At 70.5% G+C, this 103,969-nt stretch carries 89 protein-coding genes and 15 pseudogenes; 61 read left to right on the top strand and 43 right to left on the bottom strand.

Annotation, left to right across the window (positions count from 1 at the left end; translation table 11 throughout):
- Positions 1 to 95: 95 nt before the first annotated feature.
- On the bottom strand, positions 96 to 1,256 hold the full coding sequence (locus K4B79_RS44765) for a recombinase family protein (protein ID WP_232033209.1): 1,161 nt from the start codon (positions 1,254 to 1,256) through the stop codon (positions 96 to 98).
- A 465-nt stretch (positions 1,257 to 1,721) separates the two neighbouring features.
- Between K4B79_RS44765 and K4B79_RS44760 the strand changes: the two genes are divergently transcribed.
- Entirely contained in the window at positions 1,722 to 2,411 is a 690-nt protein-coding gene (locus tag K4B79_RS44760; RefSeq protein WP_232033208.1) for a hypothetical protein, read from the top strand.
- Positions 2,412 to 2,870: 459 nt separating this feature from the next.
- Here K4B79_RS44760 and K4B79_RS44755 read toward each other — a convergent pair whose 3' ends face one another.
- Positions 2,871 to 3,338 (bottom strand): peptidoglycan-binding domain-containing protein, encoded by a 468-nt coding sequence (locus K4B79_RS44755; RefSeq protein ID WP_232033207.1) that lies wholly within the window; start codon positions 3,336 to 3,338, stop codon positions 2,871 to 2,873.
- On the opposite strand from K4B79_RS44755, the gene K4B79_RS44750 reads away from it, so the two are divergent.
- The 4 genes from K4B79_RS44750 (at position 3,326) to K4B79_RS44735 (ending at position 6,062) form a co-directional block, all read left to right on the top strand.
- The gene (locus K4B79_RS44750; protein ID WP_232033206.1) at positions 3,326 to 3,565 is read left to right on the top strand and encodes an SDR family NAD(P)-dependent oxidoreductase; all 240 of its coding nucleotides are present in this window, start codon (positions 3,326 to 3,328) and stop codon (positions 3,563 to 3,565) included. The two genes, K4B79_RS44755 and K4B79_RS44750, sit on opposite strands and share 13 nt — an antisense overlap.
- A 340-nt stretch (positions 3,566 to 3,905) precedes the next feature.
- The gene (locus tag K4B79_RS44745) at positions 3,906 to 5,021 is read left to right on the top strand and encodes an MFS transporter (protein WP_232033205.1); all 1,116 of its coding nucleotides are present in this window, start codon (positions 3,906 to 3,908) and stop codon (positions 5,019 to 5,021) included.
- A 43-nt stretch (positions 5,022 to 5,064) separates the two neighbouring features.
- Positions 5,065 to 5,841, top strand: coding sequence for an aldo/keto reductase (locus K4B79_RS44740; RefSeq protein ID WP_232033204.1), 777 nt, complete (start codon positions 5,065 to 5,067; stop codon positions 5,839 to 5,841).
- 2 nt (positions 5,842 to 5,843) lie between these two features.
- Positions 5,844 to 6,062, top strand: a complete 219-nt coding sequence (locus K4B79_RS44735; RefSeq protein ID WP_232033203.1) for an aldo/keto reductase — start codon at positions 5,844 to 5,846, stop codon at positions 6,060 to 6,062.
- 48 nt (positions 6,063 to 6,110) lie between these two features.
- Here the strand turns inward: K4B79_RS44735 and K4B79_RS44730 are convergent.
- From K4B79_RS44730 to K4B79_RS48460, 3 genes and pseudogenes are all read right to left on the bottom strand, one after another.
- Positions 6,111 to 6,271, bottom strand: a pseudogene (locus tag K4B79_RS44730) (transposase); the annotation flags it as partial.
- Positions 6,272 to 6,322: 51 nt separating this feature from the next.
- The gene (locus tag K4B79_RS48465; protein WP_232033202.1) at positions 6,323 to 7,834 is read right to left on the bottom strand and encodes a WD40 repeat domain-containing protein; all 1,512 of its coding nucleotides are present in this window, start codon (positions 7,832 to 7,834) and stop codon (positions 6,323 to 6,325) included.
- A gap of 121 nt (positions 7,835 to 7,955) precedes the next feature.
- Positions 7,956 to 8,138 (bottom strand): annotated as a pseudogene (locus tag K4B79_RS48460) (hypothetical protein); the annotation flags it as partial.
- On the opposite strand from K4B79_RS48460, the gene K4B79_RS44715 reads away from it, so the two are divergent.
- On the top strand, positions 8,094 to 8,474 hold the full coding sequence (locus K4B79_RS44715; protein ID WP_232033211.1) for an NAD(P)-dependent oxidoreductase: 381 nt from the start codon (positions 8,094 to 8,096) through the stop codon (positions 8,472 to 8,474). The pseudogene K4B79_RS48460 and the gene K4B79_RS44715 overlap by 45 nt on opposite strands.
- Positions 8,475 to 9,395: 921 nt before the next feature.
- On the opposite strand, the gene K4B79_RS44710 is transcribed toward K4B79_RS44715, so the two are convergent.
- Positions 9,396 to 10,001, bottom strand: coding sequence for a TIGR04222 domain-containing membrane protein (locus K4B79_RS44710; RefSeq protein ID WP_232033201.1), 606 nt, complete (start codon positions 9,999 to 10,001; stop codon positions 9,396 to 9,398).
- A gap of 308 nt (positions 10,002 to 10,309) precedes the next feature.
- Here K4B79_RS44710 and K4B79_RS44705 point away from each other — a divergent pair, with 308 nt between their 5' ends.
- Complete coding sequence (locus K4B79_RS44705; protein WP_232033200.1) at positions 10,310 to 10,942, top strand: DUF2461 family protein; 633 nt, start codon at positions 10,310 to 10,312, stop codon at positions 10,940 to 10,942.
- Positions 10,943 to 11,615: 673 nt separating this feature from the next.
- Here the strand turns inward: K4B79_RS44705 and K4B79_RS48900 are convergent.
- A pseudogene (locus tag K4B79_RS48900) lies at positions 11,616 to 11,856 on the bottom strand (IS1380 family transposase); the annotation flags it as partial.
- A 212-nt stretch (positions 11,857 to 12,068) separates the two neighbouring features.
- Here K4B79_RS48900 and K4B79_RS48455 point away from each other — a divergent pair.
- Complete coding sequence (locus tag K4B79_RS48455) at positions 12,069 to 13,361, top strand: vanadium-dependent haloperoxidase (protein WP_232033199.1); 1,293 nt, start codon at positions 12,069 to 12,071, stop codon at positions 13,359 to 13,361.
- 36 nt (positions 13,362 to 13,397) lie between these two features.
- Here the strand turns inward: K4B79_RS48455 and K4B79_RS48895 are convergent.
- From K4B79_RS48895 to K4B79_RS44670, 5 genes and pseudogenes are all read right to left on the bottom strand, one after another.
- A pseudogene (locus K4B79_RS48895) lies at positions 13,398 to 13,601 on the bottom strand (hypothetical protein); the annotation flags it as partial.
- 17 nt (positions 13,602 to 13,618) lie between these two features.
- Positions 13,619 to 14,359: an SDR family NAD(P)-dependent oxidoreductase gene (locus tag K4B79_RS44685; protein WP_232033198.1), complete on the bottom strand. Its 741-nt coding sequence runs from the start codon at positions 14,357 to 14,359 to the stop codon at positions 13,619 to 13,621.
- A 126-nt stretch (positions 14,360 to 14,485) separates the two neighbouring features.
- Entirely contained in the window at positions 14,486 to 16,027 is a 1,542-nt protein-coding gene (locus K4B79_RS44680; protein WP_232033197.1) for an AfsR/SARP family transcriptional regulator, read from the bottom strand.
- 878 nt (positions 16,028 to 16,905) lie between these two features.
- Positions 16,906 to 18,030, bottom strand: a complete 1,125-nt coding sequence (locus tag K4B79_RS44675) for a 4-hydroxy-3-methylbut-2-enyl diphosphate reductase (protein ID WP_232033196.1) — start codon at positions 18,028 to 18,030, stop codon at positions 16,906 to 16,908.
- Between the two features lie 86 nt (positions 18,031 to 18,116).
- Positions 18,117 to 19,484 (bottom strand): hypothetical protein, encoded by a 1,368-nt coding sequence (locus K4B79_RS44670; RefSeq protein WP_232033195.1) that lies wholly within the window; start codon positions 19,482 to 19,484, stop codon positions 18,117 to 18,119.
- A 270-nt stretch (positions 19,485 to 19,754) separates the two neighbouring features.
- On the opposite strand from K4B79_RS44670, the gene K4B79_RS44665 reads away from it, so the two are divergent.
- Genes K4B79_RS44665 through K4B79_RS44635 form a run of 7 tightly spaced genes read left to right on the top strand, consistent with a single transcriptional unit; the run spans position 19,755 to position 27,014 of the window.
- The gene (locus K4B79_RS44665) at positions 19,755 to 20,684 is read left to right on the top strand and encodes an ACP S-malonyltransferase (protein WP_232033194.1); all 930 of its coding nucleotides are present in this window, start codon (positions 19,755 to 19,757) and stop codon (positions 20,682 to 20,684) included.
- 29 nt (positions 20,685 to 20,713) lie between these two features.
- Entirely contained in the window at positions 20,714 to 22,534 is a 1,821-nt protein-coding gene (locus tag K4B79_RS44660; RefSeq protein WP_232033193.1) for an acyl-CoA dehydrogenase family protein, read from the top strand.
- Complete coding sequence (locus K4B79_RS44655; protein ID WP_232033192.1) at positions 22,531 to 23,589, top strand: 3-oxoacyl-ACP synthase III family protein; 1,059 nt, start codon at positions 22,531 to 22,533, stop codon at positions 23,587 to 23,589. Before K4B79_RS44660 ends, K4B79_RS44655 begins: the two co-directional genes overlap by 4 nt.
- Complete coding sequence (locus tag K4B79_RS44650; protein ID WP_232033191.1) at positions 23,586 to 24,428, top strand: SDR family NAD(P)-dependent oxidoreductase; 843 nt, start codon at positions 23,586 to 23,588, stop codon at positions 24,426 to 24,428. The genes K4B79_RS44655 and K4B79_RS44650 overlap by 4 nt, the downstream gene beginning before the upstream one ends.
- An 8-nt stretch (positions 24,429 to 24,436) precedes the next feature.
- Entirely contained in the window at positions 24,437 to 25,561 is a 1,125-nt protein-coding gene (locus K4B79_RS44645) for a beta-ketoacyl-ACP synthase III (RefSeq protein WP_232033190.1), read from the top strand.
- Positions 25,534 to 25,803 (top strand): acyl carrier protein, encoded by a 270-nt coding sequence (locus K4B79_RS44640; protein WP_232033189.1) that lies wholly within the window; start codon positions 25,534 to 25,536, stop codon positions 25,801 to 25,803. Before K4B79_RS44645 ends, K4B79_RS44640 begins: the two co-directional genes overlap by 28 nt.
- A complete protein-coding gene (locus tag K4B79_RS44635) occupies positions 25,800 to 27,014 on the top strand; it encodes a beta-ketoacyl-[acyl-carrier-protein] synthase family protein (RefSeq protein WP_232033188.1) in 1,215 nt (404 codons plus the stop codon). Before K4B79_RS44640 ends, K4B79_RS44635 begins: the two co-directional genes overlap by 4 nt.
- A gap of 148 nt (positions 27,015 to 27,162) precedes the next feature.
- Here the strand turns inward: K4B79_RS44635 and K4B79_RS44630 are convergent.
- Positions 27,163 to 27,799, bottom strand: a pseudogene (locus K4B79_RS44630) (transposase family protein); the annotation flags it as partial.
- Between the two features lie 8 nt (positions 27,800 to 27,807).
- Here K4B79_RS44630 and K4B79_RS44625 point away from each other — a divergent pair.
- Positions 27,808 to 28,294 (top strand): annotated as a pseudogene (locus K4B79_RS44625) (IS5 family transposase); the annotation flags it as partial.
- Between the two features lie 23 nt (positions 28,295 to 28,317).
- On the opposite strand, the pseudogene K4B79_RS48890 reads toward K4B79_RS44625, so the two are convergent.
- The 6 genes and pseudogenes from K4B79_RS48890 to K4B79_RS44595 all read right to left on the bottom strand — a co-directional run.
- Positions 28,318 to 28,516, bottom strand: a pseudogene (locus tag K4B79_RS48890) (transposase); the annotation flags it as partial.
- A 191-nt stretch (positions 28,517 to 28,707) separates the two neighbouring features.
- Positions 28,708 to 29,817, bottom strand: coding sequence for a PDR/VanB family oxidoreductase (locus K4B79_RS44615; protein ID WP_232033187.1), 1,110 nt, complete (start codon positions 29,815 to 29,817; stop codon positions 28,708 to 28,710).
- A 23-nt stretch (positions 29,818 to 29,840) separates the two neighbouring features.
- Entirely contained in the window at positions 29,841 to 30,752 is a 912-nt protein-coding gene (locus K4B79_RS44610) for a metal-dependent hydrolase (RefSeq protein WP_232033186.1), read from the bottom strand.
- A gap of 90 nt (positions 30,753 to 30,842) precedes the next feature.
- A complete protein-coding gene (locus K4B79_RS44605) occupies positions 30,843 to 31,766 on the bottom strand; it encodes an alpha/beta fold hydrolase (RefSeq protein WP_232033185.1) in 924 nt (307 codons plus the stop codon).
- Positions 31,763 to 32,899: a hypothetical protein gene (locus tag K4B79_RS44600; protein ID WP_232033184.1), complete on the bottom strand. Its 1,137-nt coding sequence runs from the start codon at positions 32,897 to 32,899 to the stop codon at positions 31,763 to 31,765. The genes K4B79_RS44605 and K4B79_RS44600 overlap by 4 nt, the downstream gene beginning before the upstream one ends.
- A gap of 4 nt (positions 32,900 to 32,903) precedes the next feature.
- Positions 32,904 to 33,815, bottom strand: a complete 912-nt coding sequence (locus tag K4B79_RS44595; protein WP_232033183.1) for an SDR family oxidoreductase — start codon at positions 33,813 to 33,815, stop codon at positions 32,904 to 32,906.
- Positions 33,816 to 33,962: 147 nt separating this feature from the next.
- Between K4B79_RS44595 and K4B79_RS44590 the strand changes: the two genes are divergently transcribed.
- The 5 genes and pseudogenes from K4B79_RS44590 (at position 33,963) to K4B79_RS48800 (ending at position 40,101) form a co-directional block, all read left to right on the top strand.
- Complete coding sequence (locus tag K4B79_RS44590; RefSeq protein WP_232033182.1) at positions 33,963 to 34,604, top strand: TetR/AcrR family transcriptional regulator; 642 nt, start codon at positions 33,963 to 33,965, stop codon at positions 34,602 to 34,604.
- Positions 34,605 to 35,590: 986 nt separating this feature from the next.
- Positions 35,591 to 36,403: an oxidoreductase gene (locus K4B79_RS44585; protein WP_232033181.1), complete on the top strand. Its 813-nt coding sequence runs from the start codon at positions 35,591 to 35,593 to the stop codon at positions 36,401 to 36,403.
- 65 nt (positions 36,404 to 36,468) lie between these two features.
- The gene (locus K4B79_RS44580) at positions 36,469 to 36,984 is read left to right on the top strand and encodes a nuclear transport factor 2 family protein (protein ID WP_232033180.1); all 516 of its coding nucleotides are present in this window, start codon (positions 36,469 to 36,471) and stop codon (positions 36,982 to 36,984) included.
- Between the two features lie 207 nt (positions 36,985 to 37,191).
- Positions 37,192 to 38,349: a major royal jelly family protein gene (locus K4B79_RS44575; RefSeq protein ID WP_232033179.1), complete on the top strand. Its 1,158-nt coding sequence runs from the start codon at positions 37,192 to 37,194 to the stop codon at positions 38,347 to 38,349.
- Between the two features lie 454 nt (positions 38,350 to 38,803).
- Positions 38,804 to 40,101 (top strand): annotated as a pseudogene (locus tag K4B79_RS48800) (SNG1 family protein).
- Positions 40,102 to 40,626: 525 nt separating this feature from the next.
- Here the strand turns inward: K4B79_RS48800 and K4B79_RS44555 are convergent.
- Positions 40,627 to 41,226: a TetR/AcrR family transcriptional regulator gene (locus K4B79_RS44555; protein WP_232033176.1), complete on the bottom strand. Its 600-nt coding sequence runs from the start codon at positions 41,224 to 41,226 to the stop codon at positions 40,627 to 40,629.
- A 305-nt stretch (positions 41,227 to 41,531) separates the two neighbouring features.
- On the opposite strand from K4B79_RS44555, the gene K4B79_RS44550 reads away from it, so the two are divergent.
- Both K4B79_RS44550 and K4B79_RS44545 read left to right on the top strand, forming a co-directional pair.
- Complete coding sequence (locus K4B79_RS44550) at positions 41,532 to 41,810, top strand: hypothetical protein (RefSeq protein WP_232033175.1); 279 nt, start codon at positions 41,532 to 41,534, stop codon at positions 41,808 to 41,810.
- A gap of 151 nt (positions 41,811 to 41,961) precedes the next feature.
- The gene (locus tag K4B79_RS44545; protein WP_232033174.1) at positions 41,962 to 43,095 is read left to right on the top strand and encodes an alpha/beta fold hydrolase; all 1,134 of its coding nucleotides are present in this window, start codon (positions 41,962 to 41,964) and stop codon (positions 43,093 to 43,095) included.
- Here K4B79_RS44545 and K4B79_RS44540 read toward each other — a convergent pair.
- On the bottom strand, positions 43,082 to 43,354 hold the full coding sequence (locus K4B79_RS44540) for a 3-methyl-2-oxobutanoate hydroxymethyltransferase (RefSeq protein ID WP_232033173.1): 273 nt from the start codon (positions 43,352 to 43,354) through the stop codon (positions 43,082 to 43,084). The genes K4B79_RS44545 and K4B79_RS44540 overlap by 14 nt on opposite strands.
- Before the next feature lie 64 nt (positions 43,355 to 43,418).
- Between K4B79_RS44540 and K4B79_RS44535 the strand changes: the two genes are divergently transcribed.
- Positions 43,419 to 43,565 carry a hypothetical protein gene (locus tag K4B79_RS44535; RefSeq protein ID WP_232033172.1) on the top strand — a complete coding sequence of 49 codons (147 nt, stop codon included), beginning with the start codon at positions 43,419 to 43,421 and terminating at the stop codon, positions 43,563 to 43,565.
- Positions 43,566 to 44,104: 539 nt separating this feature from the next.
- Here the strand turns inward: K4B79_RS44535 and K4B79_RS44530 are convergent.
- Positions 44,105 to 44,554: a hypothetical protein gene (locus K4B79_RS44530; RefSeq protein WP_232033171.1), complete on the bottom strand. Its 450-nt coding sequence runs from the start codon at positions 44,552 to 44,554 to the stop codon at positions 44,105 to 44,107.
- A gap of 104 nt (positions 44,555 to 44,658) precedes the next feature.
- Positions 44,659 to 45,080: pseudogene (locus K4B79_RS44525) on the bottom strand (MerR family transcriptional regulator).
- 55 nt (positions 45,081 to 45,135) lie between these two features.
- Between K4B79_RS44525 and K4B79_RS44520 the strand changes: the two are divergent.
- The 3 genes and pseudogenes from K4B79_RS44520 to K4B79_RS48795 form a co-directional block, all read left to right on the top strand.
- The gene (locus K4B79_RS44520) at positions 45,136 to 46,107 is read left to right on the top strand and encodes an SDR family NAD(P)-dependent oxidoreductase (RefSeq protein WP_232033170.1); all 972 of its coding nucleotides are present in this window, start codon (positions 45,136 to 45,138) and stop codon (positions 46,105 to 46,107) included.
- A 199-nt stretch (positions 46,108 to 46,306) separates the two neighbouring features.
- Positions 46,307 to 46,816, top strand: coding sequence for a helix-turn-helix domain-containing protein (locus K4B79_RS44515; protein WP_232033169.1), 510 nt, complete (start codon positions 46,307 to 46,309; stop codon positions 46,814 to 46,816).
- Positions 46,744 to 47,067 (top strand): annotated as a pseudogene (locus K4B79_RS48795) (hypothetical protein); the annotation flags it as partial. The gene K4B79_RS44515 and the pseudogene K4B79_RS48795, both read left to right, overlap by 73 nt.
- Before the next feature lie 80 nt (positions 47,068 to 47,147).
- Here the strand turns inward: K4B79_RS48795 and K4B79_RS44510 are convergent.
- A pseudogene (locus K4B79_RS44510) lies at positions 47,148 to 47,434 on the bottom strand (transposase); the annotation flags it as partial.
- A 354-nt stretch (positions 47,435 to 47,788) separates the two neighbouring features.
- On the opposite strand from K4B79_RS44510, the gene K4B79_RS44505 reads away from it, so the two are divergent.
- The 9 genes from K4B79_RS44505 to K4B79_RS44465 are packed head-to-tail and all read left to right on the top strand — an operon-like array spanning position 47,789 to position 56,221.
- Complete coding sequence (locus K4B79_RS44505) at positions 47,789 to 48,094, top strand: MSMEG_0570 family nitrogen starvation response protein (protein WP_232033168.1); 306 nt, start codon at positions 47,789 to 47,791, stop codon at positions 48,092 to 48,094.
- Positions 48,091 to 49,404, top strand: coding sequence for an MSMEG_0569 family flavin-dependent oxidoreductase (locus K4B79_RS44500; protein WP_232033167.1), 1,314 nt, complete (start codon positions 48,091 to 48,093; stop codon positions 49,402 to 49,404). The genes K4B79_RS44505 and K4B79_RS44500 overlap by 4 nt, the downstream gene beginning before the upstream one ends.
- 20 nt (positions 49,405 to 49,424) lie before the next feature.
- Positions 49,425 to 50,240 (top strand): amidohydrolase family protein, encoded by an 816-nt coding sequence (locus K4B79_RS44495; protein WP_232033166.1) that lies wholly within the window; start codon positions 49,425 to 49,427, stop codon positions 50,238 to 50,240.
- A gap of 38 nt (positions 50,241 to 50,278) precedes the next feature.
- Entirely contained in the window at positions 50,279 to 50,809 is a 531-nt protein-coding gene (locus tag K4B79_RS44490; RefSeq protein WP_030049047.1) for an MSMEG_0572/Sll0783 family nitrogen starvation response protein, read from the top strand.
- A gap of 10 nt (positions 50,810 to 50,819) precedes the next feature.
- A complete protein-coding gene (locus K4B79_RS44485) occupies positions 50,820 to 51,917 on the top strand; it encodes an MSMEG_0568 family radical SAM protein (RefSeq protein WP_232033165.1) in 1,098 nt (365 codons plus the stop codon).
- A gap of 35 nt (positions 51,918 to 51,952) precedes the next feature.
- Entirely contained in the window at positions 51,953 to 53,470 is a 1,518-nt protein-coding gene (locus K4B79_RS44480; protein WP_269464721.1) for an MSMEG_0567/sll0787 family protein, read from the top strand.
- Positions 53,467 to 54,315, top strand: a complete 849-nt coding sequence (locus tag K4B79_RS44475) for a carbon-nitrogen hydrolase family protein (RefSeq protein WP_232033163.1) — start codon at positions 53,467 to 53,469, stop codon at positions 54,313 to 54,315. Before K4B79_RS44480 ends, K4B79_RS44475 begins: the two co-directional genes overlap by 4 nt.
- Positions 54,312 to 55,148: a carbon-nitrogen hydrolase family protein gene (locus tag K4B79_RS44470; protein WP_232033162.1), complete on the top strand. Its 837-nt coding sequence runs from the start codon at positions 54,312 to 54,314 to the stop codon at positions 55,146 to 55,148. Before K4B79_RS44475 ends, K4B79_RS44470 begins: the two co-directional genes overlap by 4 nt.
- On the top strand, positions 55,145 to 56,221 hold the full coding sequence (locus K4B79_RS44465; protein WP_232033161.1) for an MSMEG_0565 family glycosyltransferase: 1,077 nt from the start codon (positions 55,145 to 55,147) through the stop codon (positions 56,219 to 56,221). Before K4B79_RS44470 ends, K4B79_RS44465 begins: the two co-directional genes overlap by 4 nt.
- 19 nt (positions 56,222 to 56,240) lie before the next feature.
- Here K4B79_RS44465 and K4B79_RS48885 read toward each other — a convergent pair.
- A pseudogene (locus tag K4B79_RS48885) lies at positions 56,241 to 56,410 on the bottom strand (helix-turn-helix domain-containing protein); the annotation flags it as partial.
- Between the two features lie 26 nt (positions 56,411 to 56,436).
- Between K4B79_RS48885 and K4B79_RS44460 the strand changes: the two are divergent.
- Positions 56,437 to 56,682 (top strand): hypothetical protein, encoded by a 246-nt coding sequence (locus tag K4B79_RS44460; RefSeq protein WP_374208585.1) that lies wholly within the window; start codon positions 56,437 to 56,439, stop codon positions 56,680 to 56,682.
- Between the two features lie 328 nt (positions 56,683 to 57,010).
- Here K4B79_RS44460 and K4B79_RS44455 read toward each other — a convergent pair whose 3' ends face one another.
- The 4 genes from K4B79_RS44455 to K4B79_RS44440 all read right to left on the bottom strand — a co-directional run bounded on the left by K4B79_RS44455 (position 57,011) and on the right by K4B79_RS44440 (position 61,879).
- Positions 57,011 to 58,450 (bottom strand): GH1 family beta-glucosidase, encoded by a 1,440-nt coding sequence (locus K4B79_RS44455; RefSeq protein WP_232033160.1) that lies wholly within the window; start codon positions 58,448 to 58,450, stop codon positions 57,011 to 57,013.
- Between the two features lie 91 nt (positions 58,451 to 58,541).
- Entirely contained in the window at positions 58,542 to 59,483 is a 942-nt protein-coding gene (locus tag K4B79_RS44450; protein ID WP_232033159.1) for a carbohydrate ABC transporter permease, read from the bottom strand.
- A 13-nt stretch (positions 59,484 to 59,496) separates the two neighbouring features.
- Positions 59,497 to 60,468: a carbohydrate ABC transporter permease gene (locus K4B79_RS44445; protein WP_232033158.1), complete on the bottom strand. Its 972-nt coding sequence runs from the start codon at positions 60,466 to 60,468 to the stop codon at positions 59,497 to 59,499.
- A gap of 100 nt (positions 60,469 to 60,568) precedes the next feature.
- Complete coding sequence (locus K4B79_RS44440) at positions 60,569 to 61,879, bottom strand: extracellular solute-binding protein (RefSeq protein WP_232033157.1); 1,311 nt, start codon at positions 61,877 to 61,879, stop codon at positions 60,569 to 60,571.
- A gap of 282 nt (positions 61,880 to 62,161) precedes the next feature.
- On the opposite strand from K4B79_RS44440, the gene K4B79_RS44435 reads away from it, so the two are divergent.
- Positions 62,162 to 63,178: a LacI family DNA-binding transcriptional regulator gene (locus K4B79_RS44435; RefSeq protein ID WP_232033156.1), complete on the top strand. Its 1,017-nt coding sequence runs from the start codon at positions 62,162 to 62,164 to the stop codon at positions 63,176 to 63,178.
- A 674-nt stretch (positions 63,179 to 63,852) separates the two neighbouring features.
- On the opposite strand, the gene K4B79_RS44430 is transcribed toward K4B79_RS44435, so the two are convergent.
- The 3 genes and pseudogenes from K4B79_RS44430 to K4B79_RS44420 form a co-directional block, all read right to left on the bottom strand.
- Entirely contained in the window at positions 63,853 to 65,553 is a 1,701-nt protein-coding gene (locus K4B79_RS44430; protein WP_232033155.1) for an alpha-amylase family protein, read from the bottom strand.
- Positions 65,544 to 66,548 (bottom strand): TIGR03885 family FMN-dependent LLM class oxidoreductase, encoded by a 1,005-nt coding sequence (locus K4B79_RS44425; protein WP_232033154.1) that lies wholly within the window; start codon positions 66,546 to 66,548, stop codon positions 65,544 to 65,546. Before K4B79_RS44425 ends, K4B79_RS44430 begins: the two co-directional genes overlap by 10 nt.
- Before the next feature lie 130 nt (positions 66,549 to 66,678).
- Positions 66,679 to 66,807: pseudogene (locus tag K4B79_RS44420) on the bottom strand (transposase); the annotation flags it as partial.
- Between K4B79_RS44420 and K4B79_RS48790 the strand changes: the two are divergent.
- Positions 66,750 to 66,956: a DUF6338 family protein gene (locus K4B79_RS48790; RefSeq protein ID WP_374208586.1), complete on the top strand. Its 207-nt coding sequence runs from the start codon at positions 66,750 to 66,752 to the stop codon at positions 66,954 to 66,956. The pseudogene K4B79_RS44420 and the gene K4B79_RS48790 overlap by 58 nt on opposite strands.
- Positions 66,943 to 67,032: pseudogene (locus tag K4B79_RS44415) on the top strand (IS5/IS1182 family transposase); the annotation flags it as partial. The gene K4B79_RS48790 and the pseudogene K4B79_RS44415, both read left to right, overlap by 14 nt.
- A gap of 39 nt (positions 67,033 to 67,071) precedes the next feature.
- Here the strand turns inward: K4B79_RS44415 and K4B79_RS44410 are convergent.
- A complete protein-coding gene (locus tag K4B79_RS44410) occupies positions 67,072 to 69,345 on the bottom strand; it encodes an MMPL family transporter (RefSeq protein ID WP_232033153.1) in 2,274 nt (757 codons plus the stop codon).
- Positions 69,346 to 69,520: 175 nt separating this feature from the next.
- Here K4B79_RS44410 and K4B79_RS44405 point away from each other — a divergent pair, with 175 nt between their 5' ends.
- Together K4B79_RS44405 and K4B79_RS44400 are read left to right on the top strand one after the other, a co-directional pair.
- Positions 69,521 to 70,693, top strand: coding sequence for a sensor histidine kinase (locus K4B79_RS44405; RefSeq protein ID WP_232033152.1), 1,173 nt, complete (start codon positions 69,521 to 69,523; stop codon positions 70,691 to 70,693).
- Positions 70,668 to 71,330, top strand: coding sequence for a response regulator (locus K4B79_RS44400; protein WP_232033151.1), 663 nt, complete (start codon positions 70,668 to 70,670; stop codon positions 71,328 to 71,330). The genes K4B79_RS44405 and K4B79_RS44400 overlap by 26 nt, the downstream gene beginning before the upstream one ends.
- An 85-nt stretch (positions 71,331 to 71,415) precedes the next feature.
- On the opposite strand, the gene K4B79_RS44395 is transcribed toward K4B79_RS44400, so the two are convergent.
- The 6 genes from K4B79_RS44395 to K4B79_RS44365 all read right to left on the bottom strand — a co-directional run bounded on the left by K4B79_RS44395 (position 71,416) and on the right by K4B79_RS44365 (position 80,745).
- Positions 71,416 to 72,498 (bottom strand): lytic polysaccharide monooxygenase, encoded by a 1,083-nt coding sequence (locus K4B79_RS44395; RefSeq protein WP_232033150.1) that lies wholly within the window; start codon positions 72,496 to 72,498, stop codon positions 71,416 to 71,418.
- 99 nt (positions 72,499 to 72,597) lie between these two features.
- Positions 72,598 to 74,808, bottom strand: a complete 2,211-nt coding sequence (locus K4B79_RS44390; RefSeq protein WP_232033149.1) for a glycoside hydrolase family 6 protein — start codon at positions 74,806 to 74,808, stop codon at positions 72,598 to 72,600.
- Positions 74,809 to 74,850: 42 nt separating this feature from the next.
- Positions 74,851 to 77,046 (bottom strand): glycoside hydrolase family 3 N-terminal domain-containing protein, encoded by a 2,196-nt coding sequence (locus K4B79_RS44385; RefSeq protein WP_232033148.1) that lies wholly within the window; start codon positions 77,044 to 77,046, stop codon positions 74,851 to 74,853.
- Positions 77,047 to 77,218: 172 nt separating this feature from the next.
- Positions 77,219 to 78,349 carry a GH12 family glycosyl hydrolase domain-containing protein gene (locus K4B79_RS44380; RefSeq protein WP_232033147.1) on the bottom strand — a complete coding sequence of 377 codons (1,131 nt, stop codon included), beginning with the start codon at positions 78,347 to 78,349 and terminating at the stop codon, positions 77,219 to 77,221.
- A 256-nt stretch (positions 78,350 to 78,605) separates the two neighbouring features.
- On the bottom strand, positions 78,606 to 79,628 hold the full coding sequence (locus tag K4B79_RS44375) for a LacI family DNA-binding transcriptional regulator (RefSeq protein WP_232033146.1): 1,023 nt from the start codon (positions 79,626 to 79,628) through the stop codon (positions 78,606 to 78,608).
- Positions 79,629 to 80,190: 562 nt separating this feature from the next.
- Positions 80,191 to 80,745 carry a PadR family transcriptional regulator gene (locus K4B79_RS44365; RefSeq protein WP_232033145.1) on the bottom strand — a complete coding sequence of 185 codons (555 nt, stop codon included), beginning with the start codon at positions 80,743 to 80,745 and terminating at the stop codon, positions 80,191 to 80,193.
- A 176-nt stretch (positions 80,746 to 80,921) separates the two neighbouring features.
- Between K4B79_RS44365 and K4B79_RS44360 the strand changes: the two genes are divergently transcribed.
- The 10 genes and pseudogenes from K4B79_RS44360 to K4B79_RS44315 all read left to right on the top strand — a co-directional run bounded on the left by K4B79_RS44360 (position 80,922) and on the right by K4B79_RS44315 (position 87,380).
- Positions 80,922 to 81,245 (top strand): TcmI family type II polyketide cyclase, encoded by a 324-nt coding sequence (locus K4B79_RS44360; protein WP_232033144.1) that lies wholly within the window; start codon positions 80,922 to 80,924, stop codon positions 81,243 to 81,245.
- Between the two features lie 29 nt (positions 81,246 to 81,274).
- Complete coding sequence (locus K4B79_RS44355) at positions 81,275 to 81,667, top strand: VOC family protein (RefSeq protein ID WP_232033143.1); 393 nt, start codon at positions 81,275 to 81,277, stop codon at positions 81,665 to 81,667.
- A 15-nt stretch (positions 81,668 to 81,682) separates the two neighbouring features.
- Entirely contained in the window at positions 81,683 to 82,141 is a 459-nt protein-coding gene (locus tag K4B79_RS44350) for an anthrone oxygenase family protein (protein WP_232033142.1), read from the top strand.
- 92 nt (positions 82,142 to 82,233) lie between these two features.
- Positions 82,234 to 82,632 (top strand): cupin domain-containing protein, encoded by a 399-nt coding sequence (locus K4B79_RS44345; RefSeq protein ID WP_232033141.1) that lies wholly within the window; start codon positions 82,234 to 82,236, stop codon positions 82,630 to 82,632.
- Positions 82,629 to 83,903: a beta-ketoacyl-[acyl-carrier-protein] synthase family protein gene (locus K4B79_RS44340; RefSeq protein ID WP_232033140.1), complete on the top strand. Its 1,275-nt coding sequence runs from the start codon at positions 82,629 to 82,631 to the stop codon at positions 83,901 to 83,903. The genes K4B79_RS44345 and K4B79_RS44340 overlap by 4 nt, the downstream gene beginning before the upstream one ends.
- Positions 83,904 to 83,907: 4 nt before the next feature.
- On the top strand, positions 83,908 to 85,131 hold the full coding sequence (locus K4B79_RS44335) for a ketosynthase chain-length factor (RefSeq protein WP_232033139.1): 1,224 nt from the start codon (positions 83,908 to 83,910) through the stop codon (positions 85,129 to 85,131).
- A 47-nt stretch (positions 85,132 to 85,178) separates the two neighbouring features.
- The gene (locus tag K4B79_RS44330) at positions 85,179 to 85,436 is read left to right on the top strand and encodes an acyl carrier protein (protein WP_232033138.1); all 258 of its coding nucleotides are present in this window, start codon (positions 85,179 to 85,181) and stop codon (positions 85,434 to 85,436) included.
- A gap of 1 nt (position 85,437) precedes the next feature.
- Positions 85,438 to 85,890: pseudogene (locus K4B79_RS44325) on the top strand (SRPBCC family protein); the annotation flags it as partial.
- 30 nt (positions 85,891 to 85,920) lie between these two features.
- Complete coding sequence (locus K4B79_RS44320) at positions 85,921 to 86,907, top strand: methyltransferase (protein ID WP_445276270.1); 987 nt, start codon at positions 85,921 to 85,923, stop codon at positions 86,905 to 86,907.
- Entirely contained in the window at positions 86,904 to 87,380 is a 477-nt protein-coding gene (locus K4B79_RS44315) for an SgcJ/EcaC family oxidoreductase (protein WP_232033137.1), read from the top strand. The genes K4B79_RS44320 and K4B79_RS44315 overlap by 4 nt, the downstream gene beginning before the upstream one ends.
- Positions 87,381 to 87,451: 71 nt before the next feature.
- On the opposite strand, the gene K4B79_RS44310 is transcribed toward K4B79_RS44315, so the two are convergent.
- Both K4B79_RS44310 and K4B79_RS44305 read right to left on the bottom strand, forming a co-directional pair.
- Positions 87,452 to 88,525, bottom strand: a complete 1,074-nt coding sequence (locus K4B79_RS44310) for an acetylserotonin O-methyltransferase (protein WP_232033136.1) — start codon at positions 88,523 to 88,525, stop codon at positions 87,452 to 87,454.
- Between the two features lie 7 nt (positions 88,526 to 88,532).
- On the bottom strand, positions 88,533 to 90,200 hold the full coding sequence (locus K4B79_RS44305) for an FAD-dependent monooxygenase (protein WP_232033135.1): 1,668 nt from the start codon (positions 90,198 to 90,200) through the stop codon (positions 88,533 to 88,535).
- 198 nt (positions 90,201 to 90,398) lie between these two features.
- Between K4B79_RS44305 and K4B79_RS44300 the strand changes: the two genes are divergently transcribed.
- From K4B79_RS44300 to K4B79_RS44270, 7 genes are all read left to right on the top strand, one after another.
- A complete protein-coding gene (locus K4B79_RS44300) occupies positions 90,399 to 91,418 on the top strand; it encodes a methyltransferase (protein WP_232033134.1) in 1,020 nt (339 codons plus the stop codon).
- Positions 91,411 to 92,397: a hypothetical protein gene (locus tag K4B79_RS44295; RefSeq protein WP_232033133.1), complete on the top strand. Its 987-nt coding sequence runs from the start codon at positions 91,411 to 91,413 to the stop codon at positions 92,395 to 92,397. Before K4B79_RS44300 ends, K4B79_RS44295 begins: the two co-directional genes overlap by 8 nt.
- A gap of 11 nt (positions 92,398 to 92,408) precedes the next feature.
- A complete protein-coding gene (locus K4B79_RS44290) occupies positions 92,409 to 94,199 on the top strand; it encodes an HAD-IIIC family phosphatase (protein ID WP_232033132.1) in 1,791 nt (596 codons plus the stop codon).
- A complete protein-coding gene (locus tag K4B79_RS44285; protein ID WP_232033131.1) occupies positions 94,189 to 94,440 on the top strand; it encodes a phosphopantetheine-binding protein in 252 nt (83 codons plus the stop codon). The genes K4B79_RS44290 and K4B79_RS44285 overlap by 11 nt, the downstream gene beginning before the upstream one ends.
- Positions 94,437 to 95,939, top strand: coding sequence for an SDR family NAD(P)-dependent oxidoreductase (locus K4B79_RS44280; RefSeq protein ID WP_232033130.1), 1,503 nt, complete (start codon positions 94,437 to 94,439; stop codon positions 95,937 to 95,939). Before K4B79_RS44285 ends, K4B79_RS44280 begins: the two co-directional genes overlap by 4 nt.
- 109 nt (positions 95,940 to 96,048) lie before the next feature.
- Positions 96,049 to 97,584 (top strand): MFS transporter, encoded by a 1,536-nt coding sequence (locus tag K4B79_RS44275; protein ID WP_232033129.1) that lies wholly within the window; start codon positions 96,049 to 96,051, stop codon positions 97,582 to 97,584.
- Positions 97,585 to 98,010: 426 nt separating this feature from the next.
- The gene (locus tag K4B79_RS44270; protein WP_308280641.1) at positions 98,011 to 100,392 is read left to right on the top strand and encodes an ATP-binding protein; all 2,382 of its coding nucleotides are present in this window, start codon (positions 98,011 to 98,013) and stop codon (positions 100,390 to 100,392) included.
- Between the two features lie 2 nt (positions 100,393 to 100,394).
- Here K4B79_RS44270 and K4B79_RS44265 read toward each other — a convergent pair whose 3' ends face one another.
- Together K4B79_RS44265 and K4B79_RS44260 are read right to left on the bottom strand one after the other, a co-directional pair.
- Positions 100,395 to 101,441, bottom strand: coding sequence for an acyltransferase domain-containing protein (locus tag K4B79_RS44265; RefSeq protein WP_232033127.1), 1,047 nt, complete (start codon positions 101,439 to 101,441; stop codon positions 100,395 to 100,397).
- 13 nt (positions 101,442 to 101,454) lie between these two features.
- The gene (locus tag K4B79_RS44260) at positions 101,455 to 102,666 is read right to left on the bottom strand and encodes an MFS transporter (RefSeq protein ID WP_232033126.1); all 1,212 of its coding nucleotides are present in this window, start codon (positions 102,664 to 102,666) and stop codon (positions 101,455 to 101,457) included.
- Positions 102,667 to 102,873: 207 nt separating this feature from the next.
- On the opposite strand from K4B79_RS44260, the gene K4B79_RS44255 reads away from it, so the two are divergent.
- Positions 102,874 to 103,749, top strand: a complete 876-nt coding sequence (locus K4B79_RS44255) for an NmrA/HSCARG family protein (RefSeq protein WP_232033125.1) — start codon at positions 102,874 to 102,876, stop codon at positions 103,747 to 103,749.
- 81 nt (positions 103,750 to 103,830) lie between these two features.
- Positions 103,831 to 103,969, top strand: a 139-nt coding sequence (locus K4B79_RS48450; RefSeq protein WP_308280642.1) for a carboxyl transferase domain-containing protein, incomplete at its 3' end; no start/stop codon positions are given.

Raw genomic sequence — 103,969 nt, 5'->3', positions numbered from 1 at the left:
CTCCGTTAGATACGCAGCTCACCAGACATCATCCAAGAGACAAGATCAATCTCAGACTCAGACAGGGATCTGAGCTGAGAGAACAGGGGAGGATCTCACGCACCTCTGACAAGACGAGAACCCACACCGTAGTTGGTGACCTCGCGAGAACACAGGTACTCGGGCAGGGCATGGCTGTGCTGGGTGTGGTAGCGGACGACCATGCGCCGCTGGCAGATTCCGCAGAAGACCAACCCGGCGGCGAGAGCGGGCCCGCTCCGGACGGCGCCCATGGTCTCGGCGCGGGCCCGGTTGGCAGCGAGTTTCGCCTCGTTGGCCTCGAACTGGGCCACCGAGATATAGGCGGGCAGCACGTCGGGGATCATCACGAGCCATTCGTCGCGGGCCTGGACGACGCGGCCGGTGCTGGGCCGGGCGGGGTCCTTGCGGCGCGGGTCGACCCGGCGACGGCCGTAGGCGTAGATGCCGGCATAGGCGGGGTTGTGGAGGAGGGTCTGCAGCGTCATCCGGTTCGGCCTGCGCCACTCCAGCGTGCCCTTGTCCGGTCCCTCCCGCAGCCGGATGCCCAACTGAATATCGTGGTCGACGAAGTAGCGCAGCACCCCGTGCAGCGTCCCGCGCCGCTCGAACTGTGCGAAGAGCAACCGGATCACGGTCTGGACCTGCTCGTCCGGATCGAAAACCACCTCGCCCGACGGGCGGCGGACATAACCGGACGGCAGCGGGAAGGCGAGCTCACCCCGGCGGGCCTTGTTGATCCGGCCGTTCCACATCCGCTGCTTGATCAGATGAAGTTCGGCCTCGCTGATCGTCCCCTTGAGACCGAGGACGAGGCGGTCGTTGTAGTCGGCAGGGTCGTACACACCGTCAAGGTCGGCCAGCACCGCCCCGGACAGGGCGCACAGCTCGATGAGCTGGTACCAGTCCTTGCCCGAACGGGCCAGGCGGGACATCTCGGTGCCGAGCACGAGCCCGACGTGGTCCAGGCCGATCTCGGTGACCAGCCGCTGGAACCCCGTCCTCGCCAGCGCCGTGGTCGCCGACATGCCCTGGTCGTCGTCGATGACCAGGACCCGGTCCGCCTCCCAGCCCAACGCGACGGCCCGGTCCTTCAACGCGTACTGCAACCGCGTCGACTCCTGGTGATTGAGCAGCTGCTGGCGCGTGGACTGGCGGACATAGACCGCCGCGAGGCGCTGCAAATGACGGTCGCACACCTTGCTGTGGGCCCTCTCCCAGGGCAACACCGAAGTCATGATCGACCCCGTTCACCCGCGGCCATCACACGACCGGCCAGCCTCGTCAACTGCCGCACCACTGCTTGCCGATTGGCCGTCGGCAGCCGCGTCCACACCTGATCGCTCAGTGCCGTCCGCGCACTCGTCTGGGGCTGACGTCGCGTTCGTCGCGCATGGGGACTCATCCCCCTCACGGGCGCGAAGTTGCCCGGCCACCATGGCCAAACGCCGCAGCCCCTCACGGCCGATTATCGGCCCTCGTTCGCTCTCCCGACCATCCATACGTGCAGTGTGCTTGGGCGATGGAACGAACACTGGGGTGGCTGTTGCGCACGAGGCGTCTGGCCTGGAACTACGAGACGCTGCCCGCCAGCAGCGCATGTCGTCGCTCCGCTTGACGATCTGCAGGGTGAGCTGGGATCCACTGACACCGGTCCCGGACCACGTGGGCACGGCGTTCCGGCCGCCTCGTATGCTGCGCGGATGAGCGATCAGAGGATGAACGCGCCCGTGGCGGGCTGGGACGCGGCCGGGGCCAGAGTGCCCGCTCCAAGTGGGCAGCGCACGGGAAGGAGCGCCGGGGCGTCCGTACTCGCCACGCTCTGGGTGCTGCTGGTCGCCTGGGGGATCGCCGCCGGCAACGCCGGACTCGCCTACGTCACGCTGGGCATGGACTTCATCCCGATCGCGGCGGGCGTGCTCGGCTGCCTGGTCTTCGTGATCGTGCTGCGGCTGCTCCACAGGGCGTGGTGGCTCGCCGTCCTCTCCGTGGTCCCCGCACTCTTCATTCTCGTCGGGTCCGTCCAGTACGCCCCCGAGGCGGCGCTCGACCGACGTGGCGTCCGCGAGACCGTCACGATCACCGCGGACAGCGCGGCGGGAACGGCGAGCAAGAACCACCGGTTCACACTGGTCGGGCCGGGCGGTGAACTCGACGAGACCCTCGAGTACCGGGGCAGCAACCCCGGTTACCGGGTGGGCGACCGCATCGAGATCCTCCGCGACCCGGAAGGCGCCGTCCCGCTGGAGGACGCCGTGGACGTCGACCCCGAAGGCAGGCTCGGCGGCCTCGTCACGGGAGTCGCCGCATGGACGGGCATGACGCTGCTCGCGGGCTGGCGCGGCCATGTGCGCCGACGGGAGAACCGCCGGGCGTGGAGCGGCACGATCTAGGAAGGCGCGGGCGACGGGCGCCCCGTGCGGGACAGGGACTTGGGGACGGCGCCGTCGCAGCCCACCTCGCCGGCCTCCACCTGCGCGCCTCGATGATCTGGCTCAGAGAACTCACCCGGACCACCTGGTGATCGCAACCACATACGTTCCCTGGACGGGTGCGGGGCAGCCCGCGCAATGCTCGCCTTACGGCGCGAGACCGGCCGCGCTCACACGACCGGTCTCCCTTGGCCTTCTGCCGAGCGTCCCGCCGAACCCGCCGGCTGTCATCACCCCCACACGTGTGACTGTGACTGAGCGTCTCAGTTGGCCATTGAGTGCTTTGGTCGGCCACTTCGGCGCTCAGCGGACCACTCGGTTCCTGCTGGTGTCCGGCTGTTCGTCGTCTCTTGTTTCCAGGCACTGTCAGCGGCGGCCTGGTCCACGTGCCGCCGATGCATCATTGGCTGGCCGGGGCCTTTAGTTGCAGGTGCGGGAGTTGTAGCTGGCGACACGCCAGTTCTCGTTCGCCAGCTCGTAGAAGCCGTGCCTGCCTGTCTCTCCTCGGTAGAGGACGAAGTCGTCGGTGGCGCCCGTGTACCTCATCCGGTAATGGCGGTGCGGCCCGTCGTTCACGAGCTGGCCGTAGCCCAGGCTTTCTCCCGCCTTGGACCAGGTGTCCTCGCCGACGATGCCGTCGGCCGTCAGACCCCACCTGCTCTGCAGGGGTTTTGTGCGGGTCTCGGTGGTGGGTCCGAAGATCCCGTCGATTTCACACCTGTGGCCGTAGTCCTCGACGTTGAGAACCTGCTGCCACAGGCAGACAGCATGTGAGCTCGCGTGTGAGTACCGGGAGACGGTTCCCTCATCGTCCCAGCCGTCAAACAGGTTTCCGGCACCACTGACGTAGCCGTCGCTGACGTTTGCGGACGCCGGTGTGGCGCTCACCCATCCGCATCAACGCGATCTGCCCGGGCGTCACCGAGACCCCCATGGTCACCAACGCGATCGCCGAGGCACCCGAACACATGGCAGCCATCATCAACGAGATCCCCATGAAGCGCTCCGGCAGTGTCGAGGAGATCGCCTCCGCCGTGCTGTGGCTGTCCAGCCCGGGAGCCGTCTTCACCACAGGCCAGGCACTCGTCGTCGACGGCGGCTTCACCGTCAAGTAATCACCAGCGGCGCGGTACGGCCGGGACACCGGCCGTACCGCGCCACCCAGCCAGGCCCCTGATGGTCAGGCCCGTATACGCGTGTCGCGTTCACTCCCCTCGCGTCGGCCCGCTTGTCCTCATCACCCGGCACGTTTCCCCGACGCTGCCTCCGGGCCCCTTCCCGGCCGCGTAGTCGCGCGCGATAACGATCTCCTGACTGTTGGCCTACTCGAACGCCCTCTCGTGCGTGTGGCTCCCGGCGGCCCCTCCATCGCTGAGCGCGGCTTCCCGCGCTCAGCCCGGGGCCCGTTTCCGCAGAACCCGCATCTTGTTCTCGACATCCCCTCGGAGAGGAAGCATGACAACGCGAGGAGGAACCCTCCACGCCCTCGCAGGCCACCGGGCCACTGACCACGAGCACCGGCCCGCCCGGCTTCCGCTCGTCGTGTACGTGCTGGCGCTCGGCACGTTCCTGATGGGCACGACCGAGTTCGTGGTGGCGGGTCTGCTGCCCGAAATCGCCAGCGACGTGCATGTCACCGTCGCGCGGGCCGGGCTGCTGATCACCGTCTTCGCCGTCGGAATGATCGTCGACGCACCCTTAATGGCGATGCTGACCTTGCGCCTTCCCAAGCGGTGGACGCTGCTCCTCGCGCTGGGCATCTTCGCGGCCGGTCACGTCATCGTGGCCCTGGCCTCCTGCTTCGCGCTCATTGTGGCGGCCAGGTTTCTGACCGCTCTGGCGACCGGAGCGTTCTGGGCGGGGCAACGTGGTCGCCACCCGCGCTGCGGGACCCGCCGCCAGTTCGCGGGCCCTGGGCACCGTGGGCGCAGGGGCGATGCTCGCCAACGTCGTCGGTGTGCCCCTGGCCGCCTTCGCCGGACAGCTGATGGGCTGGCGGGGCCCGTTCTGGGGCCCCTGCCATGGTGTTCATCACCCGACAGGTTCCGCATGACACCCAGGACGACCAAACGGTCCCGATCCGTTCCGGGCTGTCGGCTCTGCGCTCAGCACGCCTGGCTGGTCCTGGTCGGGTTCGGGGTCGGCGCCCTGGTGGGCTTCCTCGTGGGAGGCCGACTAGGGGACCGTCGTCCGTACCTGACGGCTATCACCGCCCCCGCGGTGACGACGGTCCTGCTCGCAGGGCTGTGCCTGCTGTCCGGGCAAGCCGCCCCCACGATCGCGCTGGTGGCCCTGCTGGGACTGTTCGGGCTCGGTGCCAATCCCGTACTCATCGCCCTGGGCGTCCGTTTCGCCGGCCGGGCCCCGACCCTGGGGTCGGCGCTGACCGTGTCGGCGTTCAACCTCGGCACCGCCAGCGGCTCCTGGATCGCCAGTTTCGCCCTCGAATCCTCCCTCGGAGCTACGGGCCCGGCCGCCGTCGGCACCGTCATCGCCGCGCTGACCCTGATCCCCGCGATCACCATCGCAGTCATCCACCGGACCCGCCCGGCTCAGTCACCACGGGCCTGACCACACCAACCACCAGCCCTCCCCGGGGAAGCAAGGAGCATCCATGAAGTGCCGCACACTCGGCAGCTCGGACCTGGAGGTCTCGGAGATCTCGCTCGGGTCCTGGCTCACCTACTCCGGCGGCATCGAGGCCGACAAGACCCGCGCCTGCACCGAGGCGGCGTTCGACGCGGGCATCAACTTCTTCGACACCGCCGACGTCTATGGCCAAGGAGCCGCAGAGACGGCCTGGGGTGAGATCCTCTCCGCCCACCCCCGTGACTCCTACATCCTGGCCACCAAGGTCTGGGGCCGGATGTCCGACGACCCGGCCGACCAGGGCCTGTCCCCGGACCAGATCGCCAAGCAGATTGACGCCTCCCTCACTCGCCTGCGAACCGACCATGTCGACCTGTACCAGGCGCATCGCTTCGACCCCGCCGTGCCGATCGAGGACACGATCGAGGCGTTCCAGAAGGTCGTCGAGCAGGGCAAGGCCCGCTACATCGGCTTCAGTGAGTGGACCCCCGAGCAGATCCGGGCGGCGATCGACCTCGCCGGTCCGGATCTGTTCGTCTCCTCCCAGCCCCAGTACTCCACGCTGTGGCAGGCCCCCGAGGCCGAGGTCTTCGGTCTGTGCGCCGTGAACGGCATCTCCCAGATCGTCTGGTCGCCGCTAGCCCAGGGAGTCCTCTCCGGCAAGTTCGAGCCGGGTCAGCCCGTACCGGAGGACAGCAGGTTCGCGTCCGCGGACATGGCGGTCTCCCAGGACCTGATCTTTAGCGACGCCATCCTGGAGGCGGTCCAGTGTCTCGTCCCGATTGCCGAAAGGCGGGGATGAGCATGCCCACTCTCGCGCTCGCCTGGGTCCTGCGCCGCACCGAAGTCGCCTCCGCCATCACTGGCGCCTCTCGCCCCGAGCAGGTCCACGCCAACGCCGCCGCCTCCGGCGTGAACCTCCCCGACGACCTGCTGGCCGCCGCTGACGAGGCCCTCGGTGGCGTCCCCATCACCAGGCCAGCCCTTGCTCCCAACGCCCAGCCCGGTATCAAGCACCGCTGACCGACTGCCTGCCGGCCCCACTTGGTCCGGACCCTGAGGTCGGCACATGCGCTCGGGCAGATCCCTGCGGCGCCCCGGTCACAATCGCCACAACACGCCGTTGACAACCTGTCGGGGGTCCCCGGCCAGGGCCGCCCGACCTTCAGCAACCGGCAGCGGCGGAGCTATCCGCTCTACGCCTCATCCGTCAACTCATCCCTGCCGACCACCAGATCAATCACCGAACACAGCACCAGGGACTGTCTTCAGTTGTGATCGCATTAGTCGCACACCCTTCTGTACGGCGCGTCCGGTACGTACGTGTCCCACTCGCTCCTCGTCAGGTTTTCGTTCCCGGCACGGGCACAGACGTGGCCGATGACGGGGGTGGGGTCGACGGTGTGGCGGTGGAGGGGGACGTGGCCGCCGCCGGCGTAGAGGGTGGTGTTGTCGGGGCTGAAGGCGAGGGAGTCGATGGGCTCGCCGGGGGTGGGGAGCGGGCCGCCGAGAGGCTGTTGGGTGGTGGTGTCCCAGAGCTGGATGGTGCCGGCGTCGCCGCCGACGGCGAGGGTGTGGCCGTCGGGACTGAGGGCGAGGGCGCTGACCGCCTCCGGTGTGTCGCCGAGGGGGGCCGGGAAGACATTGCGCAGGACACCGGCACGGCGGCGCAGGTCGCCGTCCCACAGGGCGACCCGGCCGGTGCGGTCGCCGGCCGCCACGCGGCTGCCGTCGGGACTGAACGCCAGCGCACTGATGTGGTCGCCCTGGACGAGGTCGAGCGCAGCACTCTGACGGGTGCTCCGGCGGGCGACGCGGTTGTCGCCGACGATTATTTCCGTGTTCGGGGCGAGCTGAAAGCGGGTGCCTGCCAGGCCGGGCCCGGTGACGACGTTCGTCCGGCGACGGTCGGCCACGTCCCAGTGCTCGCTGCTCAGCTCGCCGGCGGCCGGGGTGCGGGCGGTGAAGAGGGTGCGGCCGTCGGGGGTGAGGGCGAGGGCGGTGACCGCGGTGGCGGACTCGGTCGTCGCCAGGTCCAGCGCGGTCTGTTCGCGGTCGCGGGTCAGGTCCCAGACGGTGAACCGCTGCGGAGCGGCCCGTTTGCCGGGTGCGGTGACCCCGTAGACGAACCGGCTGCCGTCGGGGCTGAACGCCATCTGTGGGACGACGTCACCCGGTGCGAGGGGCGGGGCCGGCGCTTTACCGTGAGGGGCATGGGGAGCGTGGTGACCGTGGGAGGCGGCGGCCGGGACCGGCTGGGGCGGTGGCGGGGACGGCAAGGTGCGGACGAGGCGGCCGTCGTCGGTGGTGCGGAGTTCGAAGGCGAAGCCGGTGCCCGTGCGTTCGGCGGTGGCGAAGACGCGGCCGTCGGGGCTGAGCAGTACGCCGTCCATGGGCCGGTCGCGCCAGACGGCGGTGACGGTCGCCGTCAGGTCGAGGGTGTGGGCGGTGCTGCCCTCCAGGTAGCGCAGAGCGGGTGAGCCGGGGTCCCATGCGAGGCGACCGTGCAGGTTCTGGTTGTTGAGGGGGTGGCGGAGGACGGGGGTGACCGGGGCGGACAGCCGCCACACCCTGATCTCGCCGGCGGAGCCGAACGTCGCGAGGAACTCCCCGTCCCGGCTGAACGACGCGTACAGCACACCCGGGTCGCGGATTTCGGCGGACCGGCCACCGGTACGAACGTCCCACACCTGTGCCCGGCCCTCGGCGATGACGGCGAACCGGCCGTCGGCCCCGAACTCCAGCGCCGAGTCGGCACCGCAGACCCCTCGGGCCCGTTCCCAGGCTCCGCGCACCACCTGCCGCCCGCCGGTCTACCGCGTCCTTCGCGGGCACTTCGTCCTGCAGGACGTCCCAGTGCTCCACTACCAGGCCCTCCTCGAAGCGGAAGATGTCGACCACCACGAGGGGCTCCTCGGTGCTGCCGGAGTACCTGCCGTGGATCATGACCAGGTCTCCCTCGGCGACGATCGCTCCCGGCTCGTACCGGCTGGCGTCGGGCAGGTCCGCGATGAACTTTCGCAGCCTGGCCCTGACCGGGGGGATGAACGGGTTGTGCTGGAGGCAGTCGGGGTGCAAAGCGATGTGCTCTCGATCCACGTACCGCTCAGCAAGCGAGCACGCGGGCTGGTCGGCGCGGCGGAACTCCGGTCAATGAAGCCCTCGGCCCTCCTGGTCAACACCTCACGCGGACCGGTCGTCGACGAGGTCGCCCTGATCGACGTCCTGCGTGAGGGCGCGATCCGAGCGGCCGCCCTCGACGTGTACGACACCGAGCCGCTACCCGCGGACCACCCGTTGCGGGCGCTGCCGAACGCGCTGCTCACGGGGCACGTTGGATTCGTGAACCGCGACTTGTACGAGATTTTCTGTCAGGACTCCGTCGAGGACATCGCCGCGTTCCAGGCGGGTTCTCCCGTGCGGCTGATGAAGTAGGAACCGAAGACGACGACCCGACCGACTCACACACCGCCTCTCTCCCCTGTGACGGCTCCGACGCGGTTCGTCACGGCGTACGGGATTCGGTACGCCTACCGGCGCTGCGGCGCCGAGACCGGCACACCGCTGGTGTTCCTGCAGCATTTCCGTGGCGGCATGGATCACTGGGATCCTGCGGTGACGGACTGACCGGCCGCGAACCGTCCGGTCATCCTGTTCGACGACACGGGCGTCGCAAGCTCCAGAACCAGCAGCAGAGGACCGCCCGACGTTGGCCGGCCGACGGCGTGGAACACAGGCCGCCCGATGCGGCGAGTGATGGCTTGACGAACAGCCGTCCCGTCATGGATCTCGGGTTACGGTGCTTCTTTGGCAGGCGGCCCTGGCTTCTTCGGCGCGGCAAAGGCCTGGTCGCGGGAACCCGCTGTCACGCCGGGGTGCCGGTGAAACCGTTCGGCGACGCCCCCGGCGCGCAGCCCGCTCCGGTCGTGCACGCGGCCGCGTCACAGGGCGCTGGACCATCGGGGCGACCCTGGGGGGGCGCTGGTCGCGGCGGCCCTGAGGGGGATCTGCCCGCGCTTGCCGCAGACGAAAGCGCGGCCGCCGGGCCGGCCTGCCCGGTGGCGGAGTGGCGGCGGACCCGGGTTCCCAACCCCCCGGCTCCGGGACCGGCGCGCACACCGGCCGGGATTCCAGTCAGCGGTCCCCGCTGGTAGCCGGGTACGCCTCCCGCACCACATGCGGGGACACGCTGGATGACAACCCTGACAGCCGTGCCCCGCAGCGCCCCCCACATCCGTCAGACTGCATCCGGGGTCAGCGCGCTGATCCGGGATCGCGGCATGGGCGGCGCTGTCCGGGCGCCACCGCGCCCTCCGCCAACAAACCGGGGGGATCTCGAGCCGGCGCGGGGGGGGCTCAGTCGCTGCCGCCCCCGCCCCCGCAGCCGAACCCGCCGCCCGCGCCGGCGTCCGAATCCCAGGCGGAGTCGGAGTCGCGGTCCAGAGCCTTCCCCATGCGGATCAGGGACCGGCCCAGACCCGACGGAATCGGCTGCGCGCCGACGACCCCACGCCGCACCGGCCCGTCCGGAAGGACAGCAGCACCGCCCAAGACGTACGCCGGCAGGCTCCCGTCTTGCTCGGCCGCCCGCAGCCGCCGCCTGCCCAGCCGGGTCATCCGGCGCCCCGAATCCCTCAACAAACCCCATGCGGCCAGCCTGCGGCCGATCTCCTCGACCTCCCCGGAACGCTGCACCGCGGTGTGCAGAGCCAGGGCGGCGATACTCCCGCCGCGCGGGCAGGACGCGATCACAGCCCGCTCGACCGGATGCCGGGCCTGCTGCTCCTCCCCCACCCTCCGCACCCGCGAGACCCGGACCACAAGCAGCCCGCGATCGGACAACGCGATCACCGCACTGTCCACCACCCGCTGGGCTCCGCCCGCCAGGAAAGCGACCTCGTAGACGTCCAGAACCCGGCCCTCCTCCCCCGCCCCCACGGATCGCCGCAACACCCTCCCCATACCAGCCCCCTTTGACGTCTCGTCTGCCGGCAGTGTCACCCGGCAGGACAGCGAGCAACCCTCTCCCCGCCCACTTCAGAGCAACACTTGAGCCTTCCAGCCGAGAGACGCGACCATCCGCGCCGCAGGAAGCCTCGGCCTGCTGCACAGACTCGGTCAACACCGCCACAGGTCCAGGACCTGCCCCGCTGGGCCGGCTCCGGTACTTCGGGCGCTCCCGGTCCTCCCGCCGCACCTCAACGATCTCCGCCATGGCATCAGTTCTCACTCTTCCCGCGCGCGGATCAGGCGTGAGCTATCCTCCGCGCATGCGCGGACAGTTCACCGGCTGGCCGGAACAGGCCATGGATGTGTTGTGGCAGCTCCAGGGCGAACCGGCCCACGCGATACGCGAGCGCCACCGCGCCGACCGCGAGCGCCTGGTCCGGCAGCCGATGATCGCCCTGCTCAACGAGGTCGCGGACACCGACCCCCGCTACGAGGACTTCTCCGTCTGGCACTACCGCACCAACTCCTGGTGGTGGCAGCACCAGGGCGCGGTGATCCGGCTCGGCCGCAAGATCGAGATCGGACTCCGGTTCGACCTGGACGGCCTGCGGATCCAGGGCGCCTGGTGGTACCCCGACCCCGGCCAGGTGGACACGTTCCGCACAGCCGTGGCCGCCGAAGGCAGCGGCCGCGAATTGTCCGCCATCATCGAAGACGTACGGAAAAAGGGCTACGACGTCTCCGGGGACGTGATGAAACGCCCCCCTCGCGGCTATCCGACAGACCATCCCCGCACGCACCTGCTGCGCCACCGCTCACTGATCGCCGCCCGTCCCCTCGGCAGCGAACAGTGGCTGCACACCCCCGAAGCGGTCGACCGGGTCCTCACGGCCGCCGCCGACCTCGATCCCCTGCTGTTGTGGCTGGTCCGCCATGTCAGGCGCGCCGCCTGACACACCACAAGGACACCGCGCGGAACGGAGAACCCACGCCCCGCGCCGCCGACCACCGCGCTCAGAAGGAGATGCGCACCTTCAGTGCCGATCGGTCATCCATGGCCCGGCGCTGGACGCGGCCGGCCTATGCAGCTGTCCCTCTCGACAGGCGGGTGGCCGACGCGGCCTGCACGATCGTCAGGACCCCCTTCCGAACCCGGTCGACGGTGCCGGCGGGGCGGGCGAGGATTCCCAAGGTCAGGGGATCACCAACGAGGGGTGGCGTTCGGTGCGGATCAGAGCAGCCCGCCCGGACGAGCGGGGAGACCGCCTGGAGCCGCTGCCGCCGCAGCGTGAGCGCCGCTTCCGGGTATCCGGAGCGCAAGCCCTTGCGGGACCGGGAGGTGCTGTGCGGGATCCTCTACCTGCTGCACACCGGCACCCAGTGGCAGTACCTGCGCCAGGAGCTGGGCTGCGGCTCAGGCTTCGTCCCGAACGCAGACCCCGTCTTGTGTCGGACTCTCATGCTTCCCAGCACTCCGACCTGCGCGATTCACCGACCCGTAAGTCGGCAAGCCAACGGCCTCAACGTCACTGACAGCTACCTTGCCCCTGTGGGCAGGGCGGGAGTTCGGGACCTTGATCACTCGCGCCCGCTCCCGGGTTGAGCCCGCAAGCAAGCGGCGACGAGCGCGACACGGGGGACTTCCAGGGCTTCGGCCCGCAGCCGGTGACCGAGCTGGAGCTCGGCGATGGGCGGGTGTCGGGTGCTGGCCGCGAAGCACGTGATCCGCAGGCCTTGCGTCTCTGATCCTCAACTGGGCACCGGGACGGGGGCGTTGCTTTCGGACGGTCAGTCGCATGTTTTGAGGCCGACCATCCAGGAGCGTGCCGGTGTGCCGAGCGGCCCAGGCCCGATCACCTGTAGTCCCGGCTGCCGGCCTCGCCACCACGGCCGACCGGCCCGCCCGGAGAGCACTCCGAGAGGGTGCTCCCGGCCGGAGCCCGCGCAGTCGGCGCCGAGGTGGCGGACATCGCGGGTGTGAACCCCGCCGGACTGCCGATGATTGTCGATGTAACGACAAGACTTAACCTCCGCCGATAGGCTCGGACAACCTGTCACCGACAAGCCCCTGGGGGTCTCGTGACACCACGTCCGCTCGCCGGATCATTCAGAGGGTTACGCCGTATCGCGGTCCTCTCCGTACTCGCCCTGACCGTCCCGCTGACGGCCACCACCGCCGAGGCGCGCGGCGGCGCGGAGGCCGCCCCGGGCGGCAGTCCCGTCATCGCCTGGAACATCCACGCCCAGAGCGCCATCTACGACACCGCCAAGCAGTCGCCCACCACCGGCACCCGCAGCTTCGCCATCGTGCAGGGCGCCGTGTACGACGCGGTCAACGCCGTCGCCGGCCGTCCCTACGAGCCCCTGGTCGGCGCGCCCCGCAGCCGCCCCGGGGACTCCACCGCCGCGGCGGTCGCCGCGGCCGCCCACGACACGCTGCTGTGGCTCTTCCCCGGACAGGCCGAGTCGCTGAACGCCCGGTACGACCAGGCGCTGGCCGCGATCCCCGACGGCCGCGCCGAGGACGGCGGGGTGGCCGTCGGCCGGGCCGCCGCCGCGGCGATGACCGAGAGCCGCCGAGACGACGGCTTCGACCCCACCGCACCGTGGACCGTCGGCACCGAGCCGGGCGAGTACCGGCTCACCCCGCCCGGCTATGTCAACGTCGGCGCCTGGGTGCCGAACCTCAAACCGTTCGTCGTCCCCGACGCCGGCGCCTACCGGGTCAAGCCCCCGCCGGTCCTGACCGGCGCCGCCTGGGCCCGCGACCTCAACGAGGTCAAGAGCCTCGGCGCGGCCGCCAGCACCATCCGCACCCAGGACCAGACCGAAGCGGCGATCTGGTGGGACGACCCTCAGATGGTCGAATGGTCGATCACCCGGCAACTCGCCGCCACGCACCGCCTCAACCACCTCCAGACCGCCCGGCTGCTCGCCATGGTGTACGTGGCCTCCGCCGACACCCTGATCGCCTGCTACAAAGCCAAAGCCCACTGGAACTTCTGGCGCCCGGTGACAGCCATTCCGCTCGCCGGCACCGACGGCAACCCGGCCACCGACCCCGACCCCGACTGGACACCCCTGCGGATCACCGCCCCATCACCGGAATACCCCTCCGGCCACGCCTGCTTCACCACGGCGGTCATGACAGCCCTGGGGACGTTCTTCGGCCGTGACAACCTCACCTTCGCCGCATACAGCCCCGCCTCCGGCACCACCCGCCACTACAACAGCCTTAAGGCCGCGACAGCCGAACTCCTGGAGGCGCGCATCTGGGCCGGCGTGCACTACCGCTTCGCCTCCGAACACGGGCACCGGCTCGGGATGGCGGTCACCCCCGACGTCCTCAACCACGCCTTCCAACGCCGCTGACCCAACCACCCCCACCACCACCCAAACGACAACCCGGGGGCGCTTCCTGCGTCCCTCGGGCCGGCCGTTGCGCCGCTCACGACCGGCCCGAGGGTTGATGCCGACGAGCCCGCTCGCCTCATTGTTGCCGTAGCCCAGCTGCATGAGCCGGAGGTATCTCTTCCGCTCCCGGCTCAGCTTGCCCCGCGGCAGGGGGCCGATGAGACGACGAGGGTGACGATGACTGCGACGACTACCCAGCCGATCCGGTCGACACCTCAGGTCGCGACGTAGCCGCCGTCGGCGAGGAGCACCGCACCGGTGATGTAGCCGGCCCTGTCGGAGGCCAGGAACGCCACGGCCTCGGCGATCTCCTCGGGCTCGCCGGCCCGGGCGAGCGGCGTGCTCTGGCTGAACGCCTCGAAGATCTCGCCCGCCGTGTCGACGGCCATGTCGGTGCGGATCGGACCGGGTGCCACGGAGTTGACGCGCACGCCCGCCGCACCGAACTCGACGGCCCACGAACGGGTGAGCGAGTCCATCGCGGCCTTGGAAGCGTGGTACACGGAGCCCACAGCGGTGCCGATCTGCCCCGCGATCGACGACACGTTGACGATCGCACCCTTCTTCCTCGCCACCATGCCCGGCACGAGCGCGGCCGTCAGGAAGTAGGTCGCGCGGACGTTGACGTCGAATATCTGCTCGTAGTCGTGGAGCGACTGCTCGGGGGTCGGGGAGAACGGGAAGACGCCCGCGTTGTTCACGAGCACGTCCACCTCGCCGACCTCCGCGGCGAGCCTGCGGACGTCGTCGAGGTTCGCGACGTCCGCGACGACGAAGTGGCCCGTACCGCCCACCCGCTCGATCAGCTCGACGGTCTCCTTGCCGAGTTCGGCCCTGCGCCCGGTCGCATAGACGGTGGCACCCGACTCTGCGAGCTTGACCGCGATCGCGCGGCCGATGCCCGAAGTGGCGCCGGTGACGAGTGCCTTCTTGCCCTGAAGTTCCTTGGTTGACATGTGTGCAAACGTGGCCCCGCTCGATCGTCGGCGCATAAATTCCGTATATACCGCCTGGTCAGGAGGTGAGGAAGGGAGTGGCGCGGTCTCGACGCGCTGCGTCTCGCCTCGCCCCTCACTCGCCCCTCAGCTGACCGACGCCGGTGTGCGCAGCAGCGCGAAGTAGACGCGCACGAACCGCGGCAACCGGTAGCGTCCGAGCACGAGCGGCTCGATGAGGTGGACCCCGGCGAGCGACTCCAACACCCGCTCGACCTCACCGGGGTCGGCCCCGGACATCCGTGTCGCCTCGTGGAAGTCGATCACCTCCGTGTCCTGGCGCGCGAAACACATGAGCAGATGCCGTTCGGGATCGGTGAGCTCCTGATCGGCCGCGATCATCGGGGCCAGCATCGCGGCGCAGTCGGACGGGAGCGTGTCGGCGGACTTGCCCTCCCGCCGCATCTGCTGCAGGAACATCTCGATCGTCCAGTCGGGGCGGGAGCCGAGCTTGCCGCCGGCCACTCTGATCGGGGTCGGCAGTCGCGAGAGGTGTGCCAGCAGTTCCTCGACCTGCTCGGGTTCCGCGTCCGCGCGCACCGGTCCGACGGTCCTGCGGAAGAACTCCCGTGCCTCGCGTTCGGTCAGCCCGGCGATCCGCACCCAGCTCACGCCGGGCAGCTCGTGCAACGTGGGGACACTCGTGAGGATCATCGCCGAGCCGGGCGTGGCCAGATCGCGCACGGAGGCCGCGTCCCGCACGTCGTCGACCACGACGAGGAACCGCTTGCCGCGCGCCTTCTCCCGCCACAGCGTGGCCCTGTCGCCGACGGGGTTCTCCACACCGACCGCCCGCAAAAGCTCACCGGCGACATCCCTGCCCCTGACGAAGATCTGCCCGTCCGGGAAGCGGCCCTTCACGAGGTGGCCGATCCGAGTGGCCAGCACGGTCTTGCCGCTGCCCCGCATACCGGTGATGCCCACGGTGCCCGGCAACGTCCGCAGAGCCTGCGCGATCTCCTCCGCACGGCCGGTGAAGTCGATCAGGTCCGGCGGCAGCTGCTCCGGCCTGCGCGGCGCGGTGAGATCGCCGCTGAGGATCTGCGCGTGGACCCTGCGCAGCTCCGGCCCCGGTTCGAGACCGAGCTCGTCGCGGAGGAGGGCGCGTGCCCGGTGGAAGTGGTCGAGTGCCTCGCCCTGCCTGCCCTCCAGGTAGAGCGCGCGCATCAGGAGGGCGCGGGGACGCTCCCTGAGGGGGAAGGCGGCGACATGGGCCTGCAGCTGAAGTACGTCGAACTCGCGTTCCAGGCAGTCCTCACGCGCCTTGAGCCGGTGGTCGGAGAGCCGCACCCGCTGCGCGTCGAAGTAGGCACTTCGGAGGCCCTCCAGGGGTTCGCCGTCGCAGCCGTCGACGATCTCCGCGCGGACCGTGTACCCGCCGTCCCTGGACTTCAGCTCCAGCTCCGGAAGCGCCTTGCGGATCTTGTACACGTACGTCCGCAACGCCATCACCGCGCTCGGCGTCGGCTCGTCCCAGACCATGCCGATCAGCTGGTCGTTGCTCAGCCGGACGCCGTTGTTCAGCAGCAACGCCGCCAGCACCGACCGCTGTTGGCGCGGCCCCAGCTCGATCTCCTCCTCGTCGCGCCAGGCTCGTACGGGACCCATCAGCGAAAATCGCAGGCTCATGCGTCAGCACAACGCACAAGCCGATCGCCTGCTTCCCGGCGTTCTCCGCGTTGGCCACGTTCCGCACCGCCTCTCCCCGCCACGACAACCCGCCACTGCCGTACCGGCCCTCCTACCGCCCCACCTTCGCGATCGACTCCAGCAGCTCGTAGCGAGCCGCCCGAGAGGCGGTCGCGCCGCTCGGGCGGCCCGCCGAGGCGCAGGCCGGCGCCCGCTGAGCGAGTTCTGCGCTGGTCCGGGACGAACGCGGACGCGCAAGGACCCGACCGTGGGGTGCGCGGTGTGCGACGGCTGTCACCGGGCCTGGTCCGTCCGCGAGAACGTGATCGTCAGTGGTGCGGTCCGGTACTCGGGGCGAGGCGGGGGCGGCCTTGCGGTGGCGGGCGTGGGCTGCCACCGCTGGGGCGAGTCGTCGTGCACGGCAGGCATGAACTGGGCGCGTGTGATGCGTCATGGGGCCGGTGCACCGACGATCTCCGCCAGGGTCGCCCGGCCGGTCTGCACCTCTGGCTCTGGCGACACGAGCGGCGGCGTGTTCCCGCCGCCCAGCGCGCCGCCTCAATGTCGTCGAGGTGGCCGTCCTATGTCACAGAGGTGGTGACAGGGCGCCGGAGGCCACCGCGCGATCGCGCAGGGTTCGCAGGCTGATACGCGTCCCTGTCTCGTCCTCGATGTGCCCTTCGTTCATGCCTTGGCAGGTCTTGGTACCGCGGGCGACAGCGCCGGCTTCACCCGGCCGTAGGGGATGCCGCCGGTGTGCTTGCCTTCCTGCTGGCGCCCCAATTCCCGCAGCCCGACGGAGGCCCCGGCGATCGTCCTGATGGCGTGACGAAGAAGGACGGGCCGTCTTCTCGGTCCGGCCCTGGACCTGAGGCGCTTCATCCTGAGGGGAGCGCACGGACGGCAGGCTGTGACGTTTCCTTGAAGGAGTGCACCTGCCGCCAGACATGGCTTGCGGGGCCCAGGCCGTCCAGGGCTTGACCCACCTGCCTGAGGCCCCGCCCGGCAGCTGTGGCGTCCACGACCGTGATCGTCGCGGCGTCGATGTCCTCCGGACGCAGGCGGTCCAGCGTCGTCACGGCGCGGACACGTAGGGCGGTTCGAGTCCCCCGGGCGATCGCCGTTCTGGCTGCGGGGTTGGTGTCGCGGCCGACGACCAGGAGCATGTCGGACTGGGCGAGTGCTGCTCCGATCACCGTGTTCAGGTCGTCCATGGTGTAGCACCACTCGCTCGGATGCTGGCCCCGCAGGCGCGGATGACGGTGGCGCAGGACCTTGAGGATGTCCGCCGCCTCGGACACAACGGCGCCGGGGGCGACGACGAACGCGAGGCGATCGGGGTCAGTGACGGCGAGGGTCTCGGCCTGCTGCGGCGTACTGACCGTTTGAGGGTTTCGTTGGAGGTTCCGGCCGGCCCATGCGCCGGATCCGGTGGCCGGTGTGCCCACGACGACCACCTCGTCCCCCCGTTGCAGAAACCGGTGCAGTGCGCGTTCCGCGTTCTGGGCCGAGGAGCACGGGACGCTGGCGGGGCAGCCGCAGATCCGCCACCGGTCGCGGGGCTCTCCGGAAGTCTGCGCCGGCACCGGGGCGTTCGACGGACCCGGGCCGAGGGGGTTCTGCGCGGTCACGTAGAGCACTCGCCTGGTGCGCAGTACAACGCGCCAGGACTCGATCTGACGGCGGGCGAAGGCGAGCGCGGTGGTGTCGTCGCTGTGGGCGGCGAGCGCAAGGCCGCGATGGCCGCCTTCGGGCCGTTCGTAGGAGACGGTGAAGACCGTTGCCGGCGCCGCCGTGAGGCCGTCGCGGAGGTCCTCGTTCGGTAAGGAACGGGAGTCGGCGCCGAAGCCGGAGTGGCGGGCGTGTGCGGCGAGCAGACGATGCGCGGGGCAGTCGACCAGGCCGCGCGTGGGGTGTCGCCAGGAGGTGGCCACGGTGAGGCTGCCGGGGGTGACGCACAGGGTGGTGGAGTGGAGTACTTCTGTGAGGACGCTTCGGTTCATCTTCCTGGTGGGGTCGAAGGATCGCAGGAACGGCACCGTCATCCAACAGGTTCATGCCGCCCCGCCCCTCCTCGTGCCCGCGGTTTTCACTCCAACGGGCCCGTGCGCCGGCTCTGCAGCCGCGTGTGGCGTGCCCGCCCGAGGAGCGCTGCGGCCGAGGGGTTCGTGGCGTTCGGGCGGATGGCGGAGGTCAGAGCGCGCAGGCGGTCGTCGGTGCGGGCGCTGCGTATGGTCGGAAGGATGTCGAGGAAGTCGTGCCAGGTCCGGCATGCCTGTTCCAGATGGCCGGCCGCCAGCTGGGTTTCGGCCAGTTCGGCCAGGCCGAGCGCCCGGGAGCGGCGCTCGTCGACGGGCCGGTGACGCAGCGAGAGGGAAAGCTCCCGGGCAGCCCTACGGTGCTCGCCTTGGCTCTTGGCCACGGCCGCCCGCTGGAGTGCGAGTGAGCCGGCGTGGAAGGCGCCGACGGCGGAGGCGCCGTCCGACGACTGTTCCAGACGTCGCTCGGCCGCCAGGAGGTGGCGGGTGTGGCGGCGGTCGCCCCTGGCGGCCTGCGCGACGGCCAGCTGGCCGAGGAGGAAGGCTTGTTGATGCGGCGGGGCGTGCCGCGCGCCGGTCTGTACGGCGTGTTCGGCGAGTTGGTCCGCCTCGGTGCGGTGTCCCAGTTCGTGGGCCTGCAGGCTGAGGCCGCGCAGGGCGAGCGCACAGCCGATGGCGTCGCCCGCTTCACGGGCGAGATCGACGCTGGTGAGGTAGAGGCGCTGGGCCGCAGCGTGGCGGTTCATGTCGAAGTGGGCGAACGCGCAGAGATAGGTGAGCTGTGCGGCCACCGTGAACAGGTCACGTCGGACGGCGGGTTTCATGTCGCTTCTGAGCCAGGGGAGCAGCGTGGTGGACAGATACTGCCGCAGGGGTTCGCGCACCGATCCAGCTCCAAAGACGATGTCGCTGCGGGAGAACACGGTGAGCAGTTCCCTGGCGGAGGAAACGTGCGCGGGGCCGACGGACACCGGCGCGGCGATCGCGGCGGGTCGGCCTTCTTCGGCGGTCGGCGGACCGGTCGGGATCGTCAATGCCGCCAGCGAATAGGCGCCGACGAGGGCGAGGCTGCGGCGGTCGGTGTCACGCATTATCCGGTCGAGGCGTTCCACGGCGCTCCCTTCACCGGGCGGCGCCCCGGCGCCGTGTCCCGGCTGCCTGGTGTCGAGCAGTCCAGTGTCCTGTAACGGGACAGGTCTGCCGAGACGTCGGGTAAGAGCTTCCGCGACAAGGGCCGGCACGGGCGGGCGGGGACGGCTGCCGGCCAGCCAGTGGGCGACCGTGGAGCGATCGTAGTGCAGCGGGGTGCCCCGCTCGGCGCCGAGTGCGTTGACGCGGCGCGCGAGTTGGGCGCCACTCCACCCGGCCTCGGCCAGGAGGTGACGCAGGGCCTGGTTCGGCGTACGGGGCGATCGCACATCCTCTCCCTGCCCGCTCATCCCTTGGCAAGTACTGCCGTTCAACGTCCGCATGTGTTCAACACGCTTGCCGCCCGCATAGGCGGTGGAAGCGCTTTCGTTCAGGCAGGCTCAGGATGCGGCGCCACCCGGGGCAGCACACAGTGCGCACCGCGGGCGCATCCGGGGCCGCCCGTACGCCCCTCGTGCACCACCGGCCTGTCCGAACGGAAGGACGAGATGCGCACCAGCCCTCCACACGAGCCGGCGCCTGCATCCTCCTGGCGGCGCGTGATCCATCTGTTCCCAGGGCAGGGAGACTTCTCCGTCGGATCCCTGACCCTTGCTGCCCGGGTCCCCGGCACGGGCGCGGCCGTCCGTGAGGTCTTCGAGCGGATCGACGAGGTGGCGGTCGAGCGCGGCCTGCGGCCCCTCGGTCCCTGGTTGCTGGGGAAGCAGCCGCCCCGCGGGCGCGAGTTGGCCCAGGCGGCCACAGGTTCCTCTCAACTCGCCCTGTACGGCGCCTCGGTGGCGGTCCACCAGGCACTGAGCACCACCTATGGGGCACCGGCGGCGGTCGTCGGGGTGAGTTTCGGGGAGATCGCCGCGCTGACCGCCGCCGGTGTCCTCACTGTCCGCGACGGCGCCCGTGTGGCCCATGATCTCGCCGTCGTGCTGGCCTCCTGTCCCGGTGGGCTGACCCTGCTCCGCTGCGCGGAGCAGTCCGCCCGCCGACTGCTGGAACGGGCCGGAGCGCCGGACGCAGTGGTGGCGGTGGTCAACGACGACCGGTCCGCGGTGATCGCGGGTCCCGTGCCGGCGCTGGCCCGCGTCGAGAAGGTGGCCGACGACGCCGGGGTGACCACCGTGCGGCTGCGGCTGCCGTTCTCCTCCCACCACCCGGCGCTGGCCGGCCAGTCCGACGTGTTCGCCAGTTCGGTCCGCACCTATTCCCTGGCCGAAGCCCGCGTGCCGGTCTACTCGGCCGTGGCCGGGCGCCACTACCGCCCCGACGACGACCTGCCCCGGCGCCTGGCGGACTGTCTGGTGCGGCCGGCTGTGGTGCCCACTGTGCTGCGCCAGGCGGCCATGCACCGGCCGGACGTCTTCTTCGAAGCGGGTACGGGCGACGCCCTGGCCTCCAGCGCCCGCACGGTCCTGTCCACGAACCCCGCCGTGCCCGTCCACGCCCCCCTTGCCGAACCCGACTTTCCCTGGTGAGGCCCACTCCCCGTCCTGGAGGACCAGCGATGCCCCTAGCGTCCCTGCCGACCGCCACCCGCGACGAGATCCAGCGGCTCGTCCACGGCCCCTGCGACGCCGCCTTCCTCTCCGACCTGCACCAGGCCCTCACCGCCGACGTCCCGGCCGACGTCGGAGGCAGACAACTGCTGCACCGTTTACGCCTGTTGGGCGAGACATTGCCCTACGACCTCTTCGACGATCCGGCGCGGCTGACCACCGCCCACGCCTGGGCAGCGGTCACCGACCCCTCCCTCTGCCTGGCGGCACTCGTCCACCACCTGCTCTGCCTGGGATCCATCACCCAACTCGGCGACGGATCCGGCGACGTGATGTCCCGGGTCAAGGCCCTGCGGTCCGGCCGGGCCAAAGGCGTCTACCTGATCACCGAGGCCGGCGGGGCCAACAGTCACCTCGCGACCCGGACCCGGGCCGAACTCGACCCGTCCACCGGCGAGTTCGTCCTGCACACCCCGGACGCGCGGGCCGCCAAGTTCGGCAGCGCCGGAACCCTGGACGTACCGCAGACGGCGGTGGTCCTCGCACGGCTGGTCACCGAAGGCACCGATCGCGGGGTCTTCGCATTCGTCGCCGATCTCACCGACGACGAGGGGCTGCTGCCCGGCATCGAGGTCTCCTCCCCCATCGGCCTGGGCGCGCTGCCCCTCGACTACGTCCAGGTCCGCTTTCACCATCTCCGGCTGCCCCACACCCACTGGCTCGCCGATGGCGCCGGCATCGCCCCCGACGGCACCTTCCACGACCCCGCAGGATTCGCAGAGCGGCGCCTGCAACGCACCCTGCGCGTGGGCCAAGGGCTGTGGGCGACCATGCCGGCGGTCGCGGCCGCCACCAGCCGCCAGTCCGCCGTCCAAGCCGTCACCTACGCGCAAGGGCGAAGCACCCAGGGAAAGTTGGCGCCAGGGGTGCCGTTGCTCACGTACCGGACCCAGCAGCGTGCCGTGCTGGGCGCGCTCGCCGACGCGTTCGCCCTGACCTGTGCCGCTCGGGGCGCGCGCGCCCTGTGGGAGGAGTCCCGCGCGAGCCCCTCGGACCGCAACGGTCCGGAGATGAGCTTCACCCCGTGGACCGCCGTCAACCAGCCACTGGCCGCGTACAAGGCCGCAGCGGTCCGGCTGGCCGCCCGCGTCACGGCCGAATGCCAGCGCCGCTGCGGCTTCTCCGGACACCTGGATGTGAACCGGCTGGGCGCGTACCACGGCTTCCACCATGCTTTCGACGCGGCCGGCGGGGACAGCCAGCTCATCTTCTACGACATCGGACGCGCCCTTGTCGAAGGCCAAGGTGCCGGGCGGGAAGCAGAGCCCCCGCCGCCGGCCGACACACCGCCCACGTCTGCGCACTGGTGGCCTGCGGTCGTACGACGCCACCAATACGGCCTGACCCGGCACCTCACTCAGCGATTGCGCGCCGCAGAGGCAGGCACTCCGTTCGACGCATGGAACCCGCTGCTGGAGGACGCCGGTCTCCTCGGTGAGATCTATGCGAACGCGCTCGTGGCCAAGGACGTCACCCGCGTTCTTGCCGGAACCCGTGACCGCGACCTGGTCCGCTCCCTGCGGCCGCTGGCGGCCCTGCACGGTGTCGCGGCGGCCCGCCGCTGGTCGGGTTCCCTGCTTGCTCTCGAAACGCTGCGCCCGGCGGACATTCAGGCGCTGTCCGCCGTCTCTGACCGGCTGTGTGACGAGGTGCGGCCCCATCTTCCGCTGCTGACCGAGGTGTTCGCCCACCCCGACGACATCGCGCCGGTGGACCGCGACCCCGCCTCGCCCACCACGCTCACCTGGACACGAGGAGGAACGGCATGACGGGCGAGCGCCGCATCGGGGTCCTCGGCATGGGCACCCACCTGCCGCCCACCGTGCGCACCAACGCCGAGGTGGCCCGGGATGCCGGGGTGACGGCGGAGTGGATCAGCGAACGCACCGGAGTGCTCAAACGCCACGTGGCCGCGCCCGACGAGGCCGCCTCGGATCTGGCGGCGCACGCGGTCCGCGCGGCGGCCGAGGCCGCCGGCATCGATGTGACCGACATCGGGCTGCTGGTCTGCGGCACCTCCACCCCCGATGAACTGGGGCCCTCGACCGCCTGCCGGATCCAGACGGCGGTGGGCGCCGCCCACGCGGTTGCCCTCGACGTCGCCGCCGCCTGCTCCGGTTGGCTGTTCGCGGCCAAAGTGGCGCACGACTGGTTGCGCGGCAACGAGGAGATCCGGTACGCGGTCGTGGTCGGCGTCGAGGCGTACTCCAAGTTCCTCGACCCGGCCGACCGGGGAACCGCGGTCCTGTTCGCCGACGGAGCCGCCGCTGCCGTCCTGGGGCCGGTACCGGCTGGACTGGGCTTCACACACTTCAGCCTCGGCTCCGACGGTGCCCTCGCAGACCGTGTCCTGATCCCGGCCGGCGGCAGCCGCCGCCCGGCCAGCGCGGCCACCCTCGGCGACCGCGCCCATTGCATCCGTATGGACGGCCGCACCATCGGCCGGTTCATCACCGATGTCTTCCCCCGGCTCATCACCGACGCCCTCGACCGTGGCGGGCTGGGCATCCAGGACATCGACTGCGTCGTCGCCCACCAGCCCAACCCCGTCCTGCTCAGGAGGATCGGCGCCGACCTCGGTATCCCTGCCGACCGTCTGGTGGTCGTCGGCGACGAGGTCGGCAACATCGGCGCCGCCAGCGCACCCTACGCACTCGCCCGCGCCGCCGCCGGACACCGACTGCGGGCCGGCGACCGCGTCCTGCTGGCCGTCTTCGGCGCCGGTATGACCTGGGGCAGCGCCCTCCTCACCTGGAGCGGAGCGCCCGCCCTCACCTCGACACACCCCGCTGCACGTCCCGCATCAGAAGGAGTGCTCCCATGAACGCCTTGGACCTGTTCCGCCTGGACGGCGCACGCGCGCTGGTGACCGGCGCCTCCCGCGGCATCGGCAAAGCCGTCGCCGAGGGCCTCGCCGACGCGGGCTGCGACCTGGCGGTCACCGCCCGCACCCTGCCCGCGCTCGACAACACCCTCAAGGCCGTGGAGGACCGGGGACGCAAGGCGGTGGCCCTCGACGGGAACCTCGCCGTACCGGGCGTGGCGGCCGACATGGTGGACCGGGCGGCTGCCGCGCTGGGCGGCCTCGACGTGATCGTGCACAATGCGGGCACCCTGCCCACGGCCGAGGACGGCGCCCCCCTGCTGGCACCGCTCCAACACGCTCGCCAGCAGGACTGGGACACCGTCGTCACCGTCAACCTCAACGCCACCGCCGCCCTGTGCCGGGCCGCCCACCCGCACTTGGCCGACTCCGGCCGCGCCAGCCTGATCCTGATGTCCTCCGTCGCCGGACTCGTCGGCACCCCCATGATGGAGGCGTACGCCGCCACCAAGGCCGCGCAACTCTCCCTCACCCGCAGCCTCGCGGTCGGCTGGGCCCGCCGGGGAATCCGAGTCAACGCCCTGTGCCCCGGCTGGACCCGCACGGACATGACCGCGTTCGCCAGCGAGACCGGCCCACTGTCCAACTGGCTCACCAGCCACGTCCCGATGGGCCGCTGGGCAGACGCGGACGAGGTCGTCGGCGCCACGCTCTTCCTCGCCTCCCCGGCCGCGTCGTTCGTCACCGGGCACGCACTCGTCGTCGACGGCGGACTCGCAGTACCGGACGGCGGCCTGGCCGGCCACCCCAAGCCCGCCTCCCCCTTCGCCACCACATGAACTCCCGCATGCCCGACAGCAGTTCCGGCCTCCGGCACACCACCGTCGTCGTCACCGGTATCGGCGCCTGCCTCCCGCGACGCGTCGTCGACAACGACACGGTCATCGCGCGCGGCGCCCTGCGCACCGACGACACCTGGATCCGCGACCGCACCGGCATCGCGCGCCGCCGCCACGCCGAGCCCGGCACCAGCACCGGCGACCTCGCGGTCGGCGCCGGACGGGCGGCGCTCGCTTCCGCCGGCGACCTGCGCCCCGACATGCTGCTGCTCGCCACCACCACACCCGATCACCCCTGCCCTGCCACCGCCCCCGCCGTGGCCCACCGACTGGGTCTGGGCACCATTCCCTCCTTCGACCTCGCGGCCGTCTGTTCGGGCTTCCTGTACGCGCTGGCCACGGCGGCCGCATTCATCCGCAGCGGCGCCTGCACCACCGCCCTGGTGATCGGAGCCGACGCCTACACCACCATCGTCGCTCCCACCGACCGCGCGACCGCGCCGATCTTCGGCGACGGCGCCGGAGCGGTCCTGCTGCGCCCCGGCATCCCGGACGAACCCGGGGCCCTGAGCACCACCGACCTCGGCGCGGACGGCAGCGGCAGCGACCTCATCACCGTCCCGCACGGCGGCTCCCGCCACCCACAGCACCTGCCGCCCTCGGCCCCGGAGGACCGCCACTTCCAGATGCAGGGCCGTGCGGTCTACGCCCACGCCGTACGCCGTATGACGCAGTCCGCCGGCTCGGCACTCCGGCAAGCCGGCTGGGCGCCGGACACCGTACGGGCCTTCGTCGGCCACCAGGCCAACCAGCGCATCCTGGACTCCGTCGCGGACCGCCTGGGCATCGCGTCCGCCCACCGGTTCGGCAACATCCGCGACCTCGGCAACACCGCGGCCGCCTCCATCCCCCTCGTCCTGGCCGACCCGGCCGTGCACCAGGCCGTCGCGCCCGGCGCGCGCTCACTGCTGACCGCCTTCGGCGGCGGGCTGACATGGGCCTCCGTCGCCCTGCACTGGCCCAGCGCCGTCCCCCACACCGAAGCACCGCCCACCGACCTGGACACCACCCCCCTGTGCACCCCCGACCTCTCAAGGAGCCACCCGTGGACCGCGTCTACGACCGCCTCGTGACCCTCCTCAACAACAAGTTCGAAGTCGACCCCGACCGCATCACCCCGGAGGCCACCCTCGGCGCTCTCGAACTGGACTCCCTCGCCGTGGTGGAGCTCTACGTCACCCTCCAGGAGGAGTGGCAGATCCCGCTCGACGACTCCGGCGCCTCCGGCGAGCTCACCGTCACCGACGTGGCCCGCGCGGTGACCGCACTCCTGGACGCGGGCGAACCGGCCCCGGGACACCAGGCCGTGCAGTGAAGGACGAGGTCGCCGTCACCGGCGTCGGACTCGTGACGCCCGGCGGCATCGGCGCCCCGGCCACCTGGGAGACGGTGTGTGCCGGCAGACCCACCGCGCACCCCGATCCCGTCCTGAGCGACCTGCCGGTGGCCATGTCCTGCCGCGTACCCGCCCTTCCATCCGGCCGGGGCCGCCTGTGGCGCTACGACCGCGGCACCCGGTTCCTGCTGACCGCGGCCCGGGAAGCCCTGGGCGCGGCCGGCCTGAACCCGGCCGACTGGGACCCGGCCCGGGTGGCCGTGGTCATCGGCACCGCGGCCGGCGGCATCGACACCCTCGAAACCCAGCATCACAAGCTCCTCACCATCGGGCCCGCCGCCCTGTCGCCCCTCACCATGCCCGCCTTCCTCCCCAACATGGCGGCCGGTCATCTCGCCCTGGACCTCGGCGTCACCGGCCCCTCCCTGCAGACCTCCACAGCCTGCGCCTCCGGCGCCACCGCCCTCATCACCGCCTGCCTGCTCCTGGAAGCCGGGGCGTGTGACATCGCCCTCGCGGGCGGCACCGACGCCATGGTCACCCCCCTGTGTACCGCCGCCTTCGCCAAAATGGGCGCATTGTCCCGACGCAACCACGACCCCGCCCGCGCCTCCCGTCCCTTCGACAAGGACCGCGACGGCTTCGTCCTGGGCGAAGGATCCGGCGTGCTCGTCCTCGAACGCAGACACCACGCGGATGCCCGCGCCGCCCGCACACTGGCCCGTCTCGCCGGCCACGGCAGCACCAGCGACGCCCACCACGCAACGGCCCCGCACCCCGAAGGAGTGGGCCTGCGAGCGGCGACCCTGACCGCCCTGGCCCACGCCGGGGCCGGCCCCGACGACGTCGACCACATCAACGCCCACGGCACCAGCACCCCGCTCAACGACAGCGTGGAGGCCACGGTGATCCGCGACCTCTACCCCCGTCGGCCCCCCTCCGTCACCTCTGCCAAAGGAGCCCTTGGACACACCATGGGAGCCGCCGGCGCCATCGAGGCCGCCCTCACCGTCCTGACGATCGCCCACGGCACCATGCCACCCACTGCCAACTTCACCGCTCCCGACGACGCCACCACCGGCATCGACATCATCGCCCCGCTCCCCCGCCCCCACCCCGTCCGCCTGGCCCTCAGCCATTCCCTGGGCTTCGGAGGCCACAACACCGTGCTGGCCTTCACCGACCCGTGACCACGTCCTCGCGGGGCCGGGCCCAGCCACCGCTCACTCTCCCGAGCCCAGTCGATCATGAGCACGATGCCGAGCGGCTGCACGAAGCCCTGGCGCAACGGCCGTCCCAAACCTCTGAAGGCTGGAAGCGTGGGCCAGTGAGCCTCTTTCATCCTGAATAGTCGCAGGTCAAGAGTGCGTGGATGACTTGGACGACGGTGCCGATACGCCGGTTGGATCATCGAGCTCGCCGTAACAGTCGCCAGGGCTCCAGCTGCGCGAAGGCGCGTTCGCCGGGAGCCCGCAGCCGCGCGTGGTCATGGTCGCAGTCCTGGTAGTGCTCGGGCTGTTCGTGGTGGCGGTAGTAGGGGGACGGTGGCGCCGGCGCCCCGGTAGGCCCGGTCGGCGAGGACGAGGGTCTGTCGGGTCAGGCCCGCTTGGATGATGCCGTCCTTGCGGTGCTTCTGTGAGTAGTACGGCTCATCCGCTTTGATGCGGTCGGTCGCGATGAGCGTCCCGTCGACGATGACGAAGTCCCCCTCGCCCAGCCCTACCAGGGCCTCGTGCAGGCCCGGCGCCCAGGCGGCCAGGACCTCAAGCGTCTCGTTGGCGTCGCGCCCGGCTGTCGCCTCCGACACCCCGGACCCGTCGCAGGCCTGTGCGAACGTCTCGTTCTTCCGAAAGCGGGCCAGTGTCAGCAGGGCCTGGTCGAAGCAACTCAACTTCCGTCACAGTGAGCGAAGTTCACGCCTTCGGGTCTAGATGAGCCAGGAGACATGCTCGACCAGCACGTACGGGACGTCGAGCTTGGAAGGATTCCGTCAGCGTCCGCGCCCTCAAAGCGGGCAGCTGACGGGACCGAATCCGACCGACCGAGGCAAGAAGGGATCGAAAATCCACCTCATCGTCGACCGCCGGGGCCTGCCCCTGTCGCTTGGCATCTCCGCCGCCAACCTTCACGACAGCCAGGCACTCATCTCGCTGGTCTGCGGCATCCCGCCCATCCGCTCCCACCGCGGGCCGCGACGCCGACGGCCCGGCAAACTGCACGGAGCCAAGGGCTACGACTACCGGCACCTGCGACGACGGCTGTCCTCCCGCGGCATCCGGCACCGCATCGCCCGCAAGGGCACCGAGTCATCCCAGCGGCTGGGCCGGCACCGCTGGGTCGTCGAGCGGACCGTGTCTGACTGTCCGGCTGCCGACGTCTCCACCGCCGCTATGAGCGAAAGCCAGAACACTTCCTCGCCTTCACCGCCATCGCCGCAACCCTCATATGTCACCGCAGACTCACCAACTGAAATGACGTCTTATACCTTGACGACACCGGCTGGGCCCGGTGCCTGTTGCGGTAGTTCCCCCGGCCACCCGCGGCCCGCTCACCGGGCTCGTGCCCCAGATGATCAGTGAGCTCGCCCTCCAGCGCCGATTCCAGCACCCGCTTGGTCAGCTGTTGCAGGAGGCCGTCCCCCGGTGAGCTTCGCGCCACCGGCCTGAGCCCGCGCAACCAACTCGGCGACCAACCGTCATCCACGGCCCTCGCCCCCCTCACAGCAGCCTTCCCGGCCCCTCGGTGTCACTCGTCACGTCAGTCATCAACTGCCGCTTCCAGCTCAAGAGTTACACCGCTCACCGTGCAGACCTCTCTGACGGCGTCGGCAAGAGGGCCGGAGGGCGTCATGCAAGACTTCCTCGACGGGCGCTCGGCCATCGCTCACACTTCCAGCACCAACCGCTGTCCTTCCGGTGCACGTGAGACACAGGGCAGCATGGCGCCGGCCGCTCGTTCGGTGGCGGTGAGCCGGCGGTCACGGTGATCGACGTGGCCCTGGGCCACCCGTACCTGGCAGGTGCCGCAGAACCCCTGGCGGCAGGAGAAGGGCAGGTCCGGCAGGGCCTCGTGGAGAACATCCAGGGCGGAGCGGTCGTGCGGCACCGGCAGTACCCGTCCGGTGCCGCCCAGCTGAAGTTCGAAGGGACGGCCGTCCGTGATCGGGGGCGGGGCGAAACGCTCGAAGTGCAGGGCTGACGCGCGGCTGTCACCGAACGCGCGCCGAACGCCGTCGATCATGGGCGCGGGGCCGCAGCAGTACACCGCACCCTCCGCCGGGCTCAAGTTCAACAGATCGGCTGTTTCTGGCGCGCTGAACTCGTCGTCAGGACGGATGGAGACCCTGCTGGGGGCTGCGGCCGCGAGTTCGGCCAGTTCTGCCGCGAAAGGCATCGAGGCGCGGCTGCGGCCGGTGTGCACGAGTCGCCAGTCCAGCCCGCGGCGGGCGGCTTCTCGGGCCATCGGCAGGATGGGGGTGATGCCGATGCCGCCTGCGATGAACAGGATGGATGCCTCGGCGGCGAAGGGGAAGGCGTTCCGGGGCCCGGTGACGGCGACCCGCATACTGTCTGTGAGGGCGTCGTGTACCTCGGCCGAACCGCCTTGGCCGTTGGCGATGCGGCGCACCGCGATGCGGTACCGGTACCGGTCGGCGGGGTCGCCGCACAGTGAGTACTGCCGCTTGCGGCCGGAGGGCAGGTGCAGTTCGATGTGGGCGCCGGGCTGCCAGGGCGGGAGTATCGCCCCGTCGGGTGCTGCCAGCCGCAGGGAGACGACGTCCTCGGCCTCTTGGTGCTTGGCAGCGACCACCAGTTCCCGGATCACGGGCATCTCGGTGGCTGGCGGGCGCCTGGGAGGAGTGTGAGGAGTGGTGCGCCGCGCGAGGCGTGTGACTGCGTGGTCGCTCAAAGCCGCCAGCTTCTGCATGAAGGAGTCGCTGCGCGGCCTGCCGTACAGGTCCGGTGGCCGGGTGACAGGTGTGATGGTGTTCATGGGATGCCTTGCTGGTTGCCGGGTCACTGGGCAGCCGCTCGGGCAGCGGGGGACGCCGCCAGGTAGGCGACCGCCAGTTGGGTCGAGCCCTCTTGCGTCGGGTGGTAGCCGGGGCGGAAGTAGCGCAGCACCGAGCGGGTGAACGCGCCCGGCGGGGGCAACAGGTCCTTGCGGGTCGCGGCCAGGTAGTCGCGGAAGCGGACCTTGATCCGGTCGTCGAGTTCGGGGTCGGCGGCCATCAGGAAGCGGACTCCGCGGATCCACAGCCGGGTCAGCGCCGGAGCGGTGACGAGCATGCCGACCACTCGGCGTCGGTACCGGGGGTCGAGGTGCACCAGCAGGTCGAACGCGACCGAGCGGTGTTCGACCTCCTCCGCGCCGTGCCAGCGGAACAGATCGAGCATGGCGGGGTCCGCGCCGGCCTGGTCCAGGTGCTCGTTGCTGAGAATCCAGTGACCCATGTACGCGGTGAAGTGCTCAAAGGCCGCTATGAGGGCGAGCCGTTGGAGGAGGTGCGCGTGTGCGGCGGCCAGCGTCAGCTCCGGCCGGTCTCCGAGCACCCTTCGGAAGATCCATTCGGACTGCAGGGTGTACGGGGCCGGGTCCAGCCCTTTGGTGAGCAGGTGCTCGAGGACCTCCTGGTGCGCCTCGGCGTGCATCGCCTCCTGGCCGATGAAGCCGCGTACGTCCTCGCGCAGCCGGTCGTCGGTGATCAGTGGCAGTGCCTGCTCGAAGGTGCGCACGAACCAGCGTTCTAGTTCGGGGAGCATGAGGTGGAGCACATCGATGGTGTGGGTCGCGAAGGGCTCACCCGGCAGCCAGTGCAGCGGGGTGGCGCTCCAGTGGAAGGTGACGTCCCGGGGTCGCAGCACCAGGTCGTGGTGGTCGATGGGCTCGGGCGGACTCTCCCGGTGGGCATGTGCGGCTCGGAACATGACAGGTTCCTCCGGCGTCAGCGATCGAAGTTTGGAAAGGGGCGGTCAGGCAGCCGTCCAGTACTGCCGGCCTGTTGGTCTGTTGGTCTGTCAGATCGGGTGCGTGGTGTGGTCCGGGCTGCGGTCGGAGCTGTCTTCGGTGCGGTGGGCGAATTCTGCGATCCGGGACGCGACCTCCTCGGGGTGGCTGAGCTGTACCCAGTGCCCGGCGTCGATCGGGCGCCGTTGTATCTGGCGCGTCCAGTGCTCCACTCCGTACGACAGCACCGGGGTGACGCAGAAGTCGCGCGTGGGGATGATCAGTTGGACCGGGACGGTGGTTGGCCGGCCCCGGGGACGCAGCAGGCGGGGCAGCATGTTGGCGCGGTAGAGCGCGGTGCCGGACACGGCGTCGCGGGCCAGCGTCGGCGCGGGGTAGGCGGTGTGTCCGGGCATGCCCTGGGAGCCGGTGAGGAAGGCGCGCCAGCGGTGTCCCAGTGCTCTCCAGGTCAGGGCGGGCAGCAGCGGAAGGTGGAAGAAGGCGACGTACCAGGACCGTACGCCCTGCCACAGCATCTTCGGCAGATCCGGATGCCGCGGGCGGACGCGGGCACGGATCAGGTGGCCGACGTGGTCCAGGCAGGGTCCGGAGATGGAGGTGAACGAGGCGATCCGCCCGGCCAGGCGGGTGCCGGTGACCGACTCCCAGGAGTGGATCGATCCCCAGTCGTGTCCGACCAGGTGCACCGGGCGGTCGGGGCTCACGGCGTCGAGAACCGCCTCCAGGTCGGCTTCCAGGCGGGACATCCGGTAGGCGCGCAGACCCCTGGGACGGTGGGAGGCACCGGCTCCCCGCACGTCGAAGGCGGTGACGTGGAAGCGGTCGGCCAGGCGCTCGGCGACGGGGCGCCACACGGCGCTGGTGTCCGGATAGCCGTGGACCAGCACCACCGGAGGAGCCGTGGGCGCTCCCCATTGGTAGGCGGCCAACTCCACGCCGTCAGCGGCGATCCGGCGGGCGGCCGGGCCGGTCATCGGCCACCCCCGGCTGGGGTCAGTTCGCCGTAGTTCAGACCGCCGTGGATGAAGCTGGGCAGCACCGGCCACTGCCGTTTGAAGGGGGCCAGCTCCGAGGAGGGCAGGATCTGCAGCCAGCGCGGATCGCGCCGGCTGGGGTCGGCGAGGGTCTTCTCCTTGACCATGGAGTCGTACTGGTCGAGAGAGTCCTCCAGGGTGTTGGCGTTGGGCACCACCTCACGGCCGTAGAACGCGGCGTGGCGGCGCACCCCGGGGATGCGGGAGAGCTCGGGCTGCCAGTTGTCGGCCGAGATTCCGTTCTCGGAGGAGACCCACACCCCGTCGGGGGTGTTCAGTACCAGGGAGTGGTTGCCGTCCGTATGGCCGGGGGTCCACAGCAGGCTGACGCCGACGCCGAGTTCGACATCGCCGTCGAAGGCGGTGATGCGCTCGTCCGGTACGCCGTCCATGCCTCCGTCGACGTACCAGGCCCACTGCATCGGATGCACGGATTGGAAGGTGCCCAGCTCCCTGCGGTGCACCAACAACCGGGCGCGCGGGAACAGCGCTTCGCGGGGCGCCCGTTCGCCGGGAATGGTGCTGGTACTTCCCATGATCATGCGCACGTCCTGGACGTGCAGGTGGTCGAAGCTGACGAAGTCCACGTCCTCGGGTCGCAGACCGCAGGAGGGCAGGACGGTGTTCGGGTCGTGGTAGTAGCGGGCGAAGACGTGCTCGGTGAGGAAGTCCCCCGCCAGACGCTTGAGCTGGGCGTAGAACGGTGCTTGAGCCGTTCCGGCGGCGACGGTCGGCTCCCACACCAGTGTTTTCGGCTCACCGTCGAAGCCGTCGAACTGCACGACGAGCATGCGGTTGACGATGCTCACGAACGGGTTGACGGCGAGCGCGGCGCCGTGGAAGCCGAACCGGGTCGGGTACGGGGCGGCGGCGATGTCGAAAGTGCGGACGGCGTGGATGCGGCCCTGCTGGACGAACCGCTCGCGGTACGTGGCCGCGGCGCGGCGCACGGCGTGCAGCCGGTCACCGCGGGGCCATACGTCGTGGACACCTTCGAATTCGGGGATGGGACGCGGAGCGGCGGCGTCCTGGGCCTTCTTCGCGCTGGGCGCCGGCTTGGGCGTGGTGGTCACGGTCTCATCCTTCGGGATGGCGGGCGGTCCGGGTGCGCTGCTCGTAGGCCGCGCGGACCGACCGGTCGGACAGGGCGGCGAGCTGGTCGGGGACAAGGAGGTGATGCAGGGCGTCGCGGGCACGGCCCGGGAGCAGCGCGGCCAACCGGGTCAGGGCGGCTACCTGGCGTGGGATGAACACCTCGAACCGCGGGCGCAGCACGACGTCGAGCACCGCGTCGGCCACCTGATCCGTCGTCAGGCGTCGGGTGGGGCCGGTCGCGGTGCCCACGGCCAGCTCGGTGTCCACGACGCCGGGCATCACCAAGGACACGTGCACGCCGGTGCCGCGCAGTTCGGCGCGGACGGCTGTGCTGTAGCCGTGGAGGGCGTGCTTCGTCGCCGCGTAGGTCGCCTCGCCGGCCGGGGCGACCTTGCTGGCGGCGGAGGCGATGTTCACCACGTGGCCGCGACCGCGTTTCCGCATCCCCGGGATCACGAGTTTCATCCCACGCAGTACGCCGTGGACGTTGATGTCGAACTGGCGCAGGGCGGCTTCCTCCGGTTCCTCCTCGAAGGGGCCCACCCACATGATTCCGGCGTTGTTGATCAGTACGTCGACCGGCCCCAGCTGGGTCTCGACGGTGCGCAGGAAGTCTTTGAAGGAATGGGTGTCGGTGACGTCGAGAGACAGCCCGAGCAGTCGGCCACCGGGATGCGCGCCGATGGCACCAGCCGTCTCCGTGGCGAGCTCCGCGTCGAGATCGCCGATCGCCACGGCGGCTCCGGCCGCGGCGAGCCGCGCTGCCACGGCACGCCCGATCCCGCGCCCCGCCCCGGTGACAGCGATCACTTTGCCGGTCAGCGGCTGTGTGTGGGGGAGCCTGTCGCGGTTTCTCCGGCTGAACGGGTACGGGTCTTTGGGCGGTGCTGCCACGGTCGAGCCCCTTTCTTGCCCTGAGCACGGAACGCCGAGCGGAAAGCGGCCTCACGCGTGTCTGACACGTCACCGTGTCAGATGAACTGACAAGCTAGAGTGTCAGTTCGGAGCACACCGGTGTCAACACCTCTGCGAAGGGGAGAAATGACCGGCACACAGACCGCCGGGCGGCGCTACGGCGGACGCGACGCGGCGCAACGACAGCAGGAGCGCCGCACCCGCCTCCTCCAGGCGGGCCTCGACCTGTTCGGCACGGCCGGATATGCCTCGGTCTCCGTCAAGCAGGTGTGCTCGCACGCCGGACTGACCGAGCGCTACTTCTACGAGTCCTTCCGCGACCGCGAAGACCTTCTCGCCGGGGTCTACAACGAGCTGATCACTACGATCCAAGCCGAAACCGCGCAGGCCGCAGCCGCTGCCGCACCCGATGTCGACGCCCAACTGCGCGCCGGCCTTGAGGTGTTCATCCGCGCACTGGCCGGCGACGCCCGCACGGCCCGCCTGGTGCTCATCGAGGTCGTGGGCGCCAGCCCCCGCCTCGAAGTACGGCGCCGTGAGGTCCTGCACGAATTCGCCGCAATGGTCGCCGTCGTCGTCGGACCGCTCCCCGCCTCGGATGCCCTCTCCAACCGGCTCACCATGACCGCGATGAGCCTGGTCGGCGGAGTCAACGAACTCCTCGTGGACTGGACGCTCGGCCACCAGAACGCCACCGTCGAAGAACTGATCGACCTGTGTCACACCCTGTACATCGCGGCCTACCGGACCATCAGCGACCAGTCCTGATCACGCAGCCCCGGATTCCCTCAGGAGCTTTGCGCACCGGACGGCAGTCCACGCCCCCCCTGCTCACCAGCCCGGCGCACTCGCACTCGGCGGCCCAGTTTCGATCAGGCAAGCTGACGGGAAACATTGCGCAATGAACGCAGGTGCGGCGCACCTGCCGACTGTCGGACGGGTTCCATGCGCATCATCCGCCCGGAAGCGACGCAAAAGCGATCGGACTGAGCGGCCGCGAACCATGACGACAGTGTTGCATCGCGGGAGCTGATCGCGCTCACCGGCGACAAGGGCTGCTGTGGGCTCGGCGGCCCGGCCCGGAAGCACCTCGTAGATCACCGCCTGCCGTCACGACCGGCTCACCGTCAGGCTGCGGGCGGCCGGCCTCGGAGCCATCGCCGACCTGGGATTCGTCGGGCTCGACGACAGCGGTCCCGACGCCGATCCGGCGGTGATCACCGGCTACAGGGCCGCCCGGAACCTGGCCGCTGATGCGCGGGCAGAAGCTGTCCAACAAGGCCCTTGCTGCAGCACGGGGGCCGCTGGAGTACGGCTTCGCCCACCTGAAGAACTGAGGGCGCGGGAGGCCGCTCGTGCCTGTCATCCTTTCGCCCACGCTCTCGAACGCCAGGCAGGCGTTTTCCGTGCTCCGCGTCAAGGCGGCGGCGATCGTCTTCTCGCCCGGGAGGAGTCGGAAGGGGTACAGCTGCGTGACACCGTCCCGCTTGGCAATCGCCTCGGCAGGGGTGTCTTAGTAGCCCTTGAGCGCGAACTCGCGATCGCGACGCGGGGATGACGCTCTCGCGTATGTCCTGCCTGACCATCCGGCCCGTGCCGCCATGCCGGCGGGCGCCGGAAAGCCCCACCTGAAGCCGGCCGGCGGCGCGAGCCGGGATCAGTTCCGTGCTTGAGCTTGCGCAATGTAAACCGATCACTTTACAGTGAGACCCAGAGGAAACCGGTCGGTTTCCAGATGGCTTCGGGAGTGCAAGATGACGACAAATCGGCCGGTTGCCCTGGTGACGGGCGCATCCTCCGGCATCGGGAAGGAAACCGCGCTCGCGCTGGTCGCGGCGGGTTTCGAGGTGGCCGGCACGGGCCGTGACACCGCGCGGGTCGCCCCGCTGGGCGGGGTGACGTTCTTCGACCTCGACGTGGTCAGCGACAAGTCGGTGGCTGCCGTGGTCCAGCAGGTGATCGCGCGGTTCGGGCGGATCGACGTCCTGGTCAACAACGCCGGCATCGGCTCGATCGGCGCGGCCGAGGAAACCTCCCTCACTCAGGCCCAGGGCGTCTTCGACATCAACGTCTTCGGCGTCATGCGCATGGTGAGGGAGGTCCTGCCGCACATGCGATCCCGCGGACGCGGCCGCATCATCAACCTCTCCTCCGTGCAGGGCTTCATCCCCGCCCCCTACATGGCCGTCTACGGCGCGTCCAAGCACGCGATCGAGGGCTACTCCCAGTCCCTGGACCACGAGGTCCGGGTGTACGGCGTCCGCTCGCTCATTGTCGAACCCGCTTACACCAACACCGGGTTCGAGGCCAACAGCACGAAGCCCGACTCGCCCCTGCCGGTCTACGCGGACCAGCGGCAGGTCTTCGACCGCCTGATGGAGGAGGCGATCAAGGCCGGCGACCACCCCGCCGTCGTCGCCAAGGCGATCGTCACGGCAGCGACCGACAAGAAGCCGAAACTGCGCTACGCCGCCGGCCCCATGGCCGGACGCGCACGCATGCTCCGCTTCGTTCCCGCCTGGGCCCTGGACAAGCAGGTCCGCACGATGAACAAGCTCGCCGGCTGACACCCGCCACCCGCGCATCCCGCCACCCACAAACCCGTTCGCGCCGTTGATACCGGGAGAGCCCTGTGTCCGAGACCCTGCAATCCGCCGCCGCCACCACCGTGGCGCGCTGGCGCTCCGCCGAGGAACGCGGTGATGTCGACGCCGCGGTCGCGTGCCTGAGCCCGGATGTCGTGCTCAGCTCGCCGCTCACCGATCAGTTCCGCTTCGAGGGATCCGACCAGCTGCGCGACTTCCTGACCGTGGCGTTCAAGGCGGTCAAGGACGTCCACTACCACACCCAGACCGGCGAGGGCGACACGTACGCCCTGGTCTACCGGGCGCGGGTGGGTTCCCAGTCGTTCGAGGAGGTGCAGCTGCTGCGGCTCGACGACCAAGCACGCATCACGGAGATCACGCTCTTCGGGCGTCCGATGCCGGCCCTCACCGCCCTGATGCACCTCATGGGCCCGGCGCTGGCCCGCCAACAGGGCCGCCGGGGCCTTGCGACGCTCATCAGCGTCAGCACCATCCCCATACACGCGATGGTCTCCTCGGGGGACCGCAGCATGGTCGCGAAGACCCGCCCAGCAGCCCGGTAGACCTGAGAGCACCGGGTCCACCGGCCGTTTGACCCCGTTCTCCTTCCAGGAGTTGGTGGTAGCCGCAGGCGATGTCCTCGGCAGACAGCGCTCCTGATGGCGGCCTCCACCGGCCACGGCAGTGTCCGGCCAATCCCCCCCACGCGCCGAGGTGCTGCGGCAACTCGCCGCACCTTCCAGCAACTTGACCCAGCAGGAGACGCTCCCATGAAGCGACGTACGTTCCTTACGGCGACCACCGCGTCGCTGGCTGCCACCCAACTCGCCGGACCCGCCTACGCCTCCGCCTCCCCCGCCGGTTCAACAGCCGGTCACTACGAGGTGGTTGCCCACTTCTGGGGCGCGATGCCGACGGGTGTCACCGTCTCGCGCCGCGGCCGCATCTTCGTCAACTTCCCCCGCTGGGGCGACGACGTCCCGTTCACCGTCGCCGAACTGCGCGGCGGGAAACCGGTGGCCTACCCCGACGCCGAGGTGAACCGCCAGGACGCCTCCGACCTGGCCGGGCACTTCCAGTCGGTGCAGAGCGTCGTCGTCGACGCGGCCGACCGGCTATGGATCCTCGATACCGGAAGCCCGCTGTTCGCCGGGTCCTCCTACGGCGGCCCCAAACTCGTGGCCGTCGACCTGCGCACCGACCGCATCGTACGGAAGATCCTCCTCCCGCCCGAGGTGGTGCCGGCCAACAGCTATCCCAACGACGTCCGCTTCGACCTGCGGCGTGGCGCCGAAGGCATGGCCTTCATCACTGACTCGGGCGGCTCCAACGGCATCATCGTGGTCGACCTCGCCACCGGCCGCTCCTGGCGGCGACTGACCGGGCACCCTTCGGCACTCCCGGACCCGGACTTCGTTCCGGTCATCGATGGCCAGCCCTTCATGGTCCGCCCCGCGGGCGGCGAGCCCACCTCCTACGAGACCGGCTCCGACGGCATCGCTCTCAGCGCCGACGGCACGCGCCTCTACTACTGCCCGCTCTCCAGCCGCCGGCTGCACAGCGTGTCCACCGACGCCCTCGCCGACCCGGACGCCACGGACGCCGAGGTGGCAGCGACGGTCGAGGACCTCGGGTTCAAGCCGATGGCCGACGGCCTGGAGAGCGACGACAAGGGGCGGCTCTACGGCGGCGACCTGGAACACAACGCCATCTGGCGCAGAAGCCCGAACGGCACCTACCGGACCCTCGCCCAGGGGGGCGACCTGAACTGGATCGACACCCTGTCCATCGCCTCGGACCGGCACCTGTACGCCACCGCCAACCAGCTCGACCGGCTAGCGCCCTTCCACGAGGGCCAGGACCTGCGCCGCAAGCCCTATCTCCTGGTCCGCCTGCCGATCGACGCCGGCCCGGTCAGGCTCGTGTGACCTCTCCGGCTCGCGTCAGGCGGCCGCCTGGCCGCCGTCCCGGTGCGCACCCCAGCAGTGCAGCGGTCGGCCCCGCCCCGGGCGCGGACCCGGTCGAGGCAGGGCTTGCCGGTCTAGTGCGCTGCAGGGCTTGCGCGACCTGAAGTGAGCCGCTCCCCTCACGGTTCGAAGCGACCCGATGACCAGGAGTGGCGTCGACACGCCGCTTCGCGGCGCTGCTGGGAGGCGGGCCAGCGCCTCGACCTGGAATCCGTAAACCGGTCGGTTTGCTAATGGGTCTGAAACCGGCCGGTTTCATCAGCCGGAGTCCCGGTCGGGGTGCTGAATCCGCACCTCGGGTTCCGCGTCGGAGGCGGTGTGTTCGGAGATTCAACGTTCCGAGGATCGCCGGCCCGCAATGAAGCTGTCCGCCCTTCTCTGGATACGAGTGTGTTGTCCGAGACCGGAGTAAGTCATGAGTGGGATTCACCCGTTCCGCGTCCTGCGTGCCAAACCCCTGTGGATCGCCAACGGCGTCATCACCGGCGTACTCGCGCTGCTGTTCACCGTGTTCTACGTCGGGGCCAACATCGATCCCGTCGATCACATGAAGAACCTGCCCGTCGGCCTGGTCAACGCCGACAAGGGGGCCGCCGTCGGCGGCGAGCAGGTCAACCTGGGCGCTCGGATCACCGAGTCGATCAAGAAGTCCACCGCGAGCGGGGACAAGATCGACTGGAAGGTGATGGACGAGAAGGAGATGAAGGAGGAACTCGGCAAGGGCAAGCTGTACGGCGCGCTCGTCGTTCCCGCCGACTTCACCTCCGCCACCACCGCGCTCACCAGCGCCACGACCACTGGGACCCCGACACGTCCGACACTGACGGTGCTGACCAACCAGTCCGCCGGCAGCGTGGGCTCCAGCCTGGCCCGGACGGCGACGACACAGACGGCCGAAAGCGCCTCGCTCCAGGTGGGCAGGGAACTCACGGCCCAGGGCGGGACCGGGCAGGCGAAACTGCCCGCCGCGGCACGCGTCCTGCTGGCCGACCCGGCCGCCGTCACCGTCGAGGACGGCCATCCCTCGATGCGCACAGCGGCCTGGGCCTGACAGCGTTCTACTACGCACTCACCCTCGTGGTCGTCGTCATGCTCTCCGCCAACGTCATCAGCGGCCAGGTCGACCACGCCCTCGGCTACACCCACAACGACATGGGCCCGCTGCGCCTGCACCGCCCGCTGATCAGGGCGACCCGGGTGCAGACCCTCGCCATCAGCAGCACTCTCATGGCCGGTCTGTCGCTGCTGATGGGGAGCCTGGTCATGGCGGGCGCGGTCGGCGTCATGGGGATGCACGCCGCCCATCTGCCGCTGCTGTGGCTGTACTCAGTGTGCGCCATCGCCGTCTCCGGGATCGGCGCGCTCACCCTGCTCGCGGTCTTCGGCACACCCGGCATGCTGGTGGTCACGCTGGTCTTCATCGGGATGGCGGTGCCCACGGCCGGGGCCACCACCCCCCTCCAGGCCCTGCCCGGCTTCTACCGCTTCCTGGCGGAGTTCGAACCGCTGCGGCAGATCACCGGCGGCATCCGTTCCATCCTCTACTACGACGCCCAGGCCGACGCCGGCCTGACCCGGGGCTGGGTCATGATGGCCGCCACCCTCGCGGCAGCCGCCCTCTTCGGCTTCGGCATGCTCGGGTGGTACGACCGCAAGGGGCTCCATCGCATCCCCGCCGAGACGGAGCCCGAGAAGACCGCTGCCCCGGCGTAGCGGAATGCGGCTCACCCAGGACGGGGCCATTGCGCGGGGGTGGCCCCGGTGTGCGTCGCCCCGTGGGGACGAGAGGCGCGCACCATCAGGGCTCGGCGACGGCCTCTCCCCCAAGACCGTCGCCGAGGCGATCGTCGCGGCGGCCACCGACGTCAAACCGAAGCCGCGCTACACCGCCAGCCCCACGGCCGGACGCGCGCGCCTACTGCGCCGCGTTGCCCCCGCCCAGGTTTTCGACAAGCAGATCCACAAGATGAACTCGAAGGGGCGCGATCAGTTTTCGTCGCAGAGGCGGGCAAGTCCCGAACCCCCCATCACTACTAGGAGTACGGGGGCTTTCCCGCGCGACACCGAAGGGCAGCACACGCAGATTCCCGCGACCTCAGTCTTCACCCGAGCGCCGGAAGTGCGTTCTTCACAGTCAGTTGAGGGGCGCGACTGGCAGCCCAAAAACAACGCTAACCGCTGCGGCCATTGATCCCGGCTCGCGTCGAAGATGCGGGGGGGGTGATCTTCAGCTGGGGGTCAGTTCGGGGCCAGCGGGATGGCCTGGTCGATCAGCATTTCCGCGACCTCGTGGGCGTCCCGGAAGGGCTGGGTGTCATTGAGTGAGGTGGACAGCGCGCGGGCTCCGTCGAACAGCAGCGCCAGGCGGCGGGCGAGGGTTTCCGGATCGGGGGCGCCTGCTTCGGCGGCAAGCCCAGCCAGGCGGTAGGTGAATGCTTGCTTGTGCTGTTGGACCAGTTCTGCTACGTCGGGCATGGTGCCTGCACCCTCGACGACGGCGTTGTGGAACACGCATCCGCGATATACCGCGCCCGGGCTGGTCGGGGGTTCGCGGAACAAGGCGAGCAGGCGTTGCCGCGGATCGACGTCGTCGCGGGTCAGTTGCGCCACGGCGGGCACCGGCGGCTCGGCCCTGAAGCGTCCCAGATAGGCGGCGACGATGGCCTCCTTGCTGGGGAAGTGCTGGTACAGGGTGCGGCTGGACACGTGGGCCACTTCAGCGAGCCGGGCGACGCCGGTGGCGTGAATGCCGTCTCGCGAGAACAGTTCCGCCGCGGCGCGCAGGATGCGCTCCCGTGCGCCACGTCCACCCCGGTGGATCGTCTCGGTGCTGGTCACCACTCAAGTATAGCGGCCGCTTTACTTCGGACCGGTCACCGGACACGATAAAGTACAGTGATCGATTTACTTTGGAGGGCGGTGTCATGCGATACCTGTCCTTCGGCCGCGGCAACGGCCTGCGCGTCTCGGAATATGGAACGCGGTGACGCCGCGGCCGCGTGCTCGAGGGCGGACGTCGTACTCGTCCCGCCGCTCACCGAACAGTTCCACTTCGACAGACCCGGCCTGCTGCGAGATTTCCTGGCCTCCGAGTTCACAGAGGTCGAGGACATCCACCTCCACACCCAGACCGAGGACAACGCGTGCGCGGTGCTCCACAACGCGCGGGAAGGACCCAGCCGTTCGAGGAGGCGCAGCTGCTGCGACTCGACCACGAGGCACACATCAAGGAGATCACGCTCTTCGGGCGTCCGATGCCGGCCCTCACCGCGATGATGATCACCCTGGGGCCGGACCTCACTCTCCGGCAGGGCCGCCGAAGCCTCACTGCGCGCCAGCGCCGCGCCGCGCACGCGCTGGTCACCTTCAGGGACCGCAGCGTGGTCCCGCCGCCCCGGCCGGGAGCCCGGCGATCTCGATGATCCAGCGGCGGATCTCTGACTCGCCGGGGCGATGACCCTGGCTCCGGAATCCTTCCCTTGAGTATGCAACCAGGAAAGTAGGAGAAAGATGTCGACACGCTCACGCGCAAATCACGGAAAGAAAGGTCTCATACGGCACAGGACTGGCCGTGTGGCCATCGCTGTCACCGCTCTAGCACTGTGCGCGTTGCTTCAAGGTTGTGCTGGTTCCACGCGGTCAGCCACCGAGCCCCGGGCTGCTGCAGGCACGGCGGCAAGTGGGGCACCGTCGCCCCAGTCCGGTGTGACGACTCCCCGCGAAGGGGACGCCACTGTCGCTAACTACAAGTTCCGGGACGGCGAAACAATCGATCAGCTGAAACTCCATTACACCCTACTCGGCGAACCACATAAAAATCACAAGGGCGTGGTCGATAACGCTATCTTGCTCCTTCACTGGACGGGCGCGAGCAGCAAGGCCCTCTTGACACCGGAGTTTCAGCAGTCACTTTTCGCGCCAGGGGCGCCATTTGATGTGACACGTTATCTGGTTATCATTTCCGACGCGATCGGGCACGGCCAGTCGAGCAAGCCGAGCGATGGACCCAGGAGTAGATTCCCTCACTATGGGTACGGCGACATGGTCGATCCCCAACACAAGCTCGTCACGGAGACACTCGGCATTTCGCATCTGCGCGCAGTCGTGGGGATGTCCATGGGCTGCATGAACGCCTGGCAGTGGGCAGAATCTTACCCATCCGCGATGGACGGGATCATGCCAGTGGCGTGCTTCCCAGCGCCGATCAACGGACGGAACCTGCTGTGGCGAAAAATCATCGTCGATCAAATAAAATCCGACCCAACCTGGAAAGGAGGAAACTACCAACAACAGCCACCTGCGGCGGCTACTGCCAGCTTTGCGCGCATGATGATCGACGGTGTCTCGCACCTGCAAGAAGAAGTAACCACACCCGGGCAGGCTGACCAGTTTATCCAGGCCGTCAAAGCGCAATCCTCCGGCGGTGACGCCAATGACCTCATCTACTCGTTGGAGGCGTCCCAAGATTTCAACGACGAGCCTCACCTAGGGAATATAACGGCCAAGGTGTATGCAGTGAACTTTGCCGACGACGAATTCTACCGCGACAGCCTAGGTATCCTGCAGCGAGGCATGACCAAGGTGCAGCACGGAAGATACGTCGTACGCCCGACCACAGACGATTCAACGGGACACTTGTCTATGACACATCCAGCCCTGTGGAAAGACAAGGCGCAAACCTTCACGAAGTGGCTCAACGCCAACTGAGCCATGCTCCAAAACGGGCCAGCACCATCTCGATCAGCACAGCGAACGCACCGGCCGCCTCCAATGCCTTCCCCGCGGACACCAGCCCCTGCGCGTCCTCACCGTGCCTCTGCACCCGGTAGCCCAATGCTGTGTTCGGACTGCGGGTGAACCCGATGCGCGCCATCACCGGGATCCCGGACCGGGTCAACAGCTCCACCTGCGACACCATCTCCTCGCCGCCCTCCAGCTTCACCGCGTGCGCGCCCGCCTCCTTCATGAACCGCACTGCCGTGTGGAAGCGCTGCTCCGCTGACCCCTCGTAGACCGACGCGGGCCGACCGATGCGCGCCCTCGACCTCTGCCAGGCCCTCGACCTGCCGATCCTCCCGAAGAACACCGAAGGCATCCGCTCCAAACTGAAACGCCTGGTCAGCCGGGACATCCTCATCGAACCCGAACCCGACCTGTTCGCCCACCCCGACGCCTGACGGCCATCCCCCACCCGCGACCAGCGAGCCTTCCCCCAACCTCAACCACGAAACGGACAAGAGCCCACGTTCCACACTCTCAGACCCCGGGATGAGAGAGGCCCCACCACCTGTACCGGCCCTCCGCCCACAGCCTCCTGATCTCCGGCTGCGTCATTGGTGGCACCTCCTGGACGACAGCCTGGACTGACCCACCAATCGCCTGTCCAGCCGCACAGTCGACTGGCGGCCAGGCCTTCGCGAGCAGCTGCACCGGCGGCATGCTCAGCGCCGCCCGGCCCGAGCGCCCCTTCCTGCCGAGGCACCCTGGAAACTAAGCCTCACTACTCACCATGCGTGCCACCGCTTCCATCCGCCCCAGTCCAGGATGGTCCAGAACTCGACCTTCCCTCACGAGTTCCGGGGCTCCTGCGTGCGGGATGCGGTTTGTGGGAGATGGCCCCATCCAGCGGCGGCTGTCACGTTGTTCAGCCGGCTCCGCCACAGATCTTGGGGAGCGGTCGCGGAGCGTCACCGGGCAGGACGATGCGCCGCTGTGCTCACACCTGTTCCTGGTAGACCCTGATTTCCGTGAGCTGGAAGTTGCGGACGATCGTCCAGAATTCGTGAAGCCCGAGGCCGTCGGCCCAGCCGGTGAGTTCCTCGTCGGTGTCGTGGAAGAACCAGGACTCGAAGTGCCCCAGCGCCCGAAGTTGAGGGACGGGTTCGTACCGAAGTTCACAGTGGAGCTGAATGTAATGATCATGCCCGCCTGAGGCATTGTTGACCTCGAACTGCCGGGCAAAGTCCAGCGTGAAGGCGGGCGGCCCATCGAAGGCGTAGGTCCCGTACTGGCAGAGCAGACCATCCGCGTCGGGGGTGTTCGCGGTGTCGAAGCGTTGTGAGCCGAAGCGCACGAACCTCAGCCACACCTCGTCCAACCCCATTTCGGCGAGAGGCTGTCGTCCAGGGCTCAGTTCATGTCGAAGTCGCTCCTCGGCCTGCTCCATGGGCGGTCTCCTCGACATTCCTGTCCTTCCGCGTCTCGAGGGAATGTGAAGTCTCGCGGTGCTCTTCTCAACCCGTCACAGTTGCTGGCGCTGCCGGTGAGAGTTCAGGTCGTGGGGTCCCAGAGTCCTTCGGCCTTGCCGCGGGCGAGGTGGTCGGCGTAGACGCCGACCTTCCAGGTGATGACGGACCGGCACTCCTCGAGTGCCTGGATCTGTGCGTCGACGCGCCGCCGGTGGGCTTCGAGGAGCTGCAGACGTTCCGCCTCGTTGCCCGGCCGTGCCGCACCAACTCGGCGAACTGCTTGAGGTCGGCCAGCGGCATCCCGGATTCCCGCAGCTTGACGCAGATCAGCAGCCAGTCGACGTCGAGCGCGCTGTACCGTCGCCGGCCTCCGGAGGTTCGCCGGACCGGTCCGACGAGCAGTCCCTCGCGCTCGTAGAAGCGCAGCGCGTGCACGCTGAGTCCGGTCTGTTCGGCCACGTCGCCGATGCTCAGTGGCGTTGCGGGAGTCTCGATGCCGACCATGCGTCGCAGTCTAGGACTTGATCTAGACCTCGCTCTAGATCGTAGCTTCGACGGCATGACCAGCATTGATCAGCAGCCGCTCGGCTCGCCCTTCTCCGCCACCAGCACTGCCCAGGACGTCACCGCGGGCCTCGACCTGTCCGGCACGAGCGCCGTGGTGACCGGGGGCTACTCCGGGCTCGGCCTGGAAACCACGCGTAGCCTCGCGGCCGCCGGAGCCCGTGTCATCGTTCCGGCGCGCCGCCCCGGCATCGCGCGGGCCGCACTCGCGAAGGTGAAGGGCTGCGAGGTCGTCCCCATGGACCTGACCGACCTCGCCGGCGTGCGGGCCGCCGCCGCACACATCCGCGACTCCCTGGCCAGGCTCGATCTGCTCATGGCCGTCGCCGGAGTCATGGCCACTCCCGAACGGCGCGTGGGACCCGGCTGGGAGGGCCAGCTCGCCGCCAACCACTTCGGGCACTTCGTCCTCGCCTGCGAGCTCTACCCGCTCCTGGCCGCCGCCGACGGTGCACGCGTCGTGGTCAACAGCTCCGCCGGCCACACCCTGACCGACATCCGCTGGCACGACCCGCACTTCCGCACCGGCTACGACAAGTGGCTGGCCTACGGCCAGGCCAAGACCGCCAACGCCCTCTTCGCCGTACACCTCGACACGCTCGGGCGCGGCGACGGCGTCCGGGCCTTCTCGCTTCATCCAGGCAAGATCATCACCGGGTTGCAGCGGGAAATGACACTCCAAGAACAGATCGACCGCGGGTGGGTGGACGAGCACGGCAACGTGACCGCCACCGACTTCAAGACCCCCTCCCAGGGCGCCGCCACCGGCCTGTGGGCCGCCACCTCCCCTCTCCTCGCCGACTGTGGCGGCCTCTACCTGCAGGACTGCGACATCGCCGGCGTCTCCGCCCCAGAAGCGTCCATGGACGACGGCGGGGTCCGCGCCTACGCCATCGATCCCGACGCGGCCGCACGGCTGTGGGACCTGTCCATCGCCGCGACCGGCACCGCCCCGATCACCCGATGACGCGGAAGCGGTGCCGCGGCGCGCCGCGCCGGCCGGCGCGGCCCAGGCGATCGCCTGGTACCGGGCCCGGCTGGGCAGCACCCAGTACGAGAGCTGGTGCGAGAAGGCCGCCCGCACCGCCTGGGGCTGCGCCCCGAAGTGTCCCTCCGCGATCGCCCACTGGAGGCGCAGCGGGCCCAGGCGACATGGAGCACCACCGTTGAACCAGCCCGTTACCTGTTCCGCCGGACCTGGGCAGCACGGAACGCCCCGCCCGCCCGCGCCGCCGGGCCACCGTCTGCGTGAGCTGCGCACGCGGCAGCCGAGTCCTCTGCCCCTGGACGGCCTGGCGGAGCAAGCCGGCTACACCAAGGGCTACCTCAGCAAGATCGAGAGCGGGAAAAAGCCGCTCACCACCGAGGTGGCCCGGGCCTGTGACCGGGTCCTGCACACCGGCGGAGTCCTGCCCCGCCTCGTCCGCGATGCCGCAGCAGAGGCGGCATCCGCGGTCGGCCGGTGCCGCTATCCGGGCCTGGCCACGTTCGAAGTCGCCGATGCGGCCTGGTTCTTCGGCCGCGAGAGGGTCAGCGCCGTGCTGGTCTCCCGGCCGGCCGTCACGCTCCAGGAAGGCGGCCTGCCAGCGCCGACAAGTCCTCTCTGCTGCGCGCCGACCTGGTCGCGGCGCCCCGCCCGCGGCCGGCTCGCGCCACTGGCCCGTTCAAGGGCTTGACCCCGGGACAGCGGCCGCTGGAGGCGCTGTCGACCGCACTCCAGAACGCCCTGGGCGTTCCTGAGGACCTGGTCCGTGACGCACTCCAGCGCGGCGATCACACCCTGGATGCCCTGCAGCGCGGCCGCCACCGCCTGCCCAGCCAGCCCAGCCACCCCACTGCGCCGGACGCCCCCAAGGATGTGCACGACAAGGAGATACCAGGACACCGCCCGATTCTGATCATCGACCAGTTCGAGGAACTGTTCACCCAGTGCCCCCACGAGGGCGACCGCGAGGCGTTCCTCGCCGCCCTGCACACTCTGGTCGCTCCGGCCCGCCGCCACCGCACCCGTCGGCACCGCTGCCGGTCGTCCGTCCAGGACGTGGGCAGATACAACCGGCGGTCGATCAGCGTGCGTCCGCGGCCGGTGGTGTGGGCGAGGAACACACCGATCTGGCAGTTCTCGGTGCGGCCGGCGTCCAGCCGTTCTTGCGCTCAAGCTGAGCAATCAGCCCCCGAATGTAGGCCAGAGCTGATTCGCGCGGCTCCGACCTGTTGAAACGGTGCCCGAACCGGTCGTGCAATGCGGTCAGTTCACCCGCCCACAACCTGACATCGGTAAGGTCCCCACCCACAACCACGCCGACGACCGACCTGACCAGTAGTCACGGCAAGCACCGTTGCAGTACTAAAGCCCCTGCGCACGGTCAACTCCCGTGCATCCGCATGACCGCACGCGGGCCACACGTCCCACGCCAAGCACCCCCTGTCGCCGGGCGTGGGACACCAGCCCGGTGCGGGGCACGACGATCGGCGGCCCCGTTTTTGCCTGAGAGGCAACTCTGCGTGCATGAACCGGCACCACCCGTGAGGACTCCGTAACTCCGCTTTATTCCGGATGACCTCGTTCGGTAATTCCCGCTGGCTGAAGTGGTCGTCACAAGCAGCGCCGAGGCGCCAAGACCTCGGCGTCTCGCATGGAGGATTTCATGCCTGAGCTGTATTTCCACGTGCGCTGGCCCGACGGAGAGACCCAGCGCTGCTACTCACCTTCCACGGTGATCGAGGACTACCTCACCACCGGTGGCGTCTACGAGCTCGGCGACTTCGTGGAGCGGAGCCGAACCGCGTTGGGTATCGCGAGCGACCGGGTGCGCGAGAAGTACGGGTTCGCCTGCACCGGAGCCTCCGATCAGCTGGCGCTCATCGAGGAGACCGCGGCCGCCTACGCCTCCCTCGACGGGGCCAAGGTCACCGTCGAGGGCCTGCACAACGCCGACGGGAGCCCGCGGTGAGCCCGCGGCGGCTGGCCGGGGCCCACTACCCGGTGGCTGTGGTCGGTGGCGGTCAGGCCGGGCTGTCGGTCAGTTACTGTCTGCGCGAACGCGGCGTCGAGCACGTCGTCGTCGAGCGGAACCAGGTCGGCCACGAGTGGCGAGACCGCCGTTGGGACTCGTTCTGTCTGGTGACCCCCAACTGGCAGTGCAAACTGCCTGGTTTCCCCTACCAGGGGGACGAGCCCGACGGCTTCATGGTCCGCGACGAGATCATCCGGTACCTGGAGGAGTACGTCGCCTTCTTCCAGCCCCCGCTGGTGGAGGGCGTGTCCGTCGACGGACTGCGGCGGTCCCCGAGCGGTGTCTTCGAACTCACCACATCGGAAGGCGACTTCACCGCCGACCAGGTGGTGGTGGCCACCGGCCCGTACCACACCCCGTCCGTTCCGCGGATGGCCGAGCGGCTGCCCGCCGGCGTCGAGCAGATCCACTCGTCCCGCTACCGCAACGCGGACCAGTTGCCCGAGGGCGCCGTCCTGGTGGTCGGCACCGGCCAGTCCGGGTGCCAGATCGCCGAGGACCTGCACCTGGCCGGCCGACAGGTCCACCTGGCCGTCGGCAGCGCGCCGCGCGTGGCCCGCTTCTACCGTGGCCGGGACTGTGTGGCCTGGCTGGACGACATGGGCTACTACGCCAAGGACATCGGCGACTTCGACGACGCGGGTGCCGTGCGCATGCGCGTCAACCACTACGTCACCGGACGGGACGGGGGCCGTGACATCGATCTGCGGGCCTTCGCCCGGGACGGGATGCGGCTGTACGGGCGGCTGACCGGCATCGGTGGAACGCGGCTGGAGTTCGCCGACGATCTGAAGGTCAACCTCGACCGGGCGGACGCGGTGGCCGAGGGCATCAAGGACAGCATCGACGCGTACATCGCCGCGCAGGGGATCGACGCCCCGGACGAGGCACGGTACGTACCGGTCTGGGAGCCCTCCGAACAGGCGGCCTCGCTGGATCTGGAGGCCGCCGGTATCACCTCCGTCGTCTGGTCGACCGGCTTCACCCGCGACCACCGGTGGGTCGAGATACCGGCCTTCGACGGCCGCGGCTACCCGATGCACCGGCGGGGCGCCACCAGCACGCCGGGCCTGTACTTCCTGGGCCTGCCCTGGCAGTACTCGTGGGGTTCCGGACGTTTCGAGGCGGTGGGCCGGGACGCCGAGTTCCTGGCGAACCAGATCGACGCCTCGCGCCGCATGGCGGACGTCTGCGGTGCCCTCACCGGCGCCCCCACGGAACTCGTCTCCGCCCTCCCGATCGGCTGAGGAAGCTGAGGACCGGAAACATGGTCTACGACGCACACCGCCACATCGGCGTCCTGCCCGCCTACCCCTTCTACGGCGGCCCGCCCGTCAACCCGGACACCACCGCCCGCGCCACGGTCAAGCAGCTCATCGCCGACCGGGACGCGAAGGGCACGGAACGCGCCCTGGTCATCCCCAACTACGGTGTCCCCGACCCCGCGATCGCCTTTTCCTTCAACGAGCTGGCGATCGAGGCGGCCCAGAGCGACGACCGGATCCGGGCCGGACTGTGGGTGTCGCCGCGCCCGGAGGACTCGGAGCGAACCGAGCTCGCCCTGGCGCTGGCCGGTGAACGGGGCGTGAAGGCACTGAAGCTGAGCTTCCTGCTGGGCGGGCGCCCCACCGATCCGGCCTGCCGCCCGATGCTGGACCGGATCTTCGCCGAGGCGGCCCGCCACCACCTGGTGGTCCACGTGCACACCTCTCCGGGGGCGGCCTCCGACATCGACGAGGTCGGCCACCTCGTCGACTGGTACGGCGACCACGTGCCCGTCCATCTCGTGCACTTCGGCGGCGGCATGAGCGGCCACATCAAACTTGTCGGCTCCCGGTTCTTCGACTGGATCACCGCCGGCAAGCGTGTCTACACCGACCTCTCCTGGTCCATCGGCTTCACACCCCGCTGGCCGGCCCAGCAGATCGAGCACCGCGGCATCGGCCACGACCGGGTGCTCTTCGCCAGCGACCAGCCGTGGGGCGACTTCACCGGCGAATACGCCCGACTCGCCGAAGCCACCGGCGGCGGCGAACTCGGCGACCTCGTCTTCCGGGACACCTTCGCCGCGCTCTACGACTGACCACCGACCCCGACCACACCACGTACAGGGAGACAGCCATGTCCGAATCCGTCGTCACCGCCGAACTCTCCGACGTCGAGCAGAAGTCCCTCGACGAGATCCCGCACCCCTCACTCCCCGAGGGCACCAGCATCTACGGCTCCACCAAGGTGTTCCCCGACTACCAGGCCGAGGACGGCGAAACGTACTTCACCCTCGTCCACGGCATCGCCCACGAGTCCTCGGTGTCCTTCGTCGCCGTCCTGCAGGCCACCCGCGCCCTGCGCAAGGGCTTCGAGACCGCCATCTACTTCTACGGCCCCGGCTCCCTCAACTGCCTTGCCACGCGTGGCTTCCCGACCGTCGGCAACTCCGCCTTCCCCGGCGAGCACAACATCAACAACCAGCTCAAGACGTTCATCGCCGAGGGCGGCAAGGTCTACTGCTGCCGCTTCGGCCTGTCCCTGCACGGCGCCCGCGAGGAGGACCTCATCGAGGGCGTGATCCCCACCCACCCCCTGGACGTCCAGGACGCGCTGATCCACTACGCCCGCAAGGGCGCCATCATCAACTCCACCTACCAGCTGTAAGGGGAAGGCCGTGAGCGTTGGCACCAACACAACGGTGGACGTGCGGATCATGACCCGCGCCGAACTCGCCCTGCACGGCGTCGCGTTGGAACCGCCCGTGCGCAGGCCCGACGGCGCGGGGCCCAGCGACGACGGACACGTCCTCGTCGACGGTGCCAACGCCGCACTGCCCACCAACCCGGACAGCCCCTACTCCGTACGCGACGGCAAGGTCTGGCTCGGCGAGGAGACCGGACATTTCAAGGACACCGGCCTCACCCTGACCGCCGTACGCCGTCCGAAGTTCTACGACCTGACGACCGCCGACGGCGTCGGCTACGAGCAGATCGCCCGCCTGCACGGCGCCGACGTCCTCGCCACGACGGTCGTGCAGACCTGCATCCGCTACGCCGAGTCAGACCGCTGCCGCTTCTGCACCATCGAGGAGTCCCTGCGCTCCGGCGCCACCGTGGCTGCCAAGACCCCGGCACAGCTCGCCGAGGTCGCCGAGGCCGCCGTACGACTGGACGGCGTCAAGCAGATGGTCATGACCACCGGCACCACCACCGGACCCGACCGCGGCGCCCGCACCCTCGTACGGTCCGTGCGCGCCGTCCTCGCAGCCGTCCCCGGCCTGCCCATCCAGGTGCAGTGCGAACCGCCCGGCGACCTGGCCTGGATCCGCGCGCTCCACGATGCCGGGGCCACCGCGATCGGCATCCACGTCGAGTCCCTCGACGACGAGGTGCGCCGACGCTGGATGCCCGGCAAGTCGACGGTCCCGCTGGCCGACTACGAGGCCGCGTGGGACGAGGCGGTACGGGTCTTCGGGCCCAACCGGGTCTCCACCTACCTCCTCGTCGGCCTCGGCGAGGATCCCGACGAACTCATCGCGGGCGCGAGCAGGCTGATCGACCGGGGCGTGTACCCCTTCGTCGTCCCCTTCCGCCCGATGGGCGGCACGCTCGCCGCCCGCGACGGGGTCCGTGCGCCTGACGCGGAGCTGCTGAGGTACGTCACCGAGGGCGTCGCGGCCAGGCTGCGCGCGGCCGGGATGAGCGGCGCCGACCAGAAGGCGGGCTGCGCCGCCTGCGGGGCGTGCAGCGTGCTCAGGACGGCAGGCGGGTGAGGGCCGTGTACCTCGACGGATCCACGGCACCGCCCATGGCGGACGGGCCGGTCGACATCCTGGCGCTGCTCGGCGACCGCAGCACCCTCGCCCGCCGGCCCGCCTTCCACATCGAACAGGCCACTGGAAAAGCGGAGTTGGCCGCCTACCAGAGGCTGCGTCGAGACGCCTTCGTCCACGAGCAGGGCTTGTTCACGGGCCACGATCTCGACGACCGGGACGCCGACCCCCGCACCCTCGTGCTGGTCGCCAAGGACCATGGGGGCACCGTCGTCGGCGGGGTACGGCTCGGTCCTGTCGCCGACGGCCCCGACCTCGGCTGGTGGGCCGGCGGGCGGCTCGTCGTCGCTCCCGGCGCCCGCGGCCCGCACGGCATCGGCGCCGCACTCGTCCGGGCCGCCTGCGCGCGGGCGGAGGCCGAGGGCGTGCTGCGCTTCGACGCGACCGTCCAGGCCCGCAGCACGGTCCTCTTCAAGCGGCTCGGCTGGCGCTCGGTGCGTGAGACGACGATCGCGGACACGCCGCACGTGCTGATGCGGTGGCCGATCGGGCGGATCGCGGCTCTCGTGACGGCCACCAAGTCGCCCCTCGGGCCGCTCCTCGCCGCCCTCCCCCCAGCGGCGGCCCGTGCCCTCGGCCAGGACCCGGTCGGCGGGGCCCTGGGAGTGGGGGCGCGGGCCGGCACCGGCTCACCCGGCGGTGCCGGCACCCCGGGCATCCTGGCCTCCCTCGGTGGCGCCGGCTTCGTCGGCGACGACGGAGCGCCGGTTCCCGGTACGGATGTGATCGCCGCCTGCGACGCCATCGTGCCGTCGATGGTCGAGCGCGACCCGGAGTGGGCGGGCTGGTGCTCGGTCCTCGTGAATGTCAACGACCTCGCGGCGATGGGTGCTTCACCGGTCGGGCTGCTCGACGCGGTGGGCGCGAAGGACGCCGCACACGCCGCGCGGGTCCTCGCCGGACTCGGGCAGGCGGCCATATCCTACGGCGTGCCGGTCCTCGGCGGGCACACCCAACTCGGCGTGCCGGCAGCGCTGTCGGTGACCGCGCTCGGCCGCACCGCGCACCCCGTCCCGGGCGGCGGTGGGCGGCCCGGGCACGCGGTGCGGCTGACCGCGGACCTCGGCGGCGGCTGGCGCCGCGGATACCGGGGCCGCCAGTGGGACTCGTCCAGTCACCGTCGTACGGACGAACTGCACGCCATGACCCGCGCGGTGGGCGTTGCGCGGCCCGCCGCCGCGAAGGACGTGTCGATGGCGGGGATCGCCGGGACACTCGGCATGCTCGCGGAGGCGAGCGGGTGCGGAGCCGTCCTCGACGTGGCCGCCGTGCCCCGTCCCAGGACCGCGACGACGGGCGACTGGTTCACGTGTTTCCCCGGCTTCGCGATGCTCACCACCGACGAGCCCGGCGCCCCGCCGCTCCCCGCGGGGCCCGCGGCGGGCGCCGTGTGCGGGGAACTGACCGAGGGGCAAGGCGTCGGGCTGCGCTGGCCCGACGGAGAGATCACCGAAGCGGTCACGTCCACCGTGACCGGGATGGGAACCGCATGACCACCCTGCGTATGGCCGCCGTCGCCGCCGAGTTCGGCCGCGACCTCGAAGAGGACTTCGCGATCGCCGAGCGGTTGATCAAGGAGGCCCGCGAGCAGGAGGTACGGCTCCTCGCCCTGCCGGAGGCCTGCCTCGGCGGCTACCTGCTCAGCCTCGACGACGACAGCGAACTGGACGAGGGCCCGCCCGCGCTCGCCCTCGACGGTCGCGAGATCCGCCGACTGGCCTCCCTGGCCGGCGAGATGACCGTGGTCGCGGGCTACTGCGAGGCCGCCGGCGACGCCCGCTACAACAGCGTCGTCTGCGTCAACGGCGACGGTGTACTCGGCAATCACCGCAAGGTCCACCAGCCGCTGAGCGAGGACGCCAGCTATGCCTCCGGGGACCGCTTCCACGCCTTCGACACCCCGGTCGGCCGGATCGGCATGATGATCTGCTACGACAAGGCGTTCCCGGAGTCGGCCCGCGCTCTGGCGCTCGACGGCGCCGAGATCGGCGTGGTCGTCTCGGCCTGGCCGGGCGCACGGACGAACGCGGCGACCGACCTGGTCAACGACCGCTGGAAGCGCCGCTTCGACCTGTTCGACCGGGCCCGCGCCCTGGAGAACCAGATCGTGTGGATCTCCGCCAACCAGGCGGGTACCTTCGGGTCGCTACGCTTCGTCAGCAGCGCCAAGGTCGTCGACCCCGGCGGCGAGATCCTCGCCGACACCGGTGTCGAGGCCGGCGTGGCGATCGCCGAACTCGATGTCGCCCAGGCCCTGGAGACCGCCCGCCGCTCGATGGGGCACCTGCGCGACCGGCGCCCGGAAACCTACACGTACGCAGGAGCAGACAGCGCATGAGCACCATCCGGATCGCGGCCGCCGCCGCCCACTTCGGCCGCGACCTGGAGTTCGACCTGGCCCGCATCGCCAAACTCATCGACGACGCACGTAGGTCGGGCGCCGGACTGCTCGTGCTGCCCGACGCCGCGCTCGGCGGCTATCTCGCCGATCTGCGCCACCCCGACCCCGAGGCGCTGCCCCCGGCCCTCAAGCCGGACGACCCGCTGATCCTCCAAATCGCCCGGCTGGCCGCCGAGATGGTCGTGTGCGTCGGCTACTGCGAGGACGGCGGCGACGAGCGGTACAACGCCGCGGTGTGCGTCAGCGGCGACGGCGTCCTGGGCCGCCACCGCAAGGTCCACCTCCCGGCCGGCGAGACGGCCGCGTACGCGCCCGGCGACCGCTTCGACGCCTTCGACACCCCCGTCGGCCGGATCGGCATGCTCATCGACTACGACAAGACGTTCCCCGAGTCCGCCCGTTCCCTCGCCCTGGACGGAGCCGAGATCCTCGCCTGCCTCTCCGCCTGGCCCACCAGTATCACCAACCGCGCCCCGCGCATGGCCCAGGACCGCCAGGCCAAGCTCTTCGACCTGTACGACCAGGCCCGCGCCGCCGAGAACCAGGTCGTCCTCGCCTCCTCCAACCAGACCGGCGCCATGGGCGGCATGCGCTTCCTCGGCCAGTCCAAGGTAGTCGGCCCCGGCGGAGACATCCTCGCCCGCACCTGGGCCAAGGCGGGCCTGGCCGTCGCCGAGGTCGACGTGGCCGCCGAGATGGACCGGGCCCGCCGCGTCCTGCGCCACCTGGACGAGCGCCGCCCCGCCGCCTACCGGGAGGGACCCTCGTGAAGATCGCCCTGCTCAGCTACTCCACCAAGCCGCGCGGCGGCGTCGTCCACACCCTCGCCCTCGCCGAGGCGCTGGCCGCCGCCGGGCAGGACGTCACGGTCTGGTCGCTGGGCCGGGGCGGCGACGACGGCTTCTTCCGGCCCGTGGACCCGGCCGTACGCGTACGGATCGTGCCCTTCCCCGACGGACCCGAGGACGAGACGGTCGGGGAACGCATCCTGCGCTCCATCGCGACCTTGAGCGCGGCCTTCGATCCGTCCCCGTACGACATCGTCCACGCCCAGGACTGCATCAGCGCCAACGCGGCGGGCCGCTGCGTCCGCACGGTCCACCACCTCGACCAGTTCACGACGCCCGAACTGGCCGCCTGCCACGAACGGGCCATCGTCGAGCCGTACGCGCACCTGTGCGTCTCACGATCGGTGGCCGGCGAACTCGCCCAGGGCTGGGGGCTCAAGGCCGAGGTCATCCCCAACGGTGTGGCCTACGAACGGTTCGCGACCACGGCCTCCGCCGACCGAGACCGCTGGAAGCACCGGCTGGGCCGCTATGTGCTGAGCGTCGGAGGCATCGAGCCCCGCAAGGGATCACTGGACCTGCTGGAGGCGTACGCTCTCCTGCGGACCAGGCATCCCAACGTGCGGCTGGTCATCGCGGGCGGTGAAACCCTCTTCGACTACCGTGCGTACCGGGCGAGTTGGGAGACCCGGGCCGCCGAACTCGGCATCGAACCCGTCGTCCTCGGACCGGTCCCCGACGACGCACTCCCGGCGCTCGTCGCGGCCGCCGACGCCTTCGCCTTCCCCTCTCTCAAGGAGGGCTTCGGGCTCGCCGCGATGGAGGCGCTGGCCGCCGGGGTCCCGCTCGTCGTCCGCGACCTCCCCGTCCTGCGCGAGGTCTTCGGACCCGCCGCCCGCTTCGGCGCCACCCCGGAAGACCTGGCCGACGAGCTCGGCCACGCCCTCACCCGGCACGACCCCGCCCGGCAGACCACCGGCCGGGAACTCGCCGCCCGCCACACCTGGTCCGAGGCCGCGCAGCGGCACCTTGACTTCTACCGCTCCCTGAGCTGATCGCCAGCATCAGACACGCTCGGCCGGGGCAGCTCAGTTCGCGTCGGCATTCCTCCGCCGGCGGTGCTGGATCCAGCGGCTCACGGTGGTCCCGTCGCTCTGGAAGAGCTTGTGCAGGTAGCGCACGGAGATGTGGTGCGCCGCGGCGATCCTTTCCGGCGAGAGCTCCGGATCGGCGAGGTGTCGGTCGGCGTCCGGCGGCCCTCTCCTTCGACGTGTCCATCACCGTGCCCCAACGCAACGGCCGCTTCGGCCGCGAGGACGCATTCCGCTTCCTGGGCAACGCGCTGCCAGTACTCGCCGTACACGACACGAACGGATGGCACCTCGACCCATACGTGTCGACCGGCGAGAGCGCCTATGCCCTGGCCAGTGACTTCCATGTGCGCGCGGGTGTACGCCCGTCGAGCGGTTCGGCAAGGAGTTCGGCCGCTACACCTACGGCGAGTTCGACCTGGTGATGACCAAGGGCTTCGGCGGCGGTATGGAGTACCCCCGGCCCGGTCCTCCTGGGAAGAGGCCGCGCAGTCCATGACCGACCACGGCCTGCCCTCCCTCTGCTCCCTGTGCTACGGCCGGTGAGGAGCGAGGCCCCGGCGGCGCCGAACAAGCCTCGCCCACCTCTGCGTCGTGGCGACGGGCCATGCCGGTGCACCCAACGCACCTTCACCGTCGAAGCACAGAGTGAGGAGCGGATCGAGCGCCATCAAGAAGTCGAACCCTTCACGCTCATTCGGGGCCGAAGGAGGATCGCAAACCGCCCCGCCCTCACCGGCTCCAGCCGCGCTCCTACGGCAGACTGCCGGTACGGACCACGTCGGCATACCATCGCGCGCTGGACTTGGGGATGCGCTTGCCGGTCGGGTAGTCGACGTAGACCGCACCAAAGCGCTTGCTGTAGCCGTAACCCCACTCGAAGTTGTCCAGCAGAGACCACAGGAAGTAGCCCCGGACATCGACACCGGCCTTGATCGCCTGGTGGACGGCCGACAGGTGGCCGTGGAGGTAGGCGATGCGCTCGGGGTCGGCCACCTCGCCCTCCGGGTTGACGTAGTCGTCGAAGGCGGCCCCGTTCTCAGTGATCATGAGTGGCATCGCGGGGAAGTCTGCCTTGAGACGGGTCAGCAGGTCGTACAGACCACTGGGGTCGACCGCCCAGCCCATGGCGGTGGTGCTGCCCGGCGGACGGTGGAAGGCGACGTTGTCGGCGCCGGGCCAGGGGCTGTGCTCGCTCGCGCCGTGGCCGTCGGAACCGTGGCTGGCCTCGCCGGTGGCCGCGGAGACGAGCGTCGGCGTGTAGTAGTTGACGCCCAGGAAGTCCAGCGGCTGGTGGATGGTGGCGGTGTCGCCGTCCCGTATGAAGGACCAGTCGGTCAGGCTCGCCGTGTCCTGGAAGAGGTCTTGGGGGTAGTGGCCTTCCAGGAGTGGGCCGGTGAAGACACGGTTGGCCAGTGCGTCGATCCGTCGGGCCGCGTCGACGTCCTCGGCTGCTTCGGTCAGCGCGCGTACGTGGTGAATGTTGAGGGTGATGGATGTCTGCGCGCGTGCGGGCAGTTCGGCGCGCAGGGCCTGTACGGCCTTGCCGTGGGCGAGGTTGAGATGGTGTGCCGCGCGCAGGGCCGCGACGGGGTCGGTGCGGCCGGGCGCATGGACGCCTGAACCGTATCCGAGGAAGGCGCTGCACCAGGGCTCGTTGAGGGTGATCCAGGTCTTCACCCGGTCTCCCAGCGCCCGAGCCGCCAGGGCCGCGTAGTCGGCGAACCGGTCGCCGGTGGTGCGCTCGGGCCAGCCTCCGGCGTCCTCCAGCTCCTGTGGCAGGTCCCAGTGATACAGGGTGACAACCGGTTCGATGCCCTTTTCCAGCAGTGCGTCGGTGAGGGCGCGATAGAAGTCGAGTCCCTTTTCGACGGCCGGGCCGCGGCCGGTCGGCTGTACGCGCGACCAGGACAGGGAGAACCGGTACGCGCTCACTCCGAGGTCGGCCATGATCTCGACGTCCTCGCGCCACCGGTGGTAGTGGTCGGTGGCGACGTCGCCGGTGTCACCGTTGCGCACCCTGCCGGGGGTGTGCGAGTAGGTGTCCCAGATCGAAGGAGTGCGTCCGTCCGCGGAGGCGGCCCCCTCGATCTGGTAGGCGGCGGTCGCCGTGCCCCAGGTGAATCCCGGCGGGAAAGTGCGGACGGTGCTGGTCTCCGGGGCGGGCGCGAGGCGTCGGGTTGCGGTGCTCACGTGGGTCCTTCCAGATGATGTGCGGGCAGGGAGGGGCGAAGCGGGGCAAGGGGCGTCGATGAATCGCGGCGACGAGGGGACGGTGCGGCCTTCACCCCTTGACCGCGCCTTGCATGATTCCGCCGACGATCTGGCGGCCGAAGACGATGAACAGAGCGAGCAGAGGCAGCGTGCCGAGCAGTGCGCCCGCCATGATCAGCGACTGGTCGCGCACATAGCCCGCGCTGAGCTGGGTGAGAGCGACGGGGACGGTCGGGTTGGTCATGTCGAGCACGATGAAGGGCCAGAAGAAGTCGTTCCACGCGTGCACGAACGTGATCATGAACAGCACGGCCATGGGAGCCCGGGCGATCGGCAGCACGATGCTCCAGAAGATGCGCAGGGAGTGCGCACCGTCCACTCGTCCGGCCTCGACGAGTTCGTCGGGCAGCGCTTCGGCCAGGTACTGCCGCATGAAGAACACGCCGACGGCGCTGACAAGGGTGGGGAAGATGACGGCGGGCAGCTTCTGGCCCCAGCCCAGTTCCGTCATCATCATGAACAGCGGTACGACGCCCAGTTGCGGCGGCACCATCATCGTGCCGATCACGAGCATCAGCAGGACGTTGCGGCCCTTGAAGCGGAGTTTGGCGAACGCGAAGCCGGCCAGGGTGGCGAACAGGACCGTGGACAGGGCGATCACGCCGGCCACGATCAGGCTGTTGAGCATGGCCTTGCCCAGCGCGGCGTCCTGCCAGGCCTTGCCGAGGTTCTCCAGCAGATGGGGTCCTGGCAGGAAGGGCGGAGGTGTCTGGGTGACGCGCGTGTTGTCGGTCGAGGCCGCCACCATCGTCCAGTACAGCGGGAACAGTGAGACCAGCGCCGCGAGCCCCATCAGGATGTAGGCGACGGGTCCCGCGTGGTGCTGGCGCCCGGCACCGGGGTGCCGGAACAGTCGGAGGGGCCGCCCACCGGGCGGGGTGGACTTGCGGGTCTTGCGCACGGCCTCGGGAGGTGCGTCCGTCGCCCGGGCCGGGATGCTGTCTGTGGTCATGAAGATCTCCCGGTCAGGTCCTGCGCGTGGTGAAGCGCTTGACGATGCGTTGGACGACGAACACCACGATGAGCAGCAGGAACATCGCCCAGGCGACCGTGGCGGCCCGCCCCATCTGGTAGTTCTTCCAGCCCTCCTCGTACAGCAGCAGACCCAGGGTCTGGTACTGGTTGTCGGCTCCCCCGGTGATGCCGTTCGGGCCCTGGCCGAAGATCAGGGGTTCACCGAAGAGCTGCGTGGCGCCGATCGTGGACAGCACGATGGTGAACACGATGGTGGAACGGATGCCGGGCACGGTGACCTTCAGGAACTGCTGCCACCGCGAGGCGCCGTCGATGGCCGCGGCCTCGTAGCGGTCGCGCGGGATCGCCTGCATCGCGGCGAGGTAGAGCAGCGCGTTGTAGCCGGTCCAGCGCCAGATCACGATGGAGGAGATCGCCGTCTGCGCGGCCCACTTGTTGTTCTCCCAGTCGAGGTTGTCGACGCCGACGAGGCTCAACATCCAGTTGATCATGCCGAAGTCGCGTTCGAAGAGCATCGTGAACACGAGGGCGGCGGCACCGACCGAGGTGGCGTACGGCGTCAGGGCGGCGACACGGAAAAACGTGGAGCCGCGCATCCGGTAGTTGAGCAGGTGCGCCAGTCCGAGTGCCATCAGCAGTTGGGGCACGGTCGACAGGACACCGATGGTGAAGGTGTTCAGCAGCGCGTTCCAGAAACGGTCGTCCTCCCACAGCGCCGTGTAGTTGCCGAAACCGACCCACTCCATGAGGTTCAGGGTCGACAGTTCGACGCGGTGCAGCGAGATCCACGAGGTGTAGATGAGCGGGTAGAAGCTGAAGGCGGCGAACACGATGAAGAACGGGGCGACGAAGGCGTACGGGGCGCCGCGGACGTCGAGGCGGTGCAGCAGCGTGCGGCGGCGCTGATGCTCCGCTGTGACGCCGGGCGCGCCGTTGGGGGGTGTGGAGGTGGAGATGGCCACCGGAAGGCGTCCTTCCTGGAGGGTTGGAGAGGCGGGCAGGGGCCCGGCGGCCCCATGCGGGCCACGCGTGGGGCGCCGGGCGACGGGCAGGGGCCCCAGGTCAGCCGGCGGCCTTCTCAATCCGCTCGTCACTGGTCTTCCACGCCTCGTTCGGGCTCTTGTTCTGCGCCTCGATCAAGGTCAGACCCTGCGAGAAGATGTCCTTGATGGTGCCGTCCTTGCGGCCGAGCACCTGCTCGTCGGGGATCTCCTGGGCCGCGGCGCCGAAGATCTTTCCGATGGGCGCGCCACCGAAGTAGTCCGACGTGGCATCGACGACCTCGGGCATCTCCAACGCGGTCTGCGACGAGGGGAAGTTTCCGATCTTCTCGAAGAGGTAGGCCTGCTGCTCGGGCGCGGTGAGCCAGGCGACGAGGTCCTGCGCCTCCTTCTTGACGGGACTCTTTTCCATCACGCCAAGGAACGATCCGCCCCAGTTGGCGCCCTTGGGTGCCTTGGCGACGTCCCACTTGCCCTTGTTCTTCGGTCCCGCCTTCTCGCTGATGTGCGCGAGCATCCACGCCGGGCAGACGGTGCTGGCGAACGTGCTGTTGGCCAGGCCGGGGTCCCAACCGGGCTGGAACTGACGGAGTTTGGCCGTCAGGTCGGACGTGGCCGCTTCGGAGGCCAGCTTCCACGCGTCCTGCACGACAGGGTTGGTGGCGTAGATCAGCTTGCCCTGCTTGTCGTAGAACTGCTGGGAGTTGCCGTAGATCATGGCGTTGAACAGTCCGCTGGAGCTGTCCATGAAGGCGACCTTGTCGTCCTTGGAGTCCTGCTTGAACCGCTTGCCGGCGGCGACGTACTTCGACCAGTCGCCCTCCCACAGCTTGGCGACCTCGTCGCGGTCGGTGGGCAGGCCGGCCTGCTCGAAGAGGTCCTTGCGGTAGCAGACGGCCATGGGGCCGATGTCGGTGCCGAGGCCGATGACCTTGTTGTCGGTGGTGGTGACCTGGCTCTGCTTCCACGGAAGGAAGTGGTCCGTCCCGGCCACTCCGGCGAGGTCGACGAACTTGTCCTTCTGGGTGTCGGACAGTTCCTTGGCCCTACCAATTTCTATGCCCTGAATGTCCTTCAGTCCGCTGCCTGCGGCCAGGTGGGTCTGCAGGGCGGTGTAGTAGGTCTGTTCGTCGCCCGCCACGTCCGCCTTGATGACGACGTTCGGGTGTTCCTTCATGTACTTGTCGAGCAGGCCGGTCTCCTTGAAGCCCATGACGCCGAAGAGCCCCATGGTGATGGTGACCTTGCCGTCCTTCTTGCCACCTCCGGTGCCTCCGTCGCTGCCCCCGCAGCCCACGATCAGGCCGAGAGCCGACGTGACCGACACGGCGGCCACGGCTTTCGTACGCAAGGCGCTTCGGAACTTGTCCATTTCATCCTCCTAGCGGCGGCGCTGACGCACCGGAGATCGCGCCCTGCGGTCCGCTCCGCAGGCACGATTTGTTCGGTGGGAACGTTCCCATTTGACGGTGGGAACGTGCCCACTCAGGAGCCGCAGCCTCGCCGCCCCGGAAGGCGTCTGTCAAGAAGTTGAATCCACTTCGTTGCGGAAAGATGTCGCGGGTCCGCACGCACGTGCTGCGGGTGCCCTCCTCGGATCTGGCACAATGCGCAGGTGAAAGCCGTCCAGGCAGAGCCGAGCGAGGGAGGCGCCATGGGGGAACGGCAACGCCCGACCATCATCACCGTGGCAGCCCGCGCCGGCGTCGGACGCACCACGGTTTCACGAGTCATCAACGGCTCCGAACTCGTCAGCGAGAAGGCGAGGGCCGCCGTCCTCGCCGCCATCGCCGAGCTGAACTACGTCCCGAACTCCGTTGCCCGGGGCCTGGTGACGAGCCGGACGAACTCCGTGGCTCTGGTGATCCCCGAGTCGGAGAGCAAGCTGGGCTCGGAGCCTTACTTCTCGGCGGTCATCCGCGGTGTCAGCACCGCCCTCGCGGAAACCCGCACACAGCTCCAACTGGTACTCATCCGCGACCAGGCAGAGCGCGACCAGCTCACCCAGTCGGTCGCGGAACGGCGTGTAGACGGGGTCCTCCTCGTCTCCGTGCACGAGCACGACCCGCTGCCCGGGCTGCTGGAGGACATGGGGCTGCCCACGGTGCTCGCCGGACGCCGCTCCCCCGACGAGTCGCTCAGCCACGTGCACTCCGACAACACCGGCGGGGCCGCGACGGCCGTCAACCACCTCCTCGCGCGGGGGCGGCGCACCGTCGCCACGATCAGTGGTCCGCTGGACATGGAGGTAGGGCGCAGCAGACTCCAGGGATGGCGCGAGGCCCTCGAGAAGGCCGGCCACCAGGGCACGGACCGGCTCGTGGCCTCGGCCGACTTCACCGAGGAGGGCGGCGGGGCCGCGATGCGTTCACTCCTTGAACAAGTCCCTGAACTCGACGCCGTCTTCGTCGCCTCGGACGTCATGGCGGCGGGGGCTCTGGCCGAGCTGCGCAGGCAGGGCAGGAGCGTCCCCGACGACGTGGCCGTGGTCGGGTTCGACGACTCCATCATCGCCCGGCACACCAATCCGCCCCTCAGCACCGTGCGCCAGCCCGTCGAGGAGATCGGCGCCATGATCGGACGCATCCTCCTGGAGGAGATCAGCGATCCCGAAAGGCCGCGCAGGCGCGTCACACTTCCCACGGAACTCGTCGTACGCGAATCGTCTTGAGTCCAAGACGGGTGCTGCTGAACCACCTGCGCACACCCAGAACGTTGGCCTGCCCTCTCCGGCTTGACGCGTGGGGGCCCTTGGCGCTCACGGAGGTCTGATCCGTCGCGGGGCTTGTGGGGCGGCGGCTGGTGGACGTTCGTCGGAACAAGTGGTGCCGCGTGGTGGCCCTGCGTGTTCACCCCACCCCGCGAGGTGGCCGGGAACCTTGCCGAAGGGCTGGACCCGCATTGCCGGTGGACATGGAGGTAACGGGTGAGGCGAAGAGTGTCGTCGTTGCTGTAGGTCAGGTTGGCCGGTGGCGTAGCCGGCTTCCGTCGAGAGGCTCGCAAGGTCGTAGACGTAGGTCTGTGAGGGCGTGCCGTCGGAGTAGACGCTATTTGCGGGGCAGGACCCGCACGCGCCACGCATCCCGATGCCGGAGGGCGGGACCGGTCCGAGCGGCGGCCCGTCCGGGTGCGGTCTGCCGTTCGGCTCCGCTGTCGTAGAGCGCCCGGCCGAGGTTCTGGCCGTCGGCTCCCTCCTGTGTTGGGCGGTCGGATCGAGTGTCGTCATCACCGCCCTCTGTGTGTACCGCGGCTGTGGTGCCGATGGGCGGGGGTACCGCTACCGGCCCCCCGGGCGCGGCACACTCGCGGCTCCGCCGATGGGTCGGGACCCCGCTCATGGGCCTGTCAGTCGGACGCGATGCTTTCGGGGTCGTCCGCCGGGGTGCCGACGCGGAGCCACCGGTAGCCGTACGCGGGCAGGTCGACCTCGAACATGCCGTCCTCGCCTGACTTGAGACCGGTGTGTCCCTCGTCGAGCAGATCCGTCAACCGTCCACCGGATCCAGCCTCGGCCAGTTCCAGCCGTACGGTGTGAGGCCGGTCCGCGAAGTTGTGTACGGCCAGGACGGTGCCGTCACCGGCGTGGCAGACGTGCGCCAGCACGGCGTCCTGCCCCGTCGTGAGCAACCGGTAGTCACCCCAGGCCAGTTCGGGAGTCTCCCGGTAGCGTTCGATGAACAGACGCATGCGGCTCAGCAGGGAAGCGGGGTCGCGGCTCTGCTCGTACACGTTGATCTTCTGGGGACCGAACGCGCCGTCCACCAACGGGTTGGGGAAGGCGTCCGGCTCGGCGGTGGAGAACCCGGCGGTCTTCTGTGGAGTCCACTGCATCGGGGTGCGTACGGCCTGGCGTCCCTCCGCGGCCAGGTTCTCGCCCATGCCCACTTCCTCGCCGTAGAAGAGCACCGGGGTACCCGGCAGGGTGAACAGCAGGCTGTAGGCCAGTTCGACGCGCCGTCGGTCGCCGTCGACCATGGGCGGGAGCCTGCGGCGCAGCCCTCGGTCGTACAGCTGCATGTCCTTGTCCGGGCCGAAAGACGCGAACACCTCGGCCCGTTCGGCGTCGCTGAGTTTGTCGAGGGTGAGTTCGTCGTGGTTGCGCACGAACATGGCCCAGTGGGCGTCGCGCGGCGCCTCGGGGCGGTCGCGCAGTGCGGCGGCCAGCGGCCTGGCGTCGTGGCGTGCCATCGACAGGTACATCTGCTGCATCGCGACGAAGTCGAAGCACATGGTGAGTTCGTCGCCGCGGTCCGAGGAGGGGTCGCCGAAGAACCGGATGGTGCCGTCGTAGGGCAGGTTGACCTCGCCGAGCAGGACCGACTCGCCGTTGCGGCGACCGAGGAAGGCACGCAGGTCGGCGAGGTACTCGTGCGGGTCGGGCAGCTGTTCCGCGTCGCTCTGTCCGTCGGTCTCCAGCAGGAAGGGCACGGCGTCGACCCGGAAGCCGGACAGGCCGAGCTGGGTCCAGAAGCCCATGATGCGGGCGATCTCGTCACGGACCTCGGGGTGGGCGACGTTGAGGTCGGGCTGCTGCTTGTAGAAGCGATGCAGGTAGTACTGGCCGCTGCCCTCGTCGTACTCCCACAGACTGTCCTCCGCGTCGGGGAAGACCACGCCCTGGGGGCCGTCCTTGGGGGGCTCGTCCGTCCATACGTACCAGTCGCGGTGGGCGGACTCCCGGCCGGAGCGGGCGTCCTTGAACCAGGGGTGGTCCTCGGAGGTGTGGTTGACGACGAGATCGGCGATCACGCGGATGCCGCGGTCGCGGGCGGTGCGCACGAACTCGGCGAAGTCGCCGAGGGTGCCCAGGCGCGGGTCCACGCCGTAGAAGTCCGTGATGTCGTAGCCGTCGTCGCGCTCCCGTGTGGGGTAGAAGGGCATCAGCCACACACAGGTCACGCCGAGGCGCACCAGGTGGTCGATGCGCTGGGTGAGCCCCGCGAAGTCCCCGATGCCGTCGCCGTTGCCGTCCTGGTACGTCTCGACGTCCAGGCAGTACACCACCGCGTTCTTCCACCACAGGTCGGACGTGCGTGTCAGACGCATCGGTACTCCTTGGCCGTGGCGGGGATCGGGCGGGTCACGTCGAGTCGCGGCAGTACCTCGGCGCCGAACGCGTCGATGAACGCGGCCTGTTCCCGGCCTACGTGGTGCAGCATCACCGCCTCGAACCCCAGGTCGGCGTACTCCTGGAGCCGGGCGGCGTGCCGGCCGAGGTCGGAGGAGACGTCGACCGTGCGCGCGACCTGCTCGGGGGTGACGTGCTCGCTGACGACGTCGAACAGTTCCGCGGAGTCGAGGTCCCAACTGGCGGGCGGGGCGTGGACATTGGTCCGCCACTGGTCATGCGCGAGGGCAAGCGCCTCCGCCTCGTCGGGTGCCCAACTCAGATGCACCTGGAGGTGGAGAGGTCCACGGCCGCCCGCGTCACGGTACGCGCCGATGATCTCCCGCAGGCGTTCGACAGGGGCGTTGACCGTGATCAGTCCGTCCGCCCACTCGGCGCACCAGGCCGCGGTGGCAGTGCTGCACGCGGCCCCTATGAGCGGCGGTTCCTCGGGCGGCAGCGTCCACAGTCGTGCCCGGTCCACGGTCACCAGCCCGTCGTGGCTGACCTCCTCGCCCCGCAGCAGCGCCCGAACGACGTCGACGCACTCCCGCAGGCGCGCGGAGCGGATGTCCTTGCGGGGCCAACCCGCGCCGGTGATGTGTTCGTTGGAGGCCTCTCCGGTGCCGAGCGCGGTCCAGAACCGGCCCGGGTTCATGGACGCGAGCGTGGCGATCGCCTGAGCTACGACAGCGGGGTGGTAGCGCTGGCCGGGCGCGTTCACCACACCGAACGGCATCTGGTCGGTGGCCTGGAGGGCGGCTCCGAGCCATGACCAGGCGAAGCCGGACTCCCCCTGACGCACGCTCCACGGCGAGAAGTGGTCCGAGCACATGGCGGCGGTGAAGCCCGCCTGCTCCGCACGTACCACGGCGTCGAGCAGATCTGCGGGCGGAATCTGCTCGTGCGAGGCGTGTAATCCGTAGACAGTCATGGCAAGCGACTACCCTCCGGACGGTTCCTCAGCGGGTGGCGACCCCACGGGTGCCGGCACCGTCGCAACTCCCCCGCCGCACGATGCGCGTGGTGGCGTTGAGGGGCGCGGGAGAGGGGTCGGGAGGTGCCGGCGGCAGCTGCCGCCAGGTGCAGCCCGACGTGGCCACGAAGATGATCGCGGCCAGTGCTTCGCGGTCACCTGCTCGAGCTCGACCGCCGCCCTGAGGGCGCTTCACCTCCGGACTGGGCACTACCCTCGACCGATCCGGACCCGGCCCGGCGCGATCTCGTCCTCCAGCGCCCGATCGCCTGGACGGGACCGGGTGACGTTCCGCGCACGCGCTCCACGGCGGTGTGCGTCCTTGTACCGGGCGCACATGTGCGCATCATCCACATCGGAGGGTGACCGCAGCCGCACGCTGCCGCCGCACCTGCGTACGCTGGTCGGCCTGGTGTACCTCCGCCGACATGACACCCTCGCTCCCACAAACACCGCCGGCACAACGCAACATTTGCCTGAGTCAACGGTCAACCAGCCGTGGACGCGGGGCCTCACCCGTGGATTGCGCGTCGGGCTCGTCGGCGCCGACCGGGCCGCGGGGAAGCGTCCGGTCCAGCCACTTCGGCAGCCACCAGTTGGTCCTCCCGAGGAGTGTCATGGTCGCCGGTACCAGCACCATGCGTACGACCGTGGCGTCGATGAAGATCGCGGTGGCCAGGCCGAGCCCGAACATCTTGGTGGAGGGGTCCTCGGCGACGGCGAAGGACAGGAAGACCGCCACCATGATGAGGGCCGCCGAGGTGATGATCCGGGCGGTGCGCGAGACGCCCTCGACGATCGCCGTGCCGTTGTCGCCGGTGCGCAGGTACTCCTCGCGCACGCGGGACAGGAGGAACACCTCGTAGTCCATCGACAGGCCGAACAGGATGGCGAAGAGGAACATCGGGATGAACGACACGATCGGAACCGTCGCTTCCAGCCCGATGAGTGCGCCTGCCCAGCCCCACTGGAAGACCGCGACCATGATGCCGTAGGCCGCACCGATGCTCAGCAGATTCAGCAATACCGCCTTGAGCGGTACGACGACCGAGCGGAAGACCAGCATCAGCAGCAGGAACGACATCGCCAGCACGGCGGCGACGAACACCGGCAGGCGTTCGCTGGTGCGTTGGCCCACATCGGACAGGCTCGCGGCGGCCCCGCCGACGTGCGCGCCGGCCGGACCGTGCCCGATCACCGTGGGCAGCACGTCGGTGCGCAGCCGGGCGATGGTGTCGGCCGTGGCCTTGTCCTGAGGGCTGGTGGTCGGGAACACCACGAGGGTCGCGATGCCAGTGGTCCGATCGATGTGCGCCGGCGCGACGGATGCGATGCCCGGATCCGCCGCGACCGTGGTGACGAGACGGTCCACCACTCCCCGATCGCCGGAGGGTTCCACAGCGATGACGAGGGGACCGTTGGTGCCCGGACCGAACCCCTCGGCGACGAGGTCGTAGGCGCGTCGCTCGGTACGGCTCTGCGGCAGTGAGCCGTCGTCGGGCAGGCCGACGCGCAGGCCGAGCACGGGCAGCGTCGCCGTCAGCAGCAGCCCCGCCGCGCCGACCGCGTACGGCACCGGGTGCCGGCAAACGTGCCCGATCCAGCGACGCCACCCGGCGGCGTGGGCGGCGCCTGCCGCCGGGTCCCGCCGCCGTGCGAGTCGGCGGCCCAGCTTCCCGGTCTGCAGAGCCCGGCCGATCCGGCCGGCCCGGGCCAGGCGCGGGCCTGCCGCGCCGAGGAAGGCCGGCAGCAGCGTCACCGACGCGAGCACCATCGTCAGGACGACGATCGAGACGGCGAGCCCGCCCACTGTCATGAACGGCACGTTCGCGACCGCCAGGCCGAGGATCGACACGACAACGGTGCCGCCGGCGAAGACCACCGGCCGCCCCGCCGTTGCCACCGCCCGTCCGGCCGCCACCTGCGGATCGAGCCCGCACGCGAGGTACTCCCGGTGCCTGGCGAGCACGAACAGCGCGTAGTCGATGCCCACTCCGAGCCCGACCATGCTGCCCAGGACCGGTGCGAAGGTGGGGACCTCCGTCACCCCCGCCAGTACCGTCATCGTGGCGACCCCGACGGTCAGCCCGAAGACCGCCATGCCGATCGGCAGCGCGGCGGCGACGAACGAACCGAACGCGAGGAACAGGATCGCGGCCGCGGCGAGGAGGCCGATCAACTCGCTTACGCCGCCGGCGGGTTCGGAGAAGGCGTAGAAGAGGCTCCCGCCCATCTCGATGTGCAGCGGCAGCTCGGCGCGCAGCCGGTCGCCGAGATCGACGAGGGCGTCGAGGTCCTCGGTCGACAGCCGGCTCTGGTCGGGGTACTGCACCCGGACGACCGCGGTCCGCCCGTCGGCCGAGACGAGTCCGCCGCGCACGGCGGTGTCCCCGCCCGCCTCCAGCGCCCCCGCCGGGTCGCTCGTGCCGAGCACGTGCGGCAGCCGCTTCACCTCGGCCCGCAGCCGCGTGAGGGCGGTGCGCGCGCCGTCGTCGTCGAAGAACGTCGCACTGTCACCGAGGGGGGTGACGACCACTTGGGCGGTCATCCCCTCCTGGCCGGTGCCTGCCCGCTCGATCAGTTCCGCGGCCCGTCGGGAGTCCAGCCCCGGAGCGGTCAACGAGTCCGCGGTGCGCCCGCCGAAGGCGACGGCGGCGAGGACGGCGAGCGTGACGGCGAGCAGCCATGCCGCGATCACCCGCCAGGGATGGCGGGCGGCGCTTGCGCCCACGCGCAACAGGGCTTTCGAGAGCATCGGGTCCTCCAACCACCTCGTCGGCCGTCCTTGTACGGCCGCCGATGCCGAGGCTCGTCGCCACGGCGCTGCGCGGCATCGGCCCGCGGGCCGCGGATCCGTCGGCCCCGGGGCGGAGTGACGACCCATCCTTTCGGCCGATGCGCGGCACGCCGCGGTCCCTAGGCTGGGAACCGTGCTCCGAGACGACCTGCGAACCCTGTGGACCGAACCCCGGCCGCCCCACGCGCCCGCCCGGGTGCGGCGGGACTGGGCGCTGCTCGCCGCGAGCCTTGCCGGTGTGGCGCTGGAGGCCACCCTGCGCGAGAACGTCGTGTGGCGGCCGGCGGCGGCGGTGCTCGCCGTATGGCTGTGCCTGCTGCTCCTGTGGCGCCGGACCCGCCCGCTGGCGATGGTGACGCTGGCGTTCGGCTCGGTTCTCCTGCTTACGGTGGCCTCGCTCGTCGCCGCGGCGCGCGAGCCCGTCGGCCTGTACACCGGCGTGGTCGTGCTGGTGCTGGTGTACGCGCTGCCCCGGTGGGGATCGGGACGCGAGATCGTGCTGGGCGGCGCGGTGATCCTCGCGGTCGGCGCGCTGTGTGTCGTCGCGGACGAGACCCCGGTCGTCGAAAAGGTCGTGGGCTTCGTCTTCCTGCTGCTGCCCGGCGTGGTCGGGGCCGCCGTGCGGTTCTGGGTGACCGCTCGCGAGCGGCAGTTGGAGCAGGTGCGCTCCCGCGAGCGCGAGCAACTCGCCCGGGAACTGCACGACACGGTGGCCCACCACGTGTCGGCCATGGTGATCATCGCCCAGGCGGGCGCGGTGCTCGCGGGCACCGACCCGTCCGCCGCCGTCAAGGCACTGGAGGAGGTCGAGGAGGAAGGGGCGCGCACGCTGGAGGAAATGCGCGCCATGGTCGCCGCGCTGCGCGACCGCGGGATCGGAGCCGAGCTGGCGCCCCCTGCCGGAGTCGCGGATCTGGAGCGCCTGGTGCGCACCCCGGGTGGTCGCCTCAGGGTCGACCTGGGGCTCGACGGCGAACTGGACGCGCTGCCCCCGACCGTGGACGCGGCCGTCTACCGGATCGTGCAGGAGTCGGTGACCAACTCGCTGCGCCATGCGGCCGACGCGACCGAGCTCGTCGTCCGGGTCGCCGCGGAACGGCACACGGTACGGGTGAGCGTGCGCGACAACGGCCGGCGCACCGGCCGGGGCCGCGACGGATACGGACTTACCGGACTGCGCGAGCGCGCGACCCTGCTCGGCGGCACACTACGAGCCGGCCCGGGTACCGATCGGGGCTGGCATGTCGAAGCCGAACTGCCCAGAGCGAGGAGCGAGAGCGGTGTCCATTCGCGTCCTCGTCGCTGACGACCAGACGATCATCCGCACCGGGCTGCGGATCATGCTGAACGCCCAGCCCGGCATCGAGGTGGTCGGCGAGGCCGCCGATGGGCAGGAAGCGGTACGCCTGGCCCGCGAACTCCGCCCCGACGTCTGTCTGTTCGACATCCGCATGCCCCTGCTCGACGGGCTCGAGGCCACCCGGCTGCTCGCCGGCCCCGGCGTCGCCGACCCCCTGGTCGTGGTCGTCATCACCACGTTCGACCTCGACGAGTACGTCTACGGCTCACTGCGAGCCGGCGCCCGCGGATTCCTCCTCAAGGACACCGGACCAGACCTTCTGGCCCAGGCCGTACGGTCGGCATCCGACGGTGAGGCGCTCATCGCGCCCAGCGTCACCGTCCGTCTCCTCCGGGCGTTCGCGGACCTGCCCGCCGGCCGGCCCACAACCCAGCCGGTCTCCCCCGTCACCGCCCGCGAGGAGCAGGTACTCCTCGCCGTTGCCCGCGGACTGACCAACACCGAGATCTCCGATGTACTGCACATCAGCCTCAGCACGGTGAAAACGCATCTGGCCAGCCTGATGGCCAAACTCGGCGCCCGCAACCGGGTCGAGATCGCGATGTGGGCCTACGAAACGCGCCGTATCCTCCCCGGAACCTGAGCCGGGTGCCGGGCCATGACCTATGAGTCCCCGCCGAGAACGCCGGCTCCCCGCGGTGCGGGAGCCGGCGTCTCGGCGGGACTTCTCAGGGGGCGACGCAGCCGATCGAGCCGACCGGATGGTTGTTGCCGGTGGAGGTGGCGGTGAAGCCGAAGGTCACGCTGCCGTCCGGCGCGACGGTCCGGTTGTGGTCGACGTTTCTGACCGTGACCGTGCCGTCGGATCCGGTACTGAGCGTGCCGTTCCAGACCTGGTTGAGCCGGGTGCCGGTGCCGGGCTGCCAGCGCACGGCCCAGCCGTTCATCGGTGCGGTGTTGTGGTTCATCACCTGGACGGAGCCCTGGAAGCCGCCGTTCCAGGCGCTGGTCACCTCGTAGACGGCCATGCAGCCGCTGTGCGGGTCGGTCGGAGTGGGGGTCGGAGTCGGCGTGGGCGTCGGGGTGCCGCCCGAGCCGCGGATGCCGGTCACCTCGCCGTTGCCGCCGTCGAAGACGATGTCGGAGCAGGAGAAGAAGTTCTCCTGGCTGTCCGAGCGCACCCACTGGATGAACAGCACCGCGTCACCCGAGCGGCCCGCGGGCAGGTTGAGGTTCCAGTAGTAGTGGCCGGACTCGCTCCCCGGCGAGCCGGACTGGGCGGGGTTGGTGACCGTCTGGATGAGCTCCAGGTCGCCCCAGCCCAGCGGGGAGCTGGGCGAGTAGCCGGGCTTGGACAGGTACACCCGGAAGTCGCCCGGGTGGGCCGCCCAGTTGCTGTACCGGACCTGCATGCTCCTCCCGGAGGTCAGATGCGTGCGGGGCCAGTCGGCGCGGGCGGCGTTGTAGCCGGTGAAGTTGTACGGGGAGCGGTCACCGGCGCTGCACAGCTTGCCGTCCGGCACGTAACCGGCGCCGCGACCGCCCGCGTTGGAGTCGAGCACGGCGAACCAGTTGTACAGAGCCGTCGATCCGCTCTCGGCCAGCGCCGCCTTGCACGCCGGGTTCGTCGGATCCAGGGCGCCGGTGCCGGTCTTGGCGTCCAGATAGCAGAGATACGTCCGCGACCCGGGCATCATCGCCACCCCGTGGGCCTGCGCGCTGCCCTGGCCGAGCAAGGCCAGACCGAGACCGCTCAGCAGGGTGGCGAGCACCGCCGCCCAGGAGAGGAGCCGGTTTCTGCGTCGAACCATGGTGCCTCCTGTCGTTCCGTGGCTGTCCGCTGTGGAGCCCCCGCCCGCCCGGGAAGAGGTCGCTCCGGGCGGGCGAGGGAGTGTGGGGAGGTAGACGGATCAGGCGGGCGGTGCGCCCCAGGCCAGGGTGGTGCCGAGGTAGCCGGGGATCGCCGGGGCGTCGGTGTAGGAGGTGGCGGTGGTGCGGCTGTGGTCGCCGACCTCGTCGAACGCGGACCAGTCGGACTTGGCCATGCGGATCTGGATGTCACCGGTGTCACGGCCCGCGGCCAGGGAGCCGGCCGAGAAGCCGACCTCCAGATAGGCGTCCGCGCCCGCGACCGGGGTGCTCAACGGGACGACCCTGAGCTTGACGTTGGAGCAGCCCACCGCGGCGTAGTCGCAATAGGCATTGACGGTGGACGAGCCGCCGTCGCGGGTGAAGTAGTAGCGGGCGGTCACTCCGGTCAGGTCGACAGCGGCGCTGCCGGTGTTGGTGATCCGCAGGCCGGGGCGGATGGCGTTGTCGGTGGCCGAGGAGTCGTTGTTCTTGTAGGCGACCTTGAGGCCGCCCGCCGGGTCGGGACCGCCGCCGCCCGTCTCGGTGGTGACGCTCAGCGCCGCGGAGGCGGGTGAGACGTTCCCGGCCGCGTCGCGGGCCCGCACGGTGTAGCTGTAGGCCGTGGCGGCACTCAGTCCGGTGTCCGTGTACGTGGTGCCGGCGGCCGGCGAGCCGACCCGGGTGCCGTTGCGGTACACGTCGTACCCGCTCACGCCCACGTTGTCGGTGGCCGCGGTCCAGGACAGGGAGACACTGCTCGCGGTCTTCGCGGTGGCCTGCAGTCCGGTCGGGGCGGTCGGGGCCGTGGTGTCACCCGGGTCGGTGCCGCCCGTCGGCACGGCGGGGTAGGCGTTGCGCACCAGCATCAGGAACTGGTTGTGGAACCAGTGGCCGGCCAGCGGTGCGTCGGGCAGCGCCCCGGTCTTGTTGTTGCCGGCGTTCGGTGCGGTGTAGTCGGGGTCGCACATCGGGTCCGCGCGCTTGCCCTCCTCATTGGGGATGTCCTTGCTGGCCCCGTCGGACTCCCCCGGCGGCTTGACCCACAGGAAGGCGTCGAGGTGCGAGTCGGGGTGTCCGGAGGGCGTGGCCTGCGGCGGCTGCCCGAGCCCGGCTCCGCTCGCGTTGCACCACAGACCGCGGTGGAAGCGGCGGTCGACCTTGGACTCGTTGACGTAGGTGTCGAGGGTGGTGCTGGTGCTCTCCGCGGTGGGCCGCGCGGCGCCGCCCCAGCCGTTGCGGGAGGTGTCGACCACCAGACCGGTGGAGGCGGGCCAGCCCGACGAGACCAGCGCCCGGTGCACGTTCTTGGTGAAGTCCACCTCGTCGAAGTTCGGGTTCCACTCGTAGTACTTGCCCGACTTGACCGGGTTGCCGCCGACCTGCTTGTCGGGGTTGGTCAGGAAAGGCTCCTCCAACGGCGTGTAGTTGGCGACGTTCGTGATCAGCCCGTCGACGCTGCTCAGCCCGGCCGCGGTGCCCCTGGCCACCTCGGTGTACTGCTGCACGGTCTGGGTCAGGTTGTTGTCCCAGCCGAGCCAGCCGGAGTGCGCGTAGTCCAGGTAGGTGTACACGTTCGGGATGGCGTGCAGCTTGTCCAGGGCGTACCGGATGCCCTCGACGTAGATGCCGCTGCTCTTGGCCTGGGCGCACTCGGGGTCGGAGGTGTTGGTGACCAGGTTGGGCAGGCTGTCGGGCTCGACGACCGTGGTGATGCGGATGTCCTGGTACTTGGGATTCTTCATGACGTTCGCGATGACGTCGATGTACTCGGTCTTGTAGCGGGACAGGCCCGCCTGGGTGAGCGGGAGTTCGCCGCTGGAGGCGAGGGCGGCGCAGTCGCGTCCCGGCAGGTCGTACACCACGAAGGTGGCGGTGATCGGCTGTCCGGGCTTCTTCTGGGCGAGCGCCAGGTCGAGGTGGTCGGCCAGGCTCTTGCGTCCCGCGTTGGCGTCACCGCCGTGGACGGCCGCGATCCGGTCCATCCAGACGGCGGTCGGATAGCTCTTGACCTTCTCCATCTTCGCCTTGAGCGTGGCGTCGGAGGTCTGCGCGATGGACGTGTTCACGTGCTCGGCGTAGTCGGGGTTGAGGTAGAAGGTCGCCCCCGCGAAGGGGTTGTCGACATGAGGTTCCGCCGCTGCCGCGGGCTGTCCCGCGATCTGGCCGGCCACCCCGAGCATCAGGGTGGCCAGGGCGGTGGCCAGGGCTGCCGACCGTCGTCGGCGCGTGCGCGGCAGCGAGGCGCCGTCGGCTCTGGTCGGGTTGGTCATTGTGCCCTCCTCGGTGGTACGTGCGGGTGTGCCGGTCGTACGTCAGGAGCCGGTGCACTGCGGAGCGGGCGTGCCCGCGCCGCCGTTGGCGGTGAAGCCGAACGAGGTGGTGGCGCCGGGAGACAGGGCGCCGTTGTGGGCGGCGTTGCGGACGGTCGCGCGGCCCTGGGCCACGGTCAGGGAGCCGTTCCACAGGCTGGTGACGGTGGAGCCGCCCAGATCCCAGGCGACGGACCAGCCGGTGAGCGGGCCGGTGCCGGAGTTCTTGACGGTCATCTCCGCCTGGTAGCCGCCGTTCCAGGCCGAGACGACCTTGAACTGGGCGGTGCAGGACGTGGGTTGGGGCTCCGGGTCGGGGTCGGGACCGGTGCCGTAGGTCAGGCCGTGCCCGTACGCGAAGAGCGGGCTCTTGCCGTCGCCGTCGTTGATGGGCTGCTGGGAGGCGCTGCGCATCCACGTCATGGGGAGCTTGCCGGTCGGGGCGTGGTCGCCGAAGAGCACATCGGACACTCCGGCGCCCTCGGTGCCGGGCAGCCAGGCCGCCAGCAGGGCGCGCCAGTCCGGGAGTTGGGCGGCGATGTCGAGCGGGCGTCCGGAGACCAGGACCACCACGACGGGCACCCCGCTGGCCTTGAGCCGGCTGAGGGTCTGCAGGTCCTCCTGGTCCAGCCCCATGCCGCTGGGCCGGTCGCCGTGCATCTCGGCGTACGGCGTCTCCCCGACCACCGCGACGGCGGCGGTGTAGCTGCCGTCGATGCCGTTGCCGTAGCGGTCGTAGGTGATCCGGGACGGGTCGGTCGCGGCGGCGCGGATGCCCTTGAGGACGGTCGTGCCCTCGGTGACGGGCCCGCTGCGGCCCTGCCAGCCCAGGGTCCAGCCGCCGCTCTGGTTGCCGATGTCGTCGGCGGACTTGCCGGCCACGAACAGCTTGGCGTTCTTCGCCAATGGCAGGATCGCGCCGTCGTTCTTCAGCAGCACCTGCGACTGGCGCACCGCCTGCCGGGCCAGGGCGCGATGCTCCGCGGAGCCGACGGTCGGGGTCAACGACCGATCGGTGAGGGGCTTTTCGAACAGGCCGAGCTGGAACTTCTTGGTGAGGATGCGCCGGTTGGCGTCGTCGACGCGGGCCAGGGGGATCCGCCCGGCGCTCACCTCGCCGCGCAGCAGGGTGAGGAACTTCTTGTAGTCGTGCGGGACCATCACCATGTCGACGCCCGCGTTGACGGCCGTGGTGATCTCGGCGCCGGTGAAGCCGCTCTGCCCGTCCAGCTGGTCGACCGCGGCCCAGTCCGAGACGACGAAGCCGGTGAAGCCCAGCTCGCCCTTGAGTACGTCGGTGACCAGATACTTGTGCCCGTGCGAGCGCACGCCGTTCCAGCTGCTGTAGGACAGCATCACCGAGCCCACGCCCCGCCGTACCGCCTCCTGGAAGGGCGGCAGGTGGATCGCGCGCAGCTCGGCCTCGGACAGCTCGGTGTTGCCCTGGTCGACGCCTCCCGTCGTGCCGCCGTCGCCGATGTAGTGCTTGGCGGTGGCCAGCACCGACGCCGGGCCGCCGCCCAGGGCCGTGCCCTGCATGCCGGTGACGAACGTGGCCATGGAGGTGGGCAGTTCGGGCTTCTCGCCGAACGACTCGTAGGTGCGTCCCCACCGGTCGTTGCGAGCCACGCACAGACACGGCGCGAAGGACCAGTCGATGCCGGTACCGGCCACCTCCTCGGCCACCGCCCGCCCGACGCGCTGCACCAGCGCCGGGTCACGGGTGGCGCCGAGACCGATGTTGTGCGGGAAGAGCGTGGCGCCGCGCACCGCGTTGTGGCCGTGCACCGCGTCGATGCCGTAGATCATCGGGATGCCGAGCGGGGTGGCCAGGGTGGTGCGCTGGAGGGAGTCGTAGGTGTCGGCCCAGGTCTGGGCGTTGTTGGGGCTGACCGTCGAGTCGCCGCCGGAGAGCACCGAGCCGATGCGGTAGGTGGCGAGGTCGGACTGCGGGACGAGCGCGTCCTTCTCGATCTGGGTCATCTGCCCGAGCTTGTCGTCGAGCGTCATCCGGGAGAGCAGATCGCTGACCCGCTGGGGCACCGGAAGGGAGGGGTCCTGGTACGGCAGGGCGACGGCGGCCGTGGGGACCTGGGCGGGCGCGCCGGGCGGGGCGGCGGCAAGCACGGGCAGCGCGAGGGTCGCGGCGCACAGCGCGGCGACGAGGGCGGGGCGGCGGGGCCGGGAGCGTAAGGGCACGCCCGCGGGTGAGGGCGGCGTGCGGTGTGCGGACACGGTGCGGCTCGGGCTCATGGGGTGCGGCCTTTCCGGATGCGGGCCGGAGGGGCGGACGTGGGGGCCGGGGCCCGCCCCGGTCGGGGGGAAGGCGGGGCGGGCCCCGGAGTAGGCCGGTGCGGTGCACCGGCTTCGGTCAGGCGCTGGTGCAGGCCGTGCCGTTCAGGGTGAAGGTGCCGGGCTTGGCGAAGGTGCCGCTGTAGGTGCCCTGGAAGCCGAAGGTCTGGCTGCCGCCGGCGGCGATCTGCGCGTTGTGCGCCACGGGACTGGCCGTCACCGCGCCGGAGGAGCCGGACAGGGTGGCGTTCCAGGGGCTGGTGGCGCGCTGTCCGGAGGGCAGGGTGAAGCCGAGCTGCCAGGAGTTCAGGGCGGTGGTACCGGTGTTCTTGACCGTCACGTCGGCGGTGTAGCCGCCCTGCCAGACGTTGGTCGCGTAGGTCACCTGGCAGGCCGTGGCCGGCCCACCGGGGCCGCCCGGGCCGCCGCCACCGAGGTTGACGGCGGAGGAGAAGGAGTTCACCGCGAGTCCGGCGCCGTTCTGCCACGGCTCGAACCCGGCCTGGACGCTCGTCAGGTACCAGTTGTTCTGCGCCAGGCCCCGGGCCACGGCCTGGTCGACGAAGTCCATGACGTCGAAGCTCCAACTGCTGATCGCCGAGGGAGCGACGAAGGAGATCACGTCGTTGGAGCCGTTGCTGCCGGTCCACACCTGCCAGGTGCGGCCGCCGACGGTGGCGTTGCCCACCGGCGAGCCGATCGGCTGGATGGAGCCCACCCGGTTGAACCAGATCATGATCTCGGTGCGGTTGACGCCGTCGGTGCGGGGCGTCGGGTCCAGCCAGATGTCGTACGAGGCGTTGTACACGGCGCCCGAGACATAGCCGTAGGAGATGCTGCTGGGCGCGCTGGAGATGGTGCTGAGCTGCGCCGGAAGGTTGGTGCCCGGCGAACAGTTCGTGTAATGGCAGCCGTTGAACACCGACGGGTACGACTTCGGGGCGCCGTTGGTGGGCACCGAGCCGTCGGCCTGGGTGAGGCGGAAGCCGGTGTCGGTGGCGGTGACGCACTGGGGGGCGCTGGTGCCCCAGCGGTTGTTCTGCACGACGTAGCGGCCCTGGATGACGGTCGAGCCGTACTGCTCGCAGATCGTGGTGTCGGCCTGGGCCGGCGGTGCGGCGACGAGGAGGGCCGCGAGCGCGGCGAAAGCGGAGAGCAGCGCGGCGAACAGGCCGCGCACAGGGCGGGGACGGTGCGGTAACGATCGCATGCGGGTGCCTTTCTCGAACGTGGCTCGGCTGGAGCCGGTACGGGAGCGCTCCCACCTCCCCAACGATGGGAGCGCTCCCAAACCACCGGTTCGGGTCGGACTGTAGGTATCTGCCCATGTCCCTGACAACCCTGTGCACGCGAATGTGTCGAACGGATTTCGACGTCGCAGGTCAGGCGGACACGTCGCAACCTTTCGACGGGCTCCGGGAGTTGGGAGCGCTCCCGAAAGTTTCGCCCTGCCCTCTCCGCGGCCCTCAGGCCGAGCCGCGCACCACCAGGCGGGTGCGCAGGATGACATGGCGCCAGGCGACCTCCGGCTGCTCCATCTCCTCCATCAGCAGCCGCACCATGGTCCGCCCGATCTCCTCCAGCGGCTGCCGGACCGTCGTCAGCGACGGCTCGGTGTCCTGGGCGAGCGTAAAGTCGTCGAAACCGATCACCGCGACGTCCTCGGGCACTCTGCGGCCTGCCGCCCGCAGTACCTCGAGTGCTCCGGCCGCCATGGTGTCCGAGGCGGCGAAGACGGCGTCCGTGTCCGGGTGCCGGGCGAGGACTTCGGCCGTCGCCCGACGCCCGCTGTCCGCGGTGAAGTCACCTTCGACGACCAGTGAGGAAAGGGCTTCCACACCGGCGGCGGCCAGCGCCTCCCGGTACCCGCGCAGCCGGCACTGGGTGACATACATGTCGAGTGGCCCGGTGACGGCTGCGATCCGGCGGCGCCCCCCGCGCAGCAGATGCTCGACCGCGCCGCGGGCCCCACCGACGTTGTCCGCGTCCACATAGGTGACGTGCTCGTCGCCCGAGCGGCGGCCGAGCAGCACCGTGGGCAGCCCGGCGTCGGCGAGCATGTCCGGCAGCCGGTCCTCGGCCCGCACGGACAGCAGCAGCACCCCGTCCACCCGCCCGCCGCGCGCGTACTCGACGAAGCGCTGCCGCTCGGCATCCGTGCGGACCAAGGTGAGCAGCAGCTGCACCGAGGTGTCGGCGAGGGCGTCGCCGACGGAGCGGATGATCTCGGAGAAGAAGGGTTCCCCGAACAGCCGCCAGTCCCGTTCGGTCAACGCCAGGGCCACCGCGTCCGCGCGCCGCCCGGCCAGTGAACGGGCCGCCAGATTGGGCACGTAACCCAGTTCGTCGATGGCCCGCTCGACGGCCCGGCGCGTGGACTCCTTCACGCCCGCCGCGTTGTTGACGACCCGCGAGACGGTGCCGCGCCCGACACCGGCGAGAGCCGCGACTTCCTCCAACGTCGGCGAGCCAGGGCGCTGCCTGCCCATAACCACCCCCAGGGCACCCGATCTTACGGGCCGCGCCCCACTGTGATCGAACACCCCGGAAGATCAGCCGGAGTACGCTCCCGCAGCTCATCTCGCGCACCTTTCCGGACACCGTCATCGGGAAGGAGTCGAGCACCCGCACTGCGGCCGGGATCTTGTGGGCCACCTGCGCTGCGCAGCAAGCCGGTACGTCCTCCAGCGTGGGCGGGTCGGCCGGATCGCGGGGGATGACGCAGGCCGGCACCTCCTCGCCGGCACCGCTCGTGCGGCACGCCGATCACCTGGAAGTCGGCGGTCCGAGGCCTCGCGGGAGTGCTCGAAGAGGGCCTTCGTAGTGCCGGAACCCGATTCCCGGCCGGTGTACGTGGGAGCGGAGTGCGCGGCGGCCCTGGCGTTTGTGGTGCTGCTGGTGCCGGCGCTGCGCCGCTTCCCGGTGATCCAGGGGCCATGACACCTCCCCGGCCGAACGGAACCAGGGCGCGCAGCGAGACGACCGGGGCAACACGCCCACCGGGCGGACGCCGGCTTCAGGCGAGGAGCGCAGGCGAGAGGCGCCCGGTCGTCACTGTTCCGCGTTCTCGGCCAGCGCCTTGTTGAGGTCGTCGAGGAGCTCCCGGTGCCACTCCAACTCGGCACGCAGCCGGAGTTCGGTGTGTCGGAAACTCAGCCGTCCCAGCCGGTTGAGATGGGGCTCGGCCACGTCCCGCAGGTGCAACCACGCCGTGAGCCGCAGCTCCAGCGCCTGGTAGCGGTCCTCGATCAGTGCCCGGACCTGGTCCTCCGGCATGTCGGAGACGTTCTGCAGGGCCAGATCGACGGGGTCGGGAGGGAGCCGGACCGTGCGCAGCGCCTCGGTGCGGTGCGCGTCGAGTTCGTCGAGGCCCGCCGCGGTGATCGCGTACACGGTGCGCGCCGGGCGGTTGCCCTCCTGCTCGGTGCGGACCGGGGTGACGACCCCTTCGAGCTCCATGCGGTGCAGGGCCCCGTACAGCGACCCCGGCTTCACATCGGTCCACAAGTCGGTGCGGTCGACCTGTGCCTCACGGCGAATCTGGTGTCCGTGCATCGGTCCGGACTTCGCCAGGGCGCCCAGGACGAACAGACGTGTGCTGTTCACGACCGTAGTCAAGCACGAGTACCCGCACCCGAACAACACGGTCGACCGGCCGCGACAGCCCGGCGTTGCATCGCTCTTGAATCGGCCTGGATCGCCCTTTGGCACGGTGGCTCCCAGCCCGAGGAGCACTCCCCGGGCCCACCCGGCAACCGACTCGGTTCTCAGGAGGCCACCGCATGGAGTACCAAGCCCTGATGATCCGCACGATCGATCCGCGCCACATGGACGACGTGGCCCGGATCTTCGCGGAGCACGACCGGACCACCGACCTCCCGCGCCGGATCGGGGTGCGTCGCCGTGAGCTCTTCGAGTTCCACGGTCTGTACCTGCATCTGGTGGAGTCGGACGTGCCCTTCATGGACCGGCTGCTGGAGGCGCGCAAGGACCCGCAGTTCATCGAGGTCGACCGCAAGCTCGACGCCTTCCTGCGCCCCTACCGCGACGACACCCCGACGATGGCGGAATCCCGCGCCCGCTCCTTCTACACCTGGACCGGCTGAGGCCCGATGACGCTCGTGAGGAGTCCCAGATGAACAGGCCTTCCGGGCCGGAGTACGACGGGAGCTTCACGCCCTGGCTCGGCGTCCGCGACCTGCACAAATCGATCTCGTGGTACAGCGAGAAGCTGGGCCTGGAAGTCTCGTTCCTGGCCGAGGAGGCCGGCTGGTGCGAACTCGGCATCGGCGCGGAACACGTCTTCGTCGGGCTGTACCGGATGGACTCCCCGGGCGGTACGGGCGGCGCGACCCTCACGTTCGGGGTGCGCGACCTGGACCGCGAACGGGCCCGTCTGGAGAGGCTCGGGGTGAGTTTCGACGGCCCCACGACGGCCATCCCCGGCCTCGTCAGCATCGCGACCTTCCGGGATCTCGACAACAACCCCGTCATGTTCAGCCAGCCGTTGCGCGCGATGCGGCACTGAGCGAAGGGACCGGCCGTGTGGACGACTGCCTTCACCGTCATCGCCCTGATGACCACCGGTACCGTCGCCGGAATCCTGTCCGACAGCGTCCTGGCGGGCATCCCCACCTATCGGACACTGCCGCCCGACCGATACGTCTGGATCCACCAGATCATCGACCGTCACTATGAACCCACGATGCCCGTCCTGGTGTTCGCGACCATCACCCTGGACACGGCGCTCGCGATCACCACCGGCAACACCCTGCACCGCGCGCTGTACCTGGGTGCCGTACTCGCGCTGCTGGGCGTCGCGGTGGTCTCGCAGTTCGCCGGCGTACGGCTGCTGCGGCACAGCGTACGAGGCCTCGACCCGGACCATCTGCCCGCCGACTGGTCCGACCCCCGGCCGGCCTGGCGCCGGTGGCACCTGGCGCGCACCGCGCTGGTCTTCGTGGCTTTCGCGGCCACCGCGGTGGCCGCGGTGCACCGCTGAGGCCGGCCCAGCACCCCGGCACCACGTTCACGCAACAGCGACTGATCCCGCAGGAGGACATCGTGTACGCGTCTCCCCCCAAGAAGATCGCCATGAAAGACGTATCACCCGCCCTACGTCAGGGCGGCGAGGTCCGTGTGCTCCTCGGCCCCCGGACGGTGGCCGCGACCGCGGGCTTCGGCGGCACGATCTCCCTCGCTCCCGGCGAACACGTCTCGGAGCTCTACCACCCGTACTCCGACAAGTACCTGTACCTCGTCAGCGGCCACGTGGTCATCCGCGTCGACGGTACGGAGATCGACATGGGGCCCGACGAAGCGATGATGCTGCGCCGGGGTCAGCGGCACCGGATCGAGAACCGGGGCGAGCAGAGCGCGTTCTTCGTCTTCCACGTCTCGCCCCTGGCGCCGAGCCCCGAGGTCGGCCATGTGGAGACCGAACCGCTGCCCCGCCCGGACGCGCCGCCCCCCGTTGTGGGTGCGGCCGGATGACACGCGACAGCGCCGCGCGCCGGGTCGCCGTGACCGGTCTGGGAGTGGTGGCGCCGGGCTCCCCCGGCACCAAGGCGTTCTGGGAGCTGCTGTGCGCGGGCCGTACGGCGACCCGCACGATCAGCTTCTTCGACGCAAGCCGGTTCCGTTCCCGGATGGCGGCCGAGTGCGACTTCGACCCGGCGGCCGAAGGGCTCTCGCCGCAGGAGATCCGCCGCATGGACCGGACCTCGCAGCTGGCCGTGGTCTCGGCGCGGGAGGCCATGGCCGACGCCGGACTGACCGCCGACGACCTGGTCCCCGAGCGGACGGGCGTCAGCATGGGCAGCGCCTGTGGCGCCACCATGGGGCTGGAGGAGGAGTACGTCGTCGTCAGCGACGGCGGCCGGCGGTGGGAGGTCGACCACGAGTACGCGGTCCCCCACCTTTACGGCTATCACGTGCCCAGCACCCTCGCGTGCGAGGTGGCGTGGACTGCCGGCGCCGAGGGGCCCGTGGCCCTGATCTCCACCGGCTGCACCTCGGGGCTTGACGCCGTCGGGCACGGTTTCCAGCTGGTGCGCGACGGCTCCGTCGACGTCGCGCTGGTGGGTGCCTCGGAGGCGCCGATCTCTCCGATCAGCGTCGCGTGCTTCGACGCCATCAAGGCCACCTCGCCTCGCAACGACGATCCGGAGCACGCGTCCCGTCCGTTCGACGGCACCCGCGACGGTTTCGTCCTCGGCGAGGGCTCGGCCGTACTGGTGCTGGAGGACCTGGACCGGGCCCGCGCCCGCGGCGTCCACATCTACGCGGAGATGGTGGGCTTCGCCACCCGGGCCAACGCGACGCACATGACCGGCCTGGACCCGGCGGGCCGGGAGATGGCGGAGGCCATCGACGTGGCGCTGCGCCAGGCCCGGCTGAGCCCGGACTCCGTCGGCTACGTCAACGCGCACGGCTCGGGCACCAAACAGAACGACATCCACGAGACCAACGCCTTCAAACGCTCGCTCGGCGCCCACGCCTACCGGGTGCCGGTGAGCTCGATCAAGTCGATGGTGGGGCACTCGCTCGGCGCCATCGGCTCGATCGAACTGGCCGCGTGCGTCCTGTCGATCGAGCACAACATGGTGCCGCCGACGGCGAACCTCCACACGCCCGACCCCGCGTGCGACCTGGACTACGTGCCCCTGCGGGCCCGCTCTCACCAGGTCGACGTGGCGCTGAGCGTCGGCAGCGGGTTCGGCGGTTTCCAGAGCGCGGCGCTGCTGGCCCGGACGGAGGGCTGACGCGATGAGCCCTGACGCCCTCGTGGTCACCGGAATGAGCGCGATCGCTCCGAACGGCGTCGGCCTGGAGGAGTACTGGGCCGCCACCCTGGCCGGCACCAGCGGAATCGGGGCTCTGCAGCGTTTCGACGCCGGTTCCTACCCGGTGCGGCTCGCCGGTGAGGCCGACCGGTTCGTGGCGTCGGACCATGTGCCGACCCGGCTGATCACCCGGACGGACCGTATGACGCACCTCGCCCTCGCGGCGGCGGAGTGGGCGCTCGCCGACGCGGGGGTGGATACGCAGCGGCTCGGGGAGTACGACGCGGCGGTGGTGACCGCCAACTCGTCGGGCGGGTACGAGTTCGGCCAGCGCGAGATGCAGGCCCTGTGGTCGCAGGGGCCCCGGTCGGTCGGTGCCTACCAGTCCATCGCCTGGTTCTACGCGGCCAGCACCGGACAGATCTCCATCCGGCACAAGTTCCGCGGCCCCTGCGGGGTCATCGCCTCCGAGCAGGCGGGCGGAATCGACGCGGCGGCCCAGGCCATGCGCACGGTGCGGGCGGGCACCCGGCTCGCCGTCACCGGCGGTACCGACGCCTCGCTCTCCCCCTGGGGCTTCGTCTCCCAGCTGGCCACCGGCCGGCTGAGCGAGCGGCCGGACCCGCGGCGGGCCTATGTCCCCTTCGACACCGAGGCGTGCGGCTACGTGCCCGGCGAGGGCGGGGCGATGCTGGTCGTGGAGAGCGCCGCCGCGGCGAGTGCCCGTGGTGCCCGCCGGATCTACGGGCAACTGCGCGGCTCCGCGACGACGTTCGACCCCCGGCCGGGTTCGGGGCGGCCGCCGGCGTTGCGGCGCGCGATCGAGTCGGCGCTGGCGGACGCCGGTGTACGGGCCAGCGACATCGACGTGGTCTTCGCGGACGGCATGGGCGTGCCCGAGTACGACGCCGCGGAGGCCGCCGCGCTGACCGATGTGTTCGGCCGGCACGGCGTACCGGTGACCGTGCCCAAGACGATGACGGGCCGGCTCTACGCGGGCGGTGCGGCACTCGACGTCGTGACCGCACTGCTGTCCGTCAGGGACGGCGTCATACCGCCGTCGGTGTCGATCACCCGGCCGGTGCCCGACTACGGCCTCGACCTGGTGATCGGCCGGCCGGTCCGGCGGACCGTCCGCAACGCCCTGGTGGTGGCGCGGGGTTACGGCGGGTTCAACGCGGCGCTGGTCGTGGGCGAGAACACCTGACGGCTTCGAAGACTCGACACGCAGAAAGGGATCGGGAAGGGATGACGATGAGTGGGATCACCCGGCAAGACCTGAGGCGAATCCTGGAGGGCCCCGGCAGCGAGGCCGACGCGGCGGTGTGGGAGGCGGCGGGGACTCTGGACACTCCCTTCTCCGACCTCGGTTTCGACTCCCTCGCGTTGCTCGAGATGGCGGTGCGCATCGAACAGGAGTACACGGTCGCCGTCCCCGAGGAGGCCGTCGAGAACCTGGCGACACCGCGCGCGGTGCTGGACTTCGTCAACCGACGACTCGCGGAGGCATGACATGGCAGGGCACACGGACAACGCGATCGTCATCGACGCGCCCATGGACCTGGTCTGGAACATGACCAACGACGTCGGGTCCTGGCCGAGGCTGTTCGGTGAGTACGCCAGTGCCGAAATCCTGGAACGCGAGGGACCCACGGTACGTTTCCGTCTCACCACCCACCCCGACGAGCAGGGGCGGGTCTGGAGCTGGGTCTCCGAACGGACGCCGGATCCCGGGACACGGACCGTCACGGCACGCCGCGTCGAGACCGGGCCGTTCGAGTACATGAACCTGCGCTGGGAGTACCGCTCGCTCGACGCGGGCGTCGAGATGCGCTGGATGCAGGACTTCGCGATGAAGGCCGACGCGCACATCGACGACTCGGGCATGACCCAGCACCTCAACACGAGGACCAGGACGGAGATGGCGCGGATCAAGAGCGCGGTCGAGACGGCCGCCCGCGTCTCCTCCGGGCCCGAGGACCTCTTCGGCCGGCGCCTGCTGCTGCTCGCCGGCGGTATCCGCCTGGCATGGGTGGTGTACGCGTTGAGCGAGGTCGGTGTGGCGGACCGGCTCGCCGCGGGACCGCTTCCGGTGGCCGAACTCGCCGAACTCACCGGGACCCATGCGGACGCGCTGCGCCGGCTGCTGCGGGCCGCGGCGTCGGTCGGTGTCTTCGTCGAGGACGACGAGGGCCGGTTCGCCCTGACGCCGCTGGCCGAGGGGCTGCGCTCCGACACACCCGAGAGCATCAGGATGCTGGTGCGCTACAACGGTGCCCCCACCGTGTCGGGGCCGTACCAGGAGATCCTGCACAGCCTCAGGACCGGGGAGCCGTCCTGCCAGAAGGTCTTCGGCATGCCCTTGTGGGACTACCTGGACGTGAACCAGGACGCGGGGGACTTCTTCGACGAGACGATGACCAGCATGAGCGCCCGCCTGGTGCCGACGCACCTGGCCGACATCCGCCCGGAACGGTTCAGCAGCTTCGTCGACGTCGGCGGCGGGCACGGGGCGTTCCTCGCCGAGTTGCTGCGCCGGGCGCCCGGCGCCACGGGCGTGCTGTTCGAGCGGCCGAAGGTGATCTCCGGTGCCGCCCCGGTCCTGGAGGCCATGGAGGTCCTCGACCGGGTCACGACGGCGCCGGGCGACTTCTTCGCCGACCCGCTGCCCGCCGACGCCGACGCCTATGTGCTCAGGGCCGTCCTGCACAACTGGTCGGACGACGACGCGCTGGCGATCCTGCGGCGGGTGAGGGCCGCGATGAGCAGGCCCGATCAGCGGTTGTTCGTCCTCGAACAGGTGATGGGTCCTCCCAATGTGTGGGACCACGCGAAGTTCCTCGACGTCGACATGCTGGTCATCTTCGGCGGCGTGGAGCGCACGCTGCCGCACTGGCGGGGGCTCTTCGACGGGGCCGGCTTCGAACTGCTCACCCAGCCCGCCACCGGCCGGTGGACGGTGCTGGAGTGCCGACCGCGATGACCACCACGCCTGAGAGCCTGGAGAACGGAAACCCGATGAGCACCGTGTCGAAGCACCCGAGCACCGGCATCCCGGATCGCGTGCGGGACGAGGCCGACATCCGCGAGCTGTACTCCGCCCTGCTCGGCAGCTGGGGGGACGCCGAGGCCTACGTGGACCACTTCACGCCTGACGCCGACTACATCGTGTCCAGCGGTGTGGTCGAACGCGGCCGCGAGGAGATGGTCGCGGGCCACCGGCTGATCTTCACCACCTGGGCGCACGGCACCCGCCTCGCGGGGTGGATCGACAGCATCCGCTTCCTCACCTCCGACGTCGCGTTCGTGGTCGCGCACGGCACGATGCTGCTGCCCGGCCAGGAGGAGATCGATCCGCGGGAGCTGACCGTCTACTCCCTCGTCGCGGTGCGCGCGGGCACGGCCTGGCGGTTCGCCGGCTACCAGAACACCCCCGTCCAGGAGCACGCCGCCTGAGCCGCGGTGCACAGGGGCCGGGCCGGGACACAGTCCGTGTCCCGGCCCGACCCGTGTGCGATACGCCGCGCTCAGCTCGGCACGGAGGCGGTGACGAGCGTCAGCGGGGAGGGGATGCGCACCACACCGTCGTAGCGGAGCCCGGCCCGTGCGAAGAGCTCCGCGAACTCGGACTCGGTGCGCTCACCGCCGGTGCCGACCAGCATCATCAGCAGGTCGAGCAGGGTGCTGAAGGTGGAGTTCGGCTCCGGTCCCTCCTCGATGAGGTGGTCCACCAGCACGACGCGGGCCCCGGGGCGCGCGGAGTGCGCACAGTTGCGCAGAACGCTCACGCAGACGTCGTTTTCCCAGATGTGCGTGACCTGCCGCAGCAGATAGACGTCCGCCTCCGCCGGGACGGCCTGGCGGATGTCGGTGGGCACCAGTCGGCACCGGGCCGCGAGCGGGCCCTCCCGCAGCGCGGGGTCCGCCTGCCGCAGTACCTCGGGCGAGTCGAGCAGGACGCCCGACAGGTCCGGGTTGCGTTCGAGCAGCGTCCGCAGCAGGCTCCCCTGGCCCCCGGCGACGTCCGCCACGACCGACACGCCCGTGAGGTCGAGGGCGTCGGCCACCGGCCCGCTCGTCCAGCGGGACGACTCCGACATGGCCCGGTTGAACACCTCGCCCTCGCCCGGCTCGACCTCGGCGAAGTACTCGTAGAGCGTCCTGCCGTAGTGGGCGGGAAACAGTGACTCTCCGCTGCGCACCGCGTCGGCCAGCCGTGCCCACATGGTCCAGTTCCACCCGGATCCGGCGAGCATGGCGATGTTCGACACCGAACCGGGGACCGTCGTCACGAGCGACCGGGAGAAGGCCGTGTGCTCATACCGTCCGTCGGCGGTGCGGTGGAAGATCCCGTGGGCGGCGAGCGCACGCATGAGCCGGCGCAGCGCCCCTGGGTCGGCACCGCACTTGCCGGCGAGTTCGGCCGTGCCGACGGGATCGTCGCCGATCAGATCCGCCAGCCCCAGCTGGGCCGCCGCCTGGATGATCGCGCTGGACCACATGGCCTGAGTGAGGCGCCGCACGTCGGCCGCGGCACCGAACACGGTCGTGCCGGGTGTCTCCACGAGCGGCAGGGGCCCGATCTCCGGCTTACCCGTCATCGTCACATCACCTGTTTCCGTCGGTGGGAAGGGGCAGCAGTTCGTTCTCGGGGCGGTCCAGGATCGTGGCGAGCACGCGTGCCAGGGAGCGCTCGGCGTCCTCGGACGCCTCGGCGTGCCACGCGACGAACCCGTCGGGCCGGACCAAGGCCGCACCCGATGCCAGCAGATCGCCCATGACGCCCGCCGGATCAGCGGCGACGGTCAGGTCCGCGCCCTCGCCCACCCGGTAGGCGCGGACGGTGACGCCGGACGCCCGCGAGACCCGCTCGGCCGCGGCCGGCCAGACTCCGGACCCGCCGGCCGAGAGCAGCACGAAGTCGTCGGTGCACAGATCGACGGTCGAGACGCGGTCCCCGCCGTCGCTGAGCCAGACGTGCGGGACGCGGGTACCGGGCTCCCCCGCCAGCCGGAGCTTCTCCGGCAGCGGTCCCTCGTCGCCGAACTCGGCGCCGAGCACGGCGCGTGAGGCGTACCGGTAGCCCAGGATGACGACGGGGAAGTCGCGGAAGCCCGGCTGACGGTGCGCGGTCGCCCGGTGCCGCTCCCTCAGCAGCGCCTGGTCGGCGGTGGCGGCGCCCACCGGCCGGCGCTCGGCCTCGTAGGTGTCGAGCAGACCGTCGCCCGCCTGTCCCCGGAGCCTGGCCGCGAGCTTCCACGCCAGGTTGTGCGCGTCCTGGACGCCCGCGTTCGCGCCGAAGCTGCCGTGCGGCGGATGGGTGTGCGCGGCGTCGCCGGCGAGGAAGATCCTGCCGGTCCTGAAGGAGTCGGCGATCAGATGCGTCGACTCCCACACGAACGTCCCTTCCAGTTCGACCGGGTGGTCGGGGCGGCCGATCGCGGCCCGGACCAGGCCCAGACAGGTCTCCTGGTCGAAGTCCGCGGGGTCCACGTCACCGTCCGGCGGGTAGCCGGTCCACACCATCCAGCGGTCCTGCCCGTCGAGGCACACCACCACCCCGCGGAACCGTTCGTTGCCGACGAACGTGAGCATGAACCGGCGGTCGCCCACCACCTGGCTGAGATCGGCCCGGAACACCATGCTGATCATGCGTTGCTGGAGGCCGTGGCCCGACCGGCCGACACCGAGCCGCTCGCGGACCGGGCTGTAGACGCCGTCGGCGGCGATCACGTACTGGGCCCGCATCCGGTACGTCGTGTCGGCCTGTTTGTCGGCCACGGTCACGGTCACGCCGCGCGGGTCCTGTTCGACCGCGAGCGCCTCGTGGCCGAACCTGATGTCCGCGCCGTCGCGGCGCGCGCCGTCGAGCAGGACCGGTTCGAGCAGATCCTGCCCGCACCAGACCGGTGCCGCCGGGCTCAGGTCGTGGGCGAACTGCTCACCCATCTCCACGATCTGCGCCTCGCCGAGTTCGTCGAGGCTGCGGGTCCGCAGAGCGATCCGCGGCATCGTGCGCCGGCGCGCGGCGGGTTCCGCCGCCTGGTCCGGGGGGACGAGCGCGAGGCCCGCGTCCCGGATCGGCTGCTCGACGCCCGCGTTACGGAACAGCTCCATGCTGCGCGCGTGCACACCGGTCGCCCGGGTGAGCGGGGATGTCGTCGGGCGGCGCTCCAGCAGCACGCAGTCGACGCCGAGCCGGCGCAGGAACAGTGCCGAGGCCAACCCGACCGGGCCACCCCCGATGATCACTACGGGTACTTCGCCCTCACTCATCCGACCTCCTCGATGGTCTGTCACTGCGGCCACGCTGTCAGCCCGTCGTCAAGGTGGGCTCAACGCCGGTTAGGCCGTCCCGTCCGGCGGACCCGGTGCTCTAAGCCCGCTTGAGGACGGCTTGAGCGGCACCGATCAGGGTGGGGCGCAGGACGCGGTCGCGACCTGCGGCCCGGCAGCCATTCCGAGGAGTCATCCATGCCGGACGGAAACCGGACGACGCTCTCCCAGCTGGCCGACACCATCACTCCCTGGGCGCTGCGCGTCGCGGCGACGCTGCGGCTGGCCGACCGCCTGGCGCAGGGCCCGGCGACGGCCGGGCAGCTGGCCGAGTGGGCCGGCGTGGACGCCGACGCGCTCGGCCGCGTACTGCGCTACCTCTCGGTCCGCGGCGTGTTCGTGGAGACCGGCGACGGCTCCTACGAGCTCACCGAACTCAGCCGGCCGCTCCAGGACGGCCATCCGTCGGGCATGCGGATGTTCCTGGACGCCGACGGCATGGGCGGACGGATGGACCGGGCGTTCGGCGAGCTGCTGTACACGGTGCGCACCGGCCGCCCCGCCTACGAGTTCGTTCACGGCGCGCCCTTCTGGGAGCACATCGCGGCACATCCCGAGACGACGCCGTCGTTCGACGACCTGATGGCGCTGCACGACTTCTGGTTCGACGAGCTCGTCACCGCGTACGACTGGGCAGCGGCGGGCAGCGTGACGGACGTCGGCGGTGGCAGCGGCCGGCTGCTGGCCAGGATCCTGGGGCACCATCGCGAGGTCAGCGCCACTCTCCTCGACGTGGCCCAGACCGTGAAGGGCGCCGAACAGCATCTCGGCGACGCCGGCGTGCTCGACCGGTGCCGGCTGGTGGCGGGCAGCTTCTTCGAGCCGCTGCCCACCGGGTCGCGGGTGTACCTGGTGGCCAACATCCTGCACGACTGGGCCGACGCCGACGTCGTGCGCATCCTGCGCCGGTGCGCACAGGCGGCCGAGCCGGATGCCCGAGTGCTCGTCGCGGACCGTCTGGTCGCCGCCGGCGGCGACGAGCGTCTGCTCACGATGCTGGATCTGCGGATGCTCACGACGGTCGGGGGCCGCGAACGGGACCTCGCGCAGTACTCCGCGCTCGCGGCCGAAAGCGGTCTGGCGCTCGTGTCGACCACGAACCTGTCCGGCGGTTTCGCGCTGATGGAGTTCCGCCCCCAGGACCGCTCCGGTGCCTGAGGCCGTGGAGACCGTCCGGGACGTGCGGGAGCCGCGGCTGGCGTCGTGGTCCGAGGTGTTCAACTGCTACACGGCGGCGCTGGCCACCTGGCTGGCCGTACGCACGACCGCGTGGTGGCGCCCGTTGCTGGCGGGTGGCCCCACCCTGGCCGTGCGGGAGGCGGACGAGGGGCTGCTGCGCTACGACCACCACCCCCGGCCGCCTCTTGAGGTGCTGGGCCTCGTGGTCAGGCACGGCGACGACTGGCGGCAGGTGTACGAGGCCCAGCAGGCCGAACTCGCCGCGCACGGCGCCCTGGTCGTCTGCGGCGACACCTACCACCAGCCGTGGCACCGCGGATACCGCCGCCGGCACGCCCCGCACTGGATCACGGTGGTGCGCGACGGGCACGGCGACGCCGTCGAGGACCCGCTGTCGCTGATCACCGAGGCGGGGCCGCAGCGGCCGCGGCGGATCGAGGTGGCACCCGCGCAGTTCGCCCAATGGGCCCGCGCGCTGCCCGGCACCGACCCGGTGCACCGCCTGCGTGAGCGCAGCGTGGCCGGCGGAGGTGACCTCGCGCTGGGCGCGCGGTACCGGTGGCTGGCGGTGCGCGACGGCCCCGGGGAGCAGGCCGCGGCAGTCCCTGACCCAACGCGGCTCACCGGGGCGGACGCGGTACTGGCCGTGGCGGCGCGGTTCCGGCCCGGTGCCGTGCGCGACCTCCGGCAGGCCGATGACCTGTGGCAGGCACTGCGGCAGCGCGAACTGCTGCTCGCCGCGGCGGAGGCGGACCCCGGGCTCCTCGACGAGGAGGCGCTGCGGCACTGGCGGGCGGCGACCGCGTGGTGGCGCCGTGTGCCACCACTGCTGGCCCGTCTGCGGCTGCGCGAAGCGGCCGGCCTGGCCACCGACACCACCCGGCTGGTCGGTGTGCTCACCGAACTCGCCCCGTTCGAAGGCCGCCACCTGGCGGCCGACCGGTCACCACTGCGATGAGGGGGATCACGATGGACCACGAACGGCCCGCGGCACCCCGTCCGGCCGACGGGTACCGGCACTGGCAGGCCGTGGCCCGCGCGATCGGCACGGACTCCGATCCGATGGTGCGACGCAGGGTCCGCGTCGCGCTGCTCGCGACCTTCACCGGCGACTTCCTCACCGAGCTGCTTCCGGTGGCGGCTCTCGCGCACCGGCTGCAGATCCGGACCCCGGCGGTGCCCTTCGGACAGGTCGAGCAGGCGCTTCTCGACGCGCGCTCGCCGCTGCGGGACGATCCGCCGGACTACGTGGTGCTGGCCGGCACCGCGACCGACCTGGTGCCCGCGGACTTCCGGCCGGGTGACGCCGCGACAGCGAAGCGGCTCTCCGACGAGGCGGTGGCCCGGTGGACACGGTTGTGGGACGCAGCCGCCGAGACCGGTGCCCAGGCGGTCCAGCTCGGCTTCGCACCGCCGGCGGTGGATCCGTCGGGGGCCGCGGCCTGGCGGTCGCCCGGCTCGGTGTCGGCGCTCGTCCGCGGGGTCAACCAGCGGCTGTCCGAACAGGCCGCGGGGCGTGTGCGGTTCGTGGACGTCGAGCGGATCGCCGCCGAGTACGGACTGGCGCGCTGGAGCGACGCCCGCTACTGGTACCGGCTGCGCCAGCCGTGCGCGCTCGATGCGACGCCGTGGCTGGCCGCGGCCGTCGTGGACGCGATCGCCGTCGACCTCGGCCTGACCCGACGGTGTGTGGTGGTGGACCTCGACGACACGCTGTGGGGTGGTGTCGTGGGCCAGGACGGGCTGGACGGCCTCCAGCTCGGCAGCGGACCTGTCGGCGAGGCGTACGCGGACTTCCAGCGGTATCTGGCCGGGCTCGCCTCGCGCGGCGTGGTCCTCGCCGTGTGCAGCAAGAACGACCCCGAGCTCGCCGAGCGGGCACTCGCCGAGGTGCCCGGCATGATCCTGCGCCGGGAGGACTTCGCGGCCGTCTCCGCGGGCTGGGAACCGAAGTCCCGGCAGCTGGCCGGGCTCGCCCGCACCCTGCGGCTCGCTCCCGACGCGCTGGTCTTCGTGGACGACAATCCGGCCGAGCGCGCGGAGGTGGCGGCGGCCCTGCCGGACGTCGCCGTGGTCGATCTGCCGACCGCTCCGTCGGAGTACGCGGCCGCGCTGGCGGCGGTACCCGGCCTCGCCGCGGGCACCGGGACGGCGGACGCGGGCCGGAGCCGGTCGTACGCGGCGCTGGCACAGGCCGAGGCCCTGGCCGCACAGCATCACGACCTCGGCGACTACCTGCGCGGGCTGGAGATGACGGCAACCCTCGGGCCTGTCGACGCCGCCGCTCTGCCCCGGGCCTCGGAACTGGTGGGCAAGACAAACCAGTTCAACCTCACCACCCGCAGGCGCACCCAGGCCGAGCTGGCCGCCGTGATCGCGCGCACGGACACGTTCGCCGCGCGTCTCCGGCTGGCCGACAGGTTCGCCGACCACGGCGACGTCGGCCTGGTGGTGGCGGTGGCGACCGGGGTGGAGGTCGAGATCGACACCCTGCTGCTGAGCTGCCGGGTCATCGGCCGTACCGCGGAGCGCGCCCTGGTGGCGGCGGTGGGGCGGTGGGCGGTCGCCCGCGGGGCCCGCCGGCTGGTCGGACGGTACGTCCCCACCGATCGCAACGCGCTCGTCCGCGACGCCTACCTCGACCTGGGCTTCCGACTGCGCGACGAGAACCCCGACGGGACGCGTGTGTTCGTCCACGACCTCGCGAACGGCGCGCCGGCCGCGAGCCCTTACCTCAAGGAGACGGTCGATGCCGGTTGACGGAACGACGGCGGCCGAGGCCGTCCTCGCGGCGTTCAAGGACGTGACCGGAGACACCGCGCCACGGGGGCTCGACACCCTGCCCCAGGACGTCGGTGAGTGGACGTCTCTGGCCCATGTGCGTCTCGTGCACGCCATCGAGCAGCAGTTGGGCTGCGAACTTCCGGAGCGTTTCCTCGCTGTCGGGCCGTCGCTGGGCGAGCTGGCCGCGGCGGCGGGCACCGGTGGCGGGACCGCGTGACCGGCTTGCGCGTCTCGGTCGGTGACGTCGTCGACTTCGGCGCCGCGTCCGGCGACCGCAATCCCCTGCACCTCGACCGCGAGTTCGCCCTGCGGTCGGCCTACGGGCGCCCCGTGGCCCACGGGGCGCTCGCGACGATCGTGGCTCTCGGCCTCGCCGCGGACCGGGAGGAGCTCGCACGTGTCGTCGAGCTGAGCGTGGACTTCGACCAGCCGGTGCTGCCCGGTCTGACCTACCGGGTACGGCGGAGCCCGCGGGGTGTCGAAGTCCGGCTCGGCGAACTGCGCGTGCTGACGGCCCGCTGGACCCTTGCCGACCGTGCCGCGGACACCGCACCCGCCGCACCCGCCGCCCGCGGGGCCGGTGCTGACCGGCCCGGCCCGCCACCCCTGCCGGACGGCGGCGGTCCCCGGGTACTGGGCCTCGCGGAGCTGGCCGGCCTCGTCGACGAGTCGTACGCCTACCGCGTGGACTCGGCCGCCCTGGCAGAGCTCCTTTCCCGCGGGGCGGCCGCCGGGGTGCCCGACGCGCTCACCGGGCCGCTGGCCTGGGCCAGCTTCCACACCGGTATGCGCACGCCCGGCCGGGACGGGCTGCTGGTGGGGATCCGGCTGCGGCTCACGGGCGCACGGGAGCGCCCCGCCGAGGTGTGGTCGTGCCGGGCGGAGCCGCCGCTGGTGCACCGGCGTACCGGCATGGTGACGGTGCACGCGGAGCTGGACGGCGCTGCGTCGGCGACGCTGACCCTGGTGAGTCTGTTGCGTCGTCAGGTCGCCGCCCCCACCCTGGTGGAGACCCTCGGGACGCTGCCCCGCTCGAACGCGCTGGCGGGGCGGACGGTCGCGGTGATCGGCGGTGGCCGCGGCCTCGGTGCGGCGCTCAGCTGCAGCCTGGCCGGCCAGGGTGCCCGAGTGCTGGCCGTGTCGAGCACACCGGCGACCGCCCTGACGCGCGAGGCGTCGGCCGAGCGGCTGCCGATCGAACCGCTGACCTGCGACGCACGCGATCCCGAGGCCCTCACCACAGCGTTCTCCGGCGTCGCTCTCGACGGCCTGGTCCTCGCCGCCGCGCCGCGCATCCTCAGCCTGCCGGTCGCGGCGGCGACCGTGCCGGAGTGTGTGGACCACGTCGCGGACGCGGCGCGTCTGGTGCTCGCGCCCCTCGCGGCGGCACACGAGCTGCTGGCCGAGCGGGCGTTCGTGGTCTTCGTGTCGTCGTCCGCGGTGCTCGAACCACCGGCCGCGTGGCCGCACTATGCCGCGGCCAAGGCGGCGATCGAGGGGCTGGCCGGCCATCTGGCCCGGCACCGCCCCGGACTGCGGGTCGTGGTGGCGCGTCCGCCCCGGATGTGGACCGAGATGACCAATGGTCCCGCAGGGGCCGCCGGCGCCACTCCGGTGGGGGTCGTGGCCGGTGCCGTCGTCCGCCACCTCCTGTCGGGCCCGGCCGCATCCGGTCGGCCCGACGTGCTGGGCCCCGACGCGCTGAGCGGTCCGTGAGTCCGGCCTCTGGCTCATTCCCACGAACCACCGTATAGTCGTACGCGAGTAATCGTGGATGATCAATCTGTCGAGCGTCATCCGCCCCGGCAGCGGTGAAGGATGTGTCATGACGTCAGAAGCAAACTGGACGAGCCCGGGTGACGCCGAGCAAGGCGATCCCCGACGCTGGCGAGCGCTCGGTGTGGTGCTCATCGGAACGTTCCTCATCCTGCTCGACAGCACGATCGTCAACGTCGCGATCCCCTCGATCCAGCAGGACCTCTCCGCCAGCCGCAGCTCCATCGAGTGGGTGATCAGCGGTTACTCGCTCGCCTACGGCCTGCTGCTGATCCCCTCGGGACGACTGGGCGACCGCTTCGGCTACAAGCGGATGTTCCTGTTCGCGCTCGCCGGGTTCACCGCGACGTCGGCGCTGTGCGCGGTGGCGTCGTCACCGACGCAGCTCGTCGTCTGGCGCATCCTGCAGGGGGCGATGGCAGGCTTCCTCAACCCCCAGATCCTCGCGATCATCCAGGTCGAGTTCTCCTGGCAGGAACGGGGCAAGGCGTTCGGCGCGTACGGGGCGATCAGCGGCATCGGCGTCGCCCTCGGCCCCCTCGCCGCGGGTCTGCTGATCGACTGGAACGTGGCCGACTCGCAGTGGCGGCCGATCTTCATGGTCAACGTGCCGGTCGGGATCATCGCGCTCCTCCTCGCGGGACTGTGGCTGCGCGAGGCCAAGGGACGGGCCGGTTCGCTCGACCTCGTCGGAACCCTCCTGGTCAGCGCCGGTGTCCTACTGCTGACCTACCCGCTGGTCGAGGTTCCCGAGAACGGCTGGGAGCCCCGGTCGTTCATCCTGCTGGCGGCGTCGGTCCCGGTGCTCGCGCTCTTCGTCGGCTGGGAACTGCGCCGGCAACGACAGGGCCGCGACGCGCTGATCGACGTACGGCTCTTCCGCAACCGGGGCTTCACCGCGGGCGTGACCATCGGACTGACGTACTTCGCCGGCTTCATCAGCCTCTGGTTCGTGCTCTCGATCTACCTCCAGACCGGCACCGGACGCGGCGCGCTCGCCGCCGGGCTCATCCTGCTTCCGTTCGCCGTCGGCATGCTCATCGGCGCGACCCTCTCCGACCTGGTGGCCAAGCGGATCGGCCGCTGGGTCGTCACCGCCGGCTCGTCCGTGGTGATCGTCGGCACCGCCGGCGCCATCGGCACCATCCACGGCGTGGGCACCGACCTGGCCGGATGGCATCTGCTTCCGGCCCTGTTCGTCGCCGGGTTCGGCTCGGGCCTCGTGATCTCACCGAACACCGACATCGTGCTGCGCTATGTTCCCTGGCAGGACGCGGGCGCCGCGAGCGGAATCCTCAACGTCGGGCAGCGCGTGGGCACGGCGCTCGGCATCGCGATCGTCAGCGTGGCGTTCTTCGGCGCGGTGGACACCGGCCCCGGCCCCGCGTCGCCCGCGGAGCTGGACCGGGCCTTCACCCACGCGGTCCAGATCGGCGCGCTCTACGCCCTCGGCCTCGTGGCACTGACCTTCCTGGCGAGCCTGCTGCTGCCGGCCGACTCGCCGAAGGAGCAGGCCACCGACTGGGAGAACTCCACGACCTCGGAGTCGAAGGCCGAATGGTCGCAGCCGGGCCAGTCGGCGTAACGCGCCGCACGCCGCAGACCGCACCCGGCGGGCCAGCAATTCATCGGCCCGCCGGGCACATCAATGTTTCCCGCCGAACATGATTGGGAACCGTCGACCGCCTCAACACCGAACAACGAATGACGCGACCCTTAAAGGATCGGAAAAGGATTAACGGGAAACATGAAATTGACATCGGACTCGTAGCAGTCGACTCACTGCTTCAAGTAGGGTGTTGCCGACGGCATTCATTGCCATGGGATCGGCGAATGACACACGTAGGGCGGTCAGGGGGTAGGCCGTGTTTGCGGACAACGGGGGCACAACAGCGGGCTCCGGCGCGATACCACGTACCGACGAAAACCGGTCAGGATCCAGGAGCGCCGCGCGCCCCGCCGCTGACCCCACACACCTGCCGAGGCGTCGGCCTGCCGCGAACCCACAAGAGTGCGCGCGAAAAACACGCCCCCATATCGGACCAGAGCACTCGCCGCCCTGCTGTTTGTTGTCACAGAAGGTTCGGTTCCGATTTCAGAGGGGGACTGGATTTCAGTGGTTGATCTGACGCCCGCGAAGACGGGAACGTCATTCGGTGATGAGCTGAGAAGAATCCGAACGACACGCAGTCTGTCCCTCCGGCAGCTGGCCAGGATGGTGCACTACACACCGGGCCATCTGAGCAAGGTGGAAACCGGCAGAAAAGTTCCCACCGTTCAGCTGGCACTTCGCTGCGACGAAGTCCTCGACACCGGCGGCCGGCTGATGGCACTGCGCGGCGACGACGGACTGCCGTCCCCCGCGCTCCTGCCCTCCGCGTCCGCGGCCTTCGTCGGAAGAGCGGCCGAACTGCGTCAACTCGTGACCGCCGTGGCCGGCGGCGGCCGGTCGGGCTCACCCTGCGTGGTCGAGGTCACCGGACCACCAGGGGTCGGCAAGAGCGCACTGGCCCTGCGGCTGGCCCACGAGGTCGCCCCGCACTTCACCGCGGGACAGCTCTACGCCGATCTGGCCCGCCGCGGTCCGGGCGACAGGCCGTACACCGTCCATGACATCCTGTGGGACTTCCTCACCGCGCTCGGAGTGCGCCCCTCGATCATCCCCTCCGACCCCGAGCAAAGGATCACGCTCTACCGGTCGACCGTCGCGCGCCGTCGCATTCTGGTGCTGCTGGACAACGTCTCCGGCCCCGAGCAGATCATGCCGCTGCTGCCGAGTTCCGGTGACTGCGCCGTGGTGGTCACGAGCCGTCGCCGGCTGGACAGCCTCGAACTGCGGCACGACCAGCGGGTCCCCCTGGGCCCGCTCGGCGAGGACGAATCGGTGGCCCTGCTGCGCCTCCTCATCGGCCCCGAGCGGACCGCGGAGGAGTCCGGCGTACTCGAGCGCGTCGCGGCGTACTGCGAGTACCTGCCGCTGGCGCTGCGGATCGCGGGCGAGCGGGTGGCCACCCGTCCGAACTACTCGGCGCACCACCTGGCGGCGGATCTCGCCACCGCGAGCAACCGGCTGGATGTACTGCGGTCCGCGGGACTGCTCACGGTCCGCGGAAGTTTCTCCTGGTCGTACGAGGCCCTGGACGCTGACGCGGCCCGGTTGTTCCGGCTGCTGAGCACGTACTGGGGCGGCCCTGTCCCGGTCGACGCCGCCGCGGCCGTCGGCGGCCTGTCCGCCACGCGCGCGCGTGCGCTGCTGGACGCGCTGGTCCAGGCACATCTGCTCAAGAACGTCGGCGGGAACCAGTACACGTTCCACGAACTGCTGAGGGCCTTCGCCGAGGAGCGGGCCGTGGCCGAGGAATCGCAGGACGCCCTGACCGCGGCCCGGCGACGGGCCCTGGACTGGTTCGTCCGCACCGCCCACGCCGCCACCGAGCTGCTGACGCCCGCCTGGCCGCCCGCTCCCGTACTGGGTCCTCCGCTGGCGTCGGCCACCCGGTTCGCCGACCGTCGCGACGCTCTCGACTGGTGCGAGGAACAGACGCCGAATCTCGTCACCGTCACGCGTACCGCGGTGGAGATCGGCGACTACGCCGCCTCGTGGAAGGCACCCGTCGCGTTCGCCGGCTTCCTGTACCTGCGTCGGCAGTGGCGGGTGTGGATCGTGGCCCACCAGATCGGTGCCGTCGGTGCGCGCGAGACGCAGGATCGTTACGGCGAGGCATGTCTCCTGCACAACCTCGGGTTCGCCTATGTCGAGGAGCGCCGCTTCGACGAGGCACGGTCGCATCTGCACCGGGCGCTGGCCCTGCGGCGGGAGATCGGCGACCGGATCGGCGAGGCGTGGACCCTGACACTGATGGGTTTCCTGTACCGCGCCCTGCTCCGACCGGAGGAAGCCGTGGCTCATTTCCGCCTGGCCGCCCAGGTCTTCGGCGCACAGGGCCGTCCCGAGAGCGGCCGCATGGCCCTCGCCGGCCTCGGCGACGTCCTCCGCACGACCCGACGGCACGACGAGGCGCTCGAACAGCTCAGGACGGCGCTGCAGAACGCCTGGGCCGTCGGCGACCGCCAAACGGCGGGATTCGTTCTGAGCTGCCTGGGCACGACCTACCAGGAGCTGGGCCGGCTCGACGAGGCACTGGGCTGCCTGGACCAGGCCCTGACCATCCTGCGGGAGCACGACGACCGCTGGGGGGAGGCCTCCGTTCTCCAGCATCGCGGCCGTCTCCTGCACGAGATCGGCGACCTCGACCTCGCGCGGGGAGCCTGGAAGCAGGCGTTGGCCGTGTTCGAGGCGCTCGGCTCGCCGCAGGCCGAGGAGATCCGCTCCCAGCTGTGGGGCATCGACCTGTTCGAACGGATCTGCCGCACCCGTCGCGGCATCTGGTGACGTCACGGCTCCTCCCGCAGTCGGTGCCCCTCGGCCAGCAACACGGCGTGGGCCGCCCGTATCGTCTGGTGGTCCCGGTCGGACGGTCCGGGCAGGGCGGGCAGCAGCGGCACGACCGTGCTCCGGCCGGTCCGCACGGCCGAATGGCGCCGGGCCAGCCGGCTCACGCCCTGTCCCGGCCCGAGTTCCAGAAGCACGAAGTCGTCCGCGGCCAGCAGCGCGTCCAAAGCGGGCCAGAACAGCACCGGTGCGACGGGCTGGCGGGCCCAGAAACCCGGGTCGACCGCCTGCGAGGGGCCCAGCAGGGCCGCGGTGTACCCGGAGTAGAGCGGCCGGGCGGGGGGACGTATCCGCACCGCGGCGAACGCCTGCTCCGACCGGTGGGCCGCGGCGCTCAGCACCGGGCTGTGGAAGGCCGTCAGCGACGGCACCCGCAGGCAGGTGAACCCACGCCCGCGCAGCGTCTTCGTGGCGGCCGCCAACGGCTCGTCGAGCCCGGCGAGAACCGTCTGCCACGGCGCGTTGACGGCCCCCACCGCCACCCCGTGGGGCAGGAGACCCTCCAGGTCCGATACGGAGGCGGCAACCGCCACCATGCCGCCGGACGGTGCCCTGACGACGTGCTCGACCCGATCGAGAAGGAGCCGGACGGCGTCGTCGAGCTCGAACACCTCGGCGATCACGGCCGCCACCAGCTCGCCGACACTGTGCCCCAGCAGCACCGAGGGGCTGATCCCCCAGTGGCTCACGAGTCGGCTGAGGGCGTACTCCACCGCGAACAGCAGGGGCTGTGAACGTGTCGCGTGGTCGATCGGTGTCGTGGGGGACTCGGCCAGCCAGTCGGACCGGAGCACCTCTCCGTGGCGTCCCATGGCCTTCAGGACCGCGTCGATCGCGTCGGCGAAGACGGGCTCGGACCGGTAGAGGCCGGCCGCCATCCGCGTGTGCTGCGCACCCTGTCCCGGGAACAGGAATCCGACCGGCCGGGGGCGGTTGGGGGGAACTGTGGTCACCATGCCGTCGAGTCTCGCGAACGCCGGTCTGGGCATGAGCACTCCCCGCTCAAGGTCGCGGCCGGTGGACATCGGGGACCATGGCGGCCAGGAGCAGGACGGGCACGACGAGTCCGAGGGCGCCGTACGCCCCGAGGCCGACGGGGGCCAGAGCGGCGACCGCGACCCCGCCGACGGCCCCCAGTCGCTGCGAGACATTCAGCATCCGGTCGGCGCGGGTCGCCTCCCGCCACGACCGACAGGCCAGGACGAGGTCGGCGACGGCCGCCGACAGCAGGCCGGAACCGGCCCCGACGGCCAGCAGCGAGGGCACCAGCACCCACCCGGTCGCCCCGCCGCCGGTCGCCCCGCCGTCCGCGAGAACGGCCGCCGCACCGGTGACACCGGCTGCGGTGAGTCCGGCACCGGCCCACAGCGCCCGTCGGCCGCTGCCGCGCGCCGGTGAGCAGCCGATGGCGACAAAGGCCAGCACCGAGGCGGCCGACAGCGGCAGCAGCCAGCTCCCGGCGACGAGCGCGGACTGCCCCTCGTCCCATCGCAGGCGGGACGCGACGACGTACCAGACGGCGGCGACGGCGCCGAAGTGCCAGAAGTCGAGGGCGGCGCCGATCACGGTCCTCCGGTCGCGGACGGCGGCGTGTGACGCGCGGTCGCCACACGGCGGGACGGGCCAGGAGCGCACGCGTCGGCGCCCCGCCGCCACGGCGAGGAACAGGACCGCCACCACGGGCACATTGACGAGGAAGACCGCCCGCCACCCGGCACCGGCCGGGTCCCACGCGATCAGGGCGCCGGCGAGAAGCGGCCCGAGGGCCACGGTCACACCACTCGTGACCTGGTACACCACAAGAGCGGTGACGGGGCCGCGGTCGCGGGATGCTACCGACAGCAGGCCCAGGATCTGCGGGTTCATCACCCCCGCTGTCGCACCCTGGAGCACCCGCCAGCCCACCAGCGCGTGAGGGCTCCCCGCAGTACCGCAGAGCGCGGACGCCGCCGCGAATCCGCCGAGTGAGGCCAGCAGAACGGTTTCACGGCCGAATCGTCTTCCGAGCCGCTCCCCCGGGCCGAGCAGCAGCGCGTACGCCACCGAATACCCCATGACCAGCCACCCCGCGGTGGCACGGTCGGCACCGAGGTCATGGCGGACGGAGGGGGCCACCACATAGACCGCGCCGGTGTCCAGCATGATCACGAACGTGCCGATCAGGACGGCCCCGAACGACGGACGACCGTCACCTGCCCGGAGGTGCGGTTGCATCGACACCTCCCCCAGTCACAACATTCAGTCGCATTAGATTAGTCAAACACGAGTATTCGAGCGGGGTCCAGGGGACCTGGCGGAGTCGGCCGGTTATGTACCAGGAGCGCGACGTCGAACCGGTCTTGAAGGGGGCTCTAACGCGCGCTGGCAGCATCGTCGGCGTTCGGCACGTCCCCCTCCGGCAGCCCGACCAGGGAGATCGACATGACCGCAGCACGCACGGTGTTGGTGACCGGAGCAACCGGAACACAGGGCGGCGCGGTCGCCCGGGCCCTGCTGGCCCGCGGGCACCGGGTCCGGGCCCTGACCCGCAAACCGGACTCGGCCCCGGCCGCGGAACTCCGCGCCGCCGGAGCCGAGATCGTCGTCGGCGACTTCGACGACGAGGCCTCACTGCGCGCGGCGGCCACCGGCGCTGACTGCGTGTTCGCCATGGGCACCCCGCTGGAGATCGGCCCCGAGGGTGAGACCCGCCAGGCGATCTCGGTCATCACGGCGGCCGTGGCCGCCGACGTCTCCCACATCGTCTACAGCTCGGCCGCCGGAGCCGACCGCGACACCGGAATCGGTTGGTTCGAGAGCAAGCGCCTCGTCGAACGCCACCTCGCCGGGGTCCGTACCCCGTGGACGGTGGTCGCGCCGACGGTGTTCATGGACGTCGTACGGGCGCCGCACGTCGTCGAGGCGCTCCGCTGGGGCCGGCTGTCCATGGCACTGCCGCCCACGCGCAGGCTCCAGTACATCGACGTCACCGACATCGGCGGGTTCGTGGCCGAGGTCGTCGAGCATCCCTCGGAGTTCGCCGGCCGGCGCATCGACATCGCCTCGGACCAGCTCGACGGGACCGTTCTCGCCGCGCTCCTGGCGGAGGCCGGCAAGCGCCCGATCACGTACGCCGAGATGAGCATCGGCCAGCTCTGCGACTACGCCGGCCCCGAACTCGGCGCGATGTTCTCGTGGTTCGACGCGGTGGGCTTCGACGTCGACATCCCCCGGCTGCGCGCCGCCCACCCCGGCGTCGGCTGGCATTCCTTCGCTTCCTGGGCCGCCGGGCAGGACTGGTCGCTCCTCGACTCCTGAGGGGGGCACACCGTGACGGAGACGTTCTTGAACCCCGGGCAGAGGCTCGGTGCGCGGGGACCATCCACGAGCCGGAGCCCGATGGAACGTCTCCACGACATCCGTGCGCGGGCTCTGGCCGGCCCGAGCGAGAAGGCGACCGAGGCGCAGCACGCCAAGGGCAAGCTGACCGCACGGGAGCGCATCGAACTGCTCCTCGACCCCGGTTCCTTCCGGGAGG

The organism is Streptomyces lincolnensis (assembly GCF_021173675.1).
GTDB lineage: Bacteria > Actinomycetota > Actinomycetes > Streptomycetales > Streptomycetaceae > Streptomyces > Streptomyces lincolnensis_B.
Note: the sequence above shows the minus strand (reverse complement) of the source record. Positions and strands in the feature narration are given on the sequence as shown.

Excerpts from the sequence above, each read along its gene's own strand:
- K4B79_RS44340 (WP_232033140.1), top strand. The coding sequence starts at position 82,629 with ATGACACGCGACAGCGCCGCGCGCCGGGTCGCCGTGACCGGTCTGGGA.
- K4B79_RS44260 (WP_232033126.1), bottom strand. The coding sequence starts at position 102,666 with ATGCAACCGCACCTCCGGGCAGGTGACGGTCGTCCGTCGTTCGGGGCC.
- K4B79_RS44360 (WP_232033144.1), top strand. The coding sequence starts at position 80,922 with ATGGAGTACCAAGCCCTGATGATCCGCACGATCGATCCGCGCCACATG.
- K4B79_RS44380 (WP_232033147.1), bottom strand. The coding sequence starts at position 78,349 with ATGCGATCGTTACCGCACCGTCCCCGCCCTGTGCGCGGCCTGTTCGCC.
- K4B79_RS44495 (WP_232033166.1), top strand. The coding sequence starts at position 49,425 with ATGGTCTACGACGCACACCGCCACATCGGCGTCCTGCCCGCCTACCCC.
- K4B79_RS44680 (WP_232033197.1), bottom strand. The coding sequence starts at position 16,027 with ATGAGCCTGCGATTTTCGCTGATGGGTCCCGTACGAGCCTGGCGCGAC.
- K4B79_RS44760 (WP_232033208.1), top strand. The coding sequence starts at position 1,722 with ATGAGCGATCAGAGGATGAACGCGCCCGTGGCGGGCTGGGACGCGGCC.
- K4B79_RS44590 (WP_232033182.1), top strand. The coding sequence starts at position 33,963 with ATGACCGGCACACAGACCGCCGGGCGGCGCTACGGCGGACGCGACGCG.
- K4B79_RS44440 (WP_232033157.1), bottom strand. The coding sequence starts at position 61,879 with ATGGACAAGTTCCGAAGCGCCTTGCGTACGAAAGCCGTGGCCGCCGTG.
- K4B79_RS44585 (WP_232033181.1), top strand. The coding sequence starts at position 35,591 with ATGACGACAAATCGGCCGGTTGCCCTGGTGACGGGCGCATCCTCCGGC.
- K4B79_RS44275 (WP_232033129.1), top strand. The coding sequence starts at position 96,049 with ATGACGTCAGAAGCAAACTGGACGAGCCCGGGTGACGCCGAGCAAGGC.
- K4B79_RS44765 (WP_232033209.1), bottom strand. The coding sequence starts at position 1,256 with ATGACTTCGGTGTTGCCCTGGGAGAGGGCCCACAGCAAGGTGTGCGAC.
- K4B79_RS44610 (WP_232033186.1), bottom strand. The coding sequence starts at position 30,752 with ATGTTCCGAGCCGCACATGCCCACCGGGAGAGTCCGCCCGAGCCCATC.
- K4B79_RS44645 (WP_232033190.1), top strand. The coding sequence starts at position 24,437 with ATGCCCGACAGCAGTTCCGGCCTCCGGCACACCACCGTCGTCGTCACC.
- K4B79_RS44265 (WP_232033127.1), bottom strand. The coding sequence starts at position 101,441 with ATGCCCAGACCGGCGTTCGCGAGACTCGACGGCATGGTGACCACAGTT.
- K4B79_RS44290 (WP_232033132.1), top strand. The coding sequence starts at position 92,409 with ATGGACCACGAACGGCCCGCGGCACCCCGTCCGGCCGACGGGTACCGG.
- K4B79_RS44540 (WP_232033173.1), bottom strand. The coding sequence starts at position 43,354 with ATGAAGGAGGCGGGCGCGCACGCGGTGAAGCTGGAGGGCGGCGAGGAG.
- K4B79_RS44740 (WP_232033204.1), top strand. The coding sequence starts at position 5,065 with ATGAAGTGCCGCACACTCGGCAGCTCGGACCTGGAGGTCTCGGAGATC.
- K4B79_RS44425 (WP_232033154.1), bottom strand. The coding sequence starts at position 66,548 with ATGACTGTCTACGGATTACACGCCTCGCACGAGCAGATTCCGCCCGCA.
- K4B79_RS44675 (WP_232033196.1), bottom strand. The coding sequence starts at position 18,030 with ATGAACCGAAGCGTCCTCACAGAAGTACTCCACTCCACCACCCTGTGC.
- K4B79_RS44505 (WP_232033168.1), top strand. The coding sequence starts at position 47,789 with ATGCCTGAGCTGTATTTCCACGTGCGCTGGCCCGACGGAGAGACCCAG.
- K4B79_RS44255 (WP_232033125.1), top strand. The coding sequence starts at position 102,874 with ATGACCGCAGCACGCACGGTGTTGGTGACCGGAGCAACCGGAACACAG.
- K4B79_RS44335 (WP_232033139.1), top strand. The coding sequence starts at position 83,908 with ATGAGCCCTGACGCCCTCGTGGTCACCGGAATGAGCGCGATCGCTCCG.
- K4B79_RS44605 (WP_232033185.1), bottom strand. The coding sequence starts at position 31,766 with ATGACCGGCCCGGCCGCCCGCCGGATCGCCGCTGACGGCGTGGAGTTG.
- K4B79_RS44475 (WP_232033163.1), top strand. The coding sequence starts at position 53,467 with ATGACCACCCTGCGTATGGCCGCCGTCGCCGCCGAGTTCGGCCGCGAC.
- K4B79_RS44530 (WP_232033171.1), bottom strand. The coding sequence starts at position 44,554 with ATGGAGCAGGCCGAGGAGCGACTTCGACATGAACTGAGCCCTGGACGA.
- K4B79_RS44285 (WP_232033131.1), top strand. The coding sequence starts at position 94,189 with ATGCCGGTTGACGGAACGACGGCGGCCGAGGCCGTCCTCGCGGCGTTC.
- K4B79_RS44330 (WP_232033138.1), top strand. The coding sequence starts at position 85,179 with ATGAGTGGGATCACCCGGCAAGACCTGAGGCGAATCCTGGAGGGCCCC.
- K4B79_RS44300 (WP_232033134.1), top strand. The coding sequence starts at position 90,399 with ATGCCGGACGGAAACCGGACGACGCTCTCCCAGCTGGCCGACACCATC.
- K4B79_RS44305 (WP_232033135.1), bottom strand. The coding sequence starts at position 90,200 with ATGAGTGAGGGCGAAGTACCCGTAGTGATCATCGGGGGTGGCCCGGTC.
- K4B79_RS44470 (WP_232033162.1), top strand. The coding sequence starts at position 54,312 with ATGAGCACCATCCGGATCGCGGCCGCCGCCGCCCACTTCGGCCGCGAC.
- K4B79_RS44435 (WP_232033156.1), top strand. The coding sequence starts at position 62,162 with ATGGGGGAACGGCAACGCCCGACCATCATCACCGTGGCAGCCCGCGCC.
- K4B79_RS44345 (WP_232033141.1), top strand. The coding sequence starts at position 82,234 with ATGAAAGACGTATCACCCGCCCTACGTCAGGGCGGCGAGGTCCGTGTG.
- K4B79_RS44660 (WP_232033193.1), top strand. The coding sequence starts at position 20,714 with ATGCCCCTAGCGTCCCTGCCGACCGCCACCCGCGACGAGATCCAGCGG.
- K4B79_RS44310 (WP_232033136.1), bottom strand. The coding sequence starts at position 88,525 with ATGACGGGTAAGCCGGAGATCGGGCCCCTGCCGCTCGTGGAGACACCC.
- K4B79_RS44395 (WP_232033150.1), bottom strand. The coding sequence starts at position 72,498 with ATGGTTCGACGCAGAAACCGGCTCCTCTCCTGGGCGGCGGTGCTCGCC.
- K4B79_RS44705 (WP_232033200.1), top strand. The coding sequence starts at position 10,310 with ATGCGCGGACAGTTCACCGGCTGGCCGGAACAGGCCATGGATGTGTTG.
- K4B79_RS44685 (WP_232033198.1), bottom strand. The coding sequence starts at position 14,359 with ATGTCAACCAAGGAACTTCAGGGCAAGAAGGCACTCGTCACCGGCGCC.
- K4B79_RS44375 (WP_232033146.1), bottom strand. The coding sequence starts at position 79,628 with ATGGGCAGGCAGCGCCCTGGCTCGCCGACGTTGGAGGAAGTCGCGGCT.
- K4B79_RS44355 (WP_232033143.1), top strand. The coding sequence starts at position 81,275 with ATGAACAGGCCTTCCGGGCCGGAGTACGACGGGAGCTTCACGCCCTGG.
- K4B79_RS44575 (WP_232033179.1), top strand. The coding sequence starts at position 37,192 with ATGAAGCGACGTACGTTCCTTACGGCGACCACCGCGTCGCTGGCTGCC.
- K4B79_RS44655 (WP_232033192.1), top strand. The coding sequence starts at position 22,531 with ATGACGGGCGAGCGCCGCATCGGGGTCCTCGGCATGGGCACCCACCTG.
- K4B79_RS44430 (WP_232033155.1), bottom strand. The coding sequence starts at position 65,553 with ATGCGTCTGACACGCACGTCCGACCTGTGGTGGAAGAACGCGGTGGTG.
- K4B79_RS44745 (WP_232033205.1), top strand. The coding sequence starts at position 3,906 with ATGACAACGCGAGGAGGAACCCTCCACGCCCTCGCAGGCCACCGGGCC.
- K4B79_RS44490 (WP_030049047.1), top strand. The coding sequence starts at position 50,279 with ATGTCCGAATCCGTCGTCACCGCCGAACTCTCCGACGTCGAGCAGAAG.
- K4B79_RS44450 (WP_232033159.1), bottom strand. The coding sequence starts at position 59,483 with ATGACCACAGACAGCATCCCGGCCCGGGCGACGGACGCACCTCCCGAG.
- K4B79_RS44480 (WP_269464721.1), top strand. The coding sequence starts at position 51,953 with ATGGCGGACGGGCCGGTCGACATCCTGGCGCTGCTCGGCGACCGCAGC.
- K4B79_RS44615 (WP_232033187.1), bottom strand. The coding sequence starts at position 29,817 with ATGAACACCATCACACCTGTCACCCGGCCACCGGACCTGTACGGCAGG.
- K4B79_RS44520 (WP_232033170.1), top strand. The coding sequence starts at position 45,136 with ATGACCAGCATTGATCAGCAGCCGCTCGGCTCGCCCTTCTCCGCCACC.
- K4B79_RS44410 (WP_232033153.1), bottom strand. The coding sequence starts at position 69,345 with ATGCTCTCGAAAGCCCTGTTGCGCGTGGGCGCAAGCGCCGCCCGCCAT.
- K4B79_RS44710 (WP_232033201.1), bottom strand. The coding sequence starts at position 10,001 with ATGGGGAGGGTGTTGCGGCGATCCGTGGGGGCGGGGGAGGAGGGCCGG.
- K4B79_RS44535 (WP_232033172.1), top strand. The coding sequence starts at position 43,419 with ATGCGCGCCCTCGACCTCTGCCAGGCCCTCGACCTGCCGATCCTCCCG.
- K4B79_RS44390 (WP_232033149.1), bottom strand. The coding sequence starts at position 74,808 with ATGACCAACCCGACCAGAGCCGACGGCGCCTCGCTGCCGCGCACGCGC.
- K4B79_RS44735 (WP_232033203.1), top strand. The coding sequence starts at position 5,844 with ATGCCCACTCTCGCGCTCGCCTGGGTCCTGCGCCGCACCGAAGTCGCC.
- K4B79_RS44650 (WP_232033191.1), top strand. The coding sequence starts at position 23,586 with ATGAACGCCTTGGACCTGTTCCGCCTGGACGGCGCACGCGCGCTGGTG.
- K4B79_RS44315 (WP_232033137.1), top strand. The coding sequence starts at position 86,904 with ATGACCACCACGCCTGAGAGCCTGGAGAACGGAAACCCGATGAGCACC.